The 113,772-nt window shown below is 63.5% G+C and carries 111 protein-coding genes (2 of these 111 only partly in view); 52 read left to right on the top strand and 59 right to left on the bottom strand.

Annotation, left to right across the window (positions count from 1 at the left end; all coding sequences use genetic code 11):
* Together JF290_RS09535 and JF290_RS09530 are read left to right on the top strand one after the other, a co-directional pair.
* Positions 1-775, top strand: partial view of a Na/Pi cotransporter family protein gene (locus JF290_RS09535; RefSeq protein WP_199024614.1) — the 3' end only. The gene continues 1,076 nt to the left of window position 1, outside the view; 775 of the gene's 1,851 nt are visible here — the last part of the coding sequence; its start codon lies beyond the left edge, outside the window; it ends in the stop codon at positions 773-775.
* 43 nt (positions 776-818) lie between these two features.
* Positions 819-1,070, top strand: a complete 252-nt coding sequence (locus tag JF290_RS09530) for a hypothetical protein (RefSeq protein ID WP_199024613.1) — start codon at positions 819-821, stop codon at positions 1,068-1,070.
* 183 nt (positions 1,071-1,253) lie between these two features.
* Here JF290_RS09530 and JF290_RS09525 read toward each other — a convergent pair whose 3' ends face one another.
* From JF290_RS09525 to JF290_RS09425, 21 genes are all read right to left on the bottom strand, one after another.
* Complete coding sequence (locus JF290_RS09525) at positions 1,254-2,000, bottom strand: SDR family NAD(P)-dependent oxidoreductase (protein ID WP_199024612.1); 747 nt, start codon at positions 1,998-2,000, stop codon at positions 1,254-1,256.
* 9 nt (positions 2,001-2,009) lie between these two features.
* Positions 2,010-3,572, bottom strand: a complete 1,563-nt coding sequence (locus JF290_RS09520; RefSeq protein ID WP_199024611.1) for an isochorismatase family protein — start codon at positions 3,570-3,572, stop codon at positions 2,010-2,012.
* A 15-nt stretch (positions 3,573-3,587) separates the two neighbouring features.
* Complete coding sequence (locus JF290_RS09515) at positions 3,588-4,439, bottom strand: N-acyl homoserine lactonase family protein (protein ID WP_199024610.1); 852 nt, start codon at positions 4,437-4,439, stop codon at positions 3,588-3,590.
* A gap of 18 nt (positions 4,440-4,457) precedes the next feature.
* Positions 4,458-5,342, bottom strand: a complete 885-nt coding sequence (locus tag JF290_RS09510; protein ID WP_199024609.1) for an amidohydrolase family protein — start codon at positions 5,340-5,342, stop codon at positions 4,458-4,460.
* Positions 5,339-6,436, bottom strand: a complete 1,098-nt coding sequence (locus JF290_RS09505) for a vWA domain-containing protein (RefSeq protein ID WP_199024608.1) — start codon at positions 6,434-6,436, stop codon at positions 5,339-5,341. Before JF290_RS09505 ends, JF290_RS09510 begins: the two co-directional genes overlap by 4 nt.
* Positions 6,433-7,314: an AAA family ATPase gene (locus JF290_RS09500; RefSeq protein ID WP_199024607.1), complete on the bottom strand. Its 882-nt coding sequence runs from the start codon at positions 7,312-7,314 to the stop codon at positions 6,433-6,435. The genes JF290_RS09505 and JF290_RS09500 overlap by 4 nt, the downstream gene beginning before the upstream one ends.
* Complete coding sequence (locus tag JF290_RS09495; protein ID WP_199024606.1) at positions 7,314-8,336, bottom strand: xanthine dehydrogenase family protein molybdopterin-binding subunit; 1,023 nt, start codon at positions 8,334-8,336, stop codon at positions 7,314-7,316. Before JF290_RS09495 ends, JF290_RS09500 begins: the two co-directional genes overlap by 1 nt.
* Entirely contained in the window at positions 8,336-10,030 is a 1,695-nt protein-coding gene (locus JF290_RS09490) for a xanthine dehydrogenase family protein molybdopterin-binding subunit (protein WP_199024605.1), read from the bottom strand. The genes JF290_RS09495 and JF290_RS09490 overlap by 1 nt, the downstream gene beginning before the upstream one ends.
* Positions 10,027-10,503, bottom strand: a complete 477-nt coding sequence (locus JF290_RS09485; RefSeq protein ID WP_199024604.1) for a (2Fe-2S)-binding protein — start codon at positions 10,501-10,503, stop codon at positions 10,027-10,029. The genes JF290_RS09490 and JF290_RS09485 overlap by 4 nt, the downstream gene beginning before the upstream one ends.
* Positions 10,503-11,303, bottom strand: coding sequence for an FAD binding domain-containing protein (locus tag JF290_RS09480; RefSeq protein ID WP_199024603.1), 801 nt, complete (start codon positions 11,301-11,303; stop codon positions 10,503-10,505). Before JF290_RS09480 ends, JF290_RS09485 begins: the two co-directional genes overlap by 1 nt.
* A 2-nt stretch (positions 11,304-11,305) precedes the next feature.
* Complete coding sequence (locus tag JF290_RS09475) at positions 11,306-11,746, bottom strand: SRPBCC family protein (RefSeq protein WP_199024602.1); 441 nt, start codon at positions 11,744-11,746, stop codon at positions 11,306-11,308.
* Between the two features lie 3 nt (positions 11,747-11,749).
* Positions 11,750-12,187 (bottom strand): SRPBCC family protein, encoded by a 438-nt coding sequence (locus JF290_RS09470; RefSeq protein WP_199024601.1) that lies wholly within the window; start codon positions 12,185-12,187, stop codon positions 11,750-11,752.
* Positions 12,188-15,130: a flotillin family protein gene (locus JF290_RS09465; RefSeq protein WP_199024600.1), complete on the bottom strand. Its 2,943-nt coding sequence runs from the start codon at positions 15,128-15,130 to the stop codon at positions 12,188-12,190.
* A 16-nt stretch (positions 15,131-15,146) separates the two neighbouring features.
* Positions 15,147-15,974 (bottom strand): phosphoenolpyruvate hydrolase family protein, encoded by an 828-nt coding sequence (locus JF290_RS09460; protein ID WP_199024599.1) that lies wholly within the window; start codon positions 15,972-15,974, stop codon positions 15,147-15,149.
* Complete coding sequence (locus JF290_RS09455; RefSeq protein WP_199024598.1) at positions 15,971-18,181, bottom strand: ABC transporter permease; 2,211 nt, start codon at positions 18,179-18,181, stop codon at positions 15,971-15,973. Before JF290_RS09455 ends, JF290_RS09460 begins: the two co-directional genes overlap by 4 nt.
* Positions 18,174-18,962, bottom strand: a complete 789-nt coding sequence (locus JF290_RS09450; RefSeq protein ID WP_199024597.1) for an ABC transporter ATP-binding protein — start codon at positions 18,960-18,962, stop codon at positions 18,174-18,176. The genes JF290_RS09455 and JF290_RS09450 overlap by 8 nt, the downstream gene beginning before the upstream one ends.
* A complete protein-coding gene (locus JF290_RS09445; protein ID WP_199024596.1) occupies positions 18,959-20,035 on the bottom strand; it encodes a branched-chain amino acid ABC transporter permease in 1,077 nt (358 codons plus the stop codon). Before JF290_RS09445 ends, JF290_RS09450 begins: the two co-directional genes overlap by 4 nt.
* A 3-nt stretch (positions 20,036-20,038) precedes the next feature.
* The gene (locus JF290_RS09440) at positions 20,039-21,049 is read right to left on the bottom strand and encodes a branched-chain amino acid ABC transporter permease (RefSeq protein ID WP_199024595.1); all 1,011 of its coding nucleotides are present in this window, start codon (positions 21,047-21,049) and stop codon (positions 20,039-20,041) included.
* A 120-nt stretch (positions 21,050-21,169) separates the two neighbouring features.
* Complete coding sequence (locus tag JF290_RS09435; RefSeq protein ID WP_233155254.1) at positions 21,170-21,940, bottom strand: AraC family transcriptional regulator; 771 nt, start codon at positions 21,938-21,940, stop codon at positions 21,170-21,172.
* Positions 21,941-22,098: 158 nt separating this feature from the next.
* On the bottom strand, positions 22,099-23,142 hold the full coding sequence (locus tag JF290_RS09430) for a dehydroquinate synthase/iron-containing alcohol dehydrogenase family protein (protein ID WP_199024593.1): 1,044 nt from the start codon (positions 23,140-23,142) through the stop codon (positions 22,099-22,101).
* 112 nt (positions 23,143-23,254) lie between these two features.
* A complete protein-coding gene (locus tag JF290_RS09425; RefSeq protein ID WP_199024592.1) occupies positions 23,255-24,517 on the bottom strand; it encodes an ABC transporter substrate-binding protein in 1,263 nt (420 codons plus the stop codon).
* Between the two features lie 340 nt (positions 24,518-24,857).
* Here JF290_RS09425 and JF290_RS09420 point away from each other — a divergent pair, with 340 nt between their 5' ends.
* Genes JF290_RS09420 through JF290_RS09405 form a run of 4 tightly spaced genes read left to right on the top strand, consistent with a single transcriptional unit; the run spans position 24,858 to position 27,902 of the window.
* On the top strand, positions 24,858-25,442 hold the full coding sequence (locus tag JF290_RS09420) for a HupE/UreJ family protein (protein ID WP_233155232.1): 585 nt from the start codon (positions 24,858-24,860) through the stop codon (positions 25,440-25,442).
* On the top strand, positions 25,439-26,029 hold the full coding sequence (locus JF290_RS09415) for a hypothetical protein (protein ID WP_233155231.1): 591 nt from the start codon (positions 25,439-25,441) through the stop codon (positions 26,027-26,029). The genes JF290_RS09420 and JF290_RS09415 overlap by 4 nt, the downstream gene beginning before the upstream one ends.
* Positions 26,030-26,076: 47 nt before the next feature.
* On the top strand, positions 26,077-26,910 hold the full coding sequence (locus tag JF290_RS09410) for a peptidyl-prolyl cis-trans isomerase (RefSeq protein ID WP_199024589.1): 834 nt from the start codon (positions 26,077-26,079) through the stop codon (positions 26,908-26,910).
* Positions 26,911-26,939: 29 nt separating this feature from the next.
* Entirely contained in the window at positions 26,940-27,902 is a 963-nt protein-coding gene (locus tag JF290_RS09405; protein WP_233155230.1) for a HupE/UreJ family protein, read from the top strand.
* Positions 27,903-27,950: 48 nt separating this feature from the next.
* Here JF290_RS09405 and JF290_RS09400 read toward each other — a convergent pair whose 3' ends face one another.
* Complete coding sequence (locus JF290_RS09400; RefSeq protein WP_199024588.1) at positions 27,951-28,370, bottom strand: Rrf2 family transcriptional regulator; 420 nt, start codon at positions 28,368-28,370, stop codon at positions 27,951-27,953.
* A 157-nt stretch (positions 28,371-28,527) separates the two neighbouring features.
* Between JF290_RS09400 and JF290_RS09395 the strand changes: the two genes are divergently transcribed.
* The 4 genes from JF290_RS09395 to JF290_RS09380 all read left to right on the top strand — a co-directional run bounded on the left by JF290_RS09395 (position 28,528) and on the right by JF290_RS09380 (position 34,457).
* Positions 28,528-29,232 (top strand): 5-formyltetrahydrofolate cyclo-ligase, encoded by a 705-nt coding sequence (locus tag JF290_RS09395; RefSeq protein WP_233155229.1) that lies wholly within the window; start codon positions 28,528-28,530, stop codon positions 29,230-29,232.
* A 336-nt stretch (positions 29,233-29,568) separates the two neighbouring features.
* A complete protein-coding gene (locus JF290_RS09390; RefSeq protein ID WP_199024587.1) occupies positions 29,569-30,660 on the top strand; it encodes a TRAP transporter substrate-binding protein in 1,092 nt (363 codons plus the stop codon).
* A 130-nt stretch (positions 30,661-30,790) separates the two neighbouring features.
* Positions 30,791-31,786, top strand: a complete 996-nt coding sequence (locus JF290_RS09385) for a TRAP transporter small permease subunit (RefSeq protein ID WP_199024586.1) — start codon at positions 30,791-30,793, stop codon at positions 31,784-31,786.
* Positions 31,787-31,796: 10 nt separating this feature from the next.
* On the top strand, positions 31,797-34,457 hold the full coding sequence (locus JF290_RS09380; protein ID WP_199024585.1) for a TRAP transporter large permease: 2,661 nt from the start codon (positions 31,797-31,799) through the stop codon (positions 34,455-34,457).
* 152 nt (positions 34,458-34,609) lie between these two features.
* On the opposite strand, the gene mepK is transcribed toward JF290_RS09380, so the two are convergent.
* Entirely contained in the window at positions 34,610-35,179 is a 570-nt protein-coding gene (gene mepK / locus JF290_RS09375) for a peptidoglycan L,D-endopeptidase MepK (RefSeq protein WP_199024584.1), read from the bottom strand.
* A 342-nt stretch (positions 35,180-35,521) separates the two neighbouring features.
* On the opposite strand from mepK, the gene JF290_RS09370 reads away from it, so the two are divergent.
* The 4 genes from JF290_RS09370 to JF290_RS09355 are packed head-to-tail and all read left to right on the top strand — an operon-like array spanning position 35,522 to position 39,784.
* Positions 35,522-37,138 carry a L,D-transpeptidase family protein gene (locus tag JF290_RS09370; protein WP_199024583.1) on the top strand — a complete coding sequence of 539 codons (1,617 nt, stop codon included), beginning with the start codon at positions 35,522-35,524 and terminating at the stop codon, positions 37,136-37,138.
* Between the two features lie 30 nt (positions 37,139-37,168).
* On the top strand, positions 37,169-38,260 hold the full coding sequence (locus tag JF290_RS09365) for a UDP-3-O-(3-hydroxymyristoyl)glucosamine N-acyltransferase (RefSeq protein ID WP_199024582.1): 1,092 nt from the start codon (positions 37,169-37,171) through the stop codon (positions 38,258-38,260).
* Positions 38,261-38,293: 33 nt separating this feature from the next.
* Positions 38,294-38,572, top strand: coding sequence for an acyl carrier protein (locus JF290_RS09360; protein WP_199024581.1), 279 nt, complete (start codon positions 38,294-38,296; stop codon positions 38,570-38,572).
* A 3-nt stretch (positions 38,573-38,575) separates the two neighbouring features.
* Entirely contained in the window at positions 38,576-39,784 is a 1,209-nt protein-coding gene (locus JF290_RS09355; protein WP_199024580.1) for a beta-ketoacyl-[acyl-carrier-protein] synthase family protein, read from the top strand.
* Positions 39,785-39,837: 53 nt separating this feature from the next.
* Here JF290_RS09355 and JF290_RS09350 read toward each other — a convergent pair whose 3' ends face one another.
* On the bottom strand, positions 39,838-40,467 hold the full coding sequence (locus JF290_RS09350; RefSeq protein WP_199024579.1) for an invasion associated locus B family protein: 630 nt from the start codon (positions 40,465-40,467) through the stop codon (positions 39,838-39,840).
* A gap of 474 nt (positions 40,468-40,941) precedes the next feature.
* Between JF290_RS09350 and JF290_RS09345 the strand changes: the two genes are divergently transcribed.
* The 3 genes from JF290_RS09345 (at position 40,942) to JF290_RS09335 (ending at position 44,413) form a co-directional block, all read left to right on the top strand.
* On the top strand, positions 40,942-42,483 hold the full coding sequence (locus tag JF290_RS09345; protein WP_199024578.1) for a helicase HerA-like domain-containing protein: 1,542 nt from the start codon (positions 40,942-40,944) through the stop codon (positions 42,481-42,483).
* Between the two features lie 80 nt (positions 42,484-42,563).
* Complete coding sequence (locus tag JF290_RS09340) at positions 42,564-42,920, top strand: effector-associated constant component EACC1 (protein WP_199024577.1); 357 nt, start codon at positions 42,564-42,566, stop codon at positions 42,918-42,920.
* Positions 42,920-44,413: a caspase family protein gene (locus tag JF290_RS09335; RefSeq protein WP_199024576.1), complete on the top strand. Its 1,494-nt coding sequence runs from the start codon at positions 42,920-42,922 to the stop codon at positions 44,411-44,413. Before JF290_RS09340 ends, JF290_RS09335 begins: the two co-directional genes overlap by 1 nt.
* 12 nt (positions 44,414-44,425) lie before the next feature.
* Here JF290_RS09335 and JF290_RS09330 read toward each other — a convergent pair whose 3' ends face one another.
* The 5 genes from JF290_RS09330 to JF290_RS09310 form a co-directional block, all read right to left on the bottom strand.
* The gene (locus JF290_RS09330; RefSeq protein ID WP_199024575.1) at positions 44,426-45,727 is read right to left on the bottom strand and encodes an ABC transporter permease subunit; all 1,302 of its coding nucleotides are present in this window, start codon (positions 45,725-45,727) and stop codon (positions 44,426-44,428) included.
* Positions 45,724-46,734: a branched-chain amino acid ABC transporter permease gene (locus tag JF290_RS09325; protein ID WP_199024574.1), complete on the bottom strand. Its 1,011-nt coding sequence runs from the start codon at positions 46,732-46,734 to the stop codon at positions 45,724-45,726. Before JF290_RS09325 ends, JF290_RS09330 begins: the two co-directional genes overlap by 4 nt.
* Positions 46,735-46,737: 3 nt before the next feature.
* On the bottom strand, positions 46,738-47,565 hold the full coding sequence (locus tag JF290_RS09320) for an ABC transporter ATP-binding protein (protein WP_199024573.1): 828 nt from the start codon (positions 47,563-47,565) through the stop codon (positions 46,738-46,740).
* Positions 47,566-47,647: 82 nt separating this feature from the next.
* On the bottom strand, positions 47,648-48,430 hold the full coding sequence (locus JF290_RS09315; protein WP_199024572.1) for an ABC transporter ATP-binding protein: 783 nt from the start codon (positions 48,428-48,430) through the stop codon (positions 47,648-47,650).
* A gap of 120 nt (positions 48,431-48,550) precedes the next feature.
* The gene (locus tag JF290_RS09310) at positions 48,551-49,732 is read right to left on the bottom strand and encodes an ABC transporter substrate-binding protein (protein ID WP_199024571.1); all 1,182 of its coding nucleotides are present in this window, start codon (positions 49,730-49,732) and stop codon (positions 48,551-48,553) included.
* A gap of 222 nt (positions 49,733-49,954) precedes the next feature.
* Here JF290_RS09310 and JF290_RS09305 point away from each other — a divergent pair, with 222 nt between their 5' ends.
* On the top strand, positions 49,955-50,995 hold the full coding sequence (locus JF290_RS09305) for a PQQ-dependent sugar dehydrogenase (protein WP_227362715.1): 1,041 nt from the start codon (positions 49,955-49,957) through the stop codon (positions 50,993-50,995).
* Here the strand turns inward: JF290_RS09305 and JF290_RS09300 are convergent.
* Positions 50,971-51,471, bottom strand: coding sequence for a GNAT family N-acetyltransferase (locus JF290_RS09300; RefSeq protein ID WP_268912009.1), 501 nt, complete (start codon positions 51,469-51,471; stop codon positions 50,971-50,973). The two genes, JF290_RS09305 and JF290_RS09300, sit on opposite strands and share 25 nt — an antisense overlap.
* 20 nt (positions 51,472-51,491) lie before the next feature.
* Positions 51,492-52,496 (bottom strand): GlxA family transcriptional regulator, encoded by a 1,005-nt coding sequence (locus JF290_RS09295; protein WP_199024568.1) that lies wholly within the window; start codon positions 52,494-52,496, stop codon positions 51,492-51,494.
* A gap of 161 nt (positions 52,497-52,657) precedes the next feature.
* Here JF290_RS09295 and JF290_RS09290 point away from each other — a divergent pair, with 161 nt between their 5' ends.
* Complete coding sequence (locus JF290_RS09290) at positions 52,658-54,028, top strand: class II 3-deoxy-7-phosphoheptulonate synthase (RefSeq protein ID WP_199024567.1); 1,371 nt, start codon at positions 52,658-52,660, stop codon at positions 54,026-54,028.
* 15 nt (positions 54,029-54,043) lie between these two features.
* Here JF290_RS09290 and JF290_RS09285 read toward each other — a convergent pair whose 3' ends face one another.
* Positions 54,044-54,775: a PAS domain-containing protein gene (locus JF290_RS09285; RefSeq protein WP_233155228.1), complete on the bottom strand. Its 732-nt coding sequence runs from the start codon at positions 54,773-54,775 to the stop codon at positions 54,044-54,046.
* A 237-nt stretch (positions 54,776-55,012) separates the two neighbouring features.
* On the opposite strand from JF290_RS09285, the gene JF290_RS09280 reads away from it, so the two are divergent.
* Genes JF290_RS09280 through JF290_RS09260 form a run of 5 tightly spaced genes read left to right on the top strand, consistent with a single transcriptional unit; the run spans position 55,013 to position 59,321 of the window.
* A complete protein-coding gene (locus JF290_RS09280) occupies positions 55,013-55,903 on the top strand; it encodes a YicC/YloC family endoribonuclease (protein ID WP_199024566.1) in 891 nt (296 codons plus the stop codon).
* Between the two features lie 19 nt (positions 55,904-55,922).
* The gene (gmk, locus tag JF290_RS09275; protein WP_199024565.1) at positions 55,923-56,564 is read left to right on the top strand and encodes a guanylate kinase; all 642 of its coding nucleotides are present in this window, start codon (positions 55,923-55,925) and stop codon (positions 56,562-56,564) included.
* Positions 56,561-57,085 carry a gamma carbonic anhydrase family protein gene (locus JF290_RS09270; RefSeq protein ID WP_199024564.1) on the top strand — a complete coding sequence of 175 codons (525 nt, stop codon included), beginning with the start codon at positions 56,561-56,563 and terminating at the stop codon, positions 57,083-57,085. The genes gmk and JF290_RS09270 overlap by 4 nt, the downstream gene beginning before the upstream one ends.
* On the top strand, positions 57,082-58,269 hold the full coding sequence (locus tag JF290_RS09265; protein WP_233155227.1) for a trans-sulfuration enzyme family protein: 1,188 nt from the start codon (positions 57,082-57,084) through the stop codon (positions 58,267-58,269). The genes JF290_RS09270 and JF290_RS09265 overlap by 4 nt, the downstream gene beginning before the upstream one ends.
* Positions 58,270-58,274: 5 nt before the next feature.
* Positions 58,275-59,321, top strand: a complete 1,047-nt coding sequence (locus JF290_RS09260; RefSeq protein WP_199024563.1) for an ATP-binding protein — start codon at positions 58,275-58,277, stop codon at positions 59,319-59,321.
* Positions 59,322-59,409: 88 nt separating this feature from the next.
* Here the strand turns inward: JF290_RS09260 and JF290_RS09255 are convergent, their stop codons facing one another.
* Positions 59,410-60,321: a LysR family transcriptional regulator gene (locus tag JF290_RS09255; protein ID WP_199024562.1), complete on the bottom strand. Its 912-nt coding sequence runs from the start codon at positions 60,319-60,321 to the stop codon at positions 59,410-59,412.
* An 87-nt stretch (positions 60,322-60,408) separates the two neighbouring features.
* Between JF290_RS09255 and JF290_RS09250 the strand changes: the two genes are divergently transcribed.
* The 7 genes from JF290_RS09250 (at position 60,409) to JF290_RS09220 (ending at position 68,841) form a co-directional block, all read left to right on the top strand.
* Complete coding sequence (locus tag JF290_RS09250; protein WP_199024561.1) at positions 60,409-61,635, top strand: acyl-CoA dehydrogenase; 1,227 nt, start codon at positions 60,409-60,411, stop codon at positions 61,633-61,635.
* Between the two features lie 174 nt (positions 61,636-61,809).
* Entirely contained in the window at positions 61,810-62,154 is a 345-nt protein-coding gene (locus tag JF290_RS09245; RefSeq protein WP_199024560.1) for a protein tyrosine phosphatase family protein, read from the top strand.
* Positions 62,155-62,178: 24 nt separating this feature from the next.
* Entirely contained in the window at positions 62,179-63,921 is a 1,743-nt protein-coding gene (locus tag JF290_RS09240; protein ID WP_199024559.1) for a SulP family inorganic anion transporter, read from the top strand.
* A 319-nt stretch (positions 63,922-64,240) separates the two neighbouring features.
* Positions 64,241-65,902, top strand: a complete 1,662-nt coding sequence (locus tag JF290_RS09235; RefSeq protein ID WP_233155226.1) for a class I adenylate-forming enzyme family protein — start codon at positions 64,241-64,243, stop codon at positions 65,900-65,902.
* Between the two features lie 98 nt (positions 65,903-66,000).
* Positions 66,001-67,281: an acyl-CoA dehydrogenase family protein gene (locus JF290_RS09230; protein WP_199024651.1), complete on the top strand. Its 1,281-nt coding sequence runs from the start codon at positions 66,001-66,003 to the stop codon at positions 67,279-67,281.
* 2 nt (positions 67,282-67,283) lie between these two features.
* Entirely contained in the window at positions 67,284-68,057 is a 774-nt protein-coding gene (locus tag JF290_RS09225; protein ID WP_199024557.1) for an SDR family NAD(P)-dependent oxidoreductase, read from the top strand.
* 10 nt (positions 68,058-68,067) lie between these two features.
* A complete protein-coding gene (locus tag JF290_RS09220; protein WP_199024556.1) occupies positions 68,068-68,841 on the top strand; it encodes an SDR family oxidoreductase in 774 nt (257 codons plus the stop codon).
* Positions 68,842-68,898: 57 nt separating this feature from the next.
* On the opposite strand, the gene JF290_RS09215 is transcribed toward JF290_RS09220, so the two are convergent.
* The 17 genes from JF290_RS09215 to JF290_RS09135 form a co-directional block, all read right to left on the bottom strand.
* Positions 68,899-69,921 (bottom strand): amidohydrolase family protein, encoded by a 1,023-nt coding sequence (locus JF290_RS09215; protein WP_199024555.1) that lies wholly within the window; start codon positions 69,919-69,921, stop codon positions 68,899-68,901.
* Entirely contained in the window at positions 69,918-70,790 is an 873-nt protein-coding gene (locus tag JF290_RS09210) for an acyl-CoA thioesterase (protein ID WP_199024554.1), read from the bottom strand. Before JF290_RS09210 ends, JF290_RS09215 begins: the two co-directional genes overlap by 4 nt.
* Positions 70,791-72,764, bottom strand: a complete 1,974-nt coding sequence (locus JF290_RS09205; RefSeq protein ID WP_199024553.1) for an acetoacetate--CoA ligase — start codon at positions 72,762-72,764, stop codon at positions 70,791-70,793.
* Positions 72,761-73,978: a serine hydrolase domain-containing protein gene (locus JF290_RS09200; protein WP_199024650.1), complete on the bottom strand. Its 1,218-nt coding sequence runs from the start codon at positions 73,976-73,978 to the stop codon at positions 72,761-72,763. Before JF290_RS09200 ends, JF290_RS09205 begins: the two co-directional genes overlap by 4 nt.
* A 69-nt stretch (positions 73,979-74,047) precedes the next feature.
* Positions 74,048-74,803 carry an enoyl-CoA hydratase/isomerase family protein gene (locus JF290_RS09195; protein ID WP_199024552.1) on the bottom strand — a complete coding sequence of 252 codons (756 nt, stop codon included), beginning with the start codon at positions 74,801-74,803 and terminating at the stop codon, positions 74,048-74,050.
* 107 nt (positions 74,804-74,910) lie between these two features.
* Complete coding sequence (locus JF290_RS09190) at positions 74,911-75,612, bottom strand: ABC transporter ATP-binding protein (RefSeq protein WP_199024551.1); 702 nt, start codon at positions 75,610-75,612, stop codon at positions 74,911-74,913.
* Complete coding sequence (locus JF290_RS09185; RefSeq protein WP_199024550.1) at positions 75,613-76,389, bottom strand: ABC transporter ATP-binding protein; 777 nt, start codon at positions 76,387-76,389, stop codon at positions 75,613-75,615.
* Positions 76,386-77,690: a branched-chain amino acid ABC transporter permease gene (locus tag JF290_RS09180; protein ID WP_199024549.1), complete on the bottom strand. Its 1,305-nt coding sequence runs from the start codon at positions 77,688-77,690 to the stop codon at positions 76,386-76,388. The genes JF290_RS09185 and JF290_RS09180 overlap by 4 nt, the downstream gene beginning before the upstream one ends.
* Complete coding sequence (locus tag JF290_RS09175; protein ID WP_199024548.1) at positions 77,687-78,643, bottom strand: branched-chain amino acid ABC transporter permease; 957 nt, start codon at positions 78,641-78,643, stop codon at positions 77,687-77,689. The genes JF290_RS09180 and JF290_RS09175 overlap by 4 nt, the downstream gene beginning before the upstream one ends.
* An 83-nt stretch (positions 78,644-78,726) precedes the next feature.
* Positions 78,727-79,971 (bottom strand): branched-chain amino acid ABC transporter substrate-binding protein, encoded by a 1,245-nt coding sequence (locus JF290_RS09170; RefSeq protein WP_199024547.1) that lies wholly within the window; start codon positions 79,969-79,971, stop codon positions 78,727-78,729.
* Between the two features lie 473 nt (positions 79,972-80,444).
* Entirely contained in the window at positions 80,445-81,242 is a 798-nt protein-coding gene (locus tag JF290_RS09165) for an IclR family transcriptional regulator (RefSeq protein ID WP_199024546.1), read from the bottom strand.
* 38 nt (positions 81,243-81,280) lie between these two features.
* Positions 81,281-82,312 carry a phosphotransferase family protein gene (locus JF290_RS09160; RefSeq protein WP_199024545.1) on the bottom strand — a complete coding sequence of 344 codons (1,032 nt, stop codon included), beginning with the start codon at positions 82,310-82,312 and terminating at the stop codon, positions 81,281-81,283.
* An 11-nt stretch (positions 82,313-82,323) separates the two neighbouring features.
* The gene (locus JF290_RS09155) at positions 82,324-82,974 is read right to left on the bottom strand and encodes a histidine phosphatase family protein (RefSeq protein WP_199024544.1); all 651 of its coding nucleotides are present in this window, start codon (positions 82,972-82,974) and stop codon (positions 82,324-82,326) included.
* A gap of 2 nt (positions 82,975-82,976) precedes the next feature.
* Positions 82,977-83,981 (bottom strand): NAD(P)H-dependent flavin oxidoreductase, encoded by a 1,005-nt coding sequence (locus JF290_RS09150; protein WP_199024543.1) that lies wholly within the window; start codon positions 83,979-83,981, stop codon positions 82,977-82,979.
* Positions 83,981-85,177: an acetyl-CoA C-acyltransferase gene (locus tag JF290_RS09145; protein WP_199024542.1), complete on the bottom strand. Its 1,197-nt coding sequence runs from the start codon at positions 85,175-85,177 to the stop codon at positions 83,981-83,983. The genes JF290_RS09150 and JF290_RS09145 overlap by 1 nt, the downstream gene beginning before the upstream one ends.
* Positions 85,178-85,198: 21 nt before the next feature.
* Positions 85,199-86,128 carry an SDR family NAD(P)-dependent oxidoreductase gene (locus JF290_RS09140; RefSeq protein WP_199024541.1) on the bottom strand — a complete coding sequence of 310 codons (930 nt, stop codon included), beginning with the start codon at positions 86,126-86,128 and terminating at the stop codon, positions 85,199-85,201.
* A 17-nt stretch (positions 86,129-86,145) separates the two neighbouring features.
* Positions 86,146-86,967 carry an SDR family NAD(P)-dependent oxidoreductase gene (locus JF290_RS09135; RefSeq protein ID WP_199024540.1) on the bottom strand — a complete coding sequence of 274 codons (822 nt, stop codon included), beginning with the start codon at positions 86,965-86,967 and terminating at the stop codon, positions 86,146-86,148.
* 309 nt (positions 86,968-87,276) lie between these two features.
* On the opposite strand from JF290_RS09135, the gene JF290_RS09130 reads away from it, so the two are divergent.
* Positions 87,277-88,272 (top strand): NADPH:quinone oxidoreductase family protein, encoded by a 996-nt coding sequence (locus JF290_RS09130; protein ID WP_199024539.1) that lies wholly within the window; start codon positions 87,277-87,279, stop codon positions 88,270-88,272.
* A gap of 2 nt (positions 88,273-88,274) precedes the next feature.
* On the opposite strand, the gene JF290_RS09125 is transcribed toward JF290_RS09130, so the two are convergent.
* On the bottom strand, positions 88,275-88,931 hold the full coding sequence (locus tag JF290_RS09125; RefSeq protein WP_199024538.1) for a histidine phosphatase family protein: 657 nt from the start codon (positions 88,929-88,931) through the stop codon (positions 88,275-88,277).
* A 56-nt stretch (positions 88,932-88,987) separates the two neighbouring features.
* On the opposite strand from JF290_RS09125, the gene JF290_RS09120 reads away from it, so the two are divergent.
* The 5 genes from JF290_RS09120 to JF290_RS09100 all read left to right on the top strand — a co-directional run bounded on the left by JF290_RS09120 (position 88,988) and on the right by JF290_RS09100 (position 92,622).
* Positions 88,988-89,815: an enoyl-CoA hydratase-related protein gene (locus JF290_RS09120; RefSeq protein ID WP_199024537.1), complete on the top strand. Its 828-nt coding sequence runs from the start codon at positions 88,988-88,990 to the stop codon at positions 89,813-89,815.
* 13 nt (positions 89,816-89,828) lie between these two features.
* Positions 89,829-90,830, top strand: coding sequence for an NADP-dependent oxidoreductase (locus tag JF290_RS09115; protein WP_199024536.1), 1,002 nt, complete (start codon positions 89,829-89,831; stop codon positions 90,828-90,830).
* Positions 90,831-90,856: 26 nt separating this feature from the next.
* Positions 90,857-91,336, top strand: a complete 480-nt coding sequence (locus JF290_RS09110; RefSeq protein ID WP_199024535.1) for a MaoC family dehydratase — start codon at positions 90,857-90,859, stop codon at positions 91,334-91,336.
* Positions 91,337-91,421: 85 nt separating this feature from the next.
* Entirely contained in the window at positions 91,422-91,862 is a 441-nt protein-coding gene (gene aroQ / locus JF290_RS09105; protein WP_199024534.1) for a type II 3-dehydroquinate dehydratase, read from the top strand.
* Positions 91,863-91,866: 4 nt separating this feature from the next.
* Positions 91,867-92,622, top strand: a complete 756-nt coding sequence (locus JF290_RS09100) for a LuxR family transcriptional regulator (protein ID WP_199024533.1) — start codon at positions 91,867-91,869, stop codon at positions 92,620-92,622.
* Between the two features lie 447 nt (positions 92,623-93,069).
* Here the strand turns inward: JF290_RS09100 and JF290_RS09095 are convergent, their stop codons facing one another.
* The 4 genes from JF290_RS09095 to JF290_RS09080 form a co-directional block, all read right to left on the bottom strand.
* Positions 93,070-93,246 (bottom strand): hypothetical protein, encoded by a 177-nt coding sequence (locus JF290_RS09095; protein ID WP_199024532.1) that lies wholly within the window; start codon positions 93,244-93,246, stop codon positions 93,070-93,072.
* Between the two features lie 360 nt (positions 93,247-93,606).
* Positions 93,607-93,771 (bottom strand): putative periplasmic lipoprotein, encoded by a 165-nt coding sequence (locus JF290_RS09090; protein WP_199024531.1) that lies wholly within the window; start codon positions 93,769-93,771, stop codon positions 93,607-93,609.
* A 141-nt stretch (positions 93,772-93,912) separates the two neighbouring features.
* The gene (locus tag JF290_RS09085; RefSeq protein ID WP_199024530.1) at positions 93,913-94,539 is read right to left on the bottom strand and encodes a hypothetical protein; all 627 of its coding nucleotides are present in this window, start codon (positions 94,537-94,539) and stop codon (positions 93,913-93,915) included.
* A gap of 333 nt (positions 94,540-94,872) precedes the next feature.
* Positions 94,873-95,832, bottom strand: a complete 960-nt coding sequence (locus JF290_RS09080; protein WP_199024529.1) for a LysR family transcriptional regulator — start codon at positions 95,830-95,832, stop codon at positions 94,873-94,875.
* Positions 95,833-95,916: 84 nt separating this feature from the next.
* On the opposite strand from JF290_RS09080, the gene JF290_RS09075 reads away from it, so the two are divergent.
* From JF290_RS09075 to JF290_RS09040, 8 genes are all read left to right on the top strand, one after another.
* On the top strand, positions 95,917-96,786 hold the full coding sequence (locus JF290_RS09075) for an ABC transporter permease (RefSeq protein ID WP_328701226.1): 870 nt from the start codon (positions 95,917-95,919) through the stop codon (positions 96,784-96,786).
* Entirely contained in the window at positions 96,783-97,574 is a 792-nt protein-coding gene (locus JF290_RS09070; protein ID WP_328701225.1) for an ABC transporter permease, read from the top strand. The genes JF290_RS09075 and JF290_RS09070 overlap by 4 nt, the downstream gene beginning before the upstream one ends.
* A 26-nt stretch (positions 97,575-97,600) precedes the next feature.
* A complete protein-coding gene (locus JF290_RS09065) occupies positions 97,601-98,770 on the top strand; it encodes an ABC transporter substrate-binding protein (RefSeq protein ID WP_233155224.1) in 1,170 nt (389 codons plus the stop codon).
* Between the two features lie 149 nt (positions 98,771-98,919).
* Complete coding sequence (locus JF290_RS09060) at positions 98,920-99,996, top strand: ABC transporter ATP-binding protein (protein WP_199024528.1); 1,077 nt, start codon at positions 98,920-98,922, stop codon at positions 99,994-99,996.
* On the top strand, positions 99,993-101,333 hold the full coding sequence (locus JF290_RS09055; protein ID WP_199024527.1) for an aminotransferase family protein: 1,341 nt from the start codon (positions 99,993-99,995) through the stop codon (positions 101,331-101,333). The genes JF290_RS09060 and JF290_RS09055 overlap by 4 nt, the downstream gene beginning before the upstream one ends.
* A 4-nt stretch (positions 101,334-101,337) precedes the next feature.
* Complete coding sequence (locus tag JF290_RS09050; protein WP_199024526.1) at positions 101,338-101,814, top strand: GNAT family N-acetyltransferase; 477 nt, start codon at positions 101,338-101,340, stop codon at positions 101,812-101,814.
* Positions 101,811-102,833, top strand: coding sequence for a histone deacetylase family protein (locus JF290_RS09045; protein ID WP_199024525.1), 1,023 nt, complete (start codon positions 101,811-101,813; stop codon positions 102,831-102,833). Before JF290_RS09050 ends, JF290_RS09045 begins: the two co-directional genes overlap by 4 nt.
* On the top strand, positions 102,830-103,927 hold the full coding sequence (locus JF290_RS09040; protein WP_199024524.1) for an NAD(P)/FAD-dependent oxidoreductase: 1,098 nt from the start codon (positions 102,830-102,832) through the stop codon (positions 103,925-103,927). Before JF290_RS09045 ends, JF290_RS09040 begins: the two co-directional genes overlap by 4 nt.
* Before the next feature lie 193 nt (positions 103,928-104,120).
* Here JF290_RS09040 and tsf read toward each other — a convergent pair whose 3' ends face one another.
* From tsf to JF290_RS19780, 3 genes are all read right to left on the bottom strand, one after another.
* Entirely contained in the window at positions 104,121-104,993 is an 873-nt protein-coding gene (tsf, locus tag JF290_RS09035) for a translation elongation factor Ts (RefSeq protein WP_199024523.1), read from the bottom strand.
* Positions 104,994-105,070: 77 nt separating this feature from the next.
* The gene (rpsB, locus tag JF290_RS09030; RefSeq protein WP_199024522.1) at positions 105,071-105,949 is read right to left on the bottom strand and encodes a 30S ribosomal protein S2; all 879 of its coding nucleotides are present in this window, start codon (positions 105,947-105,949) and stop codon (positions 105,071-105,073) included.
* Positions 105,950-106,163: 214 nt separating this feature from the next.
* On the bottom strand, positions 106,164-106,778 hold the full coding sequence (locus tag JF290_RS19780; RefSeq protein WP_199024521.1) for a VPLPA-CTERM sorting domain-containing protein: 615 nt from the start codon (positions 106,776-106,778) through the stop codon (positions 106,164-106,166).
* Positions 106,779-107,091: 313 nt separating this feature from the next.
* On the opposite strand from JF290_RS19780, the gene ugpB reads away from it, so the two are divergent.
* From ugpB to ugpC, 5 genes are all read left to right on the top strand, one after another.
* The gene (gene ugpB, locus JF290_RS09020) at positions 107,092-108,402 is read left to right on the top strand and encodes a sn-glycerol-3-phosphate ABC transporter substrate-binding protein UgpB (protein WP_199024520.1); all 1,311 of its coding nucleotides are present in this window, start codon (positions 107,092-107,094) and stop codon (positions 108,400-108,402) included.
* A 67-nt stretch (positions 108,403-108,469) separates the two neighbouring features.
* The gene (locus JF290_RS09015; RefSeq protein ID WP_199024519.1) at positions 108,470-108,625 is read left to right on the top strand and encodes a hypothetical protein; all 156 of its coding nucleotides are present in this window, start codon (positions 108,470-108,472) and stop codon (positions 108,623-108,625) included.
* A 4-nt stretch (positions 108,626-108,629) separates the two neighbouring features.
* The gene (ugpA, locus tag JF290_RS09010; protein WP_199024518.1) at positions 108,630-109,511 is read left to right on the top strand and encodes a sn-glycerol-3-phosphate ABC transporter permease UgpA; all 882 of its coding nucleotides are present in this window, start codon (positions 108,630-108,632) and stop codon (positions 109,509-109,511) included.
* An 11-nt stretch (positions 109,512-109,522) separates the two neighbouring features.
* A complete protein-coding gene (gene ugpE / locus JF290_RS09005; protein ID WP_199024646.1) occupies positions 109,523-110,359 on the top strand; it encodes a sn-glycerol-3-phosphate ABC transporter permease UgpE in 837 nt (278 codons plus the stop codon).
* Between the two features lie 3 nt (positions 110,360-110,362).
* Positions 110,363-111,400: a sn-glycerol-3-phosphate ABC transporter ATP-binding protein UgpC gene (gene ugpC / locus JF290_RS09000; RefSeq protein WP_199024517.1), complete on the top strand. Its 1,038-nt coding sequence runs from the start codon at positions 110,363-110,365 to the stop codon at positions 111,398-111,400.
* Here the strand turns inward: ugpC and JF290_RS08995 are convergent.
* Positions 111,386-112,114: a helix-turn-helix transcriptional regulator gene (locus JF290_RS08995; RefSeq protein WP_199024516.1), complete on the bottom strand. Its 729-nt coding sequence runs from the start codon at positions 112,112-112,114 to the stop codon at positions 111,386-111,388. The genes ugpC and JF290_RS08995 overlap by 15 nt on opposite strands.
* Before the next feature lie 89 nt (positions 112,115-112,203).
* Between JF290_RS08995 and JF290_RS08990 the strand changes: the two genes are divergently transcribed.
* Both JF290_RS08990 and JF290_RS19775 read left to right on the top strand, forming a co-directional pair.
* A complete protein-coding gene (locus tag JF290_RS08990) occupies positions 112,204-112,878 on the top strand; it encodes a VPLPA-CTERM sorting domain-containing protein (RefSeq protein ID WP_199024515.1) in 675 nt (224 codons plus the stop codon).
* A gap of 177 nt (positions 112,879-113,055) precedes the next feature.
* Positions 113,056-113,772 carry the 5' portion of a Hint domain-containing protein gene (locus tag JF290_RS19775; protein WP_199024514.1) on the top strand. Its footprint extends 543 nt past the window's final position, so only the first 717 of its 1,260 coding nucleotides appear in the window; its start codon is at positions 113,056-113,058; its stop codon lies beyond the right edge, outside the window.

Raw genomic sequence — 113,772 nt, 5'->3', positions numbered from 1 at the left:
CGAAATCGCTCTGAGCAAGGAAGTTCTTCACCTCTATGAGAACGCGATCGAACTGATCCTGCATGGACTCAACCTGCACCAGACCGAGATCTTCGCAACGGACAACATCGCGGCGACGGTCCGCAAGAGCCGCGCCCCGTTGGACCTTGACCTTGCCGACGCGTATGAAACCAGGGTCAAGACGATCTATTCCGCCATCGTCGAGTTCGCGACACGTGCCGGAGACAAGCGACTGCCCCCCGAGATCGCCGACCGGGTCTATGAACTGCGCGACGTCGCGACCGATATTGTTCAGGCGGTCAAGTCCATCAAACACTTGCGCAAGAACGTCCTGAACTACACCACGCGTCCCAAGGGGGCCGTCACCGAACTGTATGACAGCCTCAGGAGCGAAATCGCGCGGATCGCGGTGGAAATCAGGAAAATGGAGCTTGCCGCGCCAGAGGACCGCAGTGGGCTGTGGCTGGATCAGGAGCGCGCCCAGATCGAGGATGCCATGCGCCAGACCACGCATCGCGTGGATGAACTGATCCGTGCCGGCGACCTCAGCCCGGGTGCGGCGACGTCTTTCATGAATGACTCGGGTTATGCATACGGAGCGATGCGCCAATTGATCGAGGCCGCCCGCAGCTACTACGTCGAACGCGACAGTTCCATGGCCGAAGTCGAAAGCCTCCTGTCGCTCGACGAAGAAGAGATAGATGAAAGCACGGGTGATGCGGGCCCTCGGTCGATGCCGGGCGCGTCAGCGAAAGCCCCTGCGAAAACGTCATGAAACTGACCCGGGAAAAAGCCTTGGAAAATTTGGAGTCGCGCAAATGGGCTTGAAGAAACTTGCAGCCAAGGTGGTGGACTACAACGAACGCCTCGAATGTGGGAAGGCGAGCGAAATCAAGCCGAGCCACGTCGAGAAAGTTCTGGCCAAGCTCAAGCGAAAGATCGAAGAGCTTGAGGCAGAGATCGCCTTCGCGCATTCCGCCGAAAAGAAAGCTCGCTTGGAGACAAAGCTCGCAGTAGCCCGCACACATGTCGAGCGCGCGGAATGGCTGTTGACGGAGCTCTGCGAGTAGACTGGTCCCGTCAAAACCTTTGCACTCGAGCTAGCTTGCCATTGAACGTCCGTCCAACCGCGACAGACGTGCTTTCCGTATTTTCACGGACTGTCGCGTGTGGAATGTCTGTCAGCCTCGCCGATGGAAACCACGACCGATCACCCCCTTTTGGACTGAACTCCCATCAGAATTTCGCGGCGTTCAGTAGGTGGCGCGTCCGCCGGATAGGTCGAAAACCGCGCCCGTGGTGAAAGAGTTTTCGCGGCTGGCAAGCCAGGCGATCATGTTTGCGGCTTCGTCCACCTCCAGGAACCGTCCGCGCGGGATCTTGGAGAGCATGAAGTCGATATGGCTCTGGCTCATCTGGTCGAAGATCCGGGTGCGCGCGGCGGCGGGGGTCACGCAGTTCACCGCGATATCGGCGCCGGCGTGCTCCTTGCCCAGTGTCTTGGTCAACCCGATCACCCCGGCCTTGGACGCGGAATATGCGCCGGCATTTGGGTTTCCCTCCTTGCCGGCGATCGAGGCGATGTTGACGACGCGGCCATAGCCGGCCTTTGCCATGATCGGCAGCACTGCGCGGCAGGTATGAAAGATCCCATGCAGGTTGATCGCGACGATGCTGTGCCATTCGGCGACGTCGTATTCGGTGACCGGCGCGTTCGAGCCCGCGACACCGGCAGAGGTCACGAGCGCGTCGATTCTGCCGTGCCGCGCGACCACGTCCCGGGCGAGGGCGACGCAGGCGTCGGCGTCGGTCACGTCCAGTTGCGCCGCGTCGGCCCGGTCGCCAAGCTCTGCTGCGGCGGAGGCGGCGAGGTCGCCGTCAAGGTCCCACAAAACCACGTGCGCACCCGACGCATGCAGGCGCCGCGCCACGGCAAGCCCGATGCCCTGTGCGCCTCCGGTGATCGCAGCCACCTGTCCCTCGAAATCATACCTGTTCATGTCTTCCCCCTACCTGAGCGCCGCGATGACGTCCGCGGTCTTTGTCACCAGAGCCACGTTCTGAAGCGCATAATTGATGCTCGCATTGTGCCAATCGGCGTTCATCGTCGAACAGCCGTCTTCCGGGATCACCATCACGTATCCCTTGTCCGCCCCGGTGCGGGCGGTGTGTTCGATCGACATGTTGGTCCAGGCGCCGGTTTCGATGATCACATCGCGTCCTTCGGCCTTGAGGATCGTTTCAAGATTGGTTCCCTCCCAAGCCGACATGCGCATCTTTTCGACGATGTGATCGCCGTCTTGCGGCTCGGCACCGGGGGCAGGGGCTCCGCCCCAGGTTCCCCGCACCAGCGCATTGTTGTCGATCACGCCTTCGAAGAGCGGCGCGTTCAAGGTCAGGCCCGCGGCGCCCGGCGGCACGAGGAAATGGACGTGAATCACCGGCACGCCCAACTCTCGGCAACGCGCAGCCAGTGCCGCCACATTGGCGAGGGCATTCTGACTGCGGCAATGATCAGGCGCGCCCGAGTCGGCGAAGGCTCCGCCTTCCATCACCACGTCGTTCTGCATGTCCTGGATGACAAGCGCGCAACGCGACGCTTCAAGCCGAAGCGGTCCGTTGCCTTCTGTGATATCTGACTGCGCGGCGGGCGCGCGTCGCGCCCGCATGAAGGGTTCATTGCGCGGGCCGACCTTCGTGGTGACCGCATAGACGCTGGTCGTCGCGCAGACGTAAAGCGTCCGCCAATCCGGGCCGCCCCAATGCAGGTTCGCCGCCATTTCGGGGATCGCCACCTTGCCGATCAGCTTCCCGGACGGCGCATAGACCCACAGCCCGCCAGGTGCCGTGACCCAGACATTGCCCGAAGCGTCGCACTTCATGCCGTCCGGCACACCGGGCTTCAAGCTGTCCTTGATGCCTGTGGCGAAGATTCGGCAATTGACCAGCTTGTCGCCCTTGACGTCATAGACCCGGATGTTCGCCTGCTCGGTGTCGTTGATGTAAAGCAGGCTTTCGTCGGGTGAAAAGCACAGCCCGTTGGGCATGCTGAACGTGTAGCGGTCGACCACAAGCTGCGGTTCGTCCCCGGCGCGATGGCCCGGCGGCAGGCGGTAAACCGCCTGAAAGCCCAATTCGCGCGGGCGTTCGACGCCGAACCCCGGCATGCGGCCATACCAAGGGTCGGTGAACCAGACAGAGCCATCCGATTTCACGCAGAGATCGTTGGGAGAATTCAGCTCGCGGCCTTCGAAATGGCTGGCCAACACCTCTCGCTGCCCATCGGGGCGGAACCGGGTGACGGAGGACGTGGAATGCTCGCAGACCAGAAGGTTCAGGTCGGCGTCATAGGTCATGCCGTTGCCCTTGTGGGACGGCGACATCACCTCGCGCACACCGGCCTTGTCGAGCCTGCGCCGGATGTCGGCCGGCATGTCGGAAAACAGCAGATAGTGATCGACCGGGTGCCAGATCGGCCCTTCGGTAAAGGTGCAGCCCGACGCCGCCTGCACCACCGGGGCGTGTTCCTCGATCAACTGGCGAAAGGCCGGGTCCAGGGCTTCATGCGACATGACGCTTTCCTCGCTCTACATCGGGAACCAGTTGCGACGCGGCACCGATTGTTCGACCGGGCCGGGCACCGACATTCCCAACCGCCCGATGACGCGCCCGTTCTCGATCACGGCACCCTTGTCATGCACCGGCAGCAGGAACTTTGCCTTGGAATACATCAGCTTGCGGATCGCGCCCTTTTCCGCGCGTTTGGACCCGCCATGATTGCCGGTGACCTGGTATTCCTCGGGGCCGAAGGAGCGGTCCGGTTCGATCACCTGGTCTTGAAAGTCATAAATCACGTCGCCGCAGATCGTGGCGCGACCCTCGGTGGTGTCCACATGCACGTTCATCGACCCTTCGGTGTGGGCCCCGGCGGCTTCGAGGAACACACCGGGAATCAACTCCACCGGCCCGGTGATCTCGAGGTCTTCCAGCCGCAGCGCCCCAGGCGTGTGCAGCCGTTCGACCAGATGGATGATGTCGGGCTTGGGATACTGCGGATGCATCAGGCCCGACACCGAATATTCCAACTCGCGCCGGTTGATGACCACGGTCGTGTTCATCGGGAAATGATCGTCCTTTCCCGCGTGATCGATATGCAGATGGGTGTGCAGCACGTAGCGCACATCGCCCAGCTTGACGCCGTGATTGGCCAGTTGCCGTTCGATCATGTTCTCGTGGAACTGAAGGCCCCGCATCCCCAGCGATTCCATGATCGCGTTGTCGCGATACCCTGTGTCCACCACGATCGGGTACTCCCCGCCGAGGATCAGGAAGCCATAGACCGGCACTCGGCGGGTACGCCCGCATTCCCGCCCGAGCACCAGAAAGCTCGATTCCAGTTCGATGTCGCCATAGTCGAGCACCTTGATTTCGAGTGCCATTCTTGTTCCTCCCTCGTCTCAGTTCAGCCGGTAGACCCGGGCCGCTGTGTCATTGAAAATGGCCGCCTGCGCCTGGTCTGGCAGCGCTCGCACAGCCGATCGATGCGCCGCCAGCAAGGGCGCATAGTCGGTCCAGAGCTTTTCGATCGGGTAGTTCGAACCCCAAAGGCAGCGTTCCGCGCCAAAGAGCGTAAGCGTTTCATGGCTCAGCCAAGCGATGTGCTCCGGGTCGCAGCGGTGAAGGAACGTGCCAAAGCCCGACAGCTTGGCGTTGACATTCAGCGCTTGCGCCAGCAGGGCCATCGCGTCCCGCCACTCCTGCCGACCCTGTTGGCTGGTGTCTTCCAGCATCCCGGCATGTTGCAGCACGAAATCGGTCCTTGGGCAGGCCTGCGCCAGTTCCAGCGCCCCGGCCATCTGCGGCGCGAACACCTGCAAGTCGAAAGCGAATCCGAAATCGGGCAGCTGCGCGATATTGCGCTGCACCGTCGCATCCCGGCACAGGTCGTCATGCGGCGCGAACCGATACTCGGGGGTCTTGTGCCAGTGAAACTGTTGCCGGATACCGCGCACCAACGGGAGCCGCGCCAGCCGCTCCAGCAGGCGCGGCGCGTCCGGGTCGGTCATGTCGGCATAGGCGACGATGCCTTGCGGCCAGCCGGTTTCGGCATTGAGCGCCGCGATCCACTCGGCTTCCTCCACCGCCTTGTCGGTGGGCCAGTTGGCCTGCACGTAAACCGCTCGGGTCACGCCGGTGCCGGCGATATCAGCGAGATATTCCGAGATCGGGTAATCGCGCCGGATCGACTCGTAGGGGCCGAAGATACGCGGTTGCATTGGCCCCATGAGCCAGGGCAGATCGGCTTGCCGCCAGACGTGGAAATGCGCATCGGTGATCGTCATGGTCGTGCCCCACTGGAAAACGCCAGAACTTCGCGCGCCAGCGCTGCCGGGTTCTGTCCGTCGCCGAACCGGTCGATCATCGGCGCGATGGCCTGCAATGCGGTGGTTTCGGGGCGATACCCCTGTTCCGCCGCCAGTGGTGACAGCCACATGACCGACCAGGCCAAGCCCCGCAGGCGCGCCATCGCCGCCACCAGGGTTTCCGGCCCGCCACGTTCCAGACCGTCAGACAGGATCACCACCAGCGCGCCGCGCGCAAAGGCCGCAAAGCGTGGGACGGCGAGGAAGGCGGCCAGCGAGTCGCCCAGCCGCGTGCCGCCATCCCAATCCGCCACAAGGCCCGAGGCCAGCGTCAGTGCCTGATCGCGGTTGCGGTGCCGCAGCGCGCGGCTGACCCGCGTGAGCCGCGTGCCCAGCGTGAACGCTTCGACTCGCTCGCCCGCCTGCATCAGCGTATGCGCAAACCGCAGCGCGCCGTCGGTGCCTGCCTTCATCGACCCGGAAATGTCGATCAGCAGCAGCACCCGGCGCTGGCGCGCGCGGCGGCGGCGGGTCGGCAGGCGCGTCACCTCACCGTCATGGCGCAGCATTTCGCGAAAGGCCCGCACGGGATCGGGCAGCCGGCCCTTGCTGCCCTGCATCCGGCGCGAATTGCGCCGCGGCAACGCGTCGGGGGCGGCGCGGGCAAAGGCACGCAAAGCCGTGTCGTCGGATGCCCCATCGAGCATACGCTGGGTCAACCGTTCGGCGCGGGTCGTGTCGGCCCCAGACGGCTCTTCCTCTTCGGCCTCGGGCATCAAATCGAATTCGGCACCGTCATAAGCCTGCGGCAAATCTTCGGGTGTGCCCTCGGCCGGAGCAGCAAAGGCGCGGCCCAGAAACACGGTGTCGAAAATGCGATCGAATTCCGCCTGCCGGCCCGGTCCGGGGCCAAAGATCGCATGCGCCGCGTGGCGGATATCCACCAGCGCCCGCGGCCCGAGCAGTCCGGTCGCGGCGATGAAGCTTTCGGTCTGTTCCGGTGCTGCGGCAAAGCCCGCCTGCCGCAGCGCCGCCGGAAAGGCGAGGAACGGGGCGAGCGGGCGCGCGATCATGCCACGGCCTCGGCCAGGATGCGGTCAAGCTGGGGCGCGACATAGGCCAGGTCGTCCTGATCCTTGAGCGCGACACCGATGGCAGCGGCAAAGGCGCGGGGCCAGGGCGCGCCCTGGCTGGCGAGCAGCGTGGCCGCCTCGGCCCATTCCACGGTTTCCGCGACACCGGGAGGCTTGGCCAGAGGCTTGGCCCGCAAAGCGCCGACCGCCGCGACGACCTTGCGCGCGGTGTCCGTCGCCACGGAGGAGGCGCGCATCATCACGATCTGCGCTTCCAGAGCCGGGTCCGGGTAATCGATCCAGTGATAGACGCAGCGGCGGCGCAGCGCCTCGTGCAGTTCGCGGGTGCGGTTGCTGGTCAGGATCACCACCGGCGGCTCCGCTGCGCGGATCGTGCCGCGTTCGGGGATGGAAACGGTGAAATCGGACAAAAATTCAAGAAGGAAGGCTTCGAATTCATGGTCCGACCGGTCGATCTCGTCGATCAGCAACACCCGCTCGCCGGGTTTTTCCAGCGCCTGAAGGATCGGGCGCGCGATCAGGAAGTCATCTGCATAGAGGTTGACATGGTCCTCGCCCGCCTGCCGGATCGCCAGCATCTGGCGCGGAAAGTTCCATTCATACATCGCCGCCGACGCATCGACGCCTTCATAGCATTGCAGCCGCACCAGTTCGCGCCCCAGGATCGAAGCCAGCGCCTTGGCCGCCTCGGTCTTGCCGACACCCGGCGCGCCCTCGACCAAAAGCGGTTTGCCCAGCGACAAGGCCAGAAACGCTGCTGTGGCCAGGCTTTCGGACGCGATATATTGCGCATCGCGCAAGGACCGTGCCAGCGTCTCGGGCGTCTCAAGCCCGCGGGGAAGACGTCGGATCGGCATCAGAGCGCCTGCCTTGGACGCGCACCGCCATTGGCCTGTAGGCCCCGAAGCACCTTCTCGGGCGTCACGGGGAGCGCATCGATGCGCACGCCGACCGCGTCATAGACCGCGTTGACGACGGCGGGCAGCACCGGGTTGGCACACATTTCGCCGGGGCCCTTGCCGCCATACGGGCCGTCTTCGGCGGGGCGTTCCAGCACGCTGATATGGTGCGTCGCCAGATCGCCAGGACCGGGCATGACGTAGTGGTTGAAATCGACCGGGCCGTGATCGCGCGCGGGATAATAGGGTTCGGTGGTTTCCCAGGCCGCGTGGCTCATCCCCATCCAGGCGCCGCCGCGCAGTTGCTGTTCGACAAGTCCTGGGTTGAGCGCGCGCCCGACCTCGTAGGCGGACTGGATGTCGACGACCTCGACCTCGCCGGTTTCGTCGTCGACGGTGACCTCGACCACAAGGGCTGCATGCGCAAAGGTGGTGACCGGGGACATCTCGCCGGTTTCCGGGTCAACGTCAGAGAGCGGCACGAGGAAGATGCCGCGCCCGGCGATGGTGCGGCCCTGTTTGAACTGTGCTGCCTGCGCCGCCGCCATGGTGGTGATCGACCGCGACGGCGCGCCGCGCACGTGGATGTTGCCCTGCCCATCGGTCACCAGATCGCCGGCATCGACCTCAAGCTCTTCCGCCGCTGCCTCGAGCATGACCGAGCGGGCTTCAAGCGACGCCTCGATCACCGCATTGCCCATGCGATGCGTACCGCGTGACGCAAACGAGCCCATGTCATGCGGGCCGGTGTCGCTGTCCGCCGTGTCGACATAGACATCGGCGATCGGCACGCCGAGGGTTTCCGCAGCGATCTGGCGGGTGACGGATTTCATTCCTTGGCCGAGGTCAATGGCCGACAGCGCGACGGTGAATTTGCCGTCCGGGTTGGAGTGCACCAGTGCCTGGCTCGGGTCGCCGCCGAGATTCATGCCTATGGGATAGTTGATCGCCGCAAAGCCGCGGCCGGTGTGCCGGGTCATCAGCGCCTCCTGAAACCGGAAAGGGAGGAAAACCGCATCGCGCCGGAGCGGGCGGGCTTCTTTGCCGCGGGCTGGCTCGGCACCGGTGCCGGCGGCGCGGGCGAGGGGGCAGACACGCCCTGCGGCGGGGTCGACCCCCCGCCGGGCGCGCGCTGGCCTGTGGCCATCGCGGGCGCTTTTGACGCCGCAACGGGCTGTACGGACACGCCGTCCTTTTGCGCGTAGCTGCCCGAGGAAAAGCCTTCGACCCGGCCGTTTTCATCCGTCGCCGTATGCGCGGGCAGCGCGCCGCGTGGCCCGCCGCCGCCGGTCATGGACGTCGCCGCCAAAGGGTCGGGCGACAGTCTGACACCGGCTTTCTCTGCCGCCACCTGGCAGCATTCCACCAGCGCGCAGTTCTTGGCCACCCGCCGGTGCGCCTTCATGTCACCGTCGCGATAGGCATTGAGGATGCGCAGGTCCACCGGGTTCATCCCGACCCGTTCCGCCACCTTGTCCATATGCGCCTCGATGGCGAAATCGACGCCGGTGATGCCAAAGCCGCGCATCGCCGTCGCCGGCGTGCGGTTGGTGTAGACGCAATAGACATCGGCATAAACGTTGGGGATCGTGTAGGGTCCCGGCAGATGCCCCACACCCTTGATGATCGCGTAGGACGACAGCCGCGTATACGCCCCGCTGTCGAAATAGCCGGTGAACTTGCGCGCGGTGATCCGCCCGTCCTTCATCACCCCGTCGGTGACGTACCAGCGTTCGGCCCCGCGCGGTGCGCCTACCTGCATTTCCTCTTCGCGGTCCCACTGGCTCTTGCAGGGCCGTCCGGTGAGCATGGTGCCGAGGATGGCCAGTGGTTCATGGATCGAATCCACCTTGCCGCCGAACCCGCCCCCGACGGTGCCGCCGATGAAATGCAGCCTTGAGGACGGCAGGTTCAGCACCTTGGACGCAGTGCCCAGCGAAAAGAACAACGCCTGTGTGCCGGTGTAGCAGACATAGCGCCCGTTCTGTTCTTGCGCTGCGATCGCGCCGCAGGTTTCGATCGGGGCCTGTTCGATGGGCGACATCTCGTAGCGGCCTTCGACCACGTGGTCGGCTTCGGCCAGCGCCCGGTCGACATCGCCATAGCGCAGTTTCTGGTGGTCGTATTTTCCGTGATAGACAAAGGCATTGGCCGGGTAGGTTTCATTCACCGTGGGCGCACCGGGTTTCAGCGCTTCTTCCACGTCAAGCACATGGGGCAGCACCTCCCAGTCGACCTGCACCGCCTGTGCGGCGGCGCGGGCCTGCGCTTCGGTCGCGGCGATGACGGCGGCAACCGGTTCACCCTTGTAGGCGACCTTGGCATGCGACAGGACTGGCTCGTCATCCAGCCCGAAATCCAGCAGAGACAGAAGCGTGTTCAGGTTCACCGGCACATCGGCGCCGGTGACGATGCGCACGACGCCGTCCATACCCGCCGCGCGGGATGTGTCGATGCGGCGGATCCTTGCGTGGTGATGCGGCGAGCGCACGCAGCGGATATGCAGAAGCCCGTCAAATAGGTGATCGTCATAGAAGGGCGAGCGGCCCGTGACATGGCCTTCGATATCCTGCCGCCGGATGCGCTTGCCGATCTCGTTGAGGTTGTCATCGCGTTCATCGGCAAAGAGATCCTTGCGCAGTTCGAAACCGTTCTTGCCCGATTGCGCGCTCATGCAGTGGCCCTCCGCCCGGCGACCGAGAGGATCGCCTCGATGATCGGTTCATAGCCGGTGCAGCGGCAGAGATTGCCCGAGATCGCCTCGATCACCTCCTCGCGTGTTGGTGTCGGGTTGGTGTCGAGCAAGGCACGGGCCGAGACCAGCATGCCCGGCGTGCAATAGCCGCATTGGGCGGCGAAGTGATCCATGAAGGCCTCCTGCAACGGGTCCAGCGTGGCCCCGTCAGCCAGCCCCGCAGCCGTGCGCACATCCCGCCCCTGCACGGTTTCCGCCAGCACCAAGCAGGCAAGCTGGGTCTGCCCGTCGATGGTCACGGTGCAGGCCCCGCAGGCGCCCTGGCCGCATCCGTATTTCGGTGACAGATCGCCCAGACCCCGGCGCAAGAATTCGAGCAGGTTCTGGCCCGGATCGGCAAAGGCTGCGCGATCTGTACCATTGTGCGTGAAGGTAACGGGGATCTTGGCCATCAGCTGGACTCCATGGATTGAAGCAGCCGGCGCAGATGCACGCCAACCACTTCGCTGCGATACCAGGCACTGGCCAGGGCGTCTGTCGGAGGCTGCAGGCCATCGGAGGCTACCGATTGCGCTTTCTCAAGCGTCGTCCTGTCAAGGCGCTGGCCGTCGAGCGCGCGTTCGACCGCCGCCGACCGAAGGGGCCCCGACCCCATGCCACCTAGGGCGACGCGGACGCCGCGCAGCGTGCCGCCGGTCTGCGGCGCAAGAACGGCAATCGACAGGATCGAGACGCCCTTGGGCTTGACCCTGCTGACCTTTGTGAACCCGAAGCTGCCATGGCGCGGACGCGGAACCTCGATCGCGGCGACAAGGCCGACTTGCCGCGCACGATCGCGCAAGACGTCCTCGACCGGACGAGCGCCGGAAGTCCCGGCCAATTGCACCCGCGCGCCGAGCGCCAGCAACGCGACGGCGAAATCGCCATAAGGATGCGCGGCGAACAGGTTGCCGCCGACAGTGCCCATGTTGCGCACCTGCGGGCCGCCGACCCGGCGAGCCACTGGATGCAGGAAATCAAGCTGCGGCTCGGCCAGAATCTGCGCCATGGTCACACCCGCGCCCAGTGACACGGTATCGCCCTGCGCCCGGAGTTGGCGCAGCGTCGGATCGTCCGTGCGCACAAGGACCGGCGCCGCCGTGCCGGCATTCACCTCGCGCATCACGATGGTGCCGCCGCCCATATAGGCCGCACCCCGGGCCATCGCGCGGGCGGCCTCGTCGATGGTCGGATAGGTTTGAACCTCGGTCATGGCTACGCCGCCTCCAAATGCGCGCGGATCGCGTCGAACCCGCCCTGGTAGATGTTTTCGGCCACCATGTCGTGCAGTTCGACCTCGCGCCCCGGTGGGGTGTCGAACCGGCTTTCCCAGTGCCAGAACGTCCAGTCCTCGTCGGTGACCGGGGCCAGCCGCACGTGCGCGACATAGTTCAACAGAGGCACTGGCGTTTCCAGCAGGCAATAGGAAAACGCCATGTCGGCATCGGACAGGGTCAAAAGCTGTTCGCGCAGTTCCGCGCCATCGGCGAGATGAAAGCGACGCACGCAGCCGACCTTGTCAGACGGCTGGCCGCGATCGATGACACTGTCGGCGACGGCCGGGTGCCATTCATCATGTCCGTTGAAATCGCGCAGCACATCCCAGACCGCCTCGACAGGGACGTACAGAACGGTGCTCTTGACGACCTTCACCATGGCTCAGACTGAAATCTGGCGTTTCAGGGCCGAGAACCCGGCCATAAACACGTCTTCGCCGATGCCCGTGACCAGACCTTCGGCCTCGGACTCGTCGCATTCGAACTCGGCGGTCCATTCCGCAAAGCATCGGTCACCGTCGGTCACCGGGGTGAGGCGCAGGGTCGCAACATAGTCGGTCAGCGGCATCGGGCTTTCGAGGATCGAATAGGTGCAGAAGTAATCGTAGTCGCTGAGCCCGAGCAGCTTTTCACGGATGCGGTCTCCGTTCTGCAGATGGAAATCGCGCACACAGCCGATCTTGTCCGGTGGCTCACCGTTTTCGATGCGGCTGTCCCGCACCAGTGGATGCCAGCGCGACAGGCCGTTGAAGTCGCGCACCCGGTCCCAGACCCGGGATGCGGGCGCATCGATGACGGAGGAGATGTAGACGCGCGGCATCTAGCTCTTCTCCCCGCCCGAGGGCTTGTCGCCACCGCCCGAAGAGCCGCCGTCACCCGATGCCTTGGCCGAGCGGGACACCTCGTTGGCCACACGGGTCATGTCCGATGCCTCGCGGATCAAACCGCCCTGTTTGGACAGGTTGCCGCCCTCGATCCCGATATCGGCCAGCAAAGAGTCGATCAGCGGCGCCTGCACGCGATAGCGCAGCGCCGAATTGATCACCTCGTCTGTGGGTGAGCCGCCGGACCCGTGGCCGCCGCCGGTCACGCCGTCCAACTGCATGATGCGAATATCCTGGATCTTTTCGAGCGGCTTGACCGACGCAGACACGATGCCTTCGACATGTTCCAGCATCTTGCGGCGGAACAGCGAGGCGCGCGCCGGATCGGTGAGCACGTTCTCGGCCTCGTTGATGAGGCGCTGTGCCTCGGCCTCGACCTCCGAGCGGATCTTGTCCGCCTCGGCGATCAGCTTGGCCTCGGCGGCGGCCTTTTCGGCCATCAGCACATCGACCGACTTGCGCCGGTTCGCGGCCTCGGTTTCGCGCACGGTCTGCACTCTCTCCTCGGCCTCGGCAGCAGAAGCCCGCGCGGCATCGGCTTCGGCACGGGCGGCGCTTTCTTCGAGCGATTTCTTGTAGAGCGCGATGGCCTTGTCCATCTGCACCGTTTCCACGTGGCGTTCGCGCTCGACTTCCAGCCGGCGGCGTTCGGTCTCGTGCCCGATCCGAACTTCGTCCAAACCGCGTTCGGAGGCGATCCGGGCGCGTTCGACATCTTCGCGGCTGCCGATCTCGGCTTCTCGCAAGGCCTGAAGCCGTGCGACCTCGAGTTGTTCGATCGACCGGCGACGCTCCAGTTTGGCGGCCTCAACGGCCTGCTCGCGGGCGACATCCGCGGCTTCCACGTCGCGCTTGGCTGCGATTTCTGCCTGTTTGACGCTGCTCTCGGCGGCGGCGCGCTTGACCTTCTGATCGGCCAGGGCGACGACCCGCTTCTCGTCCGCGGCCTCGACTGCCTGCCGGCGCTCGATGTCGAACACTTCGCGCGTCTTCTGGCTGGCGATGCGCTCCTGTTCGAGCTCGAGTTCGGCGACGACACGCTTGCGTTCCACCGCTTCGCGTCTGGCAATCTCGGCCGCCTCGATCTCCTCTTCCTTGACGATCTCGCGCGCGCGCACCTCTTGTTCGGCGGCGATGCGTTCGGCCTCGACGGTCTTCTTCTGCGCGATCCGGGCCTGTTCGATGGCCGAGTCGGCCGCGATGCGGGCCCGGTCCACAGCCTGGTTGCGAGCGATCTCGAGTTCGCGTGTCTCCTCGTCGGCGGAGATACGGTTCGCCGCGATCTGCTTTTCGCGGGCGATCCGCGCTGCCTCGACCGCTTCGTTGGCGGCGATTTCCGCCGCCTCGACGGCCTGCTGGCGGGCGATTTCCAACTCGCGCACGCGACGGTCCTCGGCGATGCGGGCCTCCGACACCTCGGCGGCCTGCAGGATACGCAGCCGCTCGACGGTCTCGCGGGCCGTGATCTCGGCCTCGTCCAGCGCCTGCTGCCGCGCGATCTCGCGTTGGCGGATGTCCTCTTCGCCCTTGATCCGGGTCTGGGCCAGCAGGAGATCCTGCGCCATGCGACGTTTTTCGTTCGCTTCGTTGGCCGCGATCTCGGCGTCGCGCAGGCTGCGCTGGCGTTCGATCTCGAGCGTTTGCGTGTCGCGATCCTTGGCGATACGGGCCTCCTCGACGGCCCTCTCTCGAGCGATCCGGGCTTCCTCGACATTGCGCTCCTGGTCGATCCGGGCGCGTTCGGTGGCCTCGCGGGCCGAAATCTCCTCGGCTTCGATGGCTTTCTGGCGGGCGATCTCGCGGGCCTGGGTGTCCTGTTCGTTGGCAATCCGGGCCTCGGACACGGCGCGTTCCTGCAGGATGCGGGCGGTCTCGGTGGCTTCCTTGGCGGCTATCTCCTCGGCCTCGATCTCCCGCGTGCGGGCGATCTCGCGGGCGCGCACATCGCGTTCGGAGGCGATGCGGGCCTCGGCGATGGCGCGTTCGTTGGAAATCCGGGCCTTCTCGATCGCCTCGCGCGCGCCGATCTGGGCGCTTTCGGCTTCGGTTTCGCGTTCGGCACGTTCCCGCGCCAGCTCGGCGCGTTGCTGGGCCCGGCGGAATTCGACGTCGCGTTCCTGTGACAACCGGGCCTCTTCGCTGGCGCGCTCGATGTCCAGTGCCTGCTTTTCCGCTTCGAGGTTGCGGGCGCGAATGCGGATCATCGATTCCTGTTCGATGTTGTTGCGCAGGGTGCGACGTTCCTCGATATCCTTGATCAGCTCGGTCAGACCTTCGGCATCGAATCTGTTGGACGGGTTGAAGTATTCCAGCGCGGTCTGGTCGATATCGACAATCGCGACACTTTCCAGCTCAAGTCCGTTCTTCTCGAGTTCCTGCTGCGCCATCGCGCGCACGCGCTCGACGTAATCGTGCCGACCTTCGTGCATCTCGGACATGGTCATCTCGGCTGCGACCGCGCGCAAAGCGCTTTCGAACTTGCCGGCCAGCAACCCGTCAAGGCGCTCGCTCTCCAACGTCCGCCGACCAAGGGTCGCGGCGGCGGTCGAGACCGCCTCGCGGGTCTGGCGCACCCGGACATAGAATTCCGCATCCACGTCGATGCGCATCCTGTCCTTGGTGATCAGGGCTTGTTCCTTGGCCCGGCTGACGGAAAGGGCCAGCGTGTTCAGATTGACCGGCGTGATGTCATGGATGATCGGCCAGACGAAAGCGCCGCCATCGATCACCACCTTTTCGCCGAGAAACCCCGTCCGCACGAAGGCGACTTCCTTGGTGGATCGACGATAGAGCCATTGCATCACCCAGTAGATGATCGCGATGACGATAACGGCGAGGATCAGCCAGAGGATCAGCTGCCCTATTATTTGTCCGGTCATGTCGGTGTCCTCCCCATCACTGCCGCTTGATGCGTTTGAACGCTGCGGTCTGTTCCGTCATTGCCACCTCGGTCGGCAGGCGCTCCATCGAGGAGGCACCATAAAAGCCATGGCATGTCTCTGTGTTCTTAAGCACGTATTCGGCGTCTTCGGGCATCGCGACCGGGCCACCATGCACGAGGATGATGGCATCCTTGTTCACTTTCAGCGCCGCCTCGGCCCATTGATCCACCAGCGCCGGACACTGGTCGAGCGTCACCGCCGTGTCCGCCCCGATGGCCCCGCCCGTGGTCAGCCCGAGATGGCAGACGATGATGTCCGCGCCAGCCTTCGCCATCGCCGTCGCGCTGTCCTCGTCAAAGACGTAAGGTGTCGTCAGCATGTCCTTGGCGGCGGCCTTGGCGATCATGTCAACTTCAAGCCCCAGCCCCATGCCGGTCTCTTCCAACTGCGTGCGGAAGGTGCCGTCGATCAGCCCCACGGTCGGGAAATTCTGCACCCCGGAAAAGCCGATGCGTTTCAATTCGTCCAGGAACACGTCCATCAGCCGGAACGGATCGGTGGCGCAGACCCCGGCCAGAACCGGGGTGTGTTTCACCACCGGCAACACTTCGCCCGCCATGTCCAGAACGATCCCGTTGGCGTCTCCATAGGGCATCAGCCCGGCGAGAGAGCCGCGACCGGCCATCCGGTAGCGGCCGGAATTGTAGATCACGATGAGATCGATGCCGCCGGCCTCTTCACATTTTGCCGACAGCCCGGTCCCGGCACCGCCGCCGATCAGCGGTTCGCCCCGGGCGATCATGGCGCGGAAGCCTTCCAGGATGGTTTTGCGTGGTATCATCTGCGGACCTCTTTCTTTTGGCGGGACGGACTGTTTCGGGACGGGCGCGGCGCGCCGTGCAGGTCGCGAAACGCCGCCACCACCGCCGCCGTGAACCCCGGCGCGTTGATATGCTCGGGGCGCCGGATCAGCTGGCGAGTGGCGGTTTGCAGCACGGTCGCCTCCAGCGCATCAAACAGCGCGGCGCGGGCGGCATCGTCGTGAAACGGCTGGCCCGGCGCATCCAGCGCCGACACCCCGCCTTCGGGCAGGAAGAATCGCACCGGGCCTTCCATGTCGTTCAGGCGCGTGCCGATCCAGCGCCCCATCTCGGCGCATTCCGCCGGCGTCGTGCGCATCAGAGTGACCTGCGGATTGTGCTCATAAAAGGTGCGGCCCTGGTACCGCTCCGGGACCGTGTCAGGGGCGGCGAAATTCACCATGTCCAGCGCCCCGACCGACCCGACATAGGGCTGCCGCGTGCGGATGATCGCGCCGAACCGGTCCTCGGTGGCGGGAAAGACACCGCCGAACAGCATGTCGCAGACCTCGGTCGTGGTCAGGTCCAGCACGCCCTCCACCTTGCCACTGTCGACCAGCGTTTCCATCGACTGCCCGCCGATGCCGGTGGCATGAAAGACGAGGCAATCGTAGTCCTCCGACAGTTTCGCCGTCACCTGCTGCACGCAAGGCGTGGTGACGCCGAACATGGTCAGCCCGATGGCCGGTTTGCGCGGCGCACGCGCCGCCGCCTGTCGGCGCGCCGTGACCATCCCGGCCATGGCGTTCGCGGCATTGGCCAGCACCTCTTCGGTGATCGCGTTCAGGCCCTGCACATCGGCGACCGAATGCATCATGGTGATGTCGGACGCCCCGACATACTGGCGCACATCGCTTGAGGCGACGGTCGACACGATCATCTTGGGCACGCCCACCGGCAACGCCCGCATCGCCGGGGCGACGATGGCCGTACCGCCCGAACCGCCTGCTGACAACACCCCCGCGATGCCTTCCTGCCGGGCGATCCAGCGCTGGAAGGCCAGCGTTATGCCCGCAACCGACTGGCCCCGGTCGCCGGTAAACACGCCCGAGGCACCACGCGGATGAAAGGCCGCGATCTGGTGCGCCGGGATCTCGGCGCCGGAATGGCCACCGCTGGTGGACAGATCGACCATCCGGACCGGCAACCCCGCCGCGCGGATGATATCGCGCATGAACCGCAATTCGGCGGCCTTGGTGTCGAGCGTGCCCGCGACCAGCACGACCTCGGCCCCCGGCGCGGCCAAGGGACGGATTTCGGCACTCGCGTTGCTGGCCTCGGGGGCGCTCGAGGCGGCTGTCGTCTGCACCCGCGCCAGCCTTTCCAGATGCGCCACCGGCACCGGTGGCGACCAGCGCGTCGGCGGGGTTGGGTTCGACATATAGGTCTTGGCCAGTTGTGGCGCCGGGTCTGCCGCTGCCGAAGCGTCTTCTGCCGGTCCGGCCAAATCCGGCGTGTCGTCATGGGCATGGCGCCCGACCCCCAGCAGCCGCTGCTGCAAATCCCGGTCGCCAGCCAGTTGCGCCGCCGGAGCAAGACGGTTGATCTGGCCATTGACCATGATCGCCACATTATCGGCGATGGCGCAGGCGACACCGATATTCTGCTCGATCACCAGAACCTCGATATCGCCCTCTTCGGCGAGGTTCTGCAGCATCTCCTCGACCTGCGCGACGATCACCGGGGCCAGCCCTTCGGTCGGTTCATCCATCACCAAGAGGCGCGGGTTGGACAACAGAGCCCGGCTGATCGCCAGCATCTGCTGCTCGCCACCCGAGAGTTGACCGCCGCCATTGCTCTTGCGCTCGGCCAGACGCGGAAACGTCGAATAGATCCGCTCGACTGTCCAGGCCCCGCTCGACGTCGCGACCATCTTGAGATGCTCATCGACCGTGAGCGACGGCCACAACCGGCGGCCCTGCGGCACATACCCGACCCCCAGTCGCGCGATTTCGGTCGGCGGCCTCCCGACCAGCGGCTGCCCGGCGAAACTGATCGACCCCGACGCCACCGGCACCAGCCCCATGATCGCCTTGCAGAGCGTGGTCTTGCCCATGCCGTTGCGTCCGACCACCGACAACACGCCGCCATCGAGCCGCAGATCGACCCCCTGCAGCGCATGGGACGCGCCGTAATAGACGTTCAATCCCCGGATTTCGAGCGCGGGCGCGCGTCCCCGTTCAGCCATGCCCGTCCCCCAGGTAAAGCTCCTGCACCTCGGCGTCGTTCTCGATTTCCTCGGGCGTGCCCTCCTTGAAGACGGTACCGTTGTGCATCATCGTCACGCTTTCGGCGACGCGCAGGGCGACGTCCATGTCATGCTCGATGATGACGTAGCCGATATGTTCCGGCAGGTTGGTCAGCACCCGCACCAATTCGCCGCGCTCGGTCGGCGACAACCCCGCCGCCGGTTCATCGAACAGGATCAGCCGCGGCGCTCCGGCCAGAGCCAGCGCGATTTCCAGCTGGCGCTGCTGCCCATAGCTGAGATTGGCCACCAGCGTGCCCGAGGCCTCCGTCAGGTTCACCGCCTCGATCAGTTCCTCGGCGCGCGACAGCAGCGTGTCGCCCACGCGCGGGCGCAGCATGGAAAACCGCGCGCGCGACACGCCGCGACAGGCGAGATAGACATTGTCTGCCACGCTCAAGCCCCCGAACAGCAGGCTGATCTGATAGGTGCGGCGCAGCCCCCGGCGCACCCGTTCATGGGCCGGAAACGTGGTCACGTCCTCGCCGAACAGCCGGATCGTGCCGGAGGTCGGCAGGAAATCCCCGGTGACGCAATTGAACAGCGTCGTCTTGCCCGCGCCGTTGGACCCCAGAACCGCGCGGCGTTCGCCCGAGGCGACGGTCAGCGTGATGTCGGAAATCGCCGCCAGCGCACCGAACATCTTCTGCACCCCGCGCAATTCCAGCGCGGCGCCGGTGGACACCGAACTGATCCGGGACGGGGCGGTCAGCGCGTTCATTCGCCTTTCTCCCCGGTCAGGGGATCGCCGCGCCGCGCCTGCCGCGCGCGCCAGCGGTCCCAAAGCCCCAGAACCCCGTCCGGCGAAAAGAACACCAGCGCGAGGAATCCCAGCCCGATCAGCAGCTTGAAGCGTTCCCCCGACAGCCCGAACGTAAGCAGCACATCGGGCGAAAAGGTGCGCAGCAGCACGTAGATCAGCGCCCCGACAAAGGGGCCGATCGGCCGCCCGATGCCGCCGATCACCGCGATCACCAGGATGTCGATCACCGCCGGAATCCCCGCCGTGCCAGGCGCGATCTGCGCATTCTGCCAGACTAGCAGGATGCCCGCGAGGGCGGCGATGACCGAGGCAAACGTATAGGCCGCGACCCGGTGCGCAGTGACGTTGAACCCCAGCGCCGCCATCCGGCGCGGATTGTCGCGAATGCCCTGTAGGGCCAGTCCGAACGGCGCACGCGAGACATATATCACCACGCCGTAGGAAATCGCAGCCCAACCCAGCGTCAGGTAGTAGAAAGGCACCGGCTGCCGCCAGTCGATCCCGAACAGCTGCGGTGGAACGACAAGGTTGAACCCGGTATACCCGTTGAAAATGGTGTAGTTCTGCCGGGTGAAATAGAAGAATGCCGCCGCGATCGCGAGGGTGATCATGATGGTGTAGATGCCTTCGGTCCGCACCGCCAGTGCACCGACGATGGTGCCGAAGATCGCCGCGATGAGGATCGCGATCGGGATATAGAGCCACCAGGGCAGGTCCATCGAGATCGCAGCAATGCCCGAGGTGCCGAAGATCGCCACCATGTAGCCCGCCATCGCGGCCACCGACATCTGGATCAGGCTGACCATACCGCCATAGCCGGCGAGAAACATCAGCGACAGCGCGATCATGCCGAGGATGAATGTCCAGCCGAAGACCTGGAACAGGATGAAATCATTGGCATAGGCGGGCAGGGTGAGCAGGAAAAGGCCCAGCACCCACCAGATCGGCGGAATTCGCTCGACCCAGACTTTCTGTGGGGCAGGGCGCGTGGGCGCTGTTGTCCTGCCAAGAGGGGGCTCTGCCAACGCCATGCTCTAGGCCCTGCCCAACAGGCCCTGTGGGCGAAACGCCAGCACCGCGGCCATGATCAGGAAGGTGAAGACCACCGAATAGGTCGGTGCATAGACCAGCCCCAATTGTTCGGCCAAGCCGATCACCAAGGCGCCTATGGCCGCTCCGGGGATCGAGCCCATGCCGCCGACGATCACCACCACCAGAGAGGCAAGCAAGAACCGCGTGTCCTCGCCCGGCGACAGGGACTGAAACGTGCCGCCGACGATCCCGGCCATGCCCGCCAGCCCGGCGCCAAAGCCGAACACGGCAAGGAACACGTATTGAATGCGCACACCGGACGCCGCCAGCATCTCGCGGTCATCGACCCCGGCCCGGATCAGCATGCCCAGCCGCGAGCGGTTCAGGATCAGCCACATCGCCACTCCGACGACTATGGCGGCGAACAGGATTGCCATGCGCACGGCGGGGTACTTCAGCATCACCGCTTCGCCCGAGGACCGATAGCCCGACACGATGGGCAGGGTCATCGGCCCGCTCAGCCAGTCGGGCGCAAAGATCGTGTAACTCTGCCCGCCCCAGATCCACAGCATGATATCGGCCAACACTACCGACAGCCCGATGGTGACCATGGTCTGGCGCAGCTCTTCACCTTCCATCCGGCGAAACACCTGGTTCTGCAGCACCAACCCCAGAAGCGCGACAACGACGAAGACCACCGGAAAGGCCAGAAGCCACGACCCAGTGCGTTCGGACACCTCGAACCCGATGTAGCCGCCCAGCAGATACAGCGAGCCATGCGCGAGGTTCACGTTGCGCATGAGGCCAAAGATGAGTGTAAAGCCCGACGCGACGAGGAAATACAGCGCACCCAGCGTGACGCCGCCAAAGATTGCATTCAGGAAGACCCGCTTGCGCCCGAGAACGTCTTCCATCCCTTCCGTCCACGGCGCGAAGATCAGCCACAGCAACACGGCCACGACAAAGCCAATGATCAGCGACCATGTCGGATGGCGCGTCACGAATGCTTTCATCAGAACCGTTGCTCCCCCAGTTTGAGAAAGCCTAGCCCGTGATCGCCCGCCGCGGCGTACCCGACAGTCTGATCCTTGCGCCCGGCGTCGGCTAAAGCGAGCGCGACGGAGCGCGTTCCGTCAATGCAGCGACATCGTCTGTACGCAGCGACGATAGACTGTGGGCGGCACGACTCCGTTGGAGATGAAGAAACGCGAGAAGCTGGCCTGGCTGGCAAAACCGAGGTCGAATCCGATATCGGCCACCGCCTCGTCGCTGGTGGTCAACTTGTCGATCGCACGCTCCATGCGCAGCGCATTCAGGTAGAGGTTGGGCGTCACGCCCATCTGTTCGCGGAACAGCTTGTAGAAATGGGGTCGCGACAGGCCGACCTCGCGTGCCACGCTGTTCAGTTCGAGGTCTTCCCCGATCGCGTTGCCGAGGATCTTGAGCGACCGGCGGATGCGGAAATCGCGCCCGACGACATCCGCGCCGACAAAGCCTCGGCCCTGTGACGTCCATTGCCAGGACTGGTCGTAAGCCGCCTGCGACAGCGCGCAAAGGCGATCTTCGAGCATCGGATCATGCGAGTCCGGGTCCAGCATGGTCGAGGCGGTGCCACAGACCATCCGCATCAACCGGTCCGTGACCTCGATTCCGACACGCCCGAACTGCATCGTCGCGGTCGCTTGCCGTGCCACCTCGATGAACCATGAGGGACGGATATAGAGAACGAGCGTCAGGGTGGGGGTGGACGACGGGCCCGGCTGAAAGAAATGCGGCTGCCAGGGACTGACGGCAATCGCCTGTCCCGGCGACACCGGCCAGAGTGTATCTCCCACACACATATGCGCAGACGGACCCTGGACATGAAAGATCAGATGGCCTTCGCGATGTGCGTGTGGCGCCATGCGGCGATCTATCGAATAAAGGCACACACGTCCAAAGGCCCCGTGGAACACGGCGACAGCGGTACTCATATCTCCTCCCAGTCTCGCGTTCTTTCGACGCGCAGATGCGGCATGTTAGCGCGGCAACCTGAAGTCACCAAGCGAATTGTCGGCGCCATTCAGACCGCCTGGGCGAGCAGGTCCAGATAATCCGCCTGCGTCGCGTGGCGTGGATTGGTCTGGCTGGCCGGATCGGCGGCAGCGTTGCGTGCGACCCGGCGGAGGGCCGCTGGCGCAAGTCCAAGATGGCCGATCCGGTCGGGCAGGCCGATCCGGGTGCCCAATTCGGTCAAAGCCTGGATAGGGTCGTCCTTTGGCGGGGTCTGTAGTGCAACGGCGAGACGGGCATAGCGGTCGCCTACTGCCGGCTCATTGAAGTTCAGAACCCGCGGCAGCACCGAAGCATGGTGGTAGCCTTGCGGACGGCCCGCGCCACATTCGGCCGAAATGGCTCGCGTCAACGCCTCGACCCCCCCAAGGCCTTTCTGCCCGGCCAAGGCCGCGTTCAGTGCTGCCGCCATCACATAACGCCGCGTTTCGGGCCGGTCGCCCTCGGTCACGGCCGCCTCGAGATGGCATGAGAGAAGATGCACCCCTTCGAGTGCAATGCCATCCGCTGGCGGGTTGAAGCCGGGTGCAAGGAATGCCTCGATGCAGCGTGTCAGGGCGTCGAACCCATGCGCGGCCGTGCGATCGCTCGCGAGCCAATAGGTCAGCGTCGGATCGCACAGGATCGCGTCGGGCAGCACCGGGTGAGCACTGGTGGCACGGGTCGGTAGTCCGATATCGGATGTTGTCGTGGGGATCGCGACAAGAGGCAATCTCGGCGATCGGGCAACCGCGATCCGGCGTCCTGCTTCCTGAGCCGCCGTGCCGCCGAACGCGACGACGAGATCGCAGCCCGTCGATTTCACCGTGTCGCGGTCTCGTCGACATGGCATGTCCGCGGTGTCGCATGCGAATGCGCTTTCCTCGCACCACATCGCGGCACAGGATGCGGGTATCGTATCCTCGATCAAACTGCGTGCGCAGCTTGCCGCGCCATCGGGATCGAACAGGATCAGGGGTCTCCGTCCGCCCAGCCGCGCGATTTCCAAGCCAAGCGCGTCCTCCAGAACATGCTCGGCAAAATGAATGCGGGTCAGATAGTTGATCAGCGACATGCGACGAGTTCCGGAACAAGGCGTGCAGGTCGATGTGGGGAGGCGTGTCGCTCCCCACGGAATGGCCGGGCGGTCTGATCCGCCCGGCCGCTCTGTCTCGCGCAGGGTTGGCTCAGCCGCCTCCGCCGAGCGCTGCGCAATCCGGGTTGTCGCGGGACGGCAGACCCATGGCGCGGAACTCTTCCGGTGTCATGCCGAGCGTCTGGGTCACGTTGTCGACGCGCGCCTTGAACACGTTCTTCAGGCCGCCCTCGCCATCATCCACGACTTCGGTGATGAAGACCGAGCCGGACGCCTGACGGTTCTCGTTCAGTTCGACTGTGCCGAGGGGCGTATCCAAGGGATTGGACGACAAGGCCTCGTGCAGTGCCGCCTGCCCATCGCCCAGGTCACCGCCGACCTCGTTGATGGCCTGAAGTGCTGCGAGGGTCGCGATGTAATAACCGACACCGAAAAGCGACGGGCTTGGGAACCGCTCATCCTCGGGGAAGGCTTCCTGATAGGCCTTCACGTAGTTCTGCCACGCCTCCGAAGGATCGTCAGACGCCAGCGGGCCGGAGGTCGGCGTTCCGATCAGCGCGTCCTTGGCGCGTCCGCGCGAGGTCAGAACCGTCTGGTCGGCCATGATCGTGCCGCCGATCAGGTTGGTTTCCGAACCGGCCTGGTTGTACTGGTTCAGGAAATTGATGGCATCGGTGCCACCGACGCCGAGATAGATCGCATCCACGTCGTCAGGCAGCGACGCGATCACGCCGCCGAAATCGGACGAGCCCAGCGGCACCCAAAAGCGCTCGACGATCTCACCGCCTGCGCGGCAGAAATCCACCGCGAAGCCGAGGAAGTTAGTGTAGCCAAAGGAATAATCCGCCGCCACCGTCGCGACACGGTTCCATCCCTTTTCTTCGACCACATACGTGCCGAGGCCCGCGCCCCATTGCGCGCCATCGAGGTTGAAGCGGAAGAAGTTCGGCGCCGGATCGACCCAGGTGGTTTCCAGCGCGCCGGAGATGCCGTTGATGATGGTCTTGTCGGGAACCGTCTTGGCATAGTCACGCATCGCGATGCCTTCCGAGCCTGACAGCGGCCCGATGATGATGTCGACGCCATCCTGTTCGATCAGCTTGCGCGCCTGGCGCACGGCCGTGTCCGGCGTGGTGTCGGACGGGGCGACGACATACTCGATCTTCTTGCCGCCAGCTTCGAACCCGGCCTGTTGCAACGCCAGTTCGACATTGCGCACGCCATCGGCACCGCCTTCGGCGAAGGCCCCTTCCAACGCGACCAGAATGCCGAGCTTGATGCTGTCCTGCGCCATCGCGCCGGATGGCATCATGAAAGCCGCGGCAACAGCCGAGGCTACAAGCGATTTCCTCATTGTGTTCCTCCCAAGTGGCGCAGGCTTGTCACTGTGACCGTCCGCCGCCCGCCGCCTGCGCTGAACGGGAAAAAACCGGCTTGTGTTCACAATAGGGCGGCCATTTTTGATGGCGCGACCACCGGATGTTGGGCGGCATACCCCTGGGTCTGCTTTTTTTGCAATCTCAACGCCTCGATCACGCCTGGCCGTGTCGGCGCGGCACGGCGCGGTAACAGGCATAGATCACAGCGTGCCCGAAATCGGGGCGCCGCCACTTGCACTATACGCTTGGATACTGAAATATCCCGACGCAAGTGGCGCGACCGGAGCGACTGTGGCCATCCACGAGGAGGATCCCTTGAAACCCAGGTTGTTTCCGCTGTTTGTCGCGGCGCTTTTCGCATCGACGCCGGCCCTTGCGCACTCGACGAGCGACGCCGGCGGCGGTTTCGTCACCGGGTTCCTGCATCCGATCCTCGGATGGGACCATGTTGCCGCGATGATCGCGGTGGGCCTGTGGGGGGCGTTTCTCGGCAAACCCGCAGTCTGGTTGCTGCCCGTGACCTTTCCGCTCGTCATGGCGCTTGGCGGAGCAGCGGGGGCGGCCGGTGTGCCGATTCCGGGGATCGAAACCGGCATCGCCGCCTCGGCACTGGTCATTGGCCTGGCTGTCCTGCTGGCCGCGCGTCCGCCCCTGGCGGTCGCTGCAATCATCGTCGCTTTCTTCGCAATCTTCCACGGGCACGCGCATGGCACCGAAATGCCCGCGGCGATAAGCCCGCTGGCCTATGCCGCAGGCTTCGTGATCGGGACCGGGCTTTTGCACCTTTGCGGTATCGCTTTCGGTGTCCTGACCCGGTCAAAGGCCGGAACTGTCGCTGTGCGCTCCGCAGGCGGCGTCATCGCTGCGGCGGGCGTCGGGTTCCTGACAGGGGCCCTATGAGGCTTCGGTATCTCGCAGGGGCGTTCGCTTTTTTTCTGCAGCCTGGCACTGCGCAATCGCACGAGGCGTTCGGTGATCTCGGGCCTTTCTACCAGGGGCTCCTGCATCCGTTGGCAGACCCGGCGCAGGGATTGGTTCTGGCCGGGATAGCGGTGCTGCTGGCGCGCCAACCCGTGCAAGTCGTGCGGCCCGCTTTCCTGGTTCTGCTGCTCTGCGCATGCTTTGGGCCGCTGATACACTTGGCTGTGAGCACGCCGAGCCTCGATTCCAGATCCGCCGGGCTCGTCGCCGTGATCCTGGGTGGGGTCGCCATCTTCGGGATCGCCTTGCCTGCCGGGTTGGTTGCCATCATGGCGGGCGCCATTGCACTTCTGGCCGGGATCGCCGGCGATGTACTGACCGATGTCAGATCGCTACTGCTGTCCACCGGCGGCACCGCGGTCGGCATTGCGATCTTCGTCCTGTTTCTCTGGGCGGCTCTGGATATCATCCAGTCGCGATTGGGTCGCTTGGCCGGCGCGGTGGCCGGTTCATGGGTTGTCGCGATCGGCGTGATGGCTGCCGCCCTGCCGGGCGCGCCGGCATGACACAGGCAAGCTCGAGACGGGCACATGACGCAACTGGAAAGAACCGAATGTCGAGCATCCTGAAGTCCCCACTGACCCATTTCGCGGTGCTTGGCGGATTGGTTTTCGCCGCCTATGCGCTGCTGTCCGATGCTCCGGCGGCGCCCTCCGAGGGCGTTATAAAGATGAGCGAACGCGACGCACGGCTTCTGGCCGAACAGTTCGCGGCAACCTGGAACCGTCCACCGACCGAAGCCGAGCTGCGGGGTATGATGCAGGCATGGGTTCTGGAGGAGGCCTATGTGCGGGAGGCGCGCAGTCTTGGTCTGGACCAGGGCGACGCGGTGATCCGGCAGCGCCTGAAGCTCAAGATGGAGTTTCTGGCGGAATCCGATGCGGCCCGGCTCGAACCGAGTGACGCGGATCTTCAGGCGTTTCTCGAGGCAGATGCAGAGAGGTTTGCCAAACCCCTGCGGCTGTCGTTCGAGCAAATTCTGCTACCATCCGGTGCAGGCGAGGAAGACGTCGCCGCGACGCTCGCCGAGTTACGGCAAGGGGCGAGACCGTCGGAGATCGGAGCCACAAATCTACTTCCGCCCAGGTTGGACGAAATGGCCGTCGTCGCGATCGACCGCGTGTTCGGGGTCGGGTTCGGCGATGCGCTCGCGGGTCAACCGCTCGGGCACTGGAGCGGACCGATCAGGAGCGGTTACGGTCAGCACCTCGTGCGGGTTTCGGAGCGCTCGGAAGCCGCCCTTCCAAGCCTTTCGGACATCCGCGAGCGCGTCGAGGCCGAGTGGCGTTCGGTCAGGGCGAGAGACTCGCGAGACGCGTTCTCGGACTCCCTGCTCGGGCGCTATTCGATCACCTTGCCGGATGCATCGGCGGTGCTCACGGAGTGAGACAACTTGTCATCACACTAATCGCTCTGTTGGGAATCCTTGCGCCCCAGACTGGGGTCAGCCATGCGCTGGATCCGGGATACCTCGAACTCGTTTCGGTGGATGAGAGCCGCTGGCGCGTGACCTGGCGTGTCCCCGATGTCAACGGCCGTCCTATGCCGATCGAGGCCCTTCTGCCCGAGACCTGCACCCATGAGCCACCGCCATTCACTTTCGACGGCCGCGCATGGACGGCACGCTGGATCGCCGTTTGTCCTGATGGGCTGGCCGGTGGCGACATCGTGATCGGCGGGCTGGAAACAACCCGGACCGATACGCTCGTGCGATACGAACTGACTCCGGGCAAGGTTCAGGTGGAGCGTCTGACCGCGGCGACGATCGGCTTCACGATTCCGCCCGAAGCGGGGCCGCTCGACATCCTGCAGAGCTATGTGGGCCTTGGCATCACCCACATCCTGGAGGGGATCGATCACCTGATCTTCGTCTTCGCTCTGGTATTGCTGGTGCGCGGGCGTGCGCGACTGCTCTGGGCGATCACGGCCTTTACCGTGGCCCATAGCATAACCCTCGCGGCAGCCGCGCTCGGCACCCTCAATCTGCCGCCACCACCGGTGGAAGCGGTGATCGCGCTGTCCATCGTGTTTCTCGCCTATGAACTGGCGCTTCCGCCCGAGCGGCGCGATCCGTTCGCCGAGCGGTTTCCCTGGGTGGTTTCGTTTTCTTTCGGCTTGATCCACGGGCTTGGCTTTGCCGGCGCCTTGCGCGAAATCGGTCTGCCTCAGGACGATATCCCGCTCGCGCTGTTTGCATTCAACGCCGGGGTTGAAATCGGGCAGATCCTGTTCATTGCCGTCGTGTGGGCGGTTGGGGCCGCGCTCTACCGTCTTTATCCGATGCTTGCCCAACACGGTCGCGCTCTGACGCGTGGGGCGGGCTATGCGATCGGCAGCCTTGCCGCATTCTGGGTTATCGACCGGGTACTGGTCTTCTGAAAAACCGGGTTCCGACGAACTGATCGTTGTTGCGCTGACCCCGTCCCCCTATTCGGTTTGCGCAATTGGTTCCAGGGCGATATCGGCCAGCGTCGAGCGGTCAAGATCGCTCAGGAATGCGGTCTCGGCCGAGCGCAGCCGTGCCTTGAGACGACATTGTGCGTGGATCGTGCAATTTCCGCCATCGCCGGCGAAGCACTCCACGAGAGCCTGACCTTGCTCGAGATGCTGCACGACCGCCCCGAGCCGGATCTCGCTTGCCGGTCTTGCCAGCACCGCCCCGCCGCCGCCGCCGCGGCGCGTTTCGATCAAGCCGCCGCGCGACAGGCTCTGCATGATCTTGGCGAGGTGGTTTCTGGACAGGCCGAACGCGTCGGCCAGTTCGGCGGTGGAATAGGCGCGCTCCGGGGCGCTGGCCATCAGCATGAGCATGCGCAGACCGTAATCGGTGAAAGAGGTAAGGCGCATGACCGGCAGGCTCCGTTTCAATTCGCATTTACAGCACCTATTAGCGGGCCTAGGCTCGGGTTCAAGGAGAACCGGACATGATGCGCCGCAAAGGGAGGGCACTTTGGGCCCCAATGCCCGTTCTGCCCGATAATCGGTCGCAGAGGGAGCACGTGACATGAGCCATGATGAAAAAAGCGCCTCGGGCACCTACGCCTCGCCCCCCTGTATGGCACGCGAGATCGCGCCCGATTACTTTGACCCGCTGGCCACAGACCCGGAGCAGGCCCGCGATGTGGCCCGCTGGCGCGGTGCGGAACGCAACCGCCTGCGCGCAGCACGCGACAGGATGAGCGTCGCGTCCCGCAAGGATGTGAGCGTGTCGCTGGCCAAGCAACTGCAACGCCTTTTGATCAACCGTTTCAATGGGGGCAGGGGCAAGGTGTTGTCCGTCTATTGGCCGATCAAGGGAGAGCCCGACCTGCGACCTCTGATGGCCGAGCTTCACGACGAGGGTGTGACCATCGCACTGCCGCTGGTGGAGGTGAAAGCCGCACCCCTGGCGTTCCGCCGCTGGACGCCCGACACACGAATGGTGCGCGGCGACTGGAACATCCCCGTTCCGCCACCGGACGCCGAGCCAATGACACCGGACATCACCCTCGCGCCGCTTGTTGGGTGGGATCCTGCGGGATTTCGCCTTGGATATGGCGGCGGATATTTCGACCGAACTCTGGCCGCACTTGCACCGCGCCCCGTGAGCATCGGCGTCGGGTTTCATACCGCCCGGCTCCAAACGATCTATCCGCAACCGCACGACATACCGCTCGACTTCATCCTGACGGATGCGGGTGTGCAGGTCGAACGGCAAGAACGACCATGATTGTGCGCTGCCCGCGACCTCGGCTCTCGAGCCTGGTGTGACTCGACCGAGACTCGATGGGTCGCTCTGTGGAAACGATCTCGGACGCGCAGGAGCACAACCGCGTGAAGGTGCCCCAACGTCAAGCTTAGGCTTTCATCGCTGAATTCGCCCTGGGCGTGTGCAGACGTCCCCCAAACCCTGAAGTTGGATGAATTTCGCCAGAAAACACATTGCATTTCCGCATGTTCCGAATAGGCTGGCGCGGCAAACCGGGGGGTCGGTCGGGCGTGGCTTCGATCGACCTCCTCAAAAAGCAAAAATAAACGTCGCGAACTCAAGGGAGAAGAACAGAGTATGGAACGTCGCAAGTTTTTGAAGGGCGCAGCGGTCGCCGGCACCGGAGCCGCGCTGGCCGCGCCCTCCATCGTCAACGCTCAGGGCGCAAAGACCATCACCATCGTATCGACCTGGCCGCGGGACTTCCCCGGTCTCGGATCTTCGGCTCAACGCCTGGCCGAGCGCATTCCGGTCGTGTCCAACGGTGCGCTGCGCACCGAGTATTTCGCCGCCGGTGAGCGTGTTGGCGCATTCGACGTGTTCGACGAAGTCGCATCGGGCAACAGCCAGGCTTACATCGGTGCCGAGTACTACTTTACCGGCAAGCACCCGGGTTTCGCCTATTTCACGTCAGTCCCCTTCGGAATGACCACGCCGGAATGGAACGCCTGGATCAAGTTCAAGGGCGGACAGGAGCTCTGGGACGAGCTGACCGACGGCTTTGGCCTCAAGACCATCACCTGCGGCGGCACCGGCGCCCAGGCTGGCGGCTGGTTCAACAAGGAAATCAACAGCCCCGACGACCTTCAAGGTCTCAAGATGCGTATCCCGGGCCTTGGCGGGACAGTGATGTCCAAGCTGGGCGTGTCGACCGTATCGCTGCCCGGTGGCCAGATCTATGAAAACCTCGTCTCCGGCGCTGTCGAAGCGACGGAATGGGTCGGCCCCTACAACGATTATTTCATGAAGTTCTACGAAGCCGCCAAGTACTACTATACCGGCGGCATGCACGAGCCGGGCGGCGGTCTCGGCTTTGCCATGAACAAGGAGTGGTATTCGACCCTGTCCGACTACGAAAAAGCCGTGATCGAAGTCTGCTGCAACGAGGAAATGGCGGCACAGGTCGAAGAAGCCGCCGCGAACAACGGTCAATACCTCGCGCGCCTGATCAACGAGCATGGCGTGGAGCCCCGGCAATTCAACGAAGAAGTCTGGGATGCCTTCGGCGATGCCGCGGCAGAGGTCTTCGAAGAAACCCGCGGTCACTCGCCGCTGGCGGCGAAGATCAACGACGCCTATCAGGATGCCCTGCGTGAAATCGGCTCCTGGCGCGCGGTCGCCGAGGTCGAGTTCTCGAACCAGCGGAACCGGGTTCTGGGCATCGTCTGACACTCACGTATGACTGTGGCAGGAGCTGACGGAATCCGTCGGCTCCTGCTTTTTCCATGGGGGCCTGTCATGTCCGGCGCGGAGGCCCGCGTGACATTGACCAGCACAATGGCAGTTTGGGGATTTTTCAATGAGCGCAACGACTGAAGCGGAGATCCTGTCACCGCGGGGAGCACCGGCGCCCTATGTCCGAACCTTCGGATGGGCCATGCTGTTTCTGCTGGCAGCCTTCATGATCAACAACACCCTGATCGTCTGGTTCGACTATCCAAGCGTGACATCGGTTATGGACGGGTCCGATAGCCGAGGATGGCTGGTGTTGGGGATCTACATACTGGCACTTGTGGGAGCGGGCTTCATGGTCGCGCGAACGCCCAATCGTGCCCTGCGCTATGACGCTCAGCTGATCAGCAACTTCAACGCCTACCTTATCCGCGGCTGCTATTTCGCCGTGCTCTTCGTCGGCGTGGCCGACTTCATCATCGCCTTCCTGCGCGTCGAGGGACTTCTCACTGTCTTCTTCTCCGATGACATCGCCCGGGAAATGATCCGCGCGCATTTCGTCGGTCCTTTCGTGCATGTGCCGCTTGTTGTGCTCGGCTTCGTGGCCGCGCTGTTCTCACGCTCACTCGGCTTCATCTGGCTGGCACTAATGATCGTGATCGCCGAACTTCTGATCGTGATCTCGCGCTTCGTCTTCTCTTATGAACAGGCGCTGATGGGCGATCTGGTTCGTTACTGGTATGCGGCGCTGTTTCTCTTCGCATCGGCTTACACGCTGCTGCACGAAGGCCATGTGCGCGTCGACGTGCTCTATGCCGGGTTCAGCCAGCGTCGGAAGGGTCGGGTCAATGCGGTCGGCTCGATCCTGCTGGGCATGGTGACCGTTTGGGCCATAATCCTGATCGGTATGGGGTCCAAGAACGCCATCGTGAATTCTCCGATCGCCAATTTCGAAGTCTCGCAGACCGGCACGGCGGGCATGTATGTCAAGTACCAGATGGCTGCTTTCCTGGCGATTTTCGCGGGAACGATGTTGATCCAGTTCGTCAGCTATCTCTTCGAAGCTGTCGCGGATACGCGCGACGAACCCGGGCGGCGCGAAGTCGCCCCCATCGCTCACTGAGGTCGGAACCATGGAACTCTTCTTTCTGCTCGTTCTGATCGTCATCATGGCCACGGCGCTGGGGTCGGGTTTCCCCGTCGCCTTCGCCTTGCCCGGCGCGGCCATCATCACCATCGTTCTCGCGGCTGGCAGCGGCTACATCTTCGCGGGCAACCCGGATGCCTATTTCCATTCCGGCGGCCCCTCTCAATGGCTGACCGCGGGGGTGACGAACCTGCGCGGGGTCTATTGGGAGGTCGAACGGGACACGCTGATCGCCATTCCGCTCTTCATCTTCATGGGGATCATGCTGCAGCGCTCCAAGATCGCCGAGGATCTCTTGGTGACCATGGCGCGCCTGTTCGGCCCGGTTCCTGGTGGACTCGGGATATCGGTGGTCTTCGTCGGCGCGCTGCTGGCGGCCACCACCGGCATTGTCGGCGCAACCGTTGTCGCGATGGGGCTGATCTCGCTGCCTGCCATGCTGCGCAACAACTATTCGCAGTCGCTCGCCACCGGCACGATCGCCGCCTCGGGCACGCTTGGCCAGATCATCCCGCCCTCTATCGTGCTGATCATCCTCGCCGACCAGCTGGCCAGCGCCACAGACCAGGCAAGCACCACCCGCAAGGCGCTTTACACCGAAGCGACAGGCGAATTGAGCATGCCGAGCGTCTACGACGTCGCCTCGACCAGTGCGGGCGAGATGTTTCTCGGCGCGCTCGTGCCGGGCATCGTGCTGGTCCTGATCTACATGGTCTACATCCTGATCTTCGCGCTTCTGCGTCCCAAGTCTGCCCCCGCCGTCCCTTATGAGGGGGCTCGCGACACGGCGTTCTGGGGCAACGTTCTGCTGACATTGGTGCCGCCGCTCACGCTGATCTTCCTCGTGCTCGGATCGATCCTGACCGGTGTCGCAACCGTGAACCAGGCCGGGGCGATTGGCGCCGCGGGCGCGATGCTCATGGCGGGCTACCGGATCACGGAACAGAACCGATGGACTTATTTCCCCGCCCTGATGGCAATTCTGGCACTTCTGCTGATCGTGTACAGCCTCTCGAACTATGACATGAATGCCAAGGCGCTGATCGTGAACGGCGGTGATTTCACCGGCATCTACATCGGAACGATCGCCGTTGTCATGCTCGTCGTCTCGCTCATCTGGAGCGGTATCCGCATCCTGCGAGTCGAAAACACGTTGCGCGAAGTGATGATCGAGACCGCCAAGACAACCTCGCTGGTCTTCATCATCCTTCTGGGCGCCGCGATGTTGACGGCGGCCTTCCGCGCCTTCGGTGGCGAGGAGCTGGTGCGCGATTTCCTGAACTCGCTCCCGGGCGGCTTCTGGACCCAGTTCATCATCGTCATGGCGGTGATCTTCATCCTCGGCTTCTTCCTCGACTTCATCGAGATCGCCGTGGTCGTGGTGCCGATCGTCGCGCCGATCCTTCTCGCCGATCCTGAAGCCAACATCACCGCCGTCTGGCTGGGTGTGATGATCGGCTTGAACATCCAGACCTCGTTCCTGACGCCACCTTTCGGGTTCGCGCTGTTCTATCTGCGCGGGGTCGCTCCGGCGATCGTCAAGACGGTGCAGATCTACAAGGGCGTCATCGCCTTCATCTGCCTGCAATTGGCGGCGTTGGCCATTGTCGGCTACTACCCGCAGCTGGTGAACTACTTGCCCAACCGGATGAGCTTTCTTTCGGACACGTCGCCACCGCCGCGAAACCCGAAGTTGCAGCAGTGTCTGGAAGAGTACGTTCGCGCCGAAGTGGCCGAAAATGGCACTGCGATCTCGGCGGCCATCCAGAGAGCGCAGGGGCTGGATCTGTCGAGCTTGCCCGGCTCTTTCGCGAGTGACCTGTCGGAGTCGTTTGAAAGTGCAGCTACGGCCCTTGCACAGCTGGACACGATCACCGAGACCGAAGCGGCCGTGAACGAAGCGGCAGTGGAATACCGGCCCGTACAGCGCATCGTGCGCGATCTTGAAAAGGACATGCGCAAGATCGATGCCGAGATCGAGGAACTGCGCAGGGCGGGTCGCTTCCTCGACCCCGAGGAAAGTGCCGAGCGCCTTCAGACGCTCGCAGAGCGCACGGCGAAGCTCGAGGAGGAAAAGGCAGCTATCGCCGCACAGATCCCAGAAAGCTGGGAGGGCGTTCACGACACCTTCGCAACGCTGACCAAGGCCGAGGAAACCGCGCGCAACACCTATCGGCGGGCGTCTGATGACGCGGTTGAACCGGTTGCCGAGTTCCTTGCCGTGCTCGACGCGAACGAGGCGTTCAAGGCGCTTGAGCCTGAACTGCGAAAACTGCCCGATGTCGTGGCCAATAGCGATCCCGAGGCAGCAGAGGCCATCGTCGACGAGGTTGGCAGCCTGTTCAACCAGGTGCCCGGTGGTCGCGACGTGGCCTCCGCGCTGTCCAAGGCGGAGCGCGTGCTCAGGCCGAACCGCCTCGATCTCGAAGTCGCGAACGAGGAGATCGACAACGCGATCGCGGCGTTCGAGGCGCAGCTGGTCTGGCGTGAAGGGGCAGGGGCCGCGCTCAAGCCCGAACTCGAGGCCTACATGGCAGGTATCTCGGAAACCGTCGGCTCGCGCCAGCAGCCCAAGTTGAGCCGCGACCAGGCACTATTCCTGGCCTCCTGTAACGCGGTGCACAGGGACCTGTCGCTGCAGTTCTGAACAAGGACAATTCGCTTGTCAAAACCGAGCCGCCCTGACCATCAGGGCGGCTCGATTGCTTTCAACACGGCTCTGACGATAGGGCGACAAAAAAAGACCGCTGCCTCGGCAACGGTCGGTTGATGTGTTCGAAAGTGGAAAGGGAAGCTGGCTCAGCCGCCCCAGGTCCGGACCACGCCACAATCCATGTGCACGAAGTTCGACCGCGAGTAGCGTCCCACACCACCTGCGCGGCAGGCAGCAGCCGCCTTGGCCATCTGGTTGACGGAGCGCGAGGACAACCGCAGATCGGCGGCCTGGCCCTGCATGTGAAGCGAATTCTTGGCCACGCCACGCGAGCGGCTGCGCAGCATCGCGTTCGTCTGTGGGCTGCGATATCCCGACAGAAGCATGTAGGGTTCGCTGACGTCCATCAGGTTGTGTGCCGCGGCCATGATGTCGACCGTGCGCAGGTCGATCTGCTTGGTCTGGTCGGTGCGCCAATCGCGCATGAAGTGGTTCACTTCCTTGACGGCGTCCTTGATGTAGTGACCGTCGATCCAGTAGATCATGTCAATCCGTTCACCGGTACGTCCCGAATACATGCGGATCCGGCGAATATCGCCACCTCCGCGCAGGAAGCCTGCTGCATTTGCGAATGTTGGTGCTGCCGTGACTGCCGTTGCCGCGAAGGCACCCAGCAATGAACGCCGGGTGAATCCCGATGTGCTGGTTTCTGTCATGTCTCTGCGCCGTCCTGTACGCTATTTCGTTCCTGCCGGCACACGATGTTACGTGTGCATTTTTAGTAATCCATCCCCGGATGTGTCACACTCATGCCACAGTCGGGTGCTTCCGCCAAGCTTGTTATCACGCAACTTTTAAGAACATTGCATTTTCGGCGAATTATCGCGCATCTCAAACGGCACTCTGGCAAGGCTCGGCTGACCGTTGCGCCCCTGCACCACGGCACGTTTGCCGCGTGTGGTGGAGCAAATGTGAATGGACATGGCTCAACCCGACGGAAACAGTTTGCGATGTCAATAGTTTGATCAGGTAAACACATTTTTCGAAGAGGTCGCTTCATGGCTCAGCAGATCGCCGTAAACCCACACCGCATTCTTCAAGTGTTCGCTGTTGCGCTGGCTTGGCTCGTTGCGGCGCTGGTCGCACCCGCCGAGGCGCAGGTGACGGCGTTCAAGCAGGCTGTTGCCGAGGCAGCGGCCGGTGACGAGGACATCTCCGCCTTTTACCGCGAAACGGAGTACGCCCCTCTGTGGACCGGAAACAGCGACGCTCATCGCGAACGGCGCGCCGAACTGGTCCGTGTGCTGACGCAGGCCCCGTCGCACGGTCTGCCGATAGGGCGCTATGATCTCGCCGGGTTGATGCGGCAAATGGAGTCCGCGCGCAGCAGTCGCGATCTTGGTTCGGTCGAGGTCGCCCTCAGCAAAGCGTTCCTGCGCTATGCACGCGACGTCCAGACAGGCGTTCTTGTGCCGTCTCGGGTGGATTCGGGGCTCGTGCTTGAGGTGCCCTATCGCGACCGGCTCGAGACGTTGAAACGGTTTTCGGACGGTGACCCACGCGCAGTCCTCCAGTCTTTGCCACCGACCTCGACTCAGTACCGTGGCCTGATGAAGGAGAAGATGCGTCTGCAGGATCTGATTGCTCAGGGTGGTTGGGGACCAGCGGTGCCGGGAAACACCTTGAAGCCGGGGCAGGAGGGGGCGGCCGTGATCGCCCTGCGCGACCGTTTGGTCGCCATGGGCCATCTGCCCGCAACGGCCAGCCAAAGCTACGATTCCGCATTGCAGGAAGCGGTCCGCCGTTTTCAGGCGGCGCATGGGCTGGTGGCCGACGGGGTTGCCGGCAAGGAGACGATCAGTGAGGTCAACAAACCGGCCACAGAACGCCTGAAATCCATCATCGTTGCAATGGAGCGGGAACGCTGGATCAACATGGACCTGGGCGAGCGACATATCCTGGTCAACCAGACCGATTTCACCGCTCGGATCGTCGACCATGGCGAGGTCACGTTCGAAACTCGTTCGGTCATCGGCAAGAACACGTCGGACCGGCGTAGCCCGGAATTCTCGGACCAGATGGAGTTCATGGTGGTCAACCCGAGCTGGTACGTCCCGCGCTCGATCGTGACCAAGGAATATCTGCCCAAGCTCAGGAACAACCCCTACGCGGTCAGCCATATCGAGATTACCGACAGCCGCGGCCGCCGGGTGGACCGTTCCAGCGCGAATTTCGCGCAATACAGTGCCCGCAGCTTTCCCTTCGCGATGCGCCAGCCGCCGAGCAAGTCCAACGCCTTGGGTCTGGTGAAGTTCATGTTCCCGAACAAGTACAACATCTATTTGCATGACACGCCGTCGAAAAACCTGTTCGACCGCGACGTCCGGGCTTTCTCGCATGGGTGTATCCGTCTCGCGGATCCGTTCGACTTTGCCTACGCGCTGCTCGCCCCGCAAGCGGCCGATCCGGTCGCCGAATTCCTGCGCGCACTGAAATCCGGACGCGAGACCAAGATCTCGCTTGAGCAACCGGTTCCGGTGCACATCGTCTATCGCACCGCGCTGATGAACCAGACCGGCCAGGCCGAGTATCGCCGTGACGTTTACGGGCGCGATGGCAGAATTTGGGAGGCGCTCGACCGGGCGGGGGTGGTCCTGACCGGCGTTCAGGGGTAATCACGCTCCCATCAGCACACGGGGGGCCATATGCACTTCAAGATCAGCGACATCGCCGAGGCGCTTGGCGCCGAAGCCGTGGGCGACACCGATTTGTCGATCGGCCGCGCAGCGGAGCCGGGGCAGGCCGGGCCTGATGATCTGGCGCTTGCCATGTCTCCGAAATACGCCGAAGAACTTGGCAAGGGCGCGGCGCGGGCAGCGATCCTCTGGCCCGAAGCAGACTGGCAGGCGATGGGGCTTTCCGCCGCCATCTTCGCGCCCCGCCCGCGCATGGCGATGTCGGGCGTGACTCGGATGCTGGATCCGGGGCAGGGCTTCGCACCCGGCATCCATCCTTCGGCTGTGGTCGACCCAACCGCCGAGATCGGCCCGGACGTGTCGATCGGCCCGCTCAGCGTGATCGGAGCGGGGGCCCGCATCGGTGCCGGCTCGGTGATCGGGCCACATTGCTTTGTCGGAACGGATGCCGTTCTGGGAGAACGCGCCTATCTGCGCGAAATGGTCAGCATCGGCGCGCGGGTCACCATCGGAGCACGCTTCGTCGCGCAGCCCGGCGGGCGGATCGGTTCTGACGGGTTTTCCTTTGTGACCCCAGAGGTGTCGACCGCCGAAACCGTGCGCAAGACCATGAAGGATTCAGGGGACGCCAAACCGCAGGAATGGGTACGCATCCATTCCTTGGGCGCCGTGACCATCGGGGACGACGTCGAGACCGGAGCGAATTGCACGATCGACAATGGCACAATCCGCGACACCGAGATCGGCAGTGGCACCAAGATCGACAACCTCGTTCATGTGGGACACAATACCCGCGTCGGAACCGATTGCCTGCTCTGCGGTCAGGTGGGAATCTCGGGCTCGGTCGATATCGGCAAGAGTGTGATCCTGGCGGGACAGGTCGGCGTGGTGGACAACATCTTTATAGGAGACAACGTCGTGGCGACCGGAGGCACCAAGATCCTCTCGAACGTTCCGGCGGGCCGCGTTCTGATGGGCTATCCCGCGGTCAAGATGGAAATCCACACGGAGATATACAAGGCACAGCGCCGGCTGCCCCGACTGGCGCGCGACGTCGCGGCGCTGCAAAAGGCTGTTTTCAAACAGGAACCGAAAGACTAAATCAAGGCCGGAACGACAAATCGGGAGGCCGGGATGAGCATTCAGGACAAGGTGATCGCCATCATCGCCGACCAGGCGGTGCTTGAACCCTCCGACGTCACGATGGACAGTACGCTTGAAGACCTGGGGATCGACAGCCTTGGGCTCGTCGAGAGTATTTTCGCCATCGAGGAGGAATTCGACATCTCGATCCCCTTCAACGCCAATGATCCCGGCGCCAGCGATTTCGACATCTCGAGCGTCGCGGCGATCGTCGCGGGCATCGAGAAGCTGATGGCAGAGTCAAAAGAGCTGTCAGGCCGGGGCACCTGACCGGTGAACAGGGTCGTCATCACCGGCGCGGGCACGATCAACGCTCTGGGCCAGACCGTACCTGAGACGCTGGCTGCGATGCGCGAAGGCCGTTGCGGTATAGGAGAGCTCGAGTTTCGTGATGTCGAGAGGCTGGCGATCCGGATCGGCGGACAAGTGCGTGATTTCGATGCGCAGGGCCGCTTCAATCGGCAACAGTTGTCCCTGTATGACCGGTTCACGCAATTCACCCTGATCGCCGCCAAGCAGGCGATCGAACAATCCGGGCTGGTCTTCAGCGGCGATCTGGCGGCGCGGTCGGGCGTGGTCCTGGGAACCGCAGGCGGCGGGGTCAGCACATGGGATGACAATTACCGCTCGGTTTACGAAGACGGCAAGAACCGGGTTCATCCCTTCGTGGTGCCCAAGCTGATGAACAATGCCGCCGCAAGCCATGTCAGCATGGAGTACAACCTCAAGGGTCCGTCTTTCACCGTCTCGACCGCCTGCGCGTCGTCGAACCATGCCATGGCCCAGGCCTTTGCAATGGTGCGGAGTGGCATGGCCCCGGCGATGGTCACGGGTGGCTCGGAGTCCATGCTCTGCTTCGGAGGCGTCAAGGCGTGGGAGGGACTGCGCGTCATGTCCAAGGACGCCTGTCGCCCGTTCTCGCTCGGGCGCAGCGGAATGGTCCAGGGCGAAGGAGCGGGGATCTTCGTTTTCGAGGCGTTCGAACATGCCCGCGCGCGCGGGGCCGAAATTCTCTGCGAGGTGATCGGCTTCGCCATGTCGTCGGATGCGTCCGACATCGTGATGCCGTCCAAGCAAGGTGCGGCGCGGGCGATGGCCAACGCGCTGGACGATGCAGGCGTGGCGCACGATCAGGTCGGGTATATCAACGCCCACGGCACGGGCACCGCCGCCAATGACAAGACGGAATGCGCCGCCGTGGCCGACGTCTTTGGTGCCCACGCCGACCGGCTGATGATCAGTTCAACGAAGTCCATGCACGGCCACCTGATCGGCGGCACCGGCGCGGTCGAGCTTCTCGCCTGCATCATGGCACTACGAGACGGGATCATCGCGCCCACGATCGGCTATGAGGAACCCGATCCGGAATGCGCGCTGGACGTGGTGCCGAACGAGGCGCGCGAGGCGCATGTCGAGGTGGCAATCACCAACGCCTTTGCCTTCGGTGGCATGAATGCGGTGCTGGTGTTGCGCAAAATCTAGAACGGTGACCCTCCGGCCGGACGCTGTCATCCGGCCGGATGTCTTTGTTGTGCCTACTGACGAAGAACGTCGACGGCTTCGTATCCTGCGGTGAACCCGCTCAACGACATCGGCAGCGCCACGACCTGATCCGGGGCGGGCGCGGGCACGATCGACACAGTCGCCGTCTTGCCGCGCTTGAACGCGTCGATATCCTGCTGGGTCAGCCCGATCTGCGCCGCACAGCCCAACTGGTTGCAGAAGGCGAAGTTGTATCGCTTGCCGGGTCCGTCATCGACCGAGATCGTCAGTTGCGCGGTCAGCAGGGTTTCGAGCGGGACAAGGACGGTCGCGCCCGCCGCAGCCTGCCCGCCATTGTCGATCCGGAATAGCGACACTTCGGCAACCGGATTGTCGTTCCCGTCCGTCAGGATCTGCAGCAAAGAGCAGGGGTCGGTCTCGCCTTCGGTCTTGATGCAGGCGAGATCCCAATCGCCGAACTTCTCCTTGGAGTAGCGTTCGCCGAGTTGCGGACCGGTCGCGACCTCCTGTCCAAGATCAAGAGGGCTCTGTGCTGCCGGCGCCGGAGTATCTCCTGTTGTCGCCTCTGCGGCGGGGTCGTCGGTCTCGGCCTGTTGGGCGAGAACGGGAAGGGCCGCGGTGCTCAAGGCCAGCGCGGTGATCAGGGAAAGGGGTCTGAACATTTCTGTGTCTCTTGTTAGGGTCTACTGCTGGCGAATGGCCTATCACGCGCAGTGACCGCTGTCAGGGGGGTGACGATGAAATCCTTGCACGGATCTGTCAGGTCGCAGTCCGCGCTGCGGGCAGAGTCACCGCGACAGCACCACGTTGTCCCTACACATGAAAAAAGGAGGCCGGACGGCCTCCTTCTCTATGCGTTCTCCCCGTCGGACTGGCCGACTTAGTTATTGACCGGACGTTACGAAAGGGGCGTGCGTGGGTCAACAGAAAACACGAAAAAAATTCCCAAAGATCAATGTGGCCTGCGACTTTAGGAGGGGGAGCAAAAAAGGCCGTACCCGAGGGCACGGCCAGTCTGACAGGGAGGAAGTGCCCACAGACCTGAAAGGACCACATCCGCGGGCACAAATAGATATGGCAGCTATAGGTTAACTTTGTATGGTCGGCAGGGAACGCAGGGTAAAGGATCGCATCTGATGCAGGAAAAGCTGTTCGTCGGAGGCGGCGGGGCCGACTATGCAGAGCCGCAAGGTCTGACGCTGAAATACGCAAATCGCCACGGCCTGGTGGCCGGAGCCACCGGCACCGGCAAGACCGTCACGCTGCAGATCCTCGCCGAAGGTTTCAGCGATGCGGGCGTTCCGGTCTTTTTGTCCGACGTCAAGGGCGACCTCTCCGGTCTCGCCCGATCAGGCTCGTCCGCACACAAGCTCGACGAATCGTTTCGCAAGCGTGCCGCGACGATCGGGTTGTCGGACTATGCCTACAGCGCCTATCCCGTGACCTTCTGGGACCTGCTGGGCGAACAAGGCCATCCGGTACGCACCACCGTGGCCGAGATGGGGCCCCTGCTGCTCGCACGCCTGCTCGAGCTGACCGAGGCGCAGGAAGGCATCCTGAACATCGCCTTCCGCCTTTCCGACGAGGAGGGGCTGCCGCTGCTCGACCTCAAGGACTTGCAATCCTTGCTGGTCTGGATCGGGGAACACCGGGCAGACTTGTCGCTGCGCTATGGCAACGTGTCGACAGCTTCGATCGGCGCGATCCAAAGGCGGCTCCTTGTGCTCGAAAACCAGGGCGGCGCGCAACTCTTCGGAGAACCGGCCCTCGACCTCGCGGATCTGATGCGCCACGACGCGGACGGACGCGGGCGCATCAACATCCTTGCGGCCGACAAACTCATGGGCGCGCCCGGCCTCTATGCCACCTTCCTATTGTGGCTGCTCAGCGAATTGTTCGAAACCCTGCCCGAAGTCGGCGACCCGGACAAACCCAAGCTGGTGTTCTTCTTCGACGAAGCCCACCTGCTGTTTGACGATGCGCCCCGCGCGCTGGTCGACAAGGTCGAACAGGTAGCCCGGCTGATCCGCTCCAAAGGTGTCGGAGTCTATTTCGTCACGCAGAACCCGGCCGACGTGCCTGAGGACATTCTCGGGCAACTCGGCAACCGCATTCAACACGCCCTGCGCGCCTTTACCGCCAAGGACCGCAAGGCGCTCAAGCTCGCGGCCGAAACCTATCGTGAGAACCCGCGCTTCTCGACCGAGGTGGCCATCCGCGAGGTCGGCGTCGGTGAGGCCGTGACATCGATGCTGCAGGACAAGGGCGTACCCGGCATCGTCGAGCGCACGCTGATCCGTCCTCCATCCTCGCAGTTGGGCCCTATCGCCGAGACGGACCGAGCAGCGATCCTCGAGACGTCAGATATGGCCGGCAAGTACGACACCCCGCTTGATCGCCAATCCGCTTTCGAGATGCTCGCCAAACGGGCCGAAGACGCCGCAGCCGCGGCCGAGAAGGCCGAGGAAACCGCGGAGCAGATGGAGCCCATGTTTCGCGAGTTCAACGCCGCGCGGCGCTATAGCGGCAGTCGGGTGCCGCGTTCAACGTCGCGCCCGACCAAACAGACCGAAAGTTTCGGCGAGGCGCTGACCAAGAACGTGATGAAGGAACTGACCGGGACGACCGGGCGCCGTATCGTGCGTGGAATTCTCGGCGGACTCTTCAAGGGTCGCTGAGAGGGGCGACCGGAAGCGATTGACCGAACCGGAATTCTCGGCCAAGTTTCTCTTATTTCGAGAAAAAGGGTCTTTCAGTTATGAGCCAGGTTGAATTGGTTTTGCAGTCCGAAACGATGACGGACGCGGCGATGCAAGCACGGATGCGGCAACTGTCGCGCGAGATGCAGGCCCGCGCGGACGTCAAGACGGAACAAGCACGTGGCCCGGCGCAGGCCGGCGCCAAGGGTGAGCCGATCACCATTGGCGCCCTTCTCGTCACGTTCATCTCCAGCGGTGCGGCGGTTGCGGCGCTGAACGTGCTCAAAAGCTGGATCGAAAAGGACAAGTCGCTCAGCTTCACGATCAAGAAGGCCGATGGCACCGAGATCACGGTGAACGCGACCAACATGGAAGAGGCCGAGAAGTTCGTCCAGTCTCTGGGCGGAGCGGGCTGATGTCCGAGCGCCGTTATGCTCTGTTGATCGGCAACCAGACCTATCCGGCGCCCAGCGACTTCACGCCGCTGAATTGCCCGCACGCCGATGTGGACGCCATGCTAGACGTCCTGCGCGACCCCGAGCGCGGCGCCTTCCACGAGGTCGAAGTCCTCAAGGACGCGGGCAGGGCCGAGACGGTCAAGGCGATCACTACGGCGCTTGGGAGGAAGGACCGGGACGACCTGCTGCTGATCTACTTTTCAGGCCACGGCCTGACCGATGATCACGGCGATCTCTATCTTGCCGCCAACGACTCCGAGAAGCAGCAGCCGCAAGCTACCGCCATCGACGCGCGGCAGCTGTCCATCATGATGGGCCGCGCCGATGCCGGCAAGACGGTATTGATCCTTGATTGCTGCCATGCCGGCGCCTTCCCCACGGGGTTCAAATCAAGCGACGGTTTGCAGGCGACTGCTGACAGCTATGCCAGAGGCGGTGGTTGCTACGTGCTGATGGCCTGTGACGAATTCGAACTGGCGCGGGACGGCGACGAAGGCGAACTGAGCCTGCTGACGCGCCACCTTGTCGAGGGACTCAGGGGCGCGGCCGACATCAATACGGACGGCCGTATCACGGTCAACGAACTGTCCGACTACCTTGACCGGACCTTGGCTGCGGGCGACCTGCAAACCTTCAAGCAAGGGGGGCGCAATCAGCAGGGCGAGGTGCTGCTGTCCTCATCCGGTCTGGATGCGTTCGCCGACATGCTCGAGAAGGCAGAAGAACAGGTGATCGAATGGTCCAAGAAGGGCTCTGTCTCGCGCTCGGTGCGCGCTGAGGTGCTGACCTTCATCAGCGATGGTCCGAACCCAAACGACTCCGAGCGAGCCGGGCTGCTCGGTGCACTGAAAGGGGTGGCCGACGGGCGCTTGCGCCCGGGCGACTTCACCGAGCTTTGGCTGCGCGCCAACACCGGTGTCAGCACCATTGCCGAGGCCCCAGTGGACTCCCAACCGCCTTCAGCCGAGCCGAGTCCGCCCCCCGGCCTGACAGACCCAAGTCCTTCCCCGGGCTTGGCTGAGCCTGCAGCGACTTGGCACGATACGCCTCCGCCCGCCGCGCCGGAGGACCCGCAGACGGAGTATTTCTATCACGAGTCCTACGACGACTCGCTTCTGTCTCCTCCGTTCATCGCCACCGCAGCGACCATGCTGGGGCTGACCCTTCTGCTCTGGCTCGTCGCCCCTTGGATCTTCTGGGGGCTTGGCTGGCCCGATCGACACCCGCCGGCCGATGCCGGCGGGATGTTCATGGGGCTGGTTTTCGTGATGGCTTTGGTGCTCAGCATCTGCTGGGTGCTCATGTTCGAGAACCAGCGCAGCAACGGGGTTCAGGTGCTCAAGCTGTGCCTTCGTACCATCGGTCTTTGGATGTTCGTGTCGCTCAGCTATGAAGTGTTCGACCCGACTGGTATGCTCCCCTATCTCGACGCCTGGCTCGACGCGCCCTGACGCGGCGCCGGTTCAGCGTTCCGGGATCAGCCCGCGTGGGCTGAACCGCAGCACCAGGATCAGGATCACTCCCATCGTCAACAGCCGCATATGCGCGGCGCTGTCCAGCAAGTGCGTCTTCAGAGGACCATCCGCCATGCCCGAGGTCGCCAGTTCCAGCAGGAAGATACCGATCGGTTCGACCTGAACCCAGAGAAACCAGATCAGCATCGCGCCGAGAACCGAACCGAAATTGTTGCCCGATCCGCCCACGATCACCATCACCCAAACGAGGAAGGTGAAACGGAGCGGCTGGTAGGTTCCCGGGGTCAACTGTCCATCCATCGTGGTCATCATCGCCCCGGCCAGCCCGCAAACCGCGCTGCCCAGCACGAAGACCTGCAAGTGACGCCTGGTGACATCCTTGCCCATCGCCTCGGCTGCGACCTCGTTGTCGCGGATCGCGCGCATCATCCGCCCCCAGGGGCTCTTCAGCGCCTTTTCGGCCATCCAGAGCAGGACGCCGAGAACGATGAGGAAAAGAACCGCGTAGCCCAGCTTGACGTACAGGGTCGACGCAGTCACCGGATCCATGCCCAGACCGGCCGCGCGCTCAACGAAACTCGGATCGTTTTGCAAATCGATCTCGTAGGGCACGGGACGGGGCAGGCCGACCACGTTCTTGACACCGCGTGACAGCCAATCCTCGTTCTTGAGGATCGCGATGATAATCTCGGCGATGCCCAGTGTCGCGATCGCCAAGTAGTCCGACCGCAGCCCCAATGCGATCTTCCCGATGATCCAGGCCGCACCCGCGGCCAACAGCCCACCGACCGGCCAGGACAGGATCACCGGCAGTCCCAGTCCACCGAGATACCCCGTCGCTGCCGGATTGACCTTCTCTACCGCCTCCACGGACGGGTCAAGCACTGCGCGATAGACGAAGAAGCCGACCACGATGACCGCCAGCATGGCAAGCGACCGCACCGGTCCCGCGTGCATCCACGTACGTACCAGCACCGCCGCGATCACCGTCGCCGCGCCCAGCAGCAGCGATATGATGATCCCGGTTCCACCTGCGGCCCAGGCTTCGGTTGTGGGCGGCATCGCCACCAGGACGGCAGCCAGCCCGCCCAGTGCGACGAACCCCATGACCCCGATGTTGAAGAGTCCCGCAAATCCCCATTGAAGGTTCACGCCGATCGCCATGATCGCCGACACCAGGCCCATGTTGAGGATCAGCAGCGCCGAATTCCAACTCTGCAGGAACCCGGTCAGGACGATCAGCCCGCCGACGATGGCAAAAAGAAACGTGTTCTTGACGGTCTCGGTCACAGCGCCTTCCCCCGGAACAGGCCCGTCGGGCGGAACAGAAGGACGATCAGCAGGATGGCGAAGGACACCGCCAGCTTGTAGTCGGTGCTGAGCAACTGCACCAGCGTATCCGGTTCGAAACGCTCTGGCAGCAGATAGATGGCGATCTTCTTCCAAGCATAGGTGATCGTTACCTCCGAGAAGGCGATGATGTAGCCACCCGCGATCGCCCCCAGCGGGTTGCCAAGCCCGCCGACGATGGCACTGGCGAAGATCGGCAGCAGAAGCTGGAAATAGGTGAAGGGCTTGAACGACTTGTCGAGCCCGTAGAGAACGCCCGCCACCGTCGCCAGCGCCGCCACGATCAGCCACGTATAGACGACCACGCGCTCCGGGTTGATCCCCGACAATAGCGCCAGGTCCTCGTTGTCGGAATAGGCGCGCATCGACTTGCCGGTGCGGGTGCGATTGAGGAACCAGAACAGTGCCGCGACAACGACTATGGCTGTCACAACGGTGATTCCTTGCGTCGTGCGGATCGCGAGACCTTCGTCCAGACCGGTCATCGCGCGGAAATCGCGAGCCGAGATGATGAACCGCTCGCCGTCGGCGAAATTCTGGTCATCCGGTCCGATGATGAAACGCACCAGCCCGTTCATCACGAACATCACCCCCATCGACACGATCACCAGGATCACGGGCTTGGCCTTCTGCTCGCGATAAAAGCGATAGACCAGCCGATCGGTGACCAGCACGAGCGCAACGCACCCCAAGATCCCGAAGGGCAGGGCGAGCAGCGCCGTCGGCAGCGGCCCAAGCCCGATCCCAACGGACTGCATCCACCAGGTCACAAGGATCGTCACCATCGCGCCGAATGCCATTGTGTCGCCATGGGCGAAATTCGAGAACCGCAGGATGCCGTAAATCAGAGTCACCCCCAGCGCGCCAAGCGCCAACTGGCTCCCGTAGGAAATCGCCGGGATCAGGACAAAATTGGCAAGCGCGACAATAGCGTTGAGGAAATCCATGCCTCAGCCTCCCAGAAAGGATTTGCGAACTTCGGGATCGGCCAGCAGCGCCTTGCCGGTTCCGGAATAGGCATTCGCCCCCTGCACCAGCACATAGCCCTTGTCCGCGATTTCAAGCGCCTGACGCGCGTTCTGCTCGACCATCAGGATCGGAATGCCGGTGCGTGCCACCTCTATGATCCGGTCGAACAGTTCGTCCATCACGATCGGGCTGACCCCGGCAGTCGGCTCGTCCAGCATCAGTACCTTGGGCCGCGTCATCAGGGCGCGTCCCACCGCCACCTGTTGGCGTTGTCCGCCCGACAACTCGCCGGCGGCCTGTTTGCGCTTGTCCTTGAGGATCGGGAACAGGTCATAGACCTGCGCCAGCGTGCCCGAAAAATCGTCGGTGCGGATGAAAGCGCCCATCTCGAGGTTCTCTTCGACCGTCATCGAAGTGAAGATATTGTTTGTTTGCGGCACGAACCCCATACCCTTCACCACCCGCGCCTGCGGCGACAGAGCGGTGATGTCCTCGCCATCCAGGCGTACATGGCCCGACCGCACGTCCAGCATCCCGAACACCGCCTTCATCGCGGTGGACTTGCCGGCCCCGTTGGGTCCCACGATCACCGCGATTTCACCTTCGTCGACCGCGATGGTGCACTCATGCAGGATATCGGGCCCCTTGCCATAGCCGCCCGTCATCGCCTCGCCGATCAGGAACGGACCGCCCGGCGCAGGCACGGCCTTGCCCTTGCGCCGGGCACCTTCGGCAGTGCCATGGCCCTTGGGATTGGCGATGCTGCGGTCCTTGTTGCCGCGATCGTCCTGGTAGGGATTGCTACTCATGCTGCTTCATCTTTGCGAAAATACTCCGGGGGAGTCGCCCGGCAGGGGCGGCGGGGGCAGCGCCCCCTGACGACGGCCCACATCATGCCCCCACCTTGTCCTTGTTCTTCAGACCGGTGCCCAGATAGGCCTCGATTACCTGCTCGTTGGCCTTGATCTCGTCGAGAGTCCCCTGGGCGAGGACCTTGCCCTCGGCCATGCAGATCACCGGATCGCAGAGACGGTCTATGAAATCCATGTCGTGCTCGATGACCACGAAGGTATAGCCGCGCTCCTTGTTGAGACGGATGATCGCGTCGCCGATCGTGTTCAGAAGGGTCCTGTTCACGCCTGCGCCGACTTCGTCCAGAAAGACGATGCGCGCGTCCACCATCATCGTGCGGCCCAGCTCCAACAGCTTCTTCTGACCGCCCGAGACCTGTCCGGCCTTGTGATCCGCCAGATGCTCGATCGTCAGAAACTCCAAAACCTCGTCGGCCTTGGCGCGTAGAGCCCGTTCCTCGTTCGCGATCCGCTTGCGTCCGAACCAGGTGTTCCACAGCGTCTCGCCCGACTGGTTGCCCGGCACCATCATCAGGTTTTCCCTGCAGGTCATCGAGCCGAACTCGTGCGCGATCTGGAACGTCCGCAACAGGCCCTTGTGAAAGAGATCGTGCGGCGGCAGTCCGGTGATGTCCTCACCGGCCATGGTGACGCGTCCCGAAGTCGGTTCAAGAACGCCCGCGATCACGTTGAAAAGGGTCGTCTTTCCTGCGCCGTTCGGGCCGATCAATCCGGTGATTGACCCTTCGGCGATCTCCAGCGTCGCGCCATCCACGGCGTGAAAACCGCCAAAATGCTTGTGCACGTCTTCAACGACGATCATCGCACCCCCTGCGCCCTGTTGTCCGGGCCTGTCCCAGGCCGCTTTGGCGCGGCCTCTTGTCATCAAAACAGCCCGGGCGCAAGCGACCCGGGCTGCCTCGTTTTCATTTCCTCTCGCGGATCAGCGGAACTTGACGGTCGTGTTCTTGCCGTCCTGCACTTCGATCTCGCGGTAGCTGCCGGCGCTTTCGCCCGGTCCGATCAATTCCACGGCCGAGGCCCCGACATAGTCGATGTCTCCGCCGCCCTTGATGATCTCAAGGCCCTTGGCCAGCTCACCGGGATAGATCTTCTCGCCGGGCGCGTTGGCCACCTCGAGGATCTTCTCGCCATAGACCGCGGGGTCTGTGGAATTGGCCGCCTGCATCGCGAACATGAACAGCGCAGCCGCATCATAGCTCTCGGGCGTGTAGGGCGAGGTGGCGTCGAAGGCGTCGCCCGCCATTCCGGTCAACTTCTCGATGCCATCTCCGCCGGATCCTGCGATCTGCCCGAACGATCCGTTCAGGTCGGGACCGACATTGGTGGGCAGACTGTCTCCGATCATGCCGCCGGGCAGCCCGAAGGTCTCGAACGCACCGGAATCCAGCGCCGCGTTGATGATGCCAAGACCACCCTGGTCGAGATAGCCCGCGACCACGAGGATGTCGCCACCGGCCGAGGCCAGCGCGCCCACTTCGGCGGAATAGTCGGCCTTGCCGTCCTCATGCGCCGCGCTGATCGTGACTTCGCCGCCCACCGCCTCGAACGAGGTGACGATGGCGTCGGCCAGACCCTTGCCATAGTCGTTGTTGGTGTAGGTCAGCGCGATCGACTTGATGCCGCGCTCGGTCAGAATATCGGCCATGACCTGTCCTTCGCGGGCATCCGAAGGAGCAGTGCGATAGAACAGGCCGTTGTCGTCCATGGTGCTCAGCCCGGGCGAGGTCGCCGAGGGCGAGATCATGACCATTCCGTTGGGGATGGCGACGTTCTGCAGGATCGCGCCGGTGACGCCGGAACAATCGCCGCCAATCAGCCCGTTGATCCCATCGGCGATCAGGCGTTCGGCGTTCGAGGTCGCAAGACCGTTGTCGATGCATCCGGTGTCGGCGCGCAGAGGCGTCACGGTGGCACCGTCCAGCAGCGCGCCGCTGTCGGTGACTTCCTTCATCGCCATTTCGGCGCCCGCCGCCATCGGCCCGGTCAGGGATTCGATCGGTCCGGTGAACCCGAACAGGACGCCCAACTTGACCTCGGTCTGGGCAAGAGCCGATCCGGCCATCAGCGCCGTGGCCGCTGTGGCCATAAGCAGTTTCTTCATGTGTTCTCTCCCTGTTGGAACATGTTTGTCCGGCGGCAAGGTTAGGCAAGCACGCCTGAAAAGGGAAGCGAAAACAAGGCGCGGCTCCAGTTGCGTCAACTTTGCGTCAGCCTGCTCGCCCTCAGCGTGAAACAGCTTAATATCGGTTCAATCATGGAGGTTTGCATGCAAAAAATAACCCTTGTTCTGACCGCAGTCGCGCTGTCGCTGGGAGCCGACCCCATGCCACGTGAAGCGCACGCCCAACAGGTGCAGATCACCCCGGTCGTCACGGGGCTCGACACGCCATGGGGGTTCGATTTCCTGCCCGACGGCGGCGTTCTCGTCACCGAGCGCGACGGTCGGTTGCTTCATGTCAAGGATGGCCGCGCACAACCGGTTTCGGGCGTGCCATCGGTCTTCGCAAGCGGACAGGGCGGGCTCCTTGACGTAATGGTGCCGCGGGATTTCGTCAGCAGCCGCGAGATCTTCCTCTCCTTCTCGCGCGATCAGGGGCGGGGCGCTGGGACGGCAGTCGCCAAGGCGCGGCTGTCCGCGGCGGGCGACTCCTTGGAAGGTCTCGAGGTGATCTTCGAATCCGCGCCGGAAAGCCGGGGCGGCCGGCACTTCGGCAGCCGCGTGGTCGAAGCGCGCGATGGCACGCTCTTCGTCACCATGGGCGACCGCGGCGACCCGGACACGGCGCAGGACCGCAGCCTCCACAACGGCTCGATTTTGCGGATCACCCGCGACGGGGCCACGCCCGCGGACAATCCCTTCGTCGGGCAGGCGGGCATTCAGCCCGAGATCTGGTCTTTCGGGCATCGCAATCCGCAGGGTGCGGGGCTCGATACCGATGGGACGCTCTGGACAGCGGAACACGGAGCCCGCGGTGGTGACGAGGTCAACCGCATCCGCAAGGGTGCCAATTTCGGCTGGCCGGTGATCTCGTACGGGCGAAACTACTCAGGCACCAAGATCGGTGAAGGCGTGGCGAAACCGGGAATGGAGCAGCCGGAATACTATTGGGACCCGTCCATCGCACCATCAGGTCTGATGGTCTATTCGGGCAAAATCTGGCCGGCCTGGCGCGGCGACATCTTCGTCGGTTCGCTCAAATCAGACCACATCGCACGGCTTGAGGGATCCCCTCTGCAACTCGTCGAAACGCTGGCGTTTCCGGAAACGGAACGGGTGCGTGACATCGACGAAGCGCCGGATGGCGCGATCTGGTTCCTGTCCGAAGGGCAGGGCGCTCTCTATCGCATGACGCCTGGCGGTTGAATGGCCGGGCGTGGCAGCCGGTAATAGGCGGTGTCGCACCATTCGGTGCCGCCATAGAGAAAATCCTGTTTGCCGATGCGCTCTATCACAAACCCCAGGACCTCAAGCAAACGGCAGGACCGCGTATTGCGCGGGTCGACTTCGGCGGTCAACGCCTCGCAATCTGGAAAGGCGGCAAAGGCGCCGGGCAGGATCGCCTCCATTGCTTCGCGCACCAGCCCCTTGCCCCAATGCGCGCGGTTCAGGATGAATCCAACCTCCGGCTTGTCCCAGACCCCAGCCTTGCCGACACATTTTCCGTCGAGATCAAGGATGAATTCATAGCGGGTCGTGGGGTCGGCCTTCATGAACGCATCCAGAAAGGCACGGGTCTGCGCGATGTCGGTGTTTGCCGGTCGGTCCCAGTAGCGCATCGTCTCCGGATCCGAGAAAATCGCGTGTAGCGGCAACAGATCGTCGTCGCGCGCAGGTCGCAACAGCAGGCGCGGCGTGCGGATCAAATGGACAATCGCGCCGCGTGGCTGCCCCGTTCACGATAGGGAGTCGTGTCGTAATGCGCCCGGTAGCACTTGGAAAAATGCGAGGGGCTTGCAAAACCGCAGGCCAAGGCGACGTTGATCACGCTCATGTCCGTCTGCATCAGGAGGTTGCGGGCCTTTTGCAGGCGCAACTCCATGTAGTATCGCTTGGGAGAGCGGTTCAGGTAACGCCGGAACAGCCGCTCCAACTGCCGCGTCGACATGCCCACGTCGCGCGCCAGGATCGACGGGCTGATCGGATCCTCGATGTTGCTTTCCATCATCTGGATCACCAGGCTCAGCTTGGGATGGCGTACGCCGATACGCGTCGGCACCGACAGGCGCTGCGTGTCCTGATCGGTTCGGATGCTGGAATAGATCAGCTGGTCGGCCACCGCGTTGGCCAGATCTTCATCGTGATCGTCCGCGATGATTTTCAGCATCAGGTCGATCGACGAGGTGCCGCCGGCAGTGGTCATTCGGTTGCCGTCGATCACGAAGACCGATTTCGTGAGCACCACCTCGTCGAATTCCTCGGCAAAGCTGTCGGCGTTCTCCCAATGGATCGTCGCCTTCTTGCCATCGAGCAGACCGGCCTTGGCGAGCGTGAATCCGGCCGTGCAAAGGCCCCCGATCATCAACCCCTTGCGCGCTTCGCGGCGGACCCATCCGAGCAGCCGCTTGGTTGTGGCTTCCTGAACGTCGATGCCGCCGCAGAGCATAACTGTGTCGTCGCGGTTCAACTCGATCAAGTCGGCGTCCAGCTTGAACTGGGTGCCCGCCGAGCAGCTGACCGTGTCGCCGCCTTCGCCGATCAGGCTCCAGGTATAGACCTCACGACCGATCATGCGGTTGGCGATACGCAGGCTTTCCAGCGCCGACGCGAAACTGAGCATGGTGAAATTGTGCAGCAATACGAATACGAACCGGCGGGGTTTGGCCGAGCTTCGATCGACATCGACAACTTTGCGTTGTTCTTGCATTGCTGGCCCTTCGGTCTTGACGCCCCGACCGAAGCCCCGGCGCACCTGCCTCACCTTGGTCAGAGCTTGTCCGCGTCGTCAAGGGTCGCAAATCGCATATGGCCACGCGCGCCGGCCTTTTGTATAGAGACAGCCTGACACGCCGAACGGAGATGAGAGCGATGAGCGAGTGGCAAAAAACCGACTGGCGCAAAAAGCCGCGGGTTCAGATGCCCGACTATGGGGACACCGATGCCCTGCATGCGGTCGAGGCGCAATTGTCCAAGTATCCGCCGCTCGTTTTCGCGGGCGAGGCACGCCGGCTCAAAAAGCATCTCGGGGCCGCCGGGCGCGGCGATGCCTTCCTGCTTCAGGGCGGTGACTGCGCCGAGAGCTTCGAGCAATTCAGCGCCGACAGCATCCGCGACACGTTCAAGGTGATGCTGCAGATGGCGATGGTGCTGACCCACGGCGCCAAGGTGCCTGTGATCAAGGTCGGCCGCATGGCGGGCCAGTTCGCCAAGCCGCGCAGCGCACCGACCGAAATGGTCGATGGTATCGAACTGCCGAGCTATCGCGGCGACATCATCAACGAACTGGCCTTCACACCCGAAGCGCGCCGGCCCGATCCGGCCAAGATGCTCCAAGCCTATACCCAGGCGGCAGCGACGCTGAACCTGCTGCGGGCCTTTTCGACCGGCGGCTACGCCGACGTGAACCAGGTTCACGCCTGGACGCTTGGGTTCACCGAGAGCAAGAAAGCCGAAGCCTATCGCGAAGTCGCCAACCGGATCAGCGATACGCTCGATTTCATGAAGGCGGCCGGCGTCACCCAGGACACGGCTCATACACTGCAATCGGTGGAGTTCTACACCAGCCACGAAAGCCTCTTGCTGGAATACGAAGAGGCGCTGACCCGGCGCGACTCCACCTCGGGCAATTGGCTCGCGGGGTCTGGCCATCTGATCTGGATCGGCGACCGTACACGGCAACCCGATGGCGCCCATGTGGAGTTCTGCCGCGGCGTGCTGAACCCGATCGGCCTCAAATGCGGGCCGACGATGACCAGCGACGACCTCAAGCTGTTGATGGAACGGCTGAACCCGCAGAACGAACCGGGCCGGTTGACGTTGATCGCCCGCTTCGGCGCGGGCAAAGTCGGCGAACACCTGCCGCGCCTGATCAAGACGGTGCGCGAGGAAGGCGCCGAAGTGGTCTGGGTCTGCGACCCGATGCACGGCAATACAATCAAGTCCACCACCGGCTACAAGACCCGCCCGTTCGATTCCGTCCTGCGCGAGGTGCGCGAGTTTTTCGCCGTTCATGCCAGCGAAGGAACCGTGCCGGGCGGTGTGCATTTCGAGATGACGGGACAGGACGTGACCGAATGCACCGGCGGCGTGCAGGCGGTCAGCGAAGAGGATCTGTCGGATCGCTATCACACGGCCTGCGACCCGCGTCTGAACGCGAGCCAGTCGTTGGAGCTGGCCTTCCTTGTCGCGGAGGAACTGTCGTCGCTGCGCGCGGCGCGGCTCGATCGCGCGGCGGGCTAGGTCACGGCAAGTGGGTCAGCTGTCTGTCTTGACGAGACGCAGATAGGGCACTTTGCCTTGGATCGCGCTCTGTGCTTCGGCGAACCCCTGCACGGCTTCTTCCGGTCTGGTGGGTCGTGTCGGCTCGGCGGGGTCGGCCACGACCGCCTCGGGGGCGGGCGTCAGGGCGGCGGGCGGCTGGGCGTTCACATCACGTAGCGAGCGGCCCGCCAGGTCGAAGCGACGGGGATGGGTTCCGATGTCACCGTCTGCGATAAACACCCCCAGGATGCGGCTGCTTTCGCCCAGGTCGCTCTTGAGCGGTAGCAGGATCATCCGCGCTTCGCAGGATCCACGTAGCGGCTGCCGTTCACCTTCCAGCGTCAGCTCGGCGATCGCCGGTGTGTCGAACACGTGCTCGAGGATCGCGCCCATGTCGGGGCGGGCGGCGGGGGTGAAGAGCGCCGTGATCGGCATGCCCCGCACCTCCATCCCGGCGAGCTTGCAGATATGCTGCCCGGCGAGGCGGAAGCGGGCGACGCCGGGTGCGACTCGTTCCAGCACGAATGCATATTCCAGCACCTGTTCGAGCCCGCGGGGGTCGATCTGCGACCGGTAGGGGATGTCCGCGCCCTTGCGTAGCGCGCTCCAATAAGCCTCGGCCTGGCGGATCGGCGACAGGCCGGCCCCGCTGCGGAACCGATCCATGGCCACCACCTTGTCAGAACCGAACTTGCGCAGGATGCTGATCATCTTCAGGTCTCTCATTATATGCGCCCACCACATTCGCACCGGCTTTGCCCTTGGGACAAAACCTCCATGTTAGGACTTGCTTCAGAATGGTTACTCAACCGTTAACCTGACAGATTTTTCGACATTTTGAAGCAGAAGCTGGGCAAATGGTTAACGTCTTGCGGCGTCTCCGGGGGCTTGCCCTCATGGCCGAGAGTCCTTTAGGTGCGGCCCAGACCGTGCTGCCCGCGCGGCATGTTCGGAGACCCGCCCATGATCAGTTCGATGACAGGTTTCGCCTCCGCCAAGGGATCGCTTGGCGCCCATGCCTGGGGCTGGGAGCTGCGCAGCGTCAATGGCAAGGGACTCGACCTGCGGCTGCGGGTGCCGGACTGGCTGGAGGGGCTCGAGGCCGCTTTGCGCGCGGAGCTGTCGCGCGCGGTGACACGGGGCAACGTGACGTTGAACCTGAAGGTTGCACGCGATGACAGCCAGGCGGCGCTCACCCTGAACGAGGCCGCACTTGACACAGCCCTGACAGCGCTTGCGCGGATCGACGACATCGCCGCCGCGCGCGGTGTCGCGCTGGCCCCGTCGCGCGCCAGCGACCTTCTGGCGCTGCGCGGGATGATGAACAGCTCCGCCGAGGAAGACGACGTGGTGGCGCTGGTCGCACAGCTCAAGGCGGAGTTTCCCCCGCTGCTTGCCCAACTCGTCGAAATGCGCCGGGTCGAGGGGCGGGCCCTGGCAGACATCTTGACGACCCAGCTCGACACCGTGGACAGCCTGACCGCCCAGGCTGCAACCCTGGCCGATGCGCGCAAGGAGACCGCGGCCGCGACACTCCGGATCAACCTCGCCCGGGTGCTCGACAATGCCGAGGGCGCCGATCCGGCGCGTGTGGCACAGGAACTCGCGCTTCTGGCAGTCAAGGCTGACGTGACCGAGGAGCTTGACCGGTTGACAGCCCACGTCGCCGCGGCGCGCGATCTTCTGGCCAGTGGCGGACCCGTGGGGCGCAAGCTCGACTTCCTGATGCAGGAGTTCAACCGTGAAGCCAACACGCTGTGCGCCAAGGCTCAATCCAGAGAATTGACTGCCGTTGGACTGGAGTTGAAGGCGGTGATTGACCAGATGCGCGAGCAGGTCCAGAACGTCGAATGACCGCGAAAGGAACCCAATCATGATACAGCGCCGCGGGCTTTTGATCATCCTGTCCTCGCCCTCGGGTGCGGGCAAGTCGACCCTGGCACGGCGGCTGCGCGTCTGGGACCCGTCGATTGTCTTTTCGGTCAGCGCCACCACCCGTGCGCCGCGCCCCGGCGAAACCGACGGTGTGGACTACCAGTTCCTGTCCGAAGCCGAGTTCAAGACCCAGGTCGCCGCCGGTGAGATGCTCGAACACGCCCATGTCTTCGGCAATTTCTACGGCTCGCCACGCGGACCGGTGCAGGACGCGATCGACGAGGGAAAGGACGTGCTCTTTGACATCGACTGGCAGGGCGCCCAGCAGATCCGCAATTCGGCGTTGGGGCAGCATACCCTGTCGATTTTCCTTCTGCCGCCCTCGATCACCGAACTGAGACGCCGACTGGAAAGCCGAGGGCAGGACGACGCCGCCACTATCGCGCGGCGGATGCAGAAGAGTTGGGATGAGATCAGCCACTGGGACGGCTACGATTTCGTCCTGGTCAACGACGACCTGGACGCCACCGAGGAGCGGCTGAAAACCATCGTCACCGCCACCCGCCTGCGCCGCAGCCAGCAACCCGGCCTGACCGGGCATGTGCGCAAGCTTCAAACGGAATTCGAGGACAGAGCATGACAGTCTATTCGTTCGCCGGGATTGCCCCCGACCTTCACCCCGACAGCTGGATCGCGCCGGATGCCAACCTGATCGGCAGGGTGGTCATCCAAGAGGGCGCGAGCGTCTGGTTCGGCTCGACCCTGCGCGGGGACAACGAGGAGATCCGCCTCGGCGTGGGCAGCAATATCCAGGAAAACTGCGTATTGCACACCGACATGGGTTTCCCGCTTACGATCGGGAGAGATTGCACCATCGGACACAAGGTCATGCTGCATGGCTGCACCGTGGGCGACAACACGTTGGTCGGCATGGGCGCGATCATCCTGAACGGTGCGAAGATCGGCAAGAACTGCCTGATTGGGGCGGGAGCGTTGATCACCGAAGGCAAGGTCATTCCGGATGGCAGCCTTGTCATGGGCGCGCCGGGCAAGGTGGTGCGGACGCTGGATGATGCTGCGCTGCAGGGGCTGACGGCGGCGGCGCTGCACTATCAGGAACGGATGCGTGCCTATCGCGACGGTCTGGAGATCGTGCGATGATCCGCAATTCCAAGGGCTCGCTCATGCGCCCGGTGCCGCTGCCGGACAGTGCCAGCCGTCCCGTGGTGACCCCGCTTTCGCCCTCCGTGGTCTATGCCTCGGAAACGCCCGACGCGCTGGATGACCAGTACGAAGGTCGGGTGCACGGCTATACCTATTCCCGCGAGGGGCATCCCAACGCCGACGTCGTCGCGGCGCGGCTCGACGATATGGAGGGGGCCGAAGGCGGCGTTGTCACCGGATCGGGCATGAGTGCGGTCAGTGCGGTCCTGCTCGGGCTGCTCAAATCGGGCGATCACGTGATCGGGGGTAACCAGCTCTATGGCCGGTCGCTGCGTCTGATGGCCGAGGATTTGCCACGTCTTGGCATAGCCACATCTCTGGCCGATCCCGGAGATGTCGACGCTGTCCGCGCTGCAATCCGGCCCGAAACGCGGCTGCTGCTGGTCGAGGCGGTGTCCAACCCAACGTTGGCGGTGGCCGATATAGACGGCCTGGCCACGCTTTGTCGCGAGCACGGTATTCTTCTGGCCGTCGACAACACCTTCACCACTCCGCGCGGGTTCCTACCTTTCGAGCATGGCGCGGACATCGTGATCCATTCGATCACCAAGCTGCTGGCAGGCCATTCCGACGTCATGCTCGGCTACGTGGTGGCAAAGGACCAGGCATTGAACGACAGGATGCGGGTCTTCGCGGTGACCACCGGGCTGACGCCCAGCCCGTTCGATTGCTGGCTGGCGGAACGCGGCATGCTGTCGTTTGATCTGCGGTTCGACCGTGCGCAGGCCACGGCGGCCGCGCTGGCCGACCACCTCGCCACCCTGCCGGGCGTCGCCCGCGTGCTCTATCCGATGCGCGCGGATCACCCGGACCATGCCCGCGCGGCAGAGCTGCTGCAGGGGCAGGGCTGCAACATGGTCAGTTTCGAACTGACCGGTGGGCGCAACGCGGCCAACGCCTTCACCCGCGCTGCGGACGGGCTGAGCTTTGCCCCAACGCTGGGAGATGTGGGCACGACGCTGTCACATCCGGCCTCTTCCTCGCACCGGGCGCTGACTGCGGAAAACCGTGCAGCACTGGGGTTGAGCGAAGGCTTCTTCCGCGTGTCGGTCGGGCTCGAGGATCCCGAAGCACTCAAGCAGGTTTTCACCGACGCCGTGGCCGCAGCAACAACGGGCTAGGGGGCATGCCCACGGCTCAGATCAATGCCCTGCTCGAAGCGGTCCCGCTGCCGCTGCTGGTCGTGGATCGGGAGGAGTGGATCATTGCGGCCAACACCGAGGCGACGCGCCTGCTGGGCGCCGGCATCGTCGGGCGGCACTTCGCCAATGTTCTGCGCCAGCCCGAGGTCATCGCCGCCATCGAGGCGACGCTGAAGGATGGGCAGGAGCATCTGGCGCGCCACAGGGTCAACCAGGGTGCGCAGGACGCACCGTTGGACGTCACCTGCCGTGCAGTCGAGGGTATCGCGCCAGGGGCCAGAGGAGCCGTGGTGATCACCTTCCAGGATCGCGCCGATATGGAGCAGGCCGGGCAGATGCGGCGCGATTTCGTGGCCAATGTCAGCCATGAACTGCGCACACCGCTGACCTCGCTGATCGGGTTCATCGAAACGCTGCGTGGTGCCGCGCGGGACGACCCCGGCGCCCGCGACAGGTTCCTGTCAATCATGGAAAGCGAGGCCGGACGGATGAACCGTTTGGTTGGAGACCTTCTGTCGCTGAGCCGGGTCGAAGCCGAGGAACGGGTACGCCCGACGCGGCCACTGGACATGACGGCGCTTCTGTCATCGGTTTTGACCTCGCTTGCGCGCGTTGCGAAGGACAGTGGCGTCACTTTGTCCCTCGATGCGCCGCACACTCCGGTCATGATCCCCGGCGATGACGACCAACTGCGCCAGGTTTTCAACAACCTTGTTGAGAATGCGATCAAGTACGGCGGATCCGGCGGCAGCGTGAGCGTTGCGGTCCGCCTGATCGAGCGCGACCCGTTGCTGCGCGGCGAAGCGGTCGAAATCCGCGTGATCGACAAGGGCCCCGGCATCGACGATATCCATCTGCCACGCCTGACCGAACGGTTCTACCGCGTCGACAGTCATCGCAGCCGCCAACTGGGCGGGACCGGTCTCGGCCTCGCCATCGCAAAACATATCGTCAACCGTCACCGCGGCCGGTTGAAGATCGCCAGCGAACTGGGCAAGGGCACGACTTTCATCGTGGTTTTACCACGCTGAGGCTGATCCTCACGGATACGACACGCAGTTCGTGGCCGACGCAGCGCACTATACCGAAAAGTGCGTTTCAATGAAGGCCGAGACGGCCTCAACGCGGCAATGGATCTTCGGCCTGCGCTTGCGGCGCCAACCAGTCGCGGAAAGCGCACAGCGCCGGGTCGCGCGCCTTTTCCTGTGGCCAGACGAGGTAGTAAGCGCCCTGCGCGTCCGTCGGCTCGGGATAGAGCGCCACCAGCCGGCCCTGCGCGATGTCCTGTTCGGCCAGGTAGTCGGGCATCAGAGCGACTCCCAGCCCGTGCAGCGCGGCCTGGGTGATGGTCGAGAACTGGTCATAGAGCGTGCCGGGCAGGGGGCCAGACTGTGGCAGGCCGCGCGCGTTGAACCAGTCGGGCCAGGCGCGGGGGCGAGTCTGGATATGCAGAAGCGGCATGGCGCGGATATCACGGGCCTTGAGCGGCGTGGCGCCGGACACGAGCGTGGGGGCGCAGACCGGGATGACCTGCTCGTGGCGTAACAGCAAGCTGTCTGTCCCCGGCCATGCCCCGTCGCCGAAATGCAGCGCGGCATCGAAACCTTCGGTGGCAAAGTCGAAGGCCTGGAGCCGGGTCGCCATGTTGATCGTGATATCGGGATGGCGGCGCGCGAAATCCGGCAGGCGGGGCACCAGCCAGCGCATGCCGAAAGTCGGCAAAATGGCGAGGTTCAGGGTCCCTCCGAGGGGCGCGGCCTGCAGACCGAGCGTGGCGCGTGCGATCTGTTGCAGGGCCTGGCGCGCCTCGGCTGCGTATTTCTGCGCCGCAGGGGTCAGGATAAGCCGGTTGCGGTCGCGCTGGATCAACTCGGCTCCGACCTGCTGTTCGAGCGCCTGCAACTGCCGGCTGACCGCGCTTTGCGTCAGGTCCAGCTCCTCGGCCACCGCCGAGGCCGTACCCAGCCGGTCGAGCGCTTCGAGCGCACGCAGAGAGGCGATCGAGGGAAGAAGGCGGCGCGGGGCGATCATGTATGATCTATTCTCATACCTGCTTGCGAAAGTCTCGCTGTTTTCCGCCTCCGAACTTGCGTAGGCTGGCAAAAAAGGGAGCACAACATGAATATCGCCGACAAACCGGCTCTGAAAGCCAAGGACGCGCCCAATCTGGGTGCTTTCGACTGGGAAGACCCCCTGCGCCTGCAGGACCAGCTGACCGAGGATGAGCGCATGATCGCGGCATCGGCGCGGGCCTATGCGCAGGAAAAGCTGCAAACGCGCGTCACGAAAGCCTACGCTACCGAGGAAACCGATCCGTCGATCTTCCGCGAGATGGGCGAAATGGGTCTATTGGGCGTGACTGTGCCCGAGGAATACGGCGGCCTTGGTTCGGGCTATGTCAGCTATGGGCTGGTCGCCCGCGAAGTCGAACGAGTCGACAGCGGGTACCGTTCGATGATGTCGGTGCAAAGCTCGCTGGTGATGTATCCGATCTACGCCTATGGCAGCGAGGCGCAGCGGCGCAAATACCTGCCCAAGCTCGCAAGCGGCGAGTTCATCGGGTGTTTCGGCCTGACGGAGCCAGATGCGGGCAGCGACCCTGCGGGCATGAAAACACGCGCCACCAAGACCGCAAACGGCTACAGCCTGTCGGGCTCGAAGATGTGGATTTCGAATGCGCCGATCGCCGACGTATTCGTTGTCTGGGCCAAGTCCGAGGCGCATGGCGGAAAAATCCGCGGTTTCATACTCGACAAGGGCATGAAGGGTCTGAGCGCGCCGAAGATCGAAAACAAGATGAGCCTGCGGGCCAGCATCACCGGCGAGATCGTCATGGACGGCGTCGAAGTCGGAGAAGACGCCCTGCTGCCGCATGTAGAGGGGCTGAAGGGGCCGTTCGGTTGTCTGAACCGGGCGCGTTACGGCATCAGTTGGGGCGTGATGGGAGCGGCCGAGACCTGCTGGCACGCGGCGCGGCAATATGGACTCGACCGGCAGCAGTTCAACCGCCCCCTGGCGCAGACCCAGCTGTTTCAGAAGAAACTCGCCGACATGCAAACCGAGATTGCGCTTGGCCTGCAGGCCAGCCTTCGCGTGGGACGGCTGATGGATGAGGCCGCGGCAGCGCCCGAGATGATTTCGATCGTGAAGCGCAACAATTGCGGCAAGGCGTTGGACATCGCCCGCCTTGCGCGCGACATGCATGGCGGCAATGGTATCAGCCTCGAGTTTCAGGTGATCCGCCACATGATGAACCTCGAGACCGTGAATACCTATGAGGGCACACATGACGTACATGCGCTGATCCTCGGCCGGGCACAGACCGGGCTTCAGGCGTTCTTCTGAACAAGACACAGGTCGCGACAGACAGCTAAGACCGGGCAAGCGCCCGGTCTTTTTCGTTCAAGTCCTTTCCGGATGGGTCGGACGGAAAATCGTCGCATACAGGGAACGGGGGTTCACAAGCACACAGAAAAACATATATCAAAAAAAAGATACGTTACGCAGAGGAGCGACGTCATGAATATTCGGAAAGTTGCCAGCGACATCGCGGTGTCCGATCAACTCGGCCCGAAAGACCTGCCGCTCGTCAGGTCACTCGGGTATCGCAGCGTGGTGTGCAACCGTCCGGACGGTGAATCCGGCGATCAGCCGCTGTTCGAAAGCGTCCAGACCGCCGCAGAGCTGTCGGACATCGCGACACGCTATCTGCCCATCGTGTCCGGTGCGCCGACACCCGATGCAATAGACGAAATGCGCATCCTGATCCGCGAGCTGCCCAAACCGATCCTGCTCTATTGCCGATCCGGTGCACGCAGCGCGATGCTTGTCGAGGCCGCGCTTGCCGGCCGATCGGATCAGTAAAAATCCACGGGCGAGGGGCCTTGCATGAAGTGGCGGAAAGCTCTGCCGGTCCTTGACTGGGCCCGCAGTTATGATCGTATTCAGTTCTCCGGTGATGCGCTTGCGGCGGTGATCGTCACGATCATGCTGATCCCGCAATCACTGGCCTATGCGCTGCTTGCCGGCCTTCCGGCCGAAGTAGGGATCTACGCCTCTATCGTGCCGCTGATTGCCTATGCGCTGTTCGGAACAAGTCGCACTTTGGCGGTGGGTCCGGTGGCCGTGGTTTCGCTGATGACCGCGTCGGCCTTGGCGCCTCTGGGTCTCACAAGCGTCGCCGACTACGTCGCAGCGGCAGCGGTGCTCGCGCTTCTGTCGGGACTTGTCCTGATCGCCATGGGGGCGCTGCGTCTCGGCGTGGTTGCGAACTTCCTCAGCCATCCCGTGATCGCCGGGTTCATCACGGCGTCGGGGCTGCTGATCGCTGTCGGTCAGGTGAAACACCTGATGGGGATTCAGGCCCAGGGCCACACGCTGCCCGAGATCCTCGGTGCCCTCTGGACCGGGTTGCCGCAAATCAACCTGGCCACGCTGGTCACTGGCGGCGCGGCGCTGGCTTTCCTGCTCTGGGCGCGATGGGGGTTGTCGCCGATGCTGCGATCACTTGGCGTCAGTTCCTCGCTCGCCGCGACACTGGCCCGGGTCGGTCCTGTCTTCGCGATTGTCGGCACGACGCTGGCCGCATGGGCTTTCGACCTTGAAGGGGCAGGGGTGGCGCTGGTGGGCGAGGTTCCGACCGGCCTGCCGCCGCTGGGTCTGCCGACGGTCGACCTGTCGTTGCTATCGGCCTTGATCGGGCCTGCGATGCTGATCTCGATCATCGGCTACGTCGAAAGCATCTCTGTCGCCCAGACCCTTGCAGCGAAACGCGGACAGCGGATCGAGCCGAACAACGAACTCTTCGCGCTGGGGGCGTCGAACGTCGCATCGGGCCTGTCCGGCGGGTATCCGGTGACCGGGGGCTTTGCCCGTTCGGTGGTGAATTTCGATGCCGGAGCGCAAACGCCGGCCGCCGGCGCCTTGACAGCGATCGGGTTGCTTGGCGCGGCGCTCTTCCTGACGCCGTTGCTGTATTTCCTGCCGACCGCGACCTTGGCGGCCACGATCATCGTGGCGGTGTTGTCGCTGGTCGACCTGTCTATCCTGTCCCGCAGCTGGTCCTATTCGATGGCGGATTTCGCCGCAGTTCTCGTCACAATACTTCTGACGCTGTTTGCCGGGGTCGAAATCGGTGTGGCGAGCGGGGTGGTGGTGTCGCTTGTTCTGTTCATCTGGAAGACGTCGCGCCCGCATGTAGCGGAGGTCGGTCTGGTGCCCGGAACCGAACACTTCCGCAACATCAACCGCCACACCGTTCAGACCGATCCGACGATCCTGACGCTCCGGATCGACGAAAGCCTGTACTTCGCAAATGCACGCCGGATGGAGGATGTCGTGCTGGCCCGTGTTCACGGCGATACGTCACTGCGGCATGTGATCCTTATGTGCTCGGCGGTGAACGAGATCGACCTGAGCGCACTGGAGTCGCTCGAAGCAATCAACGCGCGGCTGCATGACATGGGGCTGACGCTGCATCTGTCCGAGGTGAAAGGCCCGGTGATGGATCGACTTGAACGCAGCCATTTCCTGGACGTCCTGACGGGACAGGTTTTCCTGTCGCAATTCGTGGCGTTTCAATCGCTCAGGTCCGGTGTGGATGCCAAGGTTGTCGCGGCAGGCGCGGCTTGAACAACCTCATCTCTCTGACCAATAAGGCGTATAATCAGTATTATGTTTAATAACTGGATAGCCCCAGCCTTGCCATGATTGGTGTCGATCTCCGCAAGACGCAATGCGGAACAGTGTTTCGACAAGCGGTATTGGCAGCGCCTTTCATCCGGTCTAACGTTCGCCAAGGACTCACGCGGAACTCCGTGCGGGTGCTAACGGGAGGACATGCGATGATGGAGATCGGCTGCGTGCACGCCGAAGCGACGGGATTGGGCGCGACATGAGTGTTGCCCTGTCCCTGAAGGAAGCGGTTCACGAAATCACCACGACGAACCCGATGTTCGAATTGACCACGGCGATGATCCGTGGCGTTGAGTATCGGGTGTTCAAAAACATCCCACCCCATACGCGCGCTCTGCTGCAGGCCAGTCGCGAAGCACAGGGAAATGGCACTGCCGAATACCTGGTATTCGGCGAAGAGCGCTGGACCTATGACGAATTTGTCAACGATGTAAGTCGGATGGCGCATGTTCTTCAGTCGGAGTTCGGCGTCCGCGAGGGCGTGCCGGTGGCGATCGCCATGCGCAATCTTCCGGAATTTCTGGTGCTCGTGATGGCGATCTCGTCGCTGGGTGCAGTGGTCGTCTTTCTGAACGCGTGGTGGACGAGCGAGGAACTGGACTATGCGCTGCAGGACAGCAAGGCCCACCTCGTCTTTGCAGATGGCGACCGGGCCGCGCGACTGCAGCCCTTGCAGGAGACGCTTGGTCTGACGCTGGTCGGCGTCCGTGATGCCGAAGAAACTTGCAATCTGCGTTATACAGATTTGCGTCTTGCAGCGCCGGAACATCCGCTTCCCGACGTGGAAATCGACACCGACGACGATTTCGCGATCATGTATTCGTCGGGCACAACGGGTCATCCCAAGGGCGTGGTGCAAACCCATCGCGGCGCGATGAACGCGGTCTTCACTTGGCTGATGCAAGCGGCGATGGCGCCGTTGATGAGCCCTCCGGAGCCGGATACGCCACCCGCCCCGCGGCCGTCCGTCCTGATCGTGACCCCGCTGTTCCATGTTACCGCGACCCATCCGATGTTCCTGCTCAGCCTGCCTGCTGGTGCAAAGCTGGCGTTGATGGGCAAATGGGATGCCGAAACGGCCGCCCGGATCGTGGAGCGCGAAGGCATCACACGCTTTCTGGGTGTGCCGACCCAATCGGCGGATCTTTTGCAAGCTTCAGAAAAGATCGGTACATCTTTGGAAACGCTGGATTATATCGGCTCCGGCGGCGCTAAGCGACCGGCAGCGCAAGTCGGACAACTCGCCGAGCGCTTCAAGAGGGCCGATATCGCGACCGGCTGGGGCATGACCGAGACCAACGCTGTCGGGATCGGCATGGCTGGTCCAGAGTACGTCGCGCGTCCGGGAAGTGCCGGCAGGTTGCACCCACCGGTTCAGGATTTGCGTTTCCTCGACGAGGCCGGGCGTGACGTTCCCCTTGGCGAGGTCGGTGAAATCACTATAAAAAGCCCGTGTAACATGCGGTGTTACTTGAACAAACCCGAAGCCACAGCCGAAGTGCTTCAAGATGGCTGGCTGCGCACCGGCGATCTCGGCGTGATCGATGCCGACGGCTATGTCACGATCGTGGACCGCAAGAAGAACATCATCATCCGAGGCGGCGAAAACATCGCCTGCCTCGATGTCGAAGGCGCTCTGCATCGTCATCCGTCTATCGCAGAAGCCTGCGCGTTTTCTGTGCCGCATGCCCGCCTCGGTGAAACCGTCGGCGCGGCGGTTCAACTGCGGCCCGGCGCAAAGATTACCGAAGCGGATTTGCGCGAGTTTCTGGGTGAGCACATTGCGCGTTTCAAGATACCCGAACTTTTCTGGTTCGACCACGCTCCCCTGCCCCGCGCCGCGACCGACAAGATCGACCGGAGAAGCATCCGCACCCGTTGCCTGGAAACGCTGACGCAAGGTGCCGCCACCGCCTGACCCGGGCTGACCCACCAATATACATGCGAGACCAGCGGCGAAGGCCGCACACAGAGAGAGAAGGAAGACCCATGTCAATCGCCAATCATCCGCCGGAAATGAACGACCTGTCGATGTCCGAAGGCGCCCGTCCGTTGCTGGATGCGGTCGTCAAGCATATTGCCGAGAACGTCGACCCCATCACCGAGGAATTCTATCGCCTGGGTGAAGGTCGTGCCGACCGTTGGTCGTATGCACCTGGTCAGCTGGAGCTGCTGGAGACCGCCAAGAAGAAGGCGCGCGAGAACGGGTTGTGGAATTTCTTCCTGCCCAATGCCGAAACCGGCGAAGGGCTGTCGAACCTCGACTATGCCTATATCGCGGCGGAATTGGGCAAGAACCCGCTGGCCTCTGAAACGCTGAATTGCTCCGCACCCGACACCGGCAACATGGAGGTGCTGGAACGCGTCGGCACGCCGGAACAGAAGGAAACATGGCTGAAGCCGCTGCTCGCCGGTGAAATCCGCTCGGCCTATGCGATGACCGAGCCGAATGTCGCCAGTTCGGATGCCAAGAACATCTCCACCACCGCAGTTCTGGATGGAGATGACTGGGTCATCAACGGCGAGAAATTCTATATCTCGGGCGCCGGAGATCCCCGCTGCAAGATCATGATCACCATGGTCAAGACCTCGCCCGAGGCGGAAACTTTCAAACAGCAATCCCAGATCCTGGTGCCCATGGATACGCCGGGCGTCACGGTCGTGGGCGGAATGCACGTGTTCGGCCATGACGATGCGCCGCACGGGCACATGCATATCCGGTTCGAGGATGTCCGCGTGCCGAAGGAGAACATCCTGCTTGGCGAAGGTCGCGGTTTCGAGATCAGCCAGTTGCGGCTCGGACCGGGACGCATCCACCACTGCATGCGCTCCATCGGGGCGGCCGACCGGGCGCTCGACCTGATGCTGGATCGGGCGATCAACCGCCAGGCCTTCGGCAAGCGCATCATCGATCTCGGCAAGAACATGGAGACGATCTCGCGCGCGCGGATCGAGATCGAGGCCATGCGCATGATGGTTCTGAAGGGTGCCCGCGCCATGGACGTTCTGGGCAACAAGGAAGCCCGCGTCTGGGTGTCGGCAGTCAAGGCGATGGTGCCCGAGAAGGTCTGCAACATCATCGATCAGGCGATTCAGGTCCATGGCGCTGCAGGGATTTCGCAATGGTTCCCGCTGGCCGAGATGTATACCGGACAGCGCACTCTGCGTTTCGCGGACGGCCCTGACGAGGTGCATCACCATGTGGTCGCGCGCGCCGAGGTGCAGAGCTTCCAGGCCTCCAACGATCGCAAGCCGCAGCCCGGATTGGGACGCGGCAAGAAGTTCGAGGGACCATGAGCATGAGCGATCTGTTCGACCTCACAGGCAAGGTGGCGCTGCTGACCGGCGCCTCCAAGGGCATGGGATTGCACATGGCGACGGCGTTGGCGCGACACGGTGCCACCGTCGTGATCTCGGCCCGCAAGCAGGATCAGCTCGATACGGCTGCGGCAGGTATCAACGCGGCGGTCGGCGCCGAGCGCGCGATCCCGGTGGCCTGCAACGTTGGCTACAAGGATCAGTTGCAAACGCTTGTCGACACCGCGCGCGAACGGGCCGGACCCATCGATATCGTCGTCGGCAACGCCGGGGTTAACCCCTACTACGGGAAAACCTCGGAGATCCCCGACGAGGCCTATGAAAAAACCATGGCCGCCAACGTGCAATCGAACCTCTGGCTGGCACAGATGGTCGTGCCCGACATGGTCGCCAAGGGCAACGGCTCGATCATGTTCACAAGCTCCATTGGCGCTTTCAAGCCCTCGGTCATGCTTGGCACATATGGCATGTCCAAGCTGGCCTTGATCGGTTTGGTGCGCAACCTCGCGGCCGAATTCGGTCCGAGCGGTGTCAGGTTCAACGCCATCTGCCCGGGCCTGGTCAAGACCGATTTCGCGCGCGAGCTCTGGGACAATCCGGACGTCGAGGCACGGATCAAGAACGACATCCCGCTGCGGCGTTTGGGCGAGCCCGAGGATTTCGAAGGGCTGGCGGTATTCCTGGCGTCGGATGCCAGCCGCTACATGACCGGGCAGGCGCTGACCGTTTGCGGCGGCTCGAACATGTGGACATGAGGAGCGCGCAATGGAGCTGAAGGACAGGATTATCGTCATCACCGGTGCCGCCAGCGGCATCGGACGCGCCATGGCGCTGCGTTTCGCACAGGAAAGCGCAAAGAAGATCGTCTGCGCCGACCTTGACCTCGCGGGCGCAGAAGCGACGGCCGAGCAGATCGACGGGATTGCCCGCGCCGTCAACGTGGGGGTCGAGGCGGAAGTCGAGGCCCTGATCGACCATGTCGAGACCGAGGTCGGGCCGATCGATCTGTTCTGCTCGAACGCGGGGATCTCGATCGCCGGGGGCGTCGAAGTGCCGACCGATGAGTGGCAGCGGATCTGGGACATCAACGTGATGGCGCATGTCTGGGCGGCGCGCTGCCTGGTGCCGCGGATGACGGCGCGTGGCGGCGGTTACCTGCTCAACACCTCGTCGGCGGCCGGATTGCTGAACCAGGTCGGCTCTGCCCCCTACGGTGTCACGAAACACGCGGCGGTCGGGTTGGCCGAGTGGCTGGCGATGACCTACGGCGATGACGGGATCAAGGTGTCGGTTCTCTGCCCTCAGGCGGTGCGCACCGAGATGACCCGGGGCCACGAGGATCACGTGGCGGCCATCGACGGGATGATGGAGCCCGAACCGGTCGCCGAGGCTTGCGTGCAGACCATCCGGGAGGAGAATTTCCTCGTGCTGCCCCATGCCGAGGTTCTGGGCTACATGCGCAAGAAGACCGAGAACTATGACCGCTGGATCGGAGGCATGCGCAAGCTCAACCGCCGGTTCGGTGGTTTCACCGATTAGGGGTGAGACTCAACTCCAACTTCGGGGGCATTTTCGAGGGGAAAAACGCGGAACCGCTCAGATGCCGTAAACGGCACGGGCGGTTCCGGCGAAAAGCCGGTCTTGAGCATCGCCACCATAGTTTGCCGCGATCTTCTTGAAACCGTTCCACAGGATTGGATAGGCGATCGACACGCGGTCGACCGGGAAGTTGCTTTCGAACATGCAGCGCTCCGGGCCGAAACAGGCGATCATGTGTCGATACCACGCGCCCTGCTGGTCGACCAACTGGTCCGAGCTTGGCGGCAGCGTGCCCTTGTCCCAGTCCCAGCCATTGTCCGGCATCGCGAACCCGCCGAGCTTGGCGACCACGTTGGGGCATTCGGCCAGTTTCGCCATGTCCCGCTTCCAGGTCGGAAAGATTTCGTCGCGCCGACCTTTGAAGCGGCCAACGCCGAGCGGGGTGCCGAAATGGTCGAGAACCAGCGTGGTGTCCGGCACCGCCCGGGCCAGGGCGAGAAAGGCGTCGGCCTGGTGATGGTAGTGCCAAGTGTCGTAGGTCAGACCCCGGTCTCCCAACCGCGCGACACCGCGACGGAAGGCCGGATCAGCGTAGAGGACGGGCGCGCCGCGTCCCGGGATCATCAGCGCCTCCGGATCGGGATCATGGGCGCCTGCGTGACGGATACCGACGAGCAACCCCTGCCCCGCAGCGACATGGGCGTCGAGAACCGTGTCGAGATCGTCTCGGCGCAGATCCGCGTGGGCCACGATGCCCGCGATCCTGGCTCGGCCGGGTGGGATCGTGGCGGCGAGCCGGGCCACCTGCGCGGTTTCTCCGACCGGTTTCAGGTGATCAGGTGCCGTATGATCGTAGTAGGAGCGACACTCGATATAAACGGTCTGGACGATGTTGTGTCCCGAGCCGGTATCGGCAGCCAGCGCATCGAGTTCGTAGACCGCATCACCATGATGCCAGAGGTGGTGATGCGGATCGACGATCTCGCGGTAGGGATCGATGATCTCCTCCTGAACCTGCGCCAACCACTCCTCGCGCAGCTCGATGCCCGGAACCCAGTTTGGATAGCGTCCGACGCTCATGTGGCGGACTTGCGCAGCGGTCGCAGCAATCCCTCCTGCGCGACGCTTGCGACGCGCGTGCCGTCCTGATGATAGATCGCACCGCGATTGAACCCGCGCGCGCCGCCGGTGAACGGCGCGTCCATCGTGTAAAGGTGCCATTCCTCGAAACGGATCGGCGCGTGGAACCACATCGCGTGATCAAGGCTCGCGCTCATTACCTGGCGCTTGAACCAGGTGAGACCGTGGGGCCGCAGGGACGAGCCAAGCAGGTTCATGTCCGAGGCATAGGCCAGCAGGATGTGCTGCATCTGCGGGCTGGTGCCTGCCGCATCGGGCATCCGGAACCAGAGGTGGTTCTCGTCGCTCACCGGAACGGGCTCGAACAGATCGCGCGGTGCGACCTCGCGGATCTCGATCGGGCGCGGTCGCAGAAACTCGGCGCGGAAGGCTTCAGGCACACGGTCGGCATCGCGGTCGCGCAACTCCGCCCGGTTGGCGAGCCCGTCGGGGCCTTCGACCTCGGGCATCGGGTGCTGATAGTTCCAGCCATCCTCGGCCACGTGGAAAGAGGCAGACATGTTGAGGATCTGCCGCCCGTGCTGGATCGCGACCACACGCCGGGTCGTGAAGCTGCCGCCGTCGCGCGCTCGATCGACGCTGTAGATCACCGGGATGCTGGGATCGCCGGGCCGGATGAAATAGGCATGAAGCGAATGGCACAGCCGATCGGGCACGGTCTTGTAGGCGGCTGCGAGCGCCTGCGCGATGACCTGACCACCGAAGATGCGAGTCGTCGTTTCGCCCCCTGCCCCGCTGCCCCGAAACAGGTCCACTTCGAGTGTTTCGATATCCAGCAGGTCGAGCAGTTCCCTGGCTGCGTCGTTCATTCAACTGTCTTTCGGCTTGGCCGCGCGTGCAGCGGCATAGGGGACGATATCGTCTAGACTATCAGGGTTGGCCATGGAATCCCGGTTGACGACCTGCGCCGTATCGTGGCCCAGCAGGATCTTCTTGACCGGAACCTCCAGCTTCTTGCCCGACAGGGTGCGCGGCACCTCGCGGATTCGGACGATCTCGTCCGGCAGAAACCTAGCCGAGACCGTTGAGCGGATCGACTCGCGGATCCTGTCTCGGATGTTGTCAGTCAGTTCCTGATCAGGCGCCAGCACGACGAAGAGCGGCATGAAGCTGGCCTGTCCAAGGTATTCCAAGTCAACCACCAGCGAATCCAGCACTTCTGGCAGGGACTCGACAGCCTGGTAGATCTCGGCGCTGCCGAGCCGAAGGCCCCGGCGGTTGATCGTGGCATCCGAGCGGCCATAGATCACCGCGCCCCCCTCGGGCGTGATCTCTATCCAGTCGCCGTGGCGCCAGACGCCGGGATAGGCGTCGAAATAGCTGTCATGCAGGCGCTGCCCATCCCTGTCGCCCCAGAAGTAGAGCGGCATGGAGGGCAGCGGTTCGGTGCAGACCAGTTCGCCGACCTCGCCGACGAGTTCCCGACCCTCATCATCAAAAGCCCGCACCGCGTTTCCGAGAAAGCGACACTGCATTTCACCAGCGCGGACAGGAAGCATCGGATTGCCGCCGACGAAGGCACCGCAGAAATCGGTTCCGCCCGAGAACGGCGCGAGCCAGACGTCGCGCTTGACCGCGTCATAGACCCAGTCATAGCCATCCGCCGTCAGGGGGGATCCGGTGACACCGATCGCCCTCAAGGCGCCCAAATCGAGAGCGTCGCGCGGCCGGATGCCTGCCTTGACGCAGGCGGTGACGAAGGCCGCGCCCGCGCCGAAGAAGGTCAGGCGGTGATCGGAAACGAAACGCCAGACGGCCATCATGTCCGGGTGGTTCGGCGCTCCGTCGAACATCGCAACTGTGGCCCCCTGCCCCAGCGCAACCATCTGGGCGTTCCACATGATCCATCCCGACGAGGTCAGCCAGCAGAAGCGATCCTCGAAAGACAGGTCCTGATGCAGGGATTGCTTGACGCCTTCCAGCAGGACGCCTCCGTGACCTTGCACGATGGGTTTGGGGCTCCCCGTGGTGCCCGAGGAATAGACGATCCAGAGCGGCTGATCGAACGGCACCTGAACAAAGTCAGGGGCGGCCTTGTCCGACAGGAGATCGGACCAGCGCAGCATGTCGCCGGTTTCAGTGGCGACAAACGGCACTAGGATCGTGGCCGTGAGGCTCGGCAAACCCGCGCGGATCGTATCGACCACCGCGCGCTTGTCGATGGTCTTGCCCGCGTGGACATAGCCGTCCTGCACGATCAGCAGCTTGGGCTCGATCTGGCGGAACCGGTCGAGGATCGCGACGTGCCCCATGTCGGGCGCGCAGAGCGACCAGATCGCACCGATGCTGGCCGTGGCGAGACAGGCGATAAGCGCGGTTTCGGTGTTGGGCAGGATCGCGACGACCCGGTCTCCCTGCTCGACGCCCAGCCGCTTCAGATGCGCAGCGACACTGGTCACCCGGTCGGACAATTCGCGCCAGCTCAACTCGCTGGTCCCGAAGGTTTCGGACTGCACGATGAGCGCCGTCGCGTCCGGAGTCTTTTCTGCCTGTCGAAGCATATGCTCGGCAAAGTTCAACCGCGCACCGGGAAACCATTCGGCTCCCGGCATGACACGCTCTTTCAGGACGCATTCGGGCGGCGTGCTGAACCGGATGTCGAAGTATTCGACGATCGCTGACCAGAAGTCCTCGATCTCCGTGGTACTCCACGTCCAGAGCGCGTTGAAATTGGCGAACTCCAGACCCTTCTTGTCCTTTAGCCAACGGGTGAAGGCAGCCATGCGAGTGGCGTCGGCCTGCTCGCGGGTCGGGGTCCAGAGAACAGGGCGCGCGTCACTCATGGCACAAGCGCCGCCTGTACCAGCGCCTTCAACTCGGCCCGTGCGGGATAGGAGCTGGAGGGCGACAGCTGCGTAAAGAAGACGACCGACATGTCCTGCGCACGATCGAGCCAGAAGAAGGTCGACGCCATGCCACCCCAACTGAAGTCTCCGACACTGCCCGGACATCTTGCGCGCGCCGGGTCCAGCACCACCGCGCCGCCGAGGCCGAAGCCCATGCCGTCCATCGGCTGTTCCGCGAAACTCTGCGGGCCCATCGAGGCGATGTCGCCGTGAAGATGGTTGTGCAGCATGAAGTCGACGGTGGCCGGGCCGAGGATGCGGGCGTTCTCACAAATCCCGCCCCGGCGCAGCATTTCGACGAAGGCCATGTAATCGTCGATGGTGCCGACCAACCCGCCACCACCGGAATAGAGCGTCGCCGCCTCGAAGGGAGACGCGCCGTGCCGATCGGTCAGTCGCAGGGTCTCGCCGCCCTCACGCGCGGCGTTCAGATCCATCGCATTGCCCGCCACAGGCGTGTAGAGCGAAGCAAACCTGTCACCTGTGCCCTCTGGCACGGAAAACCCCGTCTGGCTCATTCCCAACGGGCCTAGGATATGGTCGCGGAAAAAGCTGTCGAGATCCTGGCCCGAGACCACCTCGACCACGCGTCCGAGGATGTCGATGGCGACGGAATACTCCCACCGCTTTCCGGGCTTGAACGCCAATGGCAGTTCGGCAACCTGATCGACCATGTCCGCCAGCCGCCCCTGACGGGGACCGAAGATGATCTTTCGCTCGTCCATCTCGCGCGGCAACACGCCGGGATTGAACGGATAGCTGAGCCCGCTGGTGTGGGTCAGAAGCTGGTGGATCGTTGGCGTGGCGCAGCGTTCCGCCTGGTCGATGCGCTCGGCACCTGGTATCAGAGCAGACATCTTGGAAAAGACAGGCAGCAGGGCCGAAACCGGCGTGTCGAGCGTGAACAGCCCCCGTTCGACGAGCATCATCACCGCGACCGAGGTGATCGGCTTGGTCATCGAATAGATCCGCGCCACCGTGTCGCGCTCGAACGGCAAGCCGTCTTCGACATTGCGCAGGCCGGTGGCGTTGAACCAGACTTCCTTGCCGTCCCGCGCGATCAACAGCGAAGACCCTGCGAACTTGCGGTCCTGAACATAGCGGTCCATCCAGGTTTCGATCCGTTCCAGCCGGTCAGGGTCGAGCCCCATGGTTTCCGGGCGCGCCTCTTTCATCTTGTCCTGTCCTTCCATGGTCTTGCCGTACGCCGCGCGCTCCTGTCAGCCCCCGATCATCCGCTTCATGGCCGGCACGGTTTCGGCCGTGAACCACCCGTCTTCGGGCGCGTTGCCGCCGGCGTCCATCGCGCTGCGCATGGTGTCGATCACGTCGCCCCGCAGTTGCGACTTGACACTTGCAAACGTTCCTGGCGGCAGTCCCGCGAGATCTGCTGCACGGTGCAACGCGCGCTCGCGCAGCGCGTCGGGTTCGACCAGTTCGTCGATGATGCCGAGCGCATGGGCCCGCTGCGCATCGATCGGCAGGCCGGTCAGCATGAGATTGCGTGCGGCATCCGCCGTCAGGGTCGCGCGGGCAATCTCGAGCGGGCCGACCGGGAAGTCGGCGCCGACCCGCACCTCGGCCAGCCCGAACCGCGCTGCAGGGCTCGCCAACCGGAGGTCGCTGGCCAAAACGAAGAACAGCCCGCCCGCAATGGCGGCGCCGTTGACCGCGACGATAACGGGCTTCGGGCAGGCATAAAGGCTGAGAAACCCCTCGTTGAGCCCCTCGACGATATCGTGCTGCGCGCCGAGATCGAAGCCTTGCGCCTCTTTCAGGTCAAGACCGGCTGAAAAAACCTTGAAATCGCTTGTCAATACAATCGCACGGGTGGAGTCATCGCCGGCGAGATCGTCCACGGTTGCCGCCAGGTCCATCAGAAAGTCCGCACTCAACGCGTTGACGGGCGCCCGGTTCAGGCAGAGCTCCACGACGCCGTCGGCGTGCTCCCTGCGTATCAAAGCGCTGGCTGTCATCTCGTCTCCTGCCCGGTCATCGCCTGTTGTGTCGCATCGCTGCCGGCGCATTCACTATTTTAGGAACCGCGCCCGTTCACAACCACAAAGACGCGAATTGCCGCCGCTCAGACCTCGAGCCATTCCTTGCGCACGTCTTCGCGGCCACGCAACTCGGCCGGCGTGCCTTCGAACACGACCTGCCCATGGCCCATCACGTAGACCCGGTGGGCAATGTCCATGGCGATCGAAAGCTTTTGTTCGACGAGAAGGGTCGCGATACCGCGCCGGGCGATCTCCTGCAAAAGCTCGGCGACCTTCTGCGTCATTTGTGGTGAAAGGCCCTCGGTCGGCTCGTCGATCATGATGAAATCAGGATCGCCCATAAGTGTCCGGCACATGGTCAGCATCTGTTGTTCGCCGCCTGACAGAACCGACGCTTCGACATCGGCGCGGTTGCGAAGGTTTTCGAAAAGATCGAACATATCCTCCATCGACCAGCGCCCGGTCCCATCCTTCTGGCCCGGCTTCAGACCCAGGATCAGGTTCTGCCGCGTGGTAAGCCCGGGAAAAATATCACGGTTCTCGGGCACGTAGCCCACGCCAAGGTTCGCGATCTCGAAAGCCTTCTTGCCGGCGATGTCGTGCCCCTTGAAGCGCACGACGCCTTCGGGCGGAACCTCGCCCATGATCGCCTTGCAGGTGGTCGACCGCCCGACCCCATTGCGCCCCAGCAGCGCGACGATCTCGCCCTCCTGGATGTTCATGTTCACGCCCTGAAGGATGTGCGACTTGCCGTAGAAGGCATGCATGTCCTGAACTTCCAGCATTTAATGCTCTGCCTCCAACGCAGCCCCGAGATAGGCTTCCTGCACCTTGGGATTCGCCCTCACCTCTTCGGGGCGACCGGTCGCGATGATTTCGCCGTAGACGAGGACCGAAATGTAATCGGCCAGTCCAAAGACCACACCCATGTCATGTTCCACCATGATCAGCGTCTTGTCCTCGGTAACCTTGCGGATGAGATCGACGATATAGTCGGTTTCCGAGTGGCTCATCCCCGCTGTCGGTTCGTCGAGCATGATGAGATCGGCACCGCCCGCTATGGTGATCCCGATCTCCAGTGCACGCTGCTCGGCATAGGACAAAACGCCGGCGGGCAGGTCGCGCCGGTTCAAGAGGTTGATCTGGTCGAGGATCGCGTCGGCGGATTCGGTCAGATCGCGCGACTTGCTGACGAGGTTCCAGAAGGAATACCTGTACCCCTTGGACCAGAGCAGCGAACAGCGGACATTCTCGAACACGGTCATCTTGGGGAAGATGTTGGTGATCTGGAAGGATCGGCTCAGCCCCATGCGGTTGATCTGGAACGGGGCCATCCCTGCAAGATTCTTGCCATGCAGGCTGACCTTGCCCGAGGTGGGCGGAAAGCGACCGGTGATCAGGTTGAACAGTGTGGACTTCCCTGCCCCGTTGGGACCGATCACGGCATGGCGTTCGCCCTTGCCGATCCTCAGGTTCACGCCGCGGATGATCTCGGCCTTGCCGAAGCTCTTGCGCAGGTCCTCGATGGCCAGCGCCGGTGTGGTGTCGGTTATCGCGTTCATGCGCCGCCTCCCGGGAAGGTATTGGCCTTGTGCCAGGCTTCGACCATCTCCGGCGTGTTGCGCCGCGTCACCCAGAAAGCGACCGCCGTTACCACCAGCGCAATGATCCAGGGCAGGAAAGAATGGCTGTCGAACGTTGTCCAGAAGAGAGTCATCTCGTTCTCGCCGGTAGCCGCGTGGCGGACATGAAAGGTCATTTCGACCAGCGCCGAAAGCCCGAGAATTCCGATCACGGCGGGCAACAGCGTCTTGAGGTAAGGCATCAGAAGCAAGCGCGCCTTGCCGAACTTGAACGCCGGCACATGCATCATGATGAGCCCCGCCAGACCGCCGGGAAAGAACATCACCGTCGCGACGAAGAGAACCCCGGCATAGAAGGCCCAGAGTTCCGTCTGGAGGCTGAGCACGGTCTGCAGCAGCGTGAAGGCGATCGCCCCGATGATCGGGCCGAAGAAGAAGCCGACCCCTCCGAGGAAGGTCACCAGAAGGATCACGCCCGAGGACGCGGTGTTCAGGTTCTCTTCGGTCAGAATCTCGTAGTTGATCGCAAACAGCGCCCCCGCGACCCCGGCGAAGAAGCCCGAGAAGATGAAGCTGTAGAAGCGCACCCAGCGCGCGGAATAGCCGAGGAACTCGGCCCGCTCCGGGTTGTCGCGCACAGCGTTGGCCATGCGGCCGATGGGCGTGCGCGAAAACAGGTACATCAGCGCCGCCGAGATCATCAACCAGCCCGCGATCAGGTAGTAGACCTCGATCTGCTTCAGGAACTCGACGCCAAAGAACGGCAGGCCATAGGTCCGGTCGCCGGAAATGCCTTCCTCGCCACCGAAGAAGGCCACGATGATGATCGAACAGGCCGCGATCAATTCGCCGACGCCGAGGCTGATCATGGCGAAGACGGTGCCGGCGCTACGGGTCGAGAAACTCCCAACGATCATCGCCAGCGCCATGCCGAACAAGCCGCCGAAGACCGGCAGCAGCGGCAGCGGCAAGGTCGAGAAGAAGTCGGAGGCGTTCATGATATGCATGCATCCGAAGCCGCCGACCCCGGCATAGACCGCGTGGCCGAAGGACAGCATTCCGCCCTGGCCCAACAGCATGTTGTAGGCGAGCGCGAAGACGATCGTGATCGCCATCTGGTTCATGATGGTGATCGCAGAATTGTTGGTGAAAACGAGCGGCAGGATCAGCAGCACGAACCCCGAAACCAGCCACGGCGTGAGGCTCAGCGTCATCGATCCCGCGCGCATCCGCTGCGCGGGCTTGGTCGGATCGGTGGTTATCTGGTCTTGTTCACTCATGCGTCACGCTTTCCGAACAGGCCATAGGGGCGGAATATGAGGATCAGCACCATCAGGATATAGGGCAGGATATCGGCGATCTGCGGGCTGGTCAGGGTCCACAGGTCACGGAAGATGTTGTCTTCGAGATCGCTGGGCGTGACGATGCCGATGCCGTTGAGGATGTCCTCCATCCGCACGTTGTAGGACTTGGCGAAGGTCGTGATCCATCCGATCAGAAGGGACGCCACCAGCGCCCCCCAGAGCGAGCCGAGCCCGCCGATCACGATGGTCACGAAAACGATGGAACCAAGAACGAAGGCCATGCCCGGGAACGTGCCCAGCACTGGCCCGGCGATGACACCCGCGACGCCGGCCAGCGCGGTGCCGACCCCGAACACGCCCATGAAGATCAGCGGCACGTTGTGTCCCAGCGACTCGACCGTCCGCGGATAGCTGAGCGCGGCCTGGATGATCATGCCGACACGGGTTTTCGTCAGGATATAGAGCAGCCCGATGAAGATACTGATCGAGATGAAGATCATGAAGATCTTGTAGGCGGGTATCGAGTTGCCGGCGATGGCGAAGGCCGTGAAGTTCAGAACCTCGGGGATGTCATAGGGCATCTGGTTCTTGCCCCAGATGAACTGCACCAGTTCCTCGATCAGCAGCGCAAGACCGAAGGTGAAGATCAGTTCGGGCACATGTCCGTATTGGTGAACCCGTCGCAGACCATAGCGTTCGACCCCGGCCCCCATGACACCGACGATCAGTGGCGCAAGCAGAAGGCCCATCCAGAATCCCAGTCCGAGGCTGATCTGGTAGGCGAAATAGGCGCCCAGCATGTAAAAGCTGGCATGGGCGAAGTTCAGCACACCCATCATCGAGAAAATCAGGGTCAGGCCGGCGGACAGCATGAACAGCAGCAGTCCGGTCACCAGCCCGTCGATCAGATTGACGAGTACGAGCTCCATCGGGCCCTCCAGTCGGTCGCAAGGAAGTGATGCGAGAACCCGCTCCGGCCCGTATCAGGCACCGGAGCGGATCAGAGCAAGCCTCAGGGGCGCTGCATCTCGCAAGTGGTCGGGCTGTCCATCCCGGCCATCTCGACCGTGGTTTCGGTCACGACGCCAAAGCCCGAGTTGTCATAGTCGAAGGTCACGCCCTCGTCCGTGTGCACGGCGATGTGCATGTTCTGGATCGCCTGGTGATCCTGCGGGCGCATGTAGATCTTGCTGCCCCACATGCTGTCGTACTCCATGCCTTCGAGCGCGGTCGCCACCGCCACGACATCCGTCGCGGTCCCGGCTTCCTGGATCGCTTGCGCCAGCATTCCGATCGTGTTGGCGATACGGGATTGGTCGATGTTGCCGTCCGGATACTTTGCCTTGAACGCTTCGTAATAGGCGGTCGACTCGTCCGATGCCGGCGGGTTGATCTGGCCTTCGCTGATCAGCCGGATCGTTCCCTTGCCGCCTTCGCCAAAGGCCGCGGTGATGCCGCTCCCGGCCGCGTAGTAGGTGTAGATCGGGCCGGTAAAGCCGTTCTCGATGATCGACTTGCCGAGGCCGAGCATGTCCGCCCCCCAGTTGCCGGTGATCACGGCATCAGCCTCGGAGGAAACGACCTTGCGAGCATAGGGGGTGAAGTCCTTGACCTTGCCGATCGGGTGAAGCTCGTTGCCGACGATCTCGATATCCGACCGCTTTTCGGCCAGGTTGGCTTCTGCCGCCGCGGCGACGGCCTTGCCGAAGGAATAATCCTGCCCGATGACATAGACCTTCTTGATGTCCTCGTTCGCCGCGATCACGTCGGTCAGCGCGTCCATCTTGATGTCGGCATTGGCGTCGAAACGGAAGTGCCAGAAGTTGCATTTGTCGTTGGTCAGCGCCGGGTCGACGGCCGCGTAATTCAGGAACAGCACTCGGCTTTCCGGGTTGCGGCGGTTGTGCTTGTCGATGGCCTCGGTCAGCGCGTTGGCCACGCCCGAGCTGTTGCCCTGCACGACATAGCGAATGCCCTGGTCGATGGCGACCTGCAGCTGGATCAGCGATTCCTTGGGGCTGATCTTGTTGTCGAAGCCGATCACTTCGAACGTCTGCCCGTCAAGAACACCGCCCTTCTCGTTCACCAGCTTGTCGGCGGCGAACTGGAACTGGTGCAAGCCGTTGGTGCCGGTCGCGGCGAACGGCCCCGACAACGGGTCGATGAAGGCGATCTTGATGTCCTCGGCGAAGGCCGAAGTGGCGCCGATGATGAGAGCCAGCGCCGTGCTGACGCCCAGCTTGGTCGTATTTCGCATGTGGTTTCCTCCCTAACGCTCAGCACGACATGCCTTTGCGCATATCTTTGCACCGAGCTTGTCGGGAAGGTTTGCATAACGACCGTCAAAGTCAAGCTTTCCGGCGTCTCGTCCCGCATGTGAATTTGGGCGAGTGTAAGAGCCGCTGAGGGATTGACTTCAGTTTTCACGCCCTCCGCTCACTGCGCGCCCGGTTCAGCAGTTACAAACACTTCAGGAACCCAAAATAGGTCTTTGATTGCGTTAGATTTTCTTCAAGGTGGTTTCGGAGTTCTGTATGCAAGTCCCATTGGCCGGACCAATTTTTCCGACCCGAGAGCGCATCGAGGGGCGATGTGGTCTGCACGGATGACCCAACGTCATTTCCGGCACAATGTACTGGGTTGCGCACACCGTCTCGGCCGGCAGGGAGTTTCACTGTGCGAAATTGGGTTCCGCTGCTGGAAAGTGATTCCCGGCGCATCAAGCCGGCTCTAGGTCCGGCTGTTCAGCGTTTTCGCAACTCTCAGCAACTCACGGGCGTAATGCCCCTCGAGTTGCTTCTTCTTGACGTGAAACGAGGGTCCGCCGACGTTCAGGCCGAAGACGCGACTGCCCGAAATAGAGAACACCGGAACCGCGATACCGTTGACGTCCGACCGCCAGTCTCCATACCCGGTGCAGTAGCCGCGCTCGGCATATTCCGTGGCAGCGCGCGCATAGCTGGCCTGCCTCTGCTCCTCCTGATCAGGGTCTTCCTGACGGGCGAGTTCGAATGCTGCGGCCCGGTCTTCCTCGGGTAGGCCGACAAGGATTGCGCGCCCGATCGCCGAGAAGAAGAGCGGCAGGCGCGAACCGACATGGACGCTCAGCGACACGTTCTCGCGCGAACGCTGGACCGCAACATAGACCGCGTCGAGCCGATGCCGTTCGGCCAGTGCGACGGTGATGTAGGAATTCGGCCCGTCCCGCAACGCCCGCATCTCGGCAATCGCGCGATCATTCATTTCGAGCGAGGACAGCACCCCGTAGCCCAGCTGAAGCACCCCCGCTCCGAGACGATACATGCCCGTGCTGGGGTCAAGAACAAGGTAGTCGAGAACGCAGAGCGTATGCGTCAGGCGCGACACCGTCGGTTTTGGCAGGCCGGTCCGTTCGGAAATATCCGTGTTGGTCAGTTCTGTCTCACCGGGACGGAAACAGCGCAGAACGTCAAGTCCTCGCGCCAGAGCGGTGATGAAGTTCCGATCCTTTGCGTCGTCCTGGTCGACCTTGAAATCCTGCTCCGACATCCCGTTCCCCCCTTTAGCGTTCCCGCTTCGCCCTGCCCCTAGAGGCCCTTCAAGGCCTTGAGCCCATGATCGGCGAAGACCGGCACGTATTGCCCGACCTTCATCGCCCGTTCCGGGTTGCTCGCGTTGCCGTCCAGCGCACGCTTCAGGACGCCCTGGATGATCGCCGCCATCCGGAAGAAGCAGAAAGACAGGTAGAAGCCGAACCCGTCGATTCCCGGCATCCCACGTCGCTCGCAGTAACGCGCGATGAACTCCTCGTCGCTTGGCAGGCCGAGTTCAGACCGGTCGACCCCGGCCAGCCCGCGCCCCTCGCGACCGGAGGGCATCTGCCATTGCATGATGACCGAAGCTAGGTCCGCGAAGGGATGACCGATGGTCGACAATTCCCAATCGAGAACGGCCAGGCAGCGGGTTCCATCGGCCTCGAAGATCATGTTGTCGATCCGGTAGTCGCCATGGACCAGCGTACGTTGCCCGTCATCCGGCGGCATTTTCTCAACCAGCGCGTCCATCAGCGCGTTCATCGCCGGAATTTCCTGGGTCTCGGAAGCGCGATATTGCTTGGACCAGCGTGCGACCTGGCGCTCGAAATAGTTGCCCGGTGGCCCGTAGTCGGACAGCCCGACCGCGTCGATATCGACACTGTGCAGCGCAGCAAGCACGCGGTTCATGTCGTCGATCACCGCCGCACGGTCGTCGCGGGTCAGGTCGGGCATGGTCGGATCGTTGAAATTGCGTCCATCGACATGCTCCATGATGTAGAACATCGAGCCGATCACGCTGTCGTCCTCGCAGAGCAAGTGCATTCGCGCCACCGGCACGTCGGTATCGGCCAGCGCCTTCTGCACGCGAAACTCGCGGTCGACCGCATGGGCCGATTTCAGCAACGTGCCGGGCGGCTTGCGTCGCAGCACGTAGTTCGTCTCGGGCGTCATCAGAAGAAAGGTCGGATTGGACTGGCCGCCTTCGAATTTCTTGCAGCTCAACGGGCCCTTGAACCCCGGCAGGTGCTCGGACAGATAGGCGCCGACGGCATCCAGATCGAGCGATTGGGCGGTGTTGGTCATGGCCGGTCCCCTCAGCTGTAGGTCAGAAGTTGCGCCCGCTCCTGCGTGGCGAAATGCGGCGTCGTGTTGAACTCATGCAGAAAAAACGAGGACGACGAGAAGAAAAACCGCGTCAGCGATGTGTTCTTGACCTGCAGGTTGAGCGCGATCATCTGCGACGCCGGCGCGCCCATGCTGAAGGCGACCAGTTGCCCGATCGGGCCTCCGGAGCTGATCACCAGCACCCGGCGCGCGTCGGTCTTCGTGGCGTAGCGGCGCGCGGCGTCGACACGGTCGACGAACATGCGCCAGCTCTCCCGCGCGCCCTCCAGCCCCCCGGCCTGCCAGTCCAGGATGGTCTCGCGCAGGGTGCGGAAGTGAGTCTTTCTGTCACTGCGCACGGGATCGGGCACCTTGCCGGCGAACCGCACGTTCAACAGGTCATGAAAATCGTATTCGTTCAGCCCGGGATGCGTGTCGGGCCGCCCGGCAAACCCCATCGAGGACAGAGTTTCCTGCTGCCGCTTCAGGGTGCCCGTGACCAGCCGGTCGGGAACCCAGCCTGCATCGCGCAAGGCCTGCCCGACCAGCTCGGACTGCCGGTGGCCGAGCTCGGACAGCTTGTCGTAGTCGTCTGCGCCGAAGCTGGCCTGTGCGTGCCGGATGACCAGAAGTTCCGCCATTGTCAGCCCGTGAATTCCGCGGCCAGCGATCGACCGGCGGCAAGGTATTCGGACTCGATACGTGCCACGAAGCTGGCGGTGTCGGTCAGCTCATCCACCGCGCCGATCCCCTGGCCCGCGCCCCAGATTTCTTTCCAGGCCTTGGGTTTGGAAGAGCCCGACCCGAAATTCATCGACGAGGCATCGGCCGACGGCAGGTCGTCCGGGTCGAGTCCCGCGGCCGTGATCGAGGGCTTCAGGTAATTGCCCGACACGCCGGTGAAGAGCGAGGAGGTCACGATATCCTCGGCTCCGCTCTCGACGATCATCTGCTTGTAGCCGGGTTGCGCGTTGGCTTCGTGGGTCGCGATGAAAGGCGAGCCGACATAGCCGAAATCGGCCCCCGCCGCGCGGGCGGCCAGCAAGGCCGCACCGGTCGCGATCGCACCGGACAGCAGTAGCGGACCGTCGAACCACTGCCGGATCTCGCGCACAAGGGCAAAGGGCGACTGCGCCCCCGCATGTCCCCCCGCGCCCGCAGCCACCGCCACCAGCCCGTCGGCGCCCTTGTCGATCGCCTTCTTGGCGAAGGTGTTGTTGATGATGTCGTGCAGGACGATCCCGCCGCAGGAATGGGCCGCCTCGTTCACCTCGACCCGTGCGCCCAGGGAGGTGATCCAGATCGGCACCTTGTGACGGACACAGATCTCGAGGTCGCGATCCAGCCGGACGTTTGAGCGGTGCACGATCTGGTTGACCGCAAATGGCGCTGCCGGCCGGTCGGGATTGGCCTGGTTGTGGCGGTCGAGTTCCTCTGTGATCTGCGTGAGCCAGGTGTCGAGTAACGGGTGTTCGCCCTCGCCCTCACGCGCGTTCAACGCCGGGAAGGACCCGACGATGCCAGCCTTGCACTGGGCAATCACGAGTTCGGGCACCGAGATGATGAACAGCGGGGCCGCGACCATCGGCAGGCGCAGCCCCCTCAGGGCCGCGGGCAGATGGCTGTCGTCGCGCGACCAGACCGTCATCAAAGAACCTCGAAGAGGCCCGCCGCCCCCATGCCGCCGCCGACACACATGGTGCAGACCACGTATTTCGCGCCGCGCCGCTTGCCCTCGATCAGCGCATGGCCGACCATGCGCGCACCCGACATGCCATAGGGGTGACCAATGGAGATCGCGCCGCCGTCGACGTTCAGCAATTCGTCCGGAATGCCCAGCTTGTCACGGCAATACAGCACCTGAACCGCGAAAGCCTCGTTCAATTCCCAGAGTCCGATGTCGTCCACCGTAAGCCCATGCGCAGCCAGCAACTTGGGCACCGCGAAGACTGGACCGATGCCCATCTCGTCCGGCTCGCAGCCGGCCGCCATGACCCCGACATAGCGCCCCAGCGGTTCCAGTCCGCGCTGTTCGGCAAGCTTGGCCTCCATCACCACGGCGGCAGAGGCACCGTCGGACAGTTGGCTGGCATTGCCCGCGGTGATGAACTGCCCCTCGGCGATGGACATGCCGTTCTTGAACACCGGTTGCAGCGCCTGAAGGTTTTCCAGCGTCGTGCCGGGCCGGTTACCCTCGTCCTTCTCAAGCGTCACGTCGTGATCGCTGATCTCCTTGGTCTCGCGGTCCTGAACCTTCATCACCGTGCTCATCGGCACGATTTCGGCATCAAAGCGACCGGCGTCCTGCCCGGCGGCGGTGCGCTGCTGGGATTGCAACGCGTAGGCGTCCTGCGCCTCGCGGCTGATCCCGTAGCGCGCTGCCACGGTTTCGGCGGTTTCCAGCATGGTCATGTAGATGTCTGGCTTGTTCTGCTTCAACCAGGGGTCGGCAGCCATCCGCATCTCGGGCGTCTGCACCATCGAGATGCTCTCCACGCCGCCACCGATCACCACGTCCATGCCATCGGTCAATACCTGCTTGGCAGCGGTTGCGATGGCCATCATGCCCGAGGCGCATTGACGGTCGAGCGACATGCCGGCCACGGTGACCGGCAGTCCCGCGCGGATCGCGGCCTGGCGCGCGATGTTGCCGCCCGAATGGCCCTGTTGCAACGCGGCCCCGATCACGCAGTCGCTGATCTCGGCGGGATCGATCCCGGCGCGCTCGACCGCGTGGGTGATGGCATGTGCGGCCAGCGCCTGGGGCGTCGTGGCGTTGAACGCCCCGCGATAGGCCTTGCCGATGGGGGTTCGAGCGGTGGAAACGATGACGGCGTCGCGCATGGCGATCTCCTTCTTGCGGGCTTATTCGCCCCAGTTGAGGTTCAGCCCGCGCGCCCTTGCGGCGTTGCGGACGTATTTCTGTGTCTGTTCAAAGGCATTCTGCAATTCCTGCTGCCCCTCGGGGTCGGCGATCTCGTCGAACCGCTCGGCTATGGTGTCGGGCGTGTTCTCTTCGGACCCCAAAGTGATGCCCGGTGTCTCGTAGATCCTGGTCAGCGCGAAACTGCCTGCGCCCGCCCCAAGGATCACCCGGCTCGGCGCATCCTCGCTGACGAGGTAGAGCACGCCTGGAGTGATCGTTTCGGGCGCCAGCAAAGCCAGTGCGTCCGCCGGTATGAGGTTCTCGGTCATGCGGGTTGCCGCGGTCGGCGCCAGCGTGTTGACCCGGATGTCATCGCGCGCGCCCTCCAGATGGAGCACGTTCATCAGCCCCGCCATCGCCGCCTTGGCCGCGCCGTAGTTGGACTGCCCGAAATTGCCGTACAGACCAGACGCCGAGGTCGTCAGAACGATACGGCCATACGTCTGCTCACGCATGATCGGCCAGCATGCATGGCAGCAGGTGGCCGTGCCCATCAGGTGCACCTCGACCACCTTGCGGAAATCGTCGAGCGTCATCTTGGCAAAGGTCTTGTCGCGCAGGATGCCGGCGTTGTTGATCAGAATGTCGATGCGGCCCCACTCGGCCATCACCTTGGCGACCATGTCGGCGACGCCCTCGGCATCGGCCACGTCGGCCCCATGCGCCATGGCCTCGCCGCCCATGGCGCGGATTTCGTCGACCACTGCGAGCGCCGCGTCCGAGGACGCGGTCTGCCCATCCGGCGTCACACCGAGGTCATTGACCACAACCTTGGCGCCGCGCTCGGCCAGCCCCAAGGCATGGGACCGGCCCAGCCCGGTTCCCGCCCCCGTCACAAGCGCAACACGCCCGTCAAACCGGATCGTCATCGGCTCAAGTCCTTCCGCTACTGCATTGCTTTTTCGAAAATGTTCTGACCGCTCATCACGTTGATGCCGCCGCTGACAGGGATCACGGCCCCGGTCACATAGGCCCCACCGCGCCCGCAAAGGAACAACATGCAGCCCGCGATATCCTCGTCCCGCCCGACGCGGCCCAACGGCACGTCGCTGCCGACCTTCTCACGCATGCCTTCGTCTGCGGTGGCGAAGGCGGTCATCTTCGACACGAAGGGGCCCGGCGCCAGTGAGTTGACCGTGATGTGGTGCCCTGCCAACTCCTTGGCGAGGATCTTGCTGAGATGCAGCACCGCCGCCTTGGAGGCCGAATAGCTGTAGGCGCCATCGCCCATCGGCACCTCGCCCATGACCGAACCAACGTTCACCACCCGCGCCGGATCATCGACACTGCCCGAGGCGATCAGCATGGGCAGCAATTGCTGGGTCAGGTGGAACAGGCCGCTGACATTTACCGACATGACCTTTTCCCAGGCCTCGAACGGGAACTGACCCAACGGCGCACCCCAGGTTCGCCCCGCGTTGTTCATCAGGATATCAAGGGCTTCCGTCCGGGTCTTCACCTCGGCCACCAGGGCGTCGACACCCGCCTCGGTGCCCACGTCGCCCGCAAACCCCTCGACGCTGCCGGCCGCGCCCAACGCGTTCAACTCGTCCGCGACGGCGGCACAGGCATCCCCCTTGCGCGACGCGATCAGAACCCGCGCACCGGCCCTCATCAGCGCTTCGGCAGCCATCCGGCCGATTCCCGTTGCGCCGCCGGTCACGAGCGCGGTCTTGCCATGCAGGGAAAAAAGCGTTTCGGGTGTCATGTGGTCTCCTCTGGCCGCCGGTAGCCCGGTCGGCGTGGTGTGGGCGCGCCGGGTGTACCGGTCGCACCATGTCTGGTCTTTGCAGGTCTGATCCATGCGTCAGACCCTGTCGGGCACGCATGGTATGGGGACGCCCGAACCGCTGCGGGCCGTTTCATTTGCCGCACAATGCTCCTCCCCACCATGCTGACGTCTGTTCCGCTGTGCAGAATTGCATTTCGAATTTCGATTGACAACACTCATTTGCAACGGGACAGTCTGGCCGACACGCCGCGACAAGGCGTTGCGCTGCAAACAGGGAGACACCGCATGAAAGCGATGCTGAGCACGGCACCGGGAGGACCCGAGACACTCGAACTGACCGATCTGCCGGACCCTGCCCCCCGCAAGGGCGAGGTGCGCATCCGCGTGCGCGCTGCCGGGGTGAATTTTCCCGATACTCTGATGATCCGTGATCTCTACCAGGTGAAACCGCCGCGCCCCTTCGCCCCCGGGGGCGAGGTCGCAGGCGAGATCGATGCCGTTGGCGAGGGCGTGAGCGGTCTTTCCGTGGGCGACCGCGTGCTTGCGTTGTCCGGATTCGGCGGCTTTGCGACGCATCTGACGATCGACGCGGGCCGGGTGATCCCGATCCCCGACGCGATGCCCTACGAAGATGCAGCGGCCTTCATCTTTACCTACGGCACGTCGCACCACGCGTTGAAGGACCGCGCCCATCTGAAACAGGGCGAGTCGCTGCTGATTCTGGGCGCTGCCGGCGGTGTCGGCGCGGCGGCGATCGAGTTGGGCAAAGCGGCGGGCGCAAAGGTCATCGCCGCGGTCTCGAGTGACGAAAAGGCGACGTTCTGCAAGTCGCTCGGCGCGGACGAAACCATCGTCTATCCGCGCGAACTGGACCGCGACGCCCAGAAGGCGTTATCGGCTGAAATCAAGAAATTGGCCGGGCCGGACGGAGTCGATGTCGTCTATGACGCCGTTGGCGGAGAATACGCCGAACCGGCGATCCGCGCCCTGGCATGGGAGGGTCGGTTCCTTGTGGTCGGCTTCCCGGCGGGCATCCCCAAGATTCCCCTCAACCTGACGCTGCTAAAGGGCAGCCAGATCGTCGGTGTGTTCTGGGGCGCGTCGACCATGCGCGACCCCAAAGGCCACGCGCAGAACGTCTCGGAGCTTTTCGCGCTCTATGCCGAGGGCAAGATCAAGCCGCAGATCAGCGCGCGTTTCCCTCTGGCCCAAGCCGCCGAGGCGCTGACCCTGATGCAGGATCGCAAGGTGATGGGCAAAGTCGTCCTGACGACGGATTGATCTCAATCCAGATGCGCGCAGTCGTTGAATCCCTGAACGATCATCCGTTCGCCATGAATGACGAGCCGGCTGATGCTGCCATTCGCGGCGCCGAGAAAGGCAAACGGCTGCGCGCCGCTCGCCAGCGCCAACGCCGCGCCGACCACACCGCCATGCACCACGACCGCAACGCGCTCGTCCCGATGCACCGCGGCGATGCGCATCAGGCCGGCATGAACGCGGGCATGCAGCGCCGCCGTGGTCTCGGCATTCGGGATTTCGCCCCATTCCTGGAGCGTACGCGCGCGCTGGAACTCCGGCGCGTTTTCGGCCGATTTGATCCGGTAGAGCCCGCCATCCCAATCACCCAGGTGCACTTCACGCAGATCGGGTTCGACCCGCGGCGTGAGTCCGAGATGCGCCGCCAGCGGTGCGGCCGTCTGGTGCGTGCGCCGCAAGGTGGTGACGTAGATCGCCGCGATCGGATCGGATTTCAGCCGCTCGGCCACGGCGACTGCCTGCGCTTCGCCCTCGGGATGCAGCGCCGGATCACCATGCCCGTCTTTCAGCGGAAAACTCTCGCCCGGTCGCGCTGCCTCGGTCCGTCCGTGACGGATGAGCAGCAGATCGGCGGCGCCCGGCGGCGGGCTGAACCGGGTCTGATGGTATTCACGGGTCATGCGGGTCTCGCTCTCGGTCACTGCATCCCCGTCCCTCTAGCCGCAAAGACCCTGTCATGACAACGCGCAAGCTCGATACCGGCACCGACCATCTCTCCTGCGAGGTCAGCGAGCACGTGGCGCTGATCACGCTGGCCAATCCCGCCAAGCGCAACGCGTTGAGCGAGCCAATGACGCAGGCGCTGCGGAGGATTCTGGATGCCACAGAGCAGGACACGGACGTGCGCGTTCTGGTTTTGACCGGCGCCGGTGGTGCCTTATGCGCGGGCGGCGATGTCGGGGGGATGGGCGCGACGCTTTCGGGCGGAACGGCAAGACCCGACTCCGAGGCGATGATCCAACGTCTTCAGGAGGCGCAGGAGGCGATCGCGCTGCGGCTGTACGAGTTTCCCAAACCGACCATCGCCTGCCTGCCCGGACCCGCCGCCGGAGCGGGCCTGTCGCTGGCCCTGGCCTGCGATCTGCGCGTGGCGTGCGACAGCGCGATGCTGGTTCCGGCCTTCGCCGCCATTGGCTTGTCGGGCGATTTCGGCGGCAGCTGGCTGCTGTCGCAGCTGATCGGCCCGGCGCGCGCCAAGGAGATCTATTTCACCGGCCGGCGCGTCCCGGCAAGCGAGGCGCTGGAGCTTGGCCTAGTCAACCGGGTCACGCCGGACGGCTCTGAGCGCGACGACGCGCTAGCCCTGGCGGCGGAACTGGCCGCCGGCGCGCCGATCGCGTTGCGTTACATGAAGGACAACATCAACCGGGCCGGCTCGATGGATTTCCGCAGCGCGCTGCGAAACGAGGCCGACCGCATGATCCGCAGCATGCTGACCGAAGATCACCGCAACGCCGCCGAGGCGTTCCTTGAGAAACGCAAGCCGGTCTTCAGGGGCCGATGAAAGGGATGAACCGATGAAGAACAGAACGATCGTTGTCGCCGAACTGCCCTCGGACGCGCTGACGCCCGAGCATTTCTCGATGCAGGAAGGCGACATGCCCGCGCCGTCCGATGGCGAGGTGCTGTTGCGCACCATCCTCATGTCAATCGACGCGGCGAACAGAAGCTGGATGAAGGGCGCGACCTATCGGGATGCCGTCAACGCAGGCGACCCGATGCCAACCTACGCGATCTACGAAGTCATGGAGTCGCGCAGTCCGCGGCTGTCGAAGGGCGATATCGTCGCGGCCGAGGCAATCTGGGCCGACTACACCACCTGCCCCGCCCAGAAGGCACAGAAATTGCCCGACATGCGTCCCCTGTCAAACCTGATGTCGGTCTATGGCATCGCGGGCAAGACCGCCTTTCACGGGCTGGTCGGGGTCGGGCGCCCGATGGCGGGCGAAACCGTGCTGGTTTCGGCCGCTGCCGGATCGGTCGGCGGCTATGTGGGCCAGATCGCCAAGGCGCTCGGCTGCCGGGTCGTGGGCGTTGCGGGAGGGCCCGAGAAATGCGCCTGGGTCGTCGACACGCTGGGATTTGACGCCTGTGTCGATTACCGCGACCCCAAGATGTTCAAGGCGCTCAAGGCCGCCTGCCCTGACGGCGTCGATGTGTATTTCGACAATGTCGGTGGAGCGGTACTGGAAACTGCCCTGTTTCTGATGAACGAACGCGGGCGCGTGGTGTGCTGCGGCGCGATCAGCCAGTATGACACCGCTGCACCGACAGGCCCGCGCAACCTGCCCGGTCTGGTCGTGGTCAAGCGCCTCCGCATGGAAGGCTTCATCGTGATGGATTTCGCCCGCGAGGACGCCACTGCCCTCAGGGCGTTGCGCACATGGGTCGAAAACGGTCAGATCAAGGTCTTCGAAGACATCGTCGAGGGACTTGAAAACGCACCGTCGGCCCTGATCGGCCTGCTTTCGGGCGACAACAAGGGCAAGCGCATGGTGCGCGTCGGCCCCGACCCGTAACTTGTTCTCAACGAAAGGAAAACGCCATGGCCGCTATCGATGAGGCGCTCGCCAAGACCGAAGCCCTGGTCGGAACCGAGGTCGGTGTCTCGAACTGGATCACCGTCGATCAGGCGATGATCGACCAATTCGCCGAAACCACCCACGACGATCAGTGGATCCATGTCGATCCCAAGCGCGCCGCCGCCGAAACGCCGTTCGGCGGCACCATCGCGCATGGGTTCCTGACCCTGTCGCTTGCCAGCCGCTTTGCATATGATTGCTTTTCCATGCTGCCCGGGCAGGTGATGGGAATCAATTACGGATTTGAAAAGCTGCGGTTTTTGTCGCCCGTGCGGGCCGGGTCGCGGCTGCGCGGGCGTTTCGTGCTGGCCTCGGTCCGCAAGCGCAACGACCGCGAGTTGTTGCGCGAGAACACGCTGACCATCGAAATCGAGGGACAGGAGACGCCGGCGCTGGTGGCGCAATGGCTCGGTCTCGCCGTGTTTGCCGACCCCGAGGGCTGAGAGACACGGGAAATCGCCGCTCTGCACGCTTTACAGACCGGGTTCTTGCTGCGTAAGACCGATGCATTCAAAGGAAAACGCACAGATGACCGGTATTCTCGTCCTCAACGGACCAAACCTGAACCTTCTGGGGACGCGCCAGCCCGACGTCTATGGCGCGACCACCCTCGCGATGATCGAAGAGGATTGCCGTGCCCATGGCAACCGCATCGGGCTTGACGTCGGTTTTCTGCAATCCAACCACGAAGGCGCGCTGATCGACGCGATTCACGCGGCCAAGGGCGTGCAGGCCGGGCTGGTCATCAACGCGGGGGCCTACACGCACAGTTCGATCGCGATCATGGATGCGGTGGCCTCGGTGGAACTGCCGACCGTCGAGGTCCATCTGTCCAACATCCACGCGCGCGAAGAATTCCGTCACCGGTCCTATCTGTCCCGCGTCGCATTGGGTCAAATCTGCGGGTTCGGTGCAACCGGATACATTCTCGCGCTGGACGCTCTGAACGCACATCTCAACGGGGGATGAGCGCATGGAACTTCGCGAATACCTGCACTTCGTAGCCAACGCCCAGAGCCTCGAGGAACTATGGCCGGCTCATACGGCGCAGATGGACCAGTTCGGTTTTGACCGGCTGATCTACGGCTTTACCCGGTTTCGCACCGAAACCTCCTTGGGCGATCCGGACGACTTCACGATCCTGACCAACCACAGTGCCGAGTATATCGACGGATTCCTTCACAACGGTCTGTATTTTCACGCGCCGATGCTGAGATGGGCGCTGGAGAACGAGGGCGCGGGCAGTTGGCGGCAGATCTATGAAAAGTTCGACCTCGGCACGCTGACGCCGCAGCAGATCAAGGTCGTGCAGTTCAACCTGACGCACAAGGTGACGGCGGGCTACACGATCAGCTTCAACTCGGTCTCGCCTCGGTCCAAGGGCGCGATCTCGCTGGCGGCGCGTGCCGGGATGTCACAGGAGGAAATCGATCGGGTGTGGGCCGACCATGGCGACGATATCCACCTGATGAACAACGTGGCTCATCTGAAGATCCTGACCCTGCCCTACAGCCCGCCGAACCGGAGCCTGACCAAGCGGCAGCGCGAGGCGCTCGAGTGGGTGGGCGACGGCAAGACGACCCAGGACATCGCGATCCTGATGGGCCTGACGGCGGCGACGGTCGAAAAGCATCTGCGGCTGGCCCGCGAGTCGCTGTCGGTGGAAACCACGGCGCAGGCGGTTCTGAAGGCGGCGTTGCACAATCAGATGTTCGTCATGGAAGGGTAAATATATTGTTTTCAGATTTTTACAGGCTGTTCTTCAACCTGGATTACCTAAGGTAAGGAATACATTACTTTTACACGGCGCCGTTACATCGCAAAGTGTAACCGTTCCGTGAGTGGTGGCTTTAGCCAGGGAACACCGGGAAAAGAACCCTTGTGATTTCAAGGCTCTCTGACCTGCATTCCGGCTCTGCCGGTACCGGTCCGGGCGTGTATTGATCCACGTTCCGGCCGGGTCTTTGATACGTCTCGTCCATCCCCATAACCGGGACGATCAAGCGGACGGGGTCGCGCCAGCCGCGGCCCCGTTTCCGACTCCGAAGCCGGTTTCTTCAGATTTTGCAAAAGCCGCAGAGCCCCACTTGGCGGTTGGATCGAGATCGAACCAGTCGCCGCTGAACGGTGTCCAAAAATCTGTTCCGCGCGTCCATTCAACCCGAAGAGACCGCTTTCAAGGCCACAGCAGATTCAGGATGAACACCGCGACACCAATTCCGAAGAACAGTGGCCAACTCCACCTCGGGCCGCCCTCCTTCTGCGGGACATAGAGACCCGCCTTGTGCAGGCCGATCATCACGAGAATGATGAGAACGCTTGTGACGAGCGCATGTGCGAGGTCAAAGTGCATTCGACCCTCCCCTATGGGTTCTTTGATTGGAAGAATTGCCCCTGTGAAAGCAGCGGCAAAGCAGTGTCGGGATTGCAAGAATGAGCAACGCCACCAGGGACGCGAGCCACGGAAGCGACGGTGTGGAAAATCCGTCGAACCACAGCCCCGACGGGTGGCCAAGTGGCATGCGGAACACGCCTGCCAAGGGGTCGCGCTCCTGACCGAAGTGCCCGAAGGTTCCGATCAGGAGCAACGCCAGGGTCACGAGGTACAGTACCCCGACGATCCAAACGATCCAACGGCAGGCCGGCGCCGCCCTTGGCGGCACCAGAGCCCGGTCGATTCACGCCCAAGTGCCCGCTCGACGCTTCAGGTCATTCAGAGGCACCCCGGGTAATTGGCGCGGTCCGCTTCCGACACATCCACTGGGCATTCTGTCGCCAGATTCGCTTGGGAGACATCAGCTTCGGTCGTGTAGACTTGTTCTTCGGCACATCCTGCCAAGACAGCGAGGACGGCACATACAGCGAAGGCTTTTTTCATGGTTTTTCCTTTCAATTTAATGGGGTAACAGTTTCCCGTCCGGGAACACCCATGGTCTTTGGGCCGGATGGCTCCTGTGGCAATGCGTATCGATCGTTTCTTGGTCTTTGTGTCGCCCCTGCACGCTTCAAGTCGTTATCCTCATTCGATGCCAAAGATGACGTTGTAGGACTGGGCGCCGTTTGCGGTGTTGGAGACTTCGACCACGTGGTCACCCGACTGCCAGAGTTGGCCGCGATACTCCTGGGCAGCCATCATTTCATCGAGCAGCACGGAGCCGTCGGGGTTGTAGATCGCGTAGGTCATTCCGGGCCCGTTCGCGGCGAGACGGAAATACAGGAACTGACCATCGCGCGCGCCGAGAACGTAGCGCCGGCTTTCTTGCGGCAGCAGAGAGTCCGTCAGCTCTGCTCCGGACGTGCCGCTTGTGAACTGCACCCGCACGGTGTCGGACGCGCCCGCGCCTCCGGCCATCGCGCCGCCGCCGTCATCCGCCGCGTCAGCGACCGAGAGGTCGGCGACAACACCGCCATTGGACACAAGGCAGCGCCAGACGGTGTTTCCGGCATCCCTGAACAAGATGAGCGAATTCGCCTCTGAATACTCCGAGGAGATGACCGTGCCGCTCTGACCATCGGGTCCGCCGACCGCGCGTATCTGGTCGATACAGCCATCGATGGCGGCTTGGCCCACTTGCGCGGAGGCCGGAGCGAAAAACGAGGTGGCGAGAACTGCGGCGACGGCCGTGGGATGAAAAGTTTTGGTCATGGGTCCCATATGTTGAGCATTGCCTGTCAGCCCTGTTTTCCGGTGCCGGCAACGCGTTATCGGATAGCGCTGCCTGGCGTGTAGGCATGCTTGGATCAATCACCGTGGGCCGCCTTCAGCGTGACCACGAATCGTCGTTCAAGGTTGCATCTGAAGGCGCGCCCGTCTGTCCATATGGCGCAGCCTTTGTCCGAATACCGAAGCACGGGTCAAAACGTTCGAAGCAAGTGCAAACGCTGGCGAAGCAATCATTTGGTTGGCCGCCGATGTAAAATGCCGCACCACGTATGCTGCGCCTCAAACCGGTTTCGTGAGAATTCCGATCTGTTCCCGTCACGCCAGATACGTCCGCGCCTCCAGCGGCGTGTTGCGGAGCGTGCGCAGGAGATCCCCGACGAAGACGTCCTCGGCGCGGTTGAGGTGTTTGCGGGGGTTCAGGACCAGGTAGATGTCGACCTCGGGCAGCTTGTCGCGTGGTGGCAGGCGCCAGAGCAGCCCTTGTGCGACGTCCTGCTCGACCACATGAGTCGGGAACGCGCCGATACCCATGCCGCACATGACCATGCGGCGCACTTCCTCGAGTTGCGAGGAGCGTCCCACGACCTGGCTTGCAAGACCCATCCTGTTGCGGAGCATGACGATCCGTCGCAGGGCGTTGTCGATCTCCTCGGTGTCGAAGGCCACGAAGGGGTGATCGCGCAAATCCTCGACCGTCAGTCCTTCGCGCCCGAACAGGGGATGCGGGCGACCGCAGTAGAAGCCGAAATACTCGCGGAACATGTGCAGGTATTCGAGATCGGGCAGCTTGCGGTTGACGAGACAGATGCCGAGCGTCGCCTGCCGCTCGCGGATGTCCTGCACCACGGTATTGCTGCTTTCCACCCGGATCGTGAAGCGCACCTTTGGGTGGTCGCGGGCAAAGCGGGTAAGTTGGTCGTCCAGCAGCGGCGTGATAACGTGGCTGGCGAGCAGGATGCGCACGTCGCCGGACAATTCGTTCTGGGCCTGGCCGATACTGTCGGGCAGCTGCGATACGCCCTGAAAGATCGCCACTGCCTCGGCGTGGAGCTTGCGTCCGGCGGAGGTGAGCCGGAAGGTCCCCTTGCCACGTTCCACCAAGCGGCAATCGAGCTCGGTTTCGAGCCGCTTCAGCGCCAGGCTGACAGCAGGCTGGCCGCGCAGCAGGCGGTGGGCGGCGCGGGTGATGCTCTGCTCTTCCGCGATGACGAGGAAGGTGCGCAGCAGGTTCCAATCAAGCTTGAAGGCGAATTTGCGGTCGGGATCTATAAGCATGATTTCAATTAATGCATATTATTCTTCGGATCAATTCGCTCAATCGTGCGCTTGCGTGCCATAGTCGGTGCAAGGAGAGATTCTGTGCCCGCCATTCCGGCCGACCGACGCCCCTGGATCCTGCTGACACCGGCGCTGTTGTTCATCACGGCGCTGGTCGTGATCCCGATGGCCTTCATCCTGGTCTATTCGTTCTACGAGAACATCGACTTGGCGGTGGACGTGCCGGCCTTCCAGTTCGGCAACTGGCAGGACCTGCTGAGCGACAGCTATTACCACACGGCAATCTGGAAGACGCTGCGCCTGTCGGTGATCGTGACGGTTCTGGCGGCGGTGCTGGGATACATTCCCGCCTACGTGATCGCGATGACGAAGTACCGGCACAAGTGGCTGCTATTGCTTCTGTTGATCTTGCCGTTCTGGGTCAGCTTCATCATCCGCACCCTGAGCTGGATCCACATCTTCGGCAACCAGGGGGCGCTGAACGGGCTGTTGAACCTGCTCGGACTGGGCGATCTGGAAGTTCAGCTGATGTATACCGAATTCACGGTGATCGTGGGCTTCATCCACGTGTTCCTGCCCTACATGATCCTGAACGTCTATGTGAGCCTCGAGGGCATCGATCCGAACCTCGAGCCAGCCGCGCGCACGCTGGGGGCGACGCCTTGGCAGGCGTTCCGCGAGGTGACGCTGCCGCTGTCCCTGCCCGGCCTCGCGGCCGGATCGCTGCTGGTTTTCGTTCTGACCGGGGGCAGCTACGTGACACCCTTGATCCTGGGCGGGCCGAGCGACTTCCTCTTCGGCAACCTGGTCTATGACGCCGTGGTGACCGAGCTGAACTGGCCGATGGGGGCGACGCTGTCCTTCGCGCTGCTGCTGCTTCTGGGCAGCGTGGTGATCCTCTACAGCCGGTTCATGGGAATGGACCAGCTGGCCAAGGCGTTCGGGAGGTGAACGTGCGGGTCTGGTCGCTGTTGAAGTTCTATACCGTTCTGGTCTATGCTTTCACGTTCGCGCCCATCGCGGTGGTGCTGCTGTTGGCATTCAATTCCTCCCAGTTCGGCGGCTTCCCGATCGAGGGCTTCAGCCTGCGCTGGTTCCGGGAACTGGCCGAGAACGAGGCCATCATCCGCGCCCTGCGCACCTCTGTGATCCTGGGCCTGCTGACGGCGCTGATCGCCACCACGCTGGGGATCCTGGCGAGCCTCGCGCTGGTGCGTTATCGCTTTCCCGGCAAGAACTGGATCACCACCTTCCTGATCTCGCCGGTTCTGGTCCCCGAGACGGTGCTGGCGGTGGGCCTTCTGATCTTCCTGCGCTGGCTGCACATGCCGCGCAGTTTCGCACTGCTGTTGATCGGGCATTCGATCATCGCCCTGCCTTTCGTCGTTCTGGTGGTGCAGGCACGGCTGATCGGGATCAGGCGCGACTACGAGGAAGCGGCGATGTCGCTGGGGGCGAACCCCATGCAGACGTTTTTCCAGATCACGCTGCCGTTGCTGATGCCGGCAGTATTCGCAGGCGCGCTCTTCGCGTTCACCATTTCGTTTGATAACATCACCGCCACGATCTTCTGGCGCCCCTCGGGCATGGAGACCGTGCCGACGCAGATCTTCGGGATGCTGCGCAATTCGGTCAGCCCCGAGATCAACGCTTTGGGATTCGTGATGATCTGCATCACGGTGGGCGTGCCGCTTCTGGCGGGCGCGCTGGCGCGATACTTCGCACGCAAGAAAATATGAACCAACCACAACAGGGAGTCTGAACAATGACAAAAAAGATGGATGACACGACCCGCTACGCGCGACTGCGCGAGGCCGTCGGCAATGGCGACGTGGACCGGCGCAGCTTTTTCGGCCTGCTGGGCGCCGCGGGCCTGACCACGGGCCTGAGCGGCGGCATCATGAGCGCGATGGCGACGCAGGCGCGCGCTGCCGGCACCGAGCTCTACTTCGAAGGCTGGGGCGGCGTGGTATCCGAAGCGCTGCGCGAAAACGCCTTCAATCCCTACCAGGAAGCAACCGGCAACACCGTGGTCGATGCGACCTTCGGCGGCGAGAACGAGGTGCTGACCAAGATCAAGGCGGCGGGCAACACGGATGGCCACAACATCCTGCACAGCTCGGGGGTCAACTGGTACAAGCGCTGGGTCGACAACGGCTATGCGGTCCAGCTGAACGAGGACAATATCCCGAACCTGTCCAACGTGATGACCGCGATGATCGACCCGTTCCGCGCGATCACGCCCGACGGGCTGTCGGCGGTGCCCTATGATTACGGAACCACGGGGATCGCCTATAACACCAAGTATGTTTCCGAAGAAAAGGCTCGGGAACTGGGCGCGAACCTGCTGCTCGATCCCGAACTCAAGGGCAAGATCGGCGGCTGGGGCGGCGACTGGGCCAACCGGGCCTGGTATGGCGCGCTGCAATCGGGACAGGACCCCAACGACATCCAGGATTGGGACGCGGTCTGGGACAAGGCGCGCGAGCATCGCGATCTGGTTCTGAAATACTGGTCGTCGGGCGCGGAACTGATGGACCTGCTGGCCAAGGAAGAGATCTATGTCACCGAAGCCTGGTCGGGCCGGGTGGCGGCGCTGCAGGCACAGGGCCATCCGATCGCCTACATGGACCCGCCCAACGGACTGGCCTGGATGGAGTCGATGTTCGTGCTGAAGGGCTCGCCACTGGAGGCTGCCGAGGAACTGCTGAACTTCATGCTCGACCCGCAGACCGCAATCGCTGTGGCGGTGGGACAGAAGTATCCGCCTTCGCTGGACCCGACAAAGATCGAGATGCCCGAGGAGGTGCTCAACCTTCCGGCCTTCGATCCGACCGGCCAGCTGGAGGGGCTGGTGTTCCGCGATCCGATGGTCTGGAATCCGCAGGAGAAGGAACAGTCCAAGATGTGGAACCGCGTCCAGAAAGGCGCGTGAGGCCAAAGGGGCGTCGCCGCGGCCCGCGGCGGCAACCCAACGAGAGCGGTCGTCCATCAGGTCACGCCCGATGGACGACTCCTCCGGACCTTGCCCGGGGGTCAACGGAAATAAACTGGGGCTGAGCGGATGACGGATCGGAGGACTGGATGGCACGCGTCGAGCTGAAATCGGTGCGCAAGAGTTTCGGCGCGGTCGTGGCCGTGCAGGGGGCGGACGTGGTCTTCGAGGAAGGCTCCTTCACCACCCTGCTGGGGCCGTCGGGTTGCGGCAAGACCACCATCCTGCGGATGATCTCGGGGCTTGAGACCCCGACGGATGGCGACATCCTGATCGGTGGCAAGCGGATCAACGACGTTCCGATTCACAAGCGCAACCTGGGGCTGGTGTTCCAGAACTACGCCCTGTTCCCGCATCGCACCATCGGCGAGAACATCGCATTCGGCCTGAAATACCGCGACGTGGCCAAGGCAGACATGGCCCGCAAAGTCACCGAGGCGCTGGACATCGTGCGCCTGCCCGGTGTCGAGGACCGCTATCCCAGCCAGCTTTCAGGCGGGCAGCAGCAGCGCATCGCACTGGCCCGCGCCATCGTCATCGAGCCGGACGTGCTGCTTCTGGACGAGCCGCTCTCGGCGCTGGATGCAAACCTGCGCGAGGAAATGCGGGTCGAGTTGAAAGCGATCCAGGACCGGATCGGGGTGACGTCGATCTTCGTCACGCATGATCAGTCCGAGGCGCTGGCGATGTCGGACCGGATCATCGTGATGAGCGCCGGACGGATCGAGCAGATCGGCGCTCCGGACGAGGTCTATAACCGGCCGGTATCGGAGTTCGTGGCAAATTTCCTCGGCGCGTCGAACCTGCTCGACGCGCAGGTGATTTCTCGCGACCGCGAACACGTTGTGCTCGAGACCGCCGAATTCGGCCGAACTCCGGTGCCACTGTCCCATGCGGCCTCTCTGGGCGACGGGCCCGCCGCCAAGTTGATGATCCGCGCCGAAAAACTGACGTTGGCGCCGGTCGGCCAGGGCGGGGCGACGGCCAAGGTGGAAAACGTCGATTACCAAGGCCAGTTGGCGCGCTATTTCCTGCGCGTGGGCGACACACCGATGCAGGCGATGAACATGATCGACGGCAAGCCCTTTGCCACGGGCGAGACCGTCTCGCTGCTGTTGAACCCGGATGCCTGCGCCGCGCTGCCGCCCAAGACGGGCGCATCATGAGCCGGCTGTTCTACCAGACCCGCCTGGCCCGCCCCGAACTGGACCGGGCCGAGGGCATCCACATGTGGGACGTTACGGGCAAGCGCTATATCGACGGCTCCAGCGGCGCGATGGTCAGCAATATCGGCCATTCAAACCCCCGCGTTCTGGCGGCGATGCACAAGCAGATGGAGCGCGCCACCTTCGGCTACCGGCTGCATTTCCAGACCGAGGCCTCCGAGGCGCTGGCCGAACGCGCCGCGGCGCTGGCGCCCGAGGGGTTGGGGCGGGTGTTCTTCGTCTCCGGCGGCTCGGAAGCCGTGGAAAGCGCCATGAAGCTGGCCCGCCAGTATGCACTGAGCCGGGGCGAGGCGCAGCGCTACAAGGTGATCGCGCGCACGCCCTCCTATCACGGCGCGACGCTGGGCGCGCTGTCCGTCACGGGCTATGCGCCGATGACGGCGCCGTTCGACCCGATGATGCGCCCCATGCCGAAGGTGCCCGCACCGCGCGCCTATCTCGACGGGCTGGACGCGGAGGACCCGGCGACGGGCCTGCATTACGCCGCGATGCTGGAGGCGCGTATCCTCGAGGAAGGTCCCGAGACCGTGCTGGCCTTCATCGTTGAGCCGGTCGGAGGCGCGTCGACCGGGGCGCTGGTGCCCCCGGCGGAATACATGCGAGAAATCCGCAAAATATGTGACACTTACGGGGTGTTGTTGATCCATGACGAGGTGATGTCGGGCGGCGGGCGCACGGGGCGCTTCTTCGGTGCCGAGCATTGGGACGTGGCACCCGACCTGATCTGCCTGTCCAAGGGGTTCGGCGGCGGGTACGTGCCGTTGGGCGCGGTTATCGCGCGCGACGACATGGTCGAAACTGTGCTGGATCACGGCGGCTTCATCCACGGGCACACCTATGCCGGCAATCCGCTGGCCTGCGCGGCCGGTCTCGCAGTGCTGGAGGAGATCGACACCCAGGACCTGACCGGCAATGCGGCGCGGATGGGCGATGTGTTGGCCTCGCGTCTGCGCGATCTCAAGCAGAAGTATCCGGTGATCGGCGACGTGCGCGGCAAGGGACTGCTGCTGGCCTTCGAATTGATGCGCGATCGGGCCAGCAAGGCCCCCCTGCCCGCCACGCTCAACGCCCATTCCCGGCTGGTCGAGATCGCTTACGAAAACGGTCTGATCCTGTATTCCCGGCGCACGCGCGGCGGTCTGTCGGGCGATCACTTCCTGGTCTGCCCGCCGATGATCGTGAATGCGGAACAGGTCGAGGAGATCGTCGACTTGTTGGACAAATCGCTCGCGCGCTTCGTCGCCGAACTGCCCGCCGATGCGCTGGGCCCGGTCTGAGCCGATGGTAGTCGTGTCCCCCGTTACCCGAGCGAGCCTGCCCTTTCTGACCGAGGGCCTACGGGCGTTGGCCCGGGATCTGCGCGACCCGTTCCGCGCCACCGAAGAGACACTGGCGCGGGCGCTCTTCGCCGCCCGCCCGGCCTGCTACGGGCTGCTCGCGCAGGAGGGCGCGGCCCTGCGGGGCGTGGTGCTGTATGCACCGCTGATGTCGACCGCCTTCGGAACGCCGGGGCTCTATGTTTCCGACCTCTGGATCGCAAAGACGGCGCGGGGCACGGGGCTTGGCCGCCGGATGCTGGCGCGTGTCGCGCAACATGGCCGCGCGGTCTGGGGCGCCTCTTTCCTGAGGCTCGCCGCCTATGATGACAATCCGGACGCGCTGGCGTTCTATCAGCGGCTCGGGTTCCAGACGCCCGAGGGCGAAACCACGCTGCGCCTGGGCGGCCAGTTGTTCGATGACCTTGCGAGGAGCGGATGAGAGCCTTCTTTCATGAGCGTCAATGGGCGCATGACCCCAAGCACTTCATGGCCAACGGCGCCGTGTTGCCGAATCCGGAACAGCCCGAGCGAATCGCGCGGTTGCGGACCGGGGCCGAGGCCGCCGGCTGCGCGTTCGAAACACCCGCCGATGCCGGGATCGCACCCATCGCCGCGATCCACAGTTCTGAATACCTGACGTTTCTCCAGACCATCCACGGCCGCTGGCAGCGGATCGACGGCGCGGGCGAGGAGGTCATCCCCAACATCCACCCGGCCAATCGCTCTGACGGCTATCCGAAATCGGCGGTCGGCCAGGCGGGATATCACCAGGCGGATACCGCCTGCCCGATCTCCGCCGGCACTTGGGAGGCGGCCTATTGGGCGGCGCAGAGTGCGATCGCCGCCGCGGATTGCCTGCAAGCCGGGGTGCGCGCCGCCTATGCGCTGGCCCGCCCGCCGGGCCACCATGCCTTTGCCGATCTCGCCGGCGGGTTCTGTTTCCTGAACAATTCCGCCATTGCTGCCGAGCGGCTTCTGCGCGCCGGCCACCGCCCTGCGGTGCTCGACATCGACGTGCATCACGGCAACGGCACGCAAGGCATCTTCTACGCGCGCCGGGATGTTCTGACCGTGTCACTTCATGCCGACCCGGTGCGATTCTACCCGTTCTTCTGGGGCCACGCGCAGGAGCGCGGCACCGGCGCGGGTCTGGGGGCGAACGTGAACCTGCCCTTGCCGCGGGGCACCGGCGATGACGCCTACCTGTCGGAACTGTCGCGCGCGACCGAACGCGTGCAGGCCTTCGGCGCCAGCGTGCTCGTCGTGGCACTGGGACTCGATGCCTTCGTCGGCGATCCGTTCAAGGGATTGGCGATCACCACCGAGGGCTTCGCCCGGATCGGCGCGGCGATCGCCGAGCTCGGCTTGCCAACGCTCTTCGTGCAGGAAGGCGGCTATCTCTGCGACGCGTTGGGCGACAACCTGACCAGTGTGCTGACCGGATTTCAGGACGCATGAGCAGGACAGTGGATATCGTCGTCATCGGCGGCGGCATCGCCGGGATGAGCGCGGCTGCAGAGTTGTCCCGCGACGCTCAGGTGCTGGTGCTCGAAGCCGAAGATCACCTCGGCTATCATTCGACGGGTCGCTCCGCGGCGATCTTCATCCGCAACTACGGCAACGCGACGCTGAGACGGTTGAACGCGCTGGCCTATCCGGACTTGGCCGGCGAACTGCTGGGCGAAACGGTGCTGTCGCCCCGCGGAGAGATGCTGATCGCGCGGCTAGAGGACATGGAGACGTTCGACAGTTATCTGGCTGACACCGACGGGATGGAGCGGCTTTCGCCCGGCGAGGCGCAGTCGATGGTGCCGATCCTGCGGCGCGAGAAGATCGCAGCGGCGGCGATCGAACGTGATGCGCAGGACATCGACGTCGACCGGCTGTTGCAAGGTTGCGCGCGCCTTCTGCGGGCGCGCGGCGGCCAGATCGCAACGGGCAAACGCCTGACCGGTCTTTCGCGGGACGGCAGCGGTTGGCGCGTTGAGTGCGACGGCGAAAGCATCTTGGCCGGTCGCGTCGTGAACGCCGCTGGGGCCTGGGCCGACCGGATCGCCGCGATGGCCGGCGTTGCGCCGATCGGGCTGCAGCCGATGCGCCGCTCGGCTGTGCGCATGGCCCTGCCCCGGCAGATCGAGGGACATGCCGACTGGCCGCTCTTCGGCTCGATCATGGAAAGCTGGTATGCGAAACCGGATGGAGACGGCCTGATGATCTCTCCCGCCGACGAGGACCCCGTCGATCCGCATGACGCCTGGCCCGACGACATGGTCATCGCCGAAGGCCTGTTCCGCTTCGAGGAGATGGTCGACGTGCCGATCGTCAAACCCTCGCATAGCTGGGCGGGGCTGCGCAGCTTCGTGGCCGACCGCACGCCGGTCGTCGGCGCCGCCGCCGATGCGGACGGGTTCTATTGGTTGGCCGGACAGGGCGGTTATGGCGTGCAGACCGCTCCGGCGCTGGCCCGTATCCTTGCTGACATCTGCCTCACCGATGGGCGGGGCACAGAGCCGGATCTGCGCGCGAGCCTGTCGCCGGCGCGTCTCGCCTGAGCGTCGTCTTGGGGCTCCGCCCCAAACCCCGGAGTATTTTGACGAAGATGAAAAGGAGCGCGGGTATGCTGCGTCGTGAGGGCGCGCAATTCCCGGCGACGTCGTCCCCTGCCCTTTGTCGACATGAAAACGCCCGCTCGACACAGTGTCGGGCGGGCGCGAATTTGTGCAGCTTCTGGAAGCTGGGCGCGGATCAGCCCTGAGCAGCCTTGGCCACCTCGGCAGCGAAATCCTCTTCCTTCTTCTCGATGCCTTCGCCGACCTCAAGACGGATGAAGCCGGTGATCTCGGCCCCGGCCTCCTTGGCGGCGGCAGCGACCGTGAGATCCGGGTTGACCACGAATTGCTGGTTCAGCAGCGTGACCTCGGCCATGAATTTCTTCATCCGGCCGACGATCATCTTTTCGATCACCTCTTCGGGCTTGCCGCTTTCGCGCGCGATGTCCATCTGGACCTGCTTTTCCTTCTCGACAACGGCCGGGTCGAGATCGGCCTCGGACAGCGACGCCGGGTTCACGGCGGCGATGTGCATCGCGACCTGCTTGCCGAAGGCTTCATCGCCCTTGAGCGCGACCAGAACGCCGATCTTGCCCATGCCCGGGGCGGCAGCGTTGTGCACATAGGCCACCACATTGTCGCCTTCGATCGTCGCCATGCGGCGCACCGACATGTTCTCGCCGATGGTGGCGATCTTGTCGGTGATGACGTCCGCGACGGACTTGCCGCCCATGTCGGCGGCCTTCAGCGCCTCGACATCATCGACGGTCAGGGCGGCCTTGGCGATGCCCGCGACCATGTCCTGGAATTCGGCGTTCTTGCCGACGAAGTCGGTTTCGGAGTTCACTTCGACCGCGACGCCCTTGCCGCCGTCGACGACAACGGCGACGAGGCCCTCGGCAGCGATGCGGCCGGATTTCTTGGCGGCCTTGGCGAGACCCTTGGTGCGCAGCCAGTCCACGGCTGCCTCCATGTCGCCATCGGTTTCGGTCAACGCCTTCTTGGCGTCCATCATGCCTGCGCCTGTGCTGTCGCGCAGTTCCTTGACCATGGATGCAGTGATAGCCATCTCTTGGTTCTCCTAGAAATATTCCCTGGGTCGCGGCAGGAGCGCCCTGCCGCGTGTATCAGACCGGTGACGCCGGATCAGCCCTTGGCGGCCTTTTCCAGCGTCTTGGCGGTGGATTCGATATCCAGCGGTGCGTCCTTGGACATGGTGTCGTCCGAAGCGGTCTCGGCCGAGACGTTGCCGGTTTCGACGCCGGTGCTTTCGGGGGCGACGGCTTCTTCGACCGGGGCTTCCTCCATGGCGCCGACATCGACGCCCGCGGCGCCGAGCTGGGCCGACATACCCTCGAGTGCCGCGCGCGAGGCCAGGTCGCAATAGAGCGCGATGGCGCGGGCGGCGTCGTCGTTGCCGGGGATGATGTAGTCGATGCCATCGGGCGAACAGTTGGTGTCGACCACGGCGACGACCGGGATGCCCAGCTTGTTGGCTTCGGCGACGGCGAGCGCCTCTTTCTTGACGTCGATCACGAAGAGCAGGTCGGGCGTGCCGCCCATTTCGCGGATCCCGCCGAGCGATGCCTGAAGCTTGCCCTGGTCGCGTTCCATGCCGAGCCGTTCCTTCTTGGTCAGGCCCGCGAACCCGGCTTCCATCTGCTCGTCGATCTGCTTGAGACGCTGGATCGACTTGGACACGGTCTGCCAGTTGGTCAGGGTGCCGCCCAGCCAACGGTGGTTCATGTAATATTGTGCCGATTTCTCGGCTGCTTCGGCGATCGGCTGGCTGGCCTGACGCTTGGTGCCGACGAAGAGGATGCGACCGCCCTTGGCGACGGTGTCGCGGATGACCTGCAGGGCCTGGTCCAACATCGGGACAGTCTGGGTCAGATCCATGATGTGGATGCCGTTGCGCGCGCCATAGATGAACGGACCCATACGAGGGTTCCAACGCTGCGTCTGGTGGCCGAAGTGAACGCCTGCTTCAAGCAGCTGGCGCATGGTGAACTCGGGAAGAGCCATGCCTTCTTTCCTTTCCGGTTTGATCCTCGGCGGGGGTCTCGACGCGGATGCGCCAACCGGCGGACCTCTGGGGATGTCTCCCCCATCGGCCCAACCCCGCCTGCGGGTTGAATGGCGCGCGTATAGGCGAGGATCGCCGGGGGTGCAAGCAGGAAAGCGAAAAGGGCGGCCCGAACCGGACCGCCCCTTACTTCTGGTCATCGCTGCTGCGGCATCAGGCCTTGCGACGCTTGCGGCGCGCGGCGATGCCGAAGGCACCGACACCGGCCAGAAGCAGTGGCATCGCGGCAGGCACCGGAACAGCCGAGACGCGCACGGCCGCGATGTCCCAGCCGCCCTCGGTCGACCCGTTGGGCGCCGGCGAACTGGACGTGTCGATGAGGCGAACGGTGTCGAAAGGGCCGCCCGCAAAGGTGAACTGGCCGCCCGGGTTCTGAGCCGCCGTGTTGTCAAGCGATCCGACCTTGAAGAACGAGCCGGGATCGCCGTCATTACCAACAAGGATATCGACGGATTCCGGCCATCCCGCGACGTTGCCGTTGGTCACTTCGATCAGGGTGCCCGGTGACGTGAAGGCCGAGCCGAACTTCAGATCGACGGTACTTCCGAACCCGATCTCGAAAAAGTCGCTTGCGTCGGACCCCAGAGCATTGGCCGGGTTGTCGCGGTCATCGTCGGTACCGCGAAGGGCTGCATCGTCATATCGGATGAAACTGGCCCAGCCGTCGTCAAAAGCGTTTGAGCCGAATTCGACGATCGCGGCATTCGCCCCGCTCGCGAGAAGCGCGACAAGTGCCGCCGCGCCGAAAAGTCCTGAAGTTCTTGTCACGGTGTTCTCCTAACACGTCCATTCGTTAAGAACCGTTGCGCTTCCGGGTCTCGGAGTTGCGATGTTAACGGTCTGGCAACCTTTTCGCGCATCGTGAGACGTGCTGCAACTCGATTTCCTGGTCGCACCAGACCTGTCGCAATATTCGAAACAGTATTGCTCAAAGCCTGCAATCGTTTCCAGCAGCGAGACGGTCCGCAGATGTCGGTCGACCTTTGGCAGCGGGAGCAACCTGTCGCAAAACTGTTGTCAGAATCGCGCAAGGAGTTACCCTGTCATCCAGCGACAAGATTTTTCAATTGGGGGGAAACACATGAAAATCCGCATGTTCACGGGAGCCATGGCGTCGACGCTGGCGCTGTCCACCGGCGCCTGGGCGCAGACCGAAATCCAGTGGTGGCACGCCTTCACCGGACGGCTGGGCGAACTGTTGGCCGAGCAGGTCGAGACCTTCAACGCCAGCCAGTCCGACTATGTCGTCGTGGCCAGCCACAAGGGGAATTATTCCGAAACGCTGAACGCGGGCATCGCTGCCTTCCGCGCCGGCGAGCAGCCGCATATCCTGCAGGTATTCGAGGTCGGTACCGCCACGATGATGGCGGCGGAAGGCGCCATCAAACCAGTCTACGAGGTGATGGAAGAGGCCGGAGCGGAGTTCGACCCCGACGCCTATATCGGCGCGGTCAAGGGCTACTACACCACCACTGACGGGCAGATGCTGTCCCTGCCCTACAACTCCTCCACACCGGTTCTCTACGTCAACCGCGACGCGCTGGAGGCGGCCGGGCTCGACCCCGACATGGATCTCAGCACCTGGCAGAATGTCGAGGAAGCGCTGAACACGTTGCACACGGCCAAGCATGAATGCCCGATGACGACGGCCTGGCAGAGCTGGATTCACCTTGAAAACCTGAGCGCCTGGCACAACGTGCCGTTCGCGACGCAGGAGAACGGATTTGCCGGGCTCGACACCGAACTGGCCTTCAACGGCCCGGTGCAGGCGGCGCACATCCAGAAGATGGGCGACTGGGCCAGCGAGGGCAAGTTCATCTATGCCGGGCGGCGCAACGAGGGCGGCGCGAATTTCCGCGCCGGAGAATGTGCCCTTTTCACCGAAAGCAGCGCCGGCTACGCCGGCGTCAAGGCCGAGGCCGAGTTCGACTTCGAAATCCGTCCGCTGCCCTATTGGGAGGGCGTCGAGGGCGCGCCGCAGAACACCATCATCGGCGGTGCGTCGCTCTGGGTCATGGAGGGGCACGAGGCCGAGGAGTACAAGGGCGTGGCCGAGTTCCTCGCCTTCCTGTCCAGTTCCGACATCCAGGCCAAGTGGCACCAGGACACCGGCTATCTTCCGATCACGCTTGCGGCGGCCGAACAGACCGCTGCCGAAGGTTTCTATGATGCCAACCCAGGCACCGAGATCGCCGGGATGCAGATGACCGGCAAGGCGCCGACCGCCAATTCCAAGGGTCTGCGTTTGGGCAATTTCGACCAGATCCGTGGCATCATCGACGAGGAGCTCGAGGCGGTCTGGGCTGGCGACAAGGCGGCCTTGGCGGCGTTGACCAGCGCTGTCGAGCGCGGCAACGCGTTGCTTCGCCGGTTCGAACAGGCCAACCGCTGAGTCCGGCCCCCTATCCGACGCGCCCCGCGAAACCGGGGCGCGTCACGCATTTTTCGAGGAGGCAGGCATGATGATGACAGCCGTGGAGCGGACCGTGATTGGCGCTGCCGGCCTGTTGCTTCCGGTCGCTCTCTATCCGGCGGAACCGACGTCCGCCGCAGATCACGGCAAGGTATCCGCCAAGGCCCCGCAGCCGGACGGCGTCGGGCGGGTGATGGTCTAGGACGATGGAAAAACGCGTCACCTTCAAGGGCTGGATCCTGCCGCTTTGCCTGCTGCTGCCGCAGGTCGTCATAACGGCGGTCTTTTTCTTTTATCCCGCAGGACAAGCGGTTTACCAGTCGCTCTTCATTCCGGACCCGTTCGGGTTGAAGTCGCAGTTCGTCGGGCTCGGAAACTTCGAATACCTGCTGACCGACCCCTATTACCGTGCCTCCTTTGTCACCACGGCCATCTTTTCCAGTCTGGTCACAGTGGTGTCCATGGGCATGGCGCTCTACCTGGCGATCTTGGCCGACCGGCTGATCAAGGGATCGGGCACCTATCGTACGCTTCTGATCTGGCCCTATGCGGTCGCGCCCGCGGTGGCTGGCGTGCTTTGGCTCTTCATGTTCAACACGAGGGTCGGCGTCGTGTCGTGGTACCTCGGCCTTCTGGGCTATGACTGGAACCACGTTCTGAACGAGGCCGAGGCCATGGGGCTGGTGGTCGCGGCATCAAGCTGGGGCCGGGTCAGCTATAACTTCCTTTTCTTTCTCGCAGGCTTGCAGGCGATTCCGAAATCGGTGATCGAAGCGGCGGCAATAGATGGCGCGAAGTTCTGGACCCGCTTTCGCACCATCGTCTGGCCGCTTTTGTCGCCGGTGACGTTCTTCTTGCTCGTGGTCAACGTGGTGTATGCCTTCTTTGAAACCTTCGGGGTCATTCACACCATCACCTCGGGCGGGCCGCAGCAGGCGACGACCATCCTGGTCTACAAGGTCTATTCCGACGGGTTCGTCGGGCAGGACCTGGGCTCATCGGCGGCGCAATCGGTGATCCTGCTGGTCGTCGTCGGCATCCTGACGATCATCCAGTTCAAGTTCATCGAGCGAAGGGTGCATTACTGATGGCCGAGGGGATGGTTCAAAAACGCGGTATCGGGCATTGGTTCACCCATGCCGGGCTGATTGTTGGCGTGCTGATCATCTTTTTCCCGATCTGGCTGGCTTTCGTCGCCTCGACCGTGACCCAGCCCGAGATCGTGAAGCCGCCGATGCCGCTCTGGCCGGGGGATCAGTTCATCGAGAATTACACCTCGGCGCTGGTCTCTGGCGTCAACGCCCCCGTGGCGCGGATGCTGGCAAACTCGCTGGTGATGGCGCTGGGGATCGCCATTGGCAAGATCGTCATTTCGTTGCTGTCGGCCTTCGCCATCGTCTATTTCCGCTTTCCGGGGCGGCGGATGTTCTTCTGGCTGATTTTCCTGACCCTGATGCTGCCGGTCGAAGTGCGGATCGTGCCAACCTACGAGGTGGTGGCCGGCTTCGGGATGCTCAACAGCTATTCCGGGCTGATCTTTCCCCTGATCGCCTCGGCCACGGCGACCTTCCTCTTCCGGCAGTTCTTTCTGACCGTGCCGGACGAGCTGGCCGAGGCGGCGCGGGTCGACGGGGCCGGCCCGATGCGGTTTTTCTGGGACATCCTCTTGCCGATGAGCCGCACCAATATCGCGGCGCTCTTCGTGATCCTCTTCATCTATGGCTGGAACCAGTATCTCTGGCCCCTGCTGATCACCACCGATCCGGACATGAACACCATTGTCATGGGGATCAAGCAGATGTTCCCTTCCGGCGATGATGTGGCTGACTGGCCGGTGATCATGGCGACCTCGATCCTGGCGATGTTGCCGCCGATCATCGTGGTGATTTCAATGCAGAACCTGTTTATCCGTGGCCTTGTGGACAGCGAGAAATAACCGATGGCAACCCTCAGTTTGCGCGATGTGAAGAAACGGTTCGGCAAGACCGACGTGATCCACGGGGTCGATCTGGACGTGGCCGAGGGCGAATTCATTGTCATCGTTGGCCCGTCCGGCTGCGGCAAGTCCACGCTGCTGCGAATGGCGGCGGGGCTGGAAACCGTGACCAGCGGCGAGATCTCGATCGGCGGGCGCGTGGTCAACGACCTGGAACCGATGGAGCGCGACATCGCGATGGTGTTTCAGAACTACGCGCTTTATCCGCACATGTCGGTGTTCGACAATATTTCCTACGGGCTGAAGATCGCCAAGATGCCCAAGGCCGAGATCGCCGAGCGGGTGGCGGTGGCGGCGAAGATGCTGCAACTGGAGCCGTATCTCGACCGCAAGCCGCGCGAACTCTCTGGCGGGCAGCGCCAGCGGGTGGCGATGGGGCGCGCCATCGTGCGCAAGCCCGCAGTGTTCCTGTTTGACGAGCCGCTGTCCAATCTGGATGCCAAGCTGCGGGTGCAGATGCGGCTGGAAATCAAGGCGTTGCAGCGCGATCTCGGGATCACCTCGCTGTATGTCACCCATGACCAGGTCGAAGCGATGACGCTGGCGGACCGGATGGTGGTGATGAATGGCGGCGTGGCCGACCAGATCGGGGCGCCGCTGGAGGTCTATGCCAACCCGGCGACGGTGTTCGTGGCGGGTTTCATCGGCTCGCCTGCGACCAACTTCATGCCGCCCGAGGCGTTGCTCGCGCCGCGCCCCGGCGCCACGACCGTGGGTGTGCGCCCGGAACATGCGCGGCTGGTGCAGGCGGGCAGCGGTCAGGCGCAAGGCAAGGTGACGTTCTCCGAGGCGCTGGGGGCGGAAACGCTGATACACCTCGCTCTGCCCTCGGGCGCACAGTTCACCGTCCGTCAGGATGGTGGCCTGCCCTGCCCTGACCCGGGCAACGATTGCGGACTGGATTGGGATGCAGAGTCGGAACTTCTGTTCGGCGCAGATGAGCGGCGCCTTGCCGCCCCCGCCGGATCAGCGCCCGCCTGACATCAGCCGCGCCGCTTCCACACGGTTGCGCACGCCCAGCTTGCGATAGGCAGACTTCGTGTATTCCGCGACCGTGTTTGGCGACAGACCCAGAGCATGAGCGCATTCCTTTCGGGTCAGGCCCCGTGCGATCAGCGACAGGATCTCGCCCTCGCGCGGGCTCAGCGCCTCCACCGCGCTGCTGCGCTTGCGGTCCAGTTCTTCGAACCGGCGATGCAACAGGAAGCACAGCGACTGGATCTCGGCGATATGCGGGGCAAAGCGGGCCTCGAACGCATCTCGGTCCAGTGCACAGCCGAGGTTGAAGCCGCCATAGCGGTCCGCCCCCTCAAGGCGCGTCGGAATACCGAAGCCGCTGACGAAGCCGACCTTGCGCGCGGCCCGGATCAATCTTTGTGCAGTTGTGGGAAGGTAGCTGTAATCGGGCAGATAGGCGACACCGGTCCGGGTGACGTCATAGCTCTTGCAGCAGTAGTCAAGGAACGGATCTTCGGCAGGGTCGACCTCGCGATGGATCGCGGGCGTGCTGCTGCGCAGACTGACCCGGCGGCGCGCGTCGTCCGAAACCAGGTAGATCACATGCACCAGCCCGGCATCGGCAAAGACCGACCGGGAGGCGGCCCACAGCGCATCGCCGTCGGTCCGGGTCTCAAGCTCTGCCGCGTGGCACATGAACATGGCGGCCCCTCGCCGTTGCAGCCAGGCACAGGACATCCCTGCCCCTGTCCCCCCATTTGGGGGGATTACCAGAAGGTTGGCAATCGATCAGAATACAGAAATTGATGAAGAAAGTTGGTACAATGATGTTCAGATCAATACTCGGCGCCATTTGCGCCACCCTTCTGCCCCCATCGGCATCTGCCGCGGTCCTGGAATACACCTACGCGGCGGATTATTCCTACACCCAGGTCTTGAACGGGTTCGACGAGACCGGAGATCATGACGCGAACAGGCTCGAAACCCGGGCCAGCATCACCGGCACGCTGACATTCGACGACACGCTGAAGAACGTTTTCGGCGATACGCTGCGGTTCGGACCCGTCGCCATCACCATCGATTCCTTTGTCACGCAGGGCACCGAAATGCCCATTTCCTCGACCGACCTGAAGGATGACCTGTCACTGGATTCCATCGTGACCACCAACAGCGGACTTCCCGTGACATCGCCCGCCGCAGAGTACACGCTGTTAGGCCTGTTCCTGGCGGATGATACGAACACGCTGTTCGCGGGCGGGCTGGCCTTTCCGGATCTCATCGAGCTGTCGGATTTCACGCGTGCCCGGATCACGCTGCGTTCGACGCTTTTTGATCCCTCGCTTGGCGCACCATACCAGCCCACCAAGATCGTAGGATTTGACCTCAAGCAGCTGACCCCGGTACAGACGCCTGCCACGGTGCCCCTGCCGGCCGGTCTGCCGCTTCTGATCGGCGCCCTGGGCGTGCTTGCCTGCCATCGGCGGCGACGGCACCGCGCCTGAACCGTTCGCCTTGCCCGCGTCACCCGGCCCTCGCAGCCCGCGCCCGATCAGTTTCCCGCGAAACCGGGCCGAACCCCGACAGGTCGATTGCATTGACGCAGATTGATCAGCACTCTAGGTGACGTGCGAGTTGTTTTGTCCGCCACCTGAGTATAGACGGCGGAGTGCGAGGGCGGTGTGCCGGTCTTTCTGAACCTGACCGATGCGGATATTTCCAACCCGTCCTTCTGGGCGGCGCTGACCATCGACAGCAACAGCACGATCAACGTGACGGGCGTCAGTGACAAGTTCCAGGTCACGATGACCGCGACCTCGATCACCTTCACCGACACGACCAGCGGCGCTGTGACGTCCTATACCGACGCCGATCTCGCCGGGGGCTCGTTCAGCCAGTTCGTCGAATTCCGCGGAAACGACGCCGACAGCGATGTGAGCGGCTCAGTCGGACTGAACGCGGGCGGCTATATCGGAGGTGACGGGGACGACAGGTTCCGCGACGACGGCAACCGGGGCGGTGCGCTGACGGGCGGCGCAGGCGACGACATCCTGATCGGCGGCACCGGCGACAACAATATCGAGGGCGGCGCGGGCAATGACATCCTGCGCGGCGGCTCAGGCAACAACAACCTGGGCGGCGGTGGTGGCGACGACACGATCTATGCCGAGGACGGATCGGGCAATCTGGAGGGCGATGGCGGCAACGATCTGATCTTTGCCGGCCTGAACACGACCTTCGCGCGCGGAGGGTCCGGGTCGGACACGTTGCTGGTGCCGCTCGGCTCGACCTTCGCGCCCTTTTCGACGGGCAGTACCAACGGCCTCGTCTTTTTGCCCAATGGCCGAGTCTTCGTCTACCTGGGGTTCGAAACCGTGGCGCTGGCCTGTTTTGCGCAG

This window comes from Sedimentitalea arenosa (genome assembly GCF_016428585.1).
Taxonomy (GTDB): domain Bacteria; phylum Pseudomonadota; class Alphaproteobacteria; order Rhodobacterales; family Rhodobacteraceae; genus Sedimentitalea; species Sedimentitalea arenosa.
This window is presented reverse-complemented; position numbering and strand designations above follow the sequence as displayed.

Coding starts and splice junctions, on each gene's coding strand:
- JF290_RS09530 (WP_199024613.1), top strand. CDS start 819: ATGGGCTTGAAGAAACTTGCAGCCAAGGTGGTGGACTACAACGAACGC.
- JF290_RS09525 (WP_199024612.1), bottom strand. CDS start 2,000: ATGAACAGGTATGATTTCGAGGGACAGGTGGCTGCGATCACCGGAGGC.
- JF290_RS09520 (WP_199024611.1), bottom strand. CDS start 3,572: ATGTCGCATGAAGCCCTGGACCCGGCCTTTCGCCAGTTGATCGAGGAA.
- JF290_RS09515 (WP_199024610.1), bottom strand. CDS start 4,439: ATGGCACTCGAAATCAAGGTGCTCGACTATGGCGACATCGAACTGGAA.
- JF290_RS09510 (WP_199024609.1), bottom strand. CDS start 5,342: ATGACGATCACCGATGCGCATTTCCACGTCTGGCGGCAAGCCGATCTG.
- JF290_RS09505 (WP_199024608.1), bottom strand. CDS start 6,436: ATGATCGCGCGCCCGCTCGCCCCGTTCCTCGCCTTTCCGGCGGCGCTG.
- JF290_RS09500 (WP_199024607.1), bottom strand. CDS start 7,314: ATGCCGATCCGACGTCTTCCCCGCGGGCTTGAGACGCCCGAGACGCTG.
- JF290_RS09495 (WP_199024606.1), bottom strand. CDS start 8,336: ATGACCCGGCACACCGGCCGCGGCTTTGCGGCGATCAACTATCCCATA.
- JF290_RS09490 (WP_199024605.1), bottom strand. CDS start 10,030: ATGAGCGCGCAATCGGGCAAGAACGGTTTCGAACTGCGCAAGGATCTC.
- JF290_RS09485 (WP_199024604.1), bottom strand. CDS start 10,503: ATGGCCAAGATCCCCGTTACCTTCACGCACAATGGTACAGATCGCGCA.
- JF290_RS09480 (WP_199024603.1), bottom strand. CDS start 11,303: ATGACCGAGGTTCAAACCTATCCGACCATCGACGAGGCCGCCCGCGCG.
- JF290_RS09475 (WP_199024602.1), bottom strand. CDS start 11,746: ATGGTGAAGGTCGTCAAGAGCACCGTTCTGTACGTCCCTGTCGAGGCG.
- JF290_RS09470 (WP_199024601.1), bottom strand. CDS start 12,187: ATGCCGCGCGTCTACATCTCCTCCGTCATCGATGCGCCCGCATCCCGG.
- JF290_RS09465 (WP_199024600.1), bottom strand. CDS start 15,130: ATGACCGGACAAATAATAGGGCAGCTGATCCTCTGGCTGATCCTCGCC.
- JF290_RS09460 (WP_199024599.1), bottom strand. CDS start 15,974: ATGATACCACGCAAAACCATCCTGGAAGGCTTCCGCGCCATGATCGCC.
- JF290_RS09455 (WP_199024598.1), bottom strand. CDS start 18,181: ATGGCTGAACGGGGACGCGCGCCCGCGCTCGAAATCCGGGGATTGAAC.
- JF290_RS09450 (WP_199024597.1), bottom strand. CDS start 18,962: ATGAACGCGCTGACCGCCCCGTCCCGGATCAGTTCGGTGTCCACCGGC.
- JF290_RS09445 (WP_199024596.1), bottom strand. CDS start 20,035: ATGGCGTTGGCAGAGCCCCCTCTTGGCAGGACAACAGCGCCCACGCGC.
- JF290_RS09440 (WP_199024595.1), bottom strand. CDS start 21,049: ATGAAAGCATTCGTGACGCGCCATCCGACATGGTCGCTGATCATTGGC.
- JF290_RS09435 (WP_233155254.1), bottom strand. CDS start 21,940: ATGGCGCCACACGCACATCGCGAAGGCCATCTGATCTTTCATGTCCAG.
- JF290_RS09430 (WP_199024593.1), bottom strand. CDS start 23,142: ATGTCGCTGATCAACTATCTGACCCGCATTCATTTTGCCGAGCATGTT.
- JF290_RS09425 (WP_199024592.1), bottom strand. CDS start 24,517: ATGAGGAAATCGCTTGTAGCCTCGGCTGTTGCCGCGGCTTTCATGATG.
- JF290_RS09415 (WP_233155231.1), top strand. CDS start 25,439: ATGAGGCTTCGGTATCTCGCAGGGGCGTTCGCTTTTTTTCTGCAGCCT.
- JF290_RS09410 (WP_199024589.1), top strand. CDS start 26,077: ATGTCGAGCATCCTGAAGTCCCCACTGACCCATTTCGCGGTGCTTGGC.
- JF290_RS09400 (WP_199024588.1), bottom strand. CDS start 28,370: ATGCGCCTTACCTCTTTCACCGATTACGGTCTGCGCATGCTCATGCTG.
- JF290_RS09395 (WP_233155229.1), top strand. CDS start 28,528: ATGAGCCATGATGAAAAAAGCGCCTCGGGCACCTACGCCTCGCCCCCC.
- JF290_RS09390 (WP_199024587.1), top strand. CDS start 29,569: ATGGAACGTCGCAAGTTTTTGAAGGGCGCAGCGGTCGCCGGCACCGGA.
- JF290_RS09385 (WP_199024586.1), top strand. CDS start 30,791: ATGAGCGCAACGACTGAAGCGGAGATCCTGTCACCGCGGGGAGCACCG.
- JF290_RS09380 (WP_199024585.1), top strand. CDS start 31,797: ATGGAACTCTTCTTTCTGCTCGTTCTGATCGTCATCATGGCCACGGCG.
- mepK (WP_199024584.1), bottom strand. CDS start 35,179: ATGACAGAAACCAGCACATCGGGATTCACCCGGCGTTCATTGCTGGGT.
- JF290_RS09370 (WP_199024583.1), top strand. CDS start 35,522: ATGGCTCAGCAGATCGCCGTAAACCCACACCGCATTCTTCAAGTGTTC.
- JF290_RS09365 (WP_199024582.1), top strand. CDS start 37,169: ATGCACTTCAAGATCAGCGACATCGCCGAGGCGCTTGGCGCCGAAGCC.
- JF290_RS09360 (WP_199024581.1), top strand. CDS start 38,294: ATGAGCATTCAGGACAAGGTGATCGCCATCATCGCCGACCAGGCGGTG.
- JF290_RS09350 (WP_199024579.1), bottom strand. CDS start 40,467: ATGTTCAGACCCCTTTCCCTGATCACCGCGCTGGCCTTGAGCACCGCG.
- JF290_RS09345 (WP_199024578.1), top strand. CDS start 40,942: ATGCAGGAAAAGCTGTTCGTCGGAGGCGGCGGGGCCGACTATGCAGAG.
- JF290_RS09340 (WP_199024577.1), top strand. CDS start 42,564: ATGAGCCAGGTTGAATTGGTTTTGCAGTCCGAAACGATGACGGACGCG.
- JF290_RS09335 (WP_199024576.1), top strand. CDS start 42,920: ATGTCCGAGCGCCGTTATGCTCTGTTGATCGGCAACCAGACCTATCCG.
- JF290_RS09325 (WP_199024574.1), bottom strand. CDS start 46,734: ATGGATTTCCTCAACGCTATTGTCGCGCTTGCCAATTTTGTCCTGATC.
- JF290_RS09320 (WP_199024573.1), bottom strand. CDS start 47,565: ATGAGTAGCAATCCCTACCAGGACGATCGCGGCAACAAGGACCGCAGC.
- JF290_RS09315 (WP_199024572.1), bottom strand. CDS start 48,430: ATGATCGTCGTTGAAGACGTGCACAAGCATTTTGGCGGTTTTCACGCC.
- JF290_RS09310 (WP_199024571.1), bottom strand. CDS start 49,732: ATGAAGAAACTGCTTATGGCCACAGCGGCCACGGCGCTGATGGCCGGA.
- JF290_RS09305 (WP_227362715.1), top strand. CDS start 49,955: ATGCCACGTGAAGCGCACGCCCAACAGGTGCAGATCACCCCGGTCGTC.
- JF290_RS09295 (WP_199024568.1), bottom strand. CDS start 52,496: ATGCAAGAACAACGCAAAGTTGTCGATGTCGATCGAAGCTCGGCCAAA.
- JF290_RS09290 (WP_199024567.1), top strand. CDS start 52,658: ATGAGCGAGTGGCAAAAAACCGACTGGCGCAAAAAGCCGCGGGTTCAG.
- JF290_RS09285 (WP_233155228.1), bottom strand. CDS start 54,775: ATGAGAGACCTGAAGATGATCAGCATCCTGCGCAAGTTCGGTTCTGAC.
- JF290_RS09280 (WP_199024566.1), top strand. CDS start 55,013: ATGATCAGTTCGATGACAGGTTTCGCCTCCGCCAAGGGATCGCTTGGC.
- gmk (WP_199024565.1), top strand. CDS start 55,923: ATGATACAGCGCCGCGGGCTTTTGATCATCCTGTCCTCGCCCTCGGGT.
- JF290_RS09270 (WP_199024564.1), top strand. CDS start 56,561: ATGACAGTCTATTCGTTCGCCGGGATTGCCCCCGACCTTCACCCCGAC.
- JF290_RS09265 (WP_233155227.1), top strand. CDS start 57,082: ATGATCCGCAATTCCAAGGGCTCGCTCATGCGCCCGGTGCCGCTGCCG.
- JF290_RS09260 (WP_199024563.1), top strand. CDS start 58,275: ATGCCCACGGCTCAGATCAATGCCCTGCTCGAAGCGGTCCCGCTGCCG.
- JF290_RS09255 (WP_199024562.1), bottom strand. CDS start 60,321: ATGATCGCCCCGCGCCGCCTTCTTCCCTCGATCGCCTCTCTGCGTGCG.
- JF290_RS09250 (WP_199024561.1), top strand. CDS start 60,409: ATGAATATCGCCGACAAACCGGCTCTGAAAGCCAAGGACGCGCCCAAT.
- JF290_RS09245 (WP_199024560.1), top strand. CDS start 61,810: ATGAATATTCGGAAAGTTGCCAGCGACATCGCGGTGTCCGATCAACTC.
- JF290_RS09240 (WP_199024559.1), top strand. CDS start 62,179: ATGAAGTGGCGGAAAGCTCTGCCGGTCCTTGACTGGGCCCGCAGTTAT.
- JF290_RS09235 (WP_233155226.1), top strand. CDS start 64,241: ATGTTCGAATTGACCACGGCGATGATCCGTGGCGTTGAGTATCGGGTG.
- JF290_RS09230 (WP_199024651.1), top strand. CDS start 66,001: ATGAACGACCTGTCGATGTCCGAAGGCGCCCGTCCGTTGCTGGATGCG.
- JF290_RS09225 (WP_199024557.1), top strand. CDS start 67,284: ATGAGCGATCTGTTCGACCTCACAGGCAAGGTGGCGCTGCTGACCGGC.
- JF290_RS09220 (WP_199024556.1), top strand. CDS start 68,068: ATGGAGCTGAAGGACAGGATTATCGTCATCACCGGTGCCGCCAGCGGC.
- JF290_RS09215 (WP_199024555.1), bottom strand. CDS start 69,921: ATGAGCGTCGGACGCTATCCAAACTGGGTTCCGGGCATCGAGCTGCGC.
- JF290_RS09210 (WP_199024554.1), bottom strand. CDS start 70,790: ATGAACGACGCAGCCAGGGAACTGCTCGACCTGCTGGATATCGAAACA.
- JF290_RS09205 (WP_199024553.1), bottom strand. CDS start 72,764: ATGAGTGACGCGCGCCCTGTTCTCTGGACCCCGACCCGCGAGCAGGCC.
- JF290_RS09200 (WP_199024650.1), bottom strand. CDS start 73,978: ATGGGGCTCGACCCTGACCGGCTGGAACGGATCGAAACCTGGATGGAC.
- JF290_RS09195 (WP_199024552.1), bottom strand. CDS start 74,803: ATGACAGCCAGCGCTTTGATACGCAGGGAGCACGCCGACGGCGTCGTG.
- JF290_RS09190 (WP_199024551.1), bottom strand. CDS start 75,612: ATGCTGGAAGTTCAGGACATGCATGCCTTCTACGGCAAGTCGCACATC.
- JF290_RS09185 (WP_199024550.1), bottom strand. CDS start 76,389: ATGAACGCGATAACCGACACCACACCGGCGCTGGCCATCGAGGACCTG.
- JF290_RS09180 (WP_199024549.1), bottom strand. CDS start 77,690: ATGAGTGAACAAGACCAGATAACCACCGATCCGACCAAGCCCGCGCAG.
- JF290_RS09175 (WP_199024548.1), bottom strand. CDS start 78,643: ATGGAGCTCGTACTCGTCAATCTGATCGACGGGCTGGTGACCGGACTG.
- JF290_RS09170 (WP_199024547.1), bottom strand. CDS start 79,971: ATGCGAAATACGACCAAGCTGGGCGTCAGCACGGCGCTGGCTCTCATC.
- JF290_RS09165 (WP_199024546.1), bottom strand. CDS start 81,242: ATGTCGGAGCAGGATTTCAAGGTCGACCAGGACGACGCAAAGGATCGG.
- JF290_RS09160 (WP_199024545.1), bottom strand. CDS start 82,312: ATGACCAACACCGCCCAATCGCTCGATCTGGATGCCGTCGGCGCCTAT.
- JF290_RS09155 (WP_199024544.1), bottom strand. CDS start 82,974: ATGGCGGAACTTCTGGTCATCCGGCACGCACAGGCCAGCTTCGGCGCA.
- JF290_RS09150 (WP_199024543.1), bottom strand. CDS start 83,981: ATGACGGTCTGGTCGCGCGACGACAGCCATCTGCCCGCGGCCCTGAGG.
- JF290_RS09145 (WP_199024542.1), bottom strand. CDS start 85,177: ATGCGCGACGCCGTCATCGTTTCCACCGCTCGAACCCCCATCGGCAAG.
- JF290_RS09140 (WP_199024541.1), bottom strand. CDS start 86,128: ATGACGATCCGGTTTGACGGGCGTGTTGCGCTTGTGACGGGGGCGGGA.
- JF290_RS09135 (WP_199024540.1), bottom strand. CDS start 86,967: ATGACACCCGAAACGCTTTTTTCCCTGCATGGCAAGACCGCGCTCGTG.
- JF290_RS09130 (WP_199024539.1), top strand. CDS start 87,277: ATGAAAGCGATGCTGAGCACGGCACCGGGAGGACCCGAGACACTCGAA.
- JF290_RS09125 (WP_199024538.1), bottom strand. CDS start 88,931: ATGACCCGTGAATACCATCAGACCCGGTTCAGCCCGCCGCCGGGCGCC.
- JF290_RS09120 (WP_199024537.1), top strand. CDS start 88,988: ATGACAACGCGCAAGCTCGATACCGGCACCGACCATCTCTCCTGCGAG.
- JF290_RS09115 (WP_199024536.1), top strand. CDS start 89,829: ATGAAGAACAGAACGATCGTTGTCGCCGAACTGCCCTCGGACGCGCTG.
- JF290_RS09110 (WP_199024535.1), top strand. CDS start 90,857: ATGGCCGCTATCGATGAGGCGCTCGCCAAGACCGAAGCCCTGGTCGGA.
- aroQ (WP_199024534.1), top strand. CDS start 91,422: ATGACCGGTATTCTCGTCCTCAACGGACCAAACCTGAACCTTCTGGGG.
- JF290_RS09100 (WP_199024533.1), top strand. CDS start 91,867: ATGGAACTTCGCGAATACCTGCACTTCGTAGCCAACGCCCAGAGCCTC.
- JF290_RS09095 (WP_199024532.1), bottom strand. CDS start 93,246: ATGCACTTTGACCTCGCACATGCGCTCGTCACAAGCGTTCTCATCATT.
- JF290_RS09090 (WP_199024531.1), bottom strand. CDS start 93,771: ATGAAAAAAGCCTTCGCTGTATGTGCCGTCCTCGCTGTCTTGGCAGGA.
- JF290_RS09085 (WP_199024530.1), bottom strand. CDS start 94,539: ATGACCAAAACTTTTCATCCCACGGCCGTCGCCGCAGTTCTCGCCACC.
- JF290_RS09080 (WP_199024529.1), bottom strand. CDS start 95,832: ATGCTTATAGATCCCGACCGCAAATTCGCCTTCAAGCTTGATTGGAAC.
- JF290_RS09065 (WP_233155224.1), top strand. CDS start 97,601: ATGACAAAAAAGATGGATGACACGACCCGCTACGCGCGACTGCGCGAG.
- JF290_RS09060 (WP_199024528.1), top strand. CDS start 98,920: ATGGCACGCGTCGAGCTGAAATCGGTGCGCAAGAGTTTCGGCGCGGTC.
- JF290_RS09055 (WP_199024527.1), top strand. CDS start 99,993: ATGAGCCGGCTGTTCTACCAGACCCGCCTGGCCCGCCCCGAACTGGAC.
- JF290_RS09050 (WP_199024526.1), top strand. CDS start 101,338: ATGGTAGTCGTGTCCCCCGTTACCCGAGCGAGCCTGCCCTTTCTGACC.
- JF290_RS09045 (WP_199024525.1), top strand. CDS start 101,811: ATGAGAGCCTTCTTTCATGAGCGTCAATGGGCGCATGACCCCAAGCAC.
- JF290_RS09040 (WP_199024524.1), top strand. CDS start 102,830: ATGAGCAGGACAGTGGATATCGTCGTCATCGGCGGCGGCATCGCCGGG.
- tsf (WP_199024523.1), bottom strand. CDS start 104,993: ATGGCTATCACTGCATCCATGGTCAAGGAACTGCGCGACAGCACAGGC.
- rpsB (WP_199024522.1), bottom strand. CDS start 105,949: ATGGCTCTTCCCGAGTTCACCATGCGCCAGCTGCTTGAAGCAGGCGTT.
- ugpB (WP_199024520.1), top strand. CDS start 107,092: ATGAAAATCCGCATGTTCACGGGAGCCATGGCGTCGACGCTGGCGCTG.
- JF290_RS09015 (WP_199024519.1), top strand. CDS start 108,470: ATGATGATGACAGCCGTGGAGCGGACCGTGATTGGCGCTGCCGGCCTG.
- ugpA (WP_199024518.1), top strand. CDS start 108,630: ATGGAAAAACGCGTCACCTTCAAGGGCTGGATCCTGCCGCTTTGCCTG.
- ugpE (WP_199024646.1), top strand. CDS start 109,523: ATGGTTCAAAAACGCGGTATCGGGCATTGGTTCACCCATGCCGGGCTG.
- ugpC (WP_199024517.1), top strand. CDS start 110,363: ATGGCAACCCTCAGTTTGCGCGATGTGAAGAAACGGTTCGGCAAGACC.
- JF290_RS08995 (WP_199024516.1), bottom strand. CDS start 112,114: ATGTCCTGTGCCTGGCTGCAACGGCGAGGGGCCGCCATGTTCATGTGC.
- JF290_RS08990 (WP_199024515.1), top strand. CDS start 112,204: ATGTTCAGATCAATACTCGGCGCCATTTGCGCCACCCTTCTGCCCCCA.